Annotated in this window: 99 protein-coding genes and 1 pseudogene (1 of these 100 only partly in view); 61 read left to right on the forward strand and 39 right to left on the reverse strand. The window is 37.6% G+C overall.

What is annotated here, in order from left to right; all coding sequences use genetic code 11:
* The first annotated feature begins 141 nt into the window (after positions 1–141).
* A complete protein-coding gene (locus tag HHL20_RS05215; protein WP_169230112.1) occupies positions 142–1017 on the forward strand; it encodes a hypothetical protein in 876 nt (291 codons plus the stop codon).
* A gap of 482 nt (positions 1018–1499) precedes the next feature.
* Here HHL20_RS05215 and HHL20_RS05220 read toward each other — a convergent pair whose 3' ends face one another.
* From HHL20_RS05220 to HHL20_RS05240, 5 genes are all read right to left on the reverse strand, one after another.
* On the reverse strand, positions 1500–2000 hold the full coding sequence (locus HHL20_RS05220; protein ID WP_169230113.1) for a DinB family protein: 501 nt from the start codon (positions 1998–2000) through the stop codon (positions 1500–1502).
* A 52-nt stretch (positions 2001–2052) separates the two neighbouring features.
* Positions 2053–2595, reverse strand: coding sequence for a YbhB/YbcL family Raf kinase inhibitor-like protein (locus HHL20_RS05225; RefSeq protein ID WP_169230114.1), 543 nt, complete (start codon positions 2593–2595; stop codon positions 2053–2055).
* Between the two features lie 110 nt (positions 2596–2705).
* Entirely contained in the window at positions 2706–3566 is an 861-nt protein-coding gene (locus tag HHL20_RS05230) for a helix-turn-helix domain-containing protein (RefSeq protein WP_169230115.1), read from the reverse strand.
* Positions 3567–3620: 54 nt separating this feature from the next.
* Entirely contained in the window at positions 3621–4484 is an 864-nt protein-coding gene (locus HHL20_RS05235; RefSeq protein ID WP_169230116.1) for an NAD(P)-dependent oxidoreductase, read from the reverse strand.
* 392 nt (positions 4485–4876) lie between these two features.
* A complete protein-coding gene (locus tag HHL20_RS05240) occupies positions 4877–5446 on the reverse strand; it encodes a DUF6624 domain-containing protein (RefSeq protein ID WP_169230117.1) in 570 nt (189 codons plus the stop codon).
* A 736-nt stretch (positions 5447–6182) separates the two neighbouring features.
* Here HHL20_RS05240 and HHL20_RS05245 point away from each other — a divergent pair.
* Both HHL20_RS05245 and HHL20_RS05250 read left to right on the forward strand, forming a co-directional pair.
* Positions 6183–6641, forward strand: coding sequence for a JAB domain-containing protein (locus tag HHL20_RS05245; RefSeq protein WP_169230118.1), 459 nt, complete (start codon positions 6183–6185; stop codon positions 6639–6641).
* A 54-nt stretch (positions 6642–6695) separates the two neighbouring features.
* The gene (locus HHL20_RS05250) at positions 6696–7976 is read left to right on the forward strand and encodes a DUF3945 domain-containing protein (protein ID WP_169230119.1); all 1281 of its coding nucleotides are present in this window, start codon (positions 6696–6698) and stop codon (positions 7974–7976) included.
* Between the two features lie 283 nt (positions 7977–8259).
* Here the strand turns inward: HHL20_RS05250 and HHL20_RS05255 are convergent, their stop codons facing one another.
* Together HHL20_RS05255 and HHL20_RS05260 are read right to left on the reverse strand one after the other, a co-directional pair.
* Positions 8260–8472 (reverse strand): hypothetical protein, encoded by a 213-nt coding sequence (locus tag HHL20_RS05255; RefSeq protein ID WP_169230120.1) that lies wholly within the window; start codon positions 8470–8472, stop codon positions 8260–8262.
* Positions 8473–8837: 365 nt separating this feature from the next.
* Positions 8838–9536: a leucine-rich repeat domain-containing protein gene (locus HHL20_RS05260; RefSeq protein WP_169230121.1), complete on the reverse strand. Its 699-nt coding sequence runs from the start codon at positions 9534–9536 to the stop codon at positions 8838–8840.
* 307 nt (positions 9537–9843) lie between these two features.
* On the opposite strand from HHL20_RS05260, the gene HHL20_RS05265 reads away from it, so the two are divergent.
* Positions 9844–10419, forward strand: coding sequence for a hypothetical protein (locus HHL20_RS05265; RefSeq protein WP_228463088.1), 576 nt, complete (start codon positions 9844–9846; stop codon positions 10417–10419).
* Positions 10420–10749: 330 nt separating this feature from the next.
* Here the strand turns inward: HHL20_RS05265 and HHL20_RS05270 are convergent, their stop codons facing one another.
* Both HHL20_RS05270 and HHL20_RS05275 read right to left on the reverse strand, forming a co-directional pair.
* Entirely contained in the window at positions 10750–11178 is a 429-nt protein-coding gene (locus HHL20_RS05270) for a hypothetical protein (RefSeq protein WP_169230122.1), read from the reverse strand.
* Between the two features lie 7 nt (positions 11179–11185).
* Positions 11186–11413, reverse strand: a complete 228-nt coding sequence (locus HHL20_RS05275) for a hypothetical protein (protein WP_169230123.1) — start codon at positions 11411–11413, stop codon at positions 11186–11188.
* A 404-nt stretch (positions 11414–11817) separates the two neighbouring features.
* Here HHL20_RS05275 and HHL20_RS05280 point away from each other — a divergent pair, with 404 nt between their 5' ends.
* The 5 genes from HHL20_RS05280 (at position 11818) to HHL20_RS05300 (ending at position 14944) form a co-directional block, all read left to right on the forward strand.
* Entirely contained in the window at positions 11818–12210 is a 393-nt protein-coding gene (locus HHL20_RS05280) for a hypothetical protein (protein ID WP_169230124.1), read from the forward strand.
* Positions 12200–13507 carry a hypothetical protein gene (locus tag HHL20_RS05285; protein ID WP_169230125.1) on the forward strand — a complete coding sequence of 436 codons (1308 nt, stop codon included), beginning with the start codon at positions 12200–12202 and terminating at the stop codon, positions 13505–13507. Before HHL20_RS05280 ends, HHL20_RS05285 begins: the two co-directional genes overlap by 11 nt.
* 331 nt (positions 13508–13838) lie before the next feature.
* Complete coding sequence (locus tag HHL20_RS05290; RefSeq protein WP_169230126.1) at positions 13839–14174, forward strand: hypothetical protein; 336 nt, start codon at positions 13839–13841, stop codon at positions 14172–14174.
* Positions 14175–14240: 66 nt separating this feature from the next.
* Positions 14241–14429, forward strand: a complete 189-nt coding sequence (locus HHL20_RS05295) for a hypothetical protein (protein WP_169230127.1) — start codon at positions 14241–14243, stop codon at positions 14427–14429.
* A gap of 269 nt (positions 14430–14698) precedes the next feature.
* Positions 14699–14944 carry a hypothetical protein gene (locus HHL20_RS05300; RefSeq protein WP_169230128.1) on the forward strand — a complete coding sequence of 82 codons (246 nt, stop codon included), beginning with the start codon at positions 14699–14701 and terminating at the stop codon, positions 14942–14944.
* A gap of 27 nt (positions 14945–14971) precedes the next feature.
* On the opposite strand, the gene HHL20_RS05305 is transcribed toward HHL20_RS05300, so the two are convergent.
* A complete protein-coding gene (locus tag HHL20_RS05305; protein WP_169230129.1) occupies positions 14972–15421 on the reverse strand; it encodes a hypothetical protein in 450 nt (149 codons plus the stop codon).
* A 99-nt stretch (positions 15422–15520) separates the two neighbouring features.
* Positions 15521–16400: pseudogene (locus HHL20_RS05310) on the reverse strand (IS1595 family transposase); the annotation flags it as partial.
* 389 nt (positions 16401–16789) lie between these two features.
* On the opposite strand from HHL20_RS05310, the gene HHL20_RS05315 reads away from it, so the two are divergent.
* The 8 genes from HHL20_RS05315 to HHL20_RS05350 all read left to right on the forward strand — a co-directional run bounded on the left by HHL20_RS05315 (position 16790) and on the right by HHL20_RS05350 (position 30727).
* Entirely contained in the window at positions 16790–17044 is a 255-nt protein-coding gene (locus tag HHL20_RS05315; protein WP_169230130.1) for a hypothetical protein, read from the forward strand.
* Positions 17045–17622: 578 nt separating this feature from the next.
* Complete coding sequence (locus HHL20_RS05320) at positions 17623–19200, forward strand: T9SS type A sorting domain-containing protein (protein WP_169230131.1); 1578 nt, start codon at positions 17623–17625, stop codon at positions 19198–19200.
* Between the two features lie 10 nt (positions 19201–19210).
* Positions 19211–22441 carry a hypothetical protein gene (locus tag HHL20_RS05325; protein WP_169230132.1) on the forward strand — a complete coding sequence of 1077 codons (3231 nt, stop codon included), beginning with the start codon at positions 19211–19213 and terminating at the stop codon, positions 22439–22441.
* An 8-nt stretch (positions 22442–22449) separates the two neighbouring features.
* Positions 22450–25968, forward strand: coding sequence for a DUF6443 domain-containing protein (locus HHL20_RS05330; RefSeq protein ID WP_169230133.1), 3519 nt, complete (start codon positions 22450–22452; stop codon positions 25966–25968).
* Positions 25968–26243, forward strand: a complete 276-nt coding sequence (locus HHL20_RS05335) for a DUF7710 domain-containing protein (RefSeq protein WP_228463090.1) — start codon at positions 25968–25970, stop codon at positions 26241–26243. Before HHL20_RS05330 ends, HHL20_RS05335 begins: the two co-directional genes overlap by 1 nt.
* Positions 26244–26769: 526 nt before the next feature.
* Positions 26770–26976 (forward strand): helix-turn-helix domain-containing protein, encoded by a 207-nt coding sequence (locus HHL20_RS05340; protein ID WP_169230134.1) that lies wholly within the window; start codon positions 26770–26772, stop codon positions 26974–26976.
* Between the two features lie 342 nt (positions 26977–27318).
* Positions 27319–29496, forward strand: a complete 2178-nt coding sequence (locus HHL20_RS05345) for a hypothetical protein (RefSeq protein WP_169230135.1) — start codon at positions 27319–27321, stop codon at positions 29494–29496.
* Positions 29489–30727, forward strand: coding sequence for a hypothetical protein (locus HHL20_RS05350; RefSeq protein ID WP_169230136.1), 1239 nt, complete (start codon positions 29489–29491; stop codon positions 30725–30727). Before HHL20_RS05345 ends, HHL20_RS05350 begins: the two co-directional genes overlap by 8 nt.
* 68 nt (positions 30728–30795) lie before the next feature.
* Here HHL20_RS05350 and HHL20_RS05355 read toward each other — a convergent pair whose 3' ends face one another.
* The 3 genes from HHL20_RS05355 to HHL20_RS05365 form a co-directional block, all read right to left on the reverse strand.
* Positions 30796–31986 carry a HEPN-associated N-terminal domain-containing protein gene (locus HHL20_RS05355; protein WP_169230137.1) on the reverse strand — a complete coding sequence of 397 codons (1191 nt, stop codon included), beginning with the start codon at positions 31984–31986 and terminating at the stop codon, positions 30796–30798.
* A gap of 211 nt (positions 31987–32197) precedes the next feature.
* A complete protein-coding gene (locus tag HHL20_RS05360; protein ID WP_169230138.1) occupies positions 32198–32485 on the reverse strand; it encodes a hypothetical protein in 288 nt (95 codons plus the stop codon).
* Between the two features lie 16 nt (positions 32486–32501).
* Complete coding sequence (locus HHL20_RS05365) at positions 32502–32702, reverse strand: hypothetical protein (protein ID WP_169230139.1); 201 nt, start codon at positions 32700–32702, stop codon at positions 32502–32504.
* 293 nt (positions 32703–32995) lie between these two features.
* On the opposite strand from HHL20_RS05365, the gene HHL20_RS05370 reads away from it, so the two are divergent.
* The 4 genes from HHL20_RS05370 (at position 32996) to HHL20_RS05385 (ending at position 40475) form a co-directional block, all read left to right on the forward strand.
* Positions 32996–33292 carry a hypothetical protein gene (locus tag HHL20_RS05370; protein WP_169230140.1) on the forward strand — a complete coding sequence of 99 codons (297 nt, stop codon included), beginning with the start codon at positions 32996–32998 and terminating at the stop codon, positions 33290–33292.
* Between the two features lie 436 nt (positions 33293–33728).
* A complete protein-coding gene (locus HHL20_RS05375) occupies positions 33729–36719 on the forward strand; it encodes a SusC/RagA family TonB-linked outer membrane protein (protein ID WP_169230141.1) in 2991 nt (996 codons plus the stop codon).
* 226 nt (positions 36720–36945) lie between these two features.
* Positions 36946–38124: a RagB/SusD family nutrient uptake outer membrane protein gene (locus HHL20_RS05380; RefSeq protein ID WP_317165958.1), complete on the forward strand. Its 1179-nt coding sequence runs from the start codon at positions 36946–36948 to the stop codon at positions 38122–38124.
* 32 nt (positions 38125–38156) lie between these two features.
* On the forward strand, positions 38157–40475 hold the full coding sequence (locus tag HHL20_RS05385; protein WP_169230143.1) for an alpha/beta hydrolase family protein: 2319 nt from the start codon (positions 38157–38159) through the stop codon (positions 40473–40475).
* Positions 40476–40810: 335 nt separating this feature from the next.
* On the opposite strand, the gene HHL20_RS05390 is transcribed toward HHL20_RS05385, so the two are convergent.
* From HHL20_RS05390 to HHL20_RS05410, 5 genes are all read right to left on the reverse strand, one after another.
* Positions 40811–40999 carry a hypothetical protein gene (locus HHL20_RS05390; RefSeq protein ID WP_169230144.1) on the reverse strand — a complete coding sequence of 63 codons (189 nt, stop codon included), beginning with the start codon at positions 40997–40999 and terminating at the stop codon, positions 40811–40813.
* 365 nt (positions 41000–41364) lie between these two features.
* Positions 41365–41640: a DUF6520 family protein gene (locus HHL20_RS05395; protein ID WP_228463092.1), complete on the reverse strand. Its 276-nt coding sequence runs from the start codon at positions 41638–41640 to the stop codon at positions 41365–41367.
* Between the two features lie 24 nt (positions 41641–41664).
* Entirely contained in the window at positions 41665–43182 is a 1518-nt protein-coding gene (locus tag HHL20_RS05400) for a MauE/DoxX family redox-associated membrane protein (RefSeq protein WP_169230146.1), read from the reverse strand.
* A gap of 20 nt (positions 43183–43202) precedes the next feature.
* Positions 43203–43367, reverse strand: coding sequence for a hypothetical protein (locus HHL20_RS05405; RefSeq protein ID WP_169230147.1), 165 nt, complete (start codon positions 43365–43367; stop codon positions 43203–43205).
* Positions 43368–43397: 30 nt separating this feature from the next.
* Entirely contained in the window at positions 43398–43649 is a 252-nt protein-coding gene (locus HHL20_RS05410) for a hypothetical protein (protein WP_169230148.1), read from the reverse strand.
* Positions 43650–43917: 268 nt separating this feature from the next.
* Between HHL20_RS05410 and HHL20_RS05415 the strand changes: the two genes are divergently transcribed.
* The 6 genes from HHL20_RS05415 to HHL20_RS05440 all read left to right on the forward strand — a co-directional run bounded on the left by HHL20_RS05415 (position 43918) and on the right by HHL20_RS05440 (position 50158).
* Positions 43918–45627, forward strand: coding sequence for an AraC family transcriptional regulator (locus HHL20_RS05415; RefSeq protein ID WP_169230149.1), 1710 nt, complete (start codon positions 43918–43920; stop codon positions 45625–45627).
* A 49-nt stretch (positions 45628–45676) separates the two neighbouring features.
* The gene (locus HHL20_RS05420) at positions 45677–46522 is read left to right on the forward strand and encodes an RteC domain-containing protein (RefSeq protein ID WP_169230150.1); all 846 of its coding nucleotides are present in this window, start codon (positions 45677–45679) and stop codon (positions 46520–46522) included.
* Positions 46523–46772: 250 nt separating this feature from the next.
* Positions 46773–47030, forward strand: coding sequence for a DUF3853 family protein (locus tag HHL20_RS05425; RefSeq protein WP_169230151.1), 258 nt, complete (start codon positions 46773–46775; stop codon positions 47028–47030).
* A 3-nt stretch (positions 47031–47033) separates the two neighbouring features.
* A complete protein-coding gene (locus tag HHL20_RS05430; protein WP_169230152.1) occupies positions 47034–47741 on the forward strand; it encodes a hypothetical protein in 708 nt (235 codons plus the stop codon).
* Positions 47742–47780: 39 nt separating this feature from the next.
* Positions 47781–48875, forward strand: a complete 1095-nt coding sequence (locus HHL20_RS05435) for a hypothetical protein (RefSeq protein ID WP_169230153.1) — start codon at positions 47781–47783, stop codon at positions 48873–48875.
* Positions 48876–49306: 431 nt separating this feature from the next.
* Positions 49307–50158 carry a toprim domain-containing protein gene (locus HHL20_RS05440; RefSeq protein WP_169230154.1) on the forward strand — a complete coding sequence of 284 codons (852 nt, stop codon included), beginning with the start codon at positions 49307–49309 and terminating at the stop codon, positions 50156–50158.
* A gap of 330 nt (positions 50159–50488) precedes the next feature.
* On the opposite strand, the gene HHL20_RS05445 is transcribed toward HHL20_RS05440, so the two are convergent.
* The 5 genes from HHL20_RS05445 to dinB form a co-directional block, all read right to left on the reverse strand.
* A complete protein-coding gene (locus HHL20_RS05445) occupies positions 50489–52210 on the reverse strand; it encodes a hypothetical protein (protein ID WP_169230155.1) in 1722 nt (573 codons plus the stop codon).
* Positions 52211–52402: 192 nt separating this feature from the next.
* The gene (locus HHL20_RS05450; protein ID WP_169230156.1) at positions 52403–53419 is read right to left on the reverse strand and encodes a hypothetical protein; all 1017 of its coding nucleotides are present in this window, start codon (positions 53417–53419) and stop codon (positions 52403–52405) included.
* A gap of 8 nt (positions 53420–53427) precedes the next feature.
* The gene (locus tag HHL20_RS05455; protein ID WP_169230157.1) at positions 53428–53706 is read right to left on the reverse strand and encodes a hypothetical protein; all 279 of its coding nucleotides are present in this window, start codon (positions 53704–53706) and stop codon (positions 53428–53430) included.
* 342 nt (positions 53707–54048) lie between these two features.
* The gene (locus HHL20_RS05460; RefSeq protein WP_169230158.1) at positions 54049–57102 is read right to left on the reverse strand and encodes a DNA polymerase III subunit alpha; all 3054 of its coding nucleotides are present in this window, start codon (positions 57100–57102) and stop codon (positions 54049–54051) included.
* Between the two features lie 6 nt (positions 57103–57108).
* Positions 57109–58254, reverse strand: coding sequence for a DNA polymerase IV (dinB, locus tag HHL20_RS05465; RefSeq protein ID WP_169230159.1), 1146 nt, complete (start codon positions 58252–58254; stop codon positions 57109–57111).
* 61 nt (positions 58255–58315) lie between these two features.
* Between dinB and HHL20_RS05470 the strand changes: the two genes are divergently transcribed.
* A complete protein-coding gene (locus tag HHL20_RS05470; protein WP_169230160.1) occupies positions 58316–59083 on the forward strand; it encodes an XRE family transcriptional regulator in 768 nt (255 codons plus the stop codon).
* Between the two features lie 756 nt (positions 59084–59839).
* On the opposite strand, the gene HHL20_RS05475 is transcribed toward HHL20_RS05470, so the two are convergent.
* Genes HHL20_RS05475 through HHL20_RS05485 form a run of 3 tightly spaced genes read right to left on the reverse strand, consistent with a single transcriptional unit; the run spans position 59840 to position 67990 of the window.
* Entirely contained in the window at positions 59840–63511 is a 3672-nt protein-coding gene (locus tag HHL20_RS05475) for a DUF6443 domain-containing protein (RefSeq protein ID WP_169230161.1), read from the reverse strand.
* Positions 63512–63513: 2 nt separating this feature from the next.
* Positions 63514–66435: a hypothetical protein gene (locus HHL20_RS05480; RefSeq protein WP_169230162.1), complete on the reverse strand. Its 2922-nt coding sequence runs from the start codon at positions 66433–66435 to the stop codon at positions 63514–63516.
* The gene (locus HHL20_RS05485) at positions 66413–67990 is read right to left on the reverse strand and encodes a T9SS type A sorting domain-containing protein (protein WP_169230163.1); all 1578 of its coding nucleotides are present in this window, start codon (positions 67988–67990) and stop codon (positions 66413–66415) included. Before HHL20_RS05485 ends, HHL20_RS05480 begins: the two co-directional genes overlap by 23 nt.
* Positions 67991–68690: 700 nt before the next feature.
* Between HHL20_RS05485 and HHL20_RS05490 the strand changes: the two genes are divergently transcribed.
* From HHL20_RS05490 to HHL20_RS05605, 24 genes are all read left to right on the forward strand, one after another.
* Entirely contained in the window at positions 68691–69110 is a 420-nt protein-coding gene (locus HHL20_RS05490) for a hypothetical protein (protein ID WP_169230164.1), read from the forward strand.
* An 8-nt stretch (positions 69111–69118) separates the two neighbouring features.
* Positions 69119–69484, forward strand: coding sequence for a plasmid mobilization relaxosome protein MobC (locus HHL20_RS05495; protein ID WP_169230165.1), 366 nt, complete (start codon positions 69119–69121; stop codon positions 69482–69484).
* A gap of 11 nt (positions 69485–69495) precedes the next feature.
* A complete protein-coding gene (locus tag HHL20_RS05500; RefSeq protein WP_317165983.1) occupies positions 69496–70935 on the forward strand; it encodes a relaxase/mobilization nuclease domain-containing protein in 1440 nt (479 codons plus the stop codon).
* 13 nt (positions 70936–70948) lie between these two features.
* The gene (locus HHL20_RS05505; RefSeq protein ID WP_169230167.1) at positions 70949–71599 is read left to right on the forward strand and encodes a ParA family protein; all 651 of its coding nucleotides are present in this window, start codon (positions 70949–70951) and stop codon (positions 71597–71599) included.
* 20 nt (positions 71600–71619) lie between these two features.
* Entirely contained in the window at positions 71620–72204 is a 585-nt protein-coding gene (locus tag HHL20_RS05510; RefSeq protein ID WP_169230168.1) for a hypothetical protein, read from the forward strand.
* A gap of 115 nt (positions 72205–72319) precedes the next feature.
* The gene (locus HHL20_RS05515) at positions 72320–72640 is read left to right on the forward strand and encodes a DUF4134 domain-containing protein (protein WP_169230169.1); all 321 of its coding nucleotides are present in this window, start codon (positions 72320–72322) and stop codon (positions 72638–72640) included.
* Between the two features lie 3 nt (positions 72641–72643).
* Positions 72644–72958 carry a DUF4133 domain-containing protein gene (locus tag HHL20_RS05520; protein ID WP_169230170.1) on the forward strand — a complete coding sequence of 105 codons (315 nt, stop codon included), beginning with the start codon at positions 72644–72646 and terminating at the stop codon, positions 72956–72958.
* A complete protein-coding gene (locus HHL20_RS05525) occupies positions 72930–76004 on the forward strand; it encodes a TraG family conjugative transposon ATPase (protein ID WP_169230171.1) in 3075 nt (1024 codons plus the stop codon). Before HHL20_RS05520 ends, HHL20_RS05525 begins: the two co-directional genes overlap by 29 nt.
* A complete protein-coding gene (locus HHL20_RS05530) occupies positions 75991–76644 on the forward strand; it encodes a hypothetical protein (RefSeq protein WP_169230172.1) in 654 nt (217 codons plus the stop codon). The genes HHL20_RS05525 and HHL20_RS05530 overlap by 14 nt, the downstream gene beginning before the upstream one ends.
* A 10-nt stretch (positions 76645–76654) precedes the next feature.
* Positions 76655–77338 (forward strand): hypothetical protein, encoded by a 684-nt coding sequence (locus tag HHL20_RS05535; RefSeq protein WP_169230173.1) that lies wholly within the window; start codon positions 76655–76657, stop codon positions 77336–77338.
* A gap of 2 nt (positions 77339–77340) precedes the next feature.
* Complete coding sequence (locus HHL20_RS05540; RefSeq protein WP_169230174.1) at positions 77341–78006, forward strand: hypothetical protein; 666 nt, start codon at positions 77341–77343, stop codon at positions 78004–78006.
* Positions 78007–78011: 5 nt separating this feature from the next.
* Complete coding sequence (locus tag HHL20_RS05545) at positions 78012–78842, forward strand: hypothetical protein (RefSeq protein ID WP_169230175.1); 831 nt, start codon at positions 78012–78014, stop codon at positions 78840–78842.
* Between the two features lie 2 nt (positions 78843–78844).
* Entirely contained in the window at positions 78845–80095 is a 1251-nt protein-coding gene (locus HHL20_RS05550; protein WP_169230176.1) for a type IV secretion system protein, read from the forward strand.
* A 3-nt stretch (positions 80096–80098) separates the two neighbouring features.
* Positions 80099–80713 (forward strand): conjugative transposon protein TraK, encoded by a 615-nt coding sequence (gene traK, locus HHL20_RS05555; RefSeq protein ID WP_169230177.1) that lies wholly within the window; start codon positions 80099–80101, stop codon positions 80711–80713.
* Position 80714: 1 nt separating this feature from the next.
* Positions 80715–81068 (forward strand): hypothetical protein, encoded by a 354-nt coding sequence (locus tag HHL20_RS05560; RefSeq protein ID WP_169230178.1) that lies wholly within the window; start codon positions 80715–80717, stop codon positions 81066–81068.
* 33 nt (positions 81069–81101) lie between these two features.
* Positions 81102–82304: a conjugative transposon protein TraM gene (traM, locus tag HHL20_RS05565; RefSeq protein ID WP_169230179.1), complete on the forward strand. Its 1203-nt coding sequence runs from the start codon at positions 81102–81104 to the stop codon at positions 82302–82304.
* Positions 82305–82308: 4 nt separating this feature from the next.
* A complete protein-coding gene (locus tag HHL20_RS05570; protein WP_169231123.1) occupies positions 82309–83175 on the forward strand; it encodes a DUF4138 domain-containing protein in 867 nt (288 codons plus the stop codon).
* A gap of 60 nt (positions 83176–83235) precedes the next feature.
* A complete protein-coding gene (locus tag HHL20_RS05575) occupies positions 83236–85230 on the forward strand; it encodes a type IV secretion system DNA-binding domain-containing protein (protein WP_169230180.1) in 1995 nt (664 codons plus the stop codon).
* The gene (locus tag HHL20_RS05580; protein WP_169230181.1) at positions 85227–86042 is read left to right on the forward strand and encodes a M23 family metallopeptidase; all 816 of its coding nucleotides are present in this window, start codon (positions 85227–85229) and stop codon (positions 86040–86042) included. The genes HHL20_RS05575 and HHL20_RS05580 overlap by 4 nt, the downstream gene beginning before the upstream one ends.
* Before the next feature lie 35 nt (positions 86043–86077).
* A complete protein-coding gene (locus tag HHL20_RS05585; protein ID WP_169230182.1) occupies positions 86078–86773 on the forward strand; it encodes a hypothetical protein in 696 nt (231 codons plus the stop codon).
* 57 nt (positions 86774–86830) lie between these two features.
* Complete coding sequence (locus HHL20_RS05590; RefSeq protein ID WP_169230183.1) at positions 86831–88489, forward strand: hypothetical protein; 1659 nt, start codon at positions 86831–86833, stop codon at positions 88487–88489.
* 67 nt (positions 88490–88556) lie between these two features.
* Positions 88557–89240, forward strand: coding sequence for a hypothetical protein (locus HHL20_RS05595; RefSeq protein ID WP_169230184.1), 684 nt, complete (start codon positions 88557–88559; stop codon positions 89238–89240).
* Positions 89241–89543: 303 nt separating this feature from the next.
* Positions 89544–89804, forward strand: coding sequence for a helix-turn-helix domain-containing protein (locus HHL20_RS05600; protein ID WP_169230185.1), 261 nt, complete (start codon positions 89544–89546; stop codon positions 89802–89804).
* Between the two features lie 21 nt (positions 89805–89825).
* Complete coding sequence (locus HHL20_RS05605; protein WP_228463096.1) at positions 89826–90143, forward strand: hypothetical protein; 318 nt, start codon at positions 89826–89828, stop codon at positions 90141–90143.
* 556 nt (positions 90144–90699) lie between these two features.
* On the opposite strand, the gene HHL20_RS05610 is transcribed toward HHL20_RS05605, so the two are convergent.
* From HHL20_RS05610 to HHL20_RS05645, 8 genes are all read right to left on the reverse strand, one after another.
* Positions 90700–91806, reverse strand: a complete 1107-nt coding sequence (locus HHL20_RS05610) for an alkene reductase (RefSeq protein ID WP_169230186.1) — start codon at positions 91804–91806, stop codon at positions 90700–90702.
* Between the two features lie 61 nt (positions 91807–91867).
* The gene (locus tag HHL20_RS05615; protein ID WP_169230187.1) at positions 91868–92827 is read right to left on the reverse strand and encodes a polysaccharide deacetylase family protein; all 960 of its coding nucleotides are present in this window, start codon (positions 92825–92827) and stop codon (positions 91868–91870) included.
* A gap of 18 nt (positions 92828–92845) precedes the next feature.
* Entirely contained in the window at positions 92846–93349 is a 504-nt protein-coding gene (locus HHL20_RS05620) for a nuclear transport factor 2 family protein (RefSeq protein WP_169230188.1), read from the reverse strand.
* A gap of 23 nt (positions 93350–93372) precedes the next feature.
* The gene (locus tag HHL20_RS05625; RefSeq protein WP_169230189.1) at positions 93373–94746 is read right to left on the reverse strand and encodes an alginate export family protein; all 1374 of its coding nucleotides are present in this window, start codon (positions 94744–94746) and stop codon (positions 93373–93375) included.
* 34 nt (positions 94747–94780) lie between these two features.
* The gene (locus HHL20_RS05630) at positions 94781–95800 is read right to left on the reverse strand and encodes an MBL fold metallo-hydrolase (protein ID WP_169230190.1); all 1020 of its coding nucleotides are present in this window, start codon (positions 95798–95800) and stop codon (positions 94781–94783) included.
* A gap of 20 nt (positions 95801–95820) precedes the next feature.
* Positions 95821–97596 carry an amidohydrolase gene (locus tag HHL20_RS05635; RefSeq protein WP_169230191.1) on the reverse strand — a complete coding sequence of 592 codons (1776 nt, stop codon included), beginning with the start codon at positions 97594–97596 and terminating at the stop codon, positions 95821–95823.
* A 31-nt stretch (positions 97597–97627) separates the two neighbouring features.
* Positions 97628–98638 (reverse strand): alpha/beta fold hydrolase, encoded by a 1011-nt coding sequence (locus HHL20_RS05640; protein WP_228463097.1) that lies wholly within the window; start codon positions 98636–98638, stop codon positions 97628–97630.
* 29 nt (positions 98639–98667) lie between these two features.
* Positions 98668–99456 (reverse strand): alpha/beta hydrolase, encoded by a 789-nt coding sequence (locus tag HHL20_RS05645; protein WP_169230192.1) that lies wholly within the window; start codon positions 99454–99456, stop codon positions 98668–98670.
* A 251-nt stretch (positions 99457–99707) separates the two neighbouring features.
* On the opposite strand from HHL20_RS05645, the gene HHL20_RS05650 reads away from it, so the two are divergent.
* From HHL20_RS05650 to HHL20_RS05690, 9 genes are all read left to right on the forward strand, one after another.
* Positions 99708–101942, forward strand: a complete 2235-nt coding sequence (locus tag HHL20_RS05650) for a histidine kinase dimerization/phosphoacceptor domain -containing protein (RefSeq protein ID WP_169230193.1) — start codon at positions 99708–99710, stop codon at positions 101940–101942.
* A 4-nt stretch (positions 101943–101946) separates the two neighbouring features.
* On the forward strand, positions 101947–103878 hold the full coding sequence (locus HHL20_RS05655) for a sigma-54 dependent transcriptional regulator (protein ID WP_169230194.1): 1932 nt from the start codon (positions 101947–101949) through the stop codon (positions 103876–103878).
* 134 nt (positions 103879–104012) lie between these two features.
* Positions 104013–104765, forward strand: a complete 753-nt coding sequence (locus HHL20_RS05660; RefSeq protein WP_169230195.1) for an SDR family oxidoreductase — start codon at positions 104013–104015, stop codon at positions 104763–104765.
* Between the two features lie 71 nt (positions 104766–104836).
* The gene (locus HHL20_RS05665) at positions 104837–105418 is read left to right on the forward strand and encodes a TetR/AcrR family transcriptional regulator (RefSeq protein WP_169230196.1); all 582 of its coding nucleotides are present in this window, start codon (positions 104837–104839) and stop codon (positions 105416–105418) included.
* Between the two features lie 204 nt (positions 105419–105622).
* Complete coding sequence (locus HHL20_RS05670; protein ID WP_169230197.1) at positions 105623–105964, forward strand: hypothetical protein; 342 nt, start codon at positions 105623–105625, stop codon at positions 105962–105964.
* A gap of 766 nt (positions 105965–106730) precedes the next feature.
* Positions 106731–107567: an SDR family oxidoreductase gene (locus tag HHL20_RS05675; protein WP_169230198.1), complete on the forward strand. Its 837-nt coding sequence runs from the start codon at positions 106731–106733 to the stop codon at positions 107565–107567.
* 76 nt (positions 107568–107643) lie between these two features.
* Positions 107644–108546, forward strand: a complete 903-nt coding sequence (locus HHL20_RS05680) for a helix-turn-helix domain-containing protein (RefSeq protein WP_169230199.1) — start codon at positions 107644–107646, stop codon at positions 108544–108546.
* A gap of 1864 nt (positions 108547–110410) precedes the next feature.
* Positions 110411–110932 carry a hypothetical protein gene (locus HHL20_RS05685; protein WP_169230200.1) on the forward strand — a complete coding sequence of 174 codons (522 nt, stop codon included), beginning with the start codon at positions 110411–110413 and terminating at the stop codon, positions 110930–110932.
* Positions 110933–111655: 723 nt separating this feature from the next.
* Positions 111656–112012 (forward strand): hypothetical protein, encoded by a 357-nt coding sequence (locus HHL20_RS05690; RefSeq protein WP_194306228.1) that lies wholly within the window; start codon positions 111656–111658, stop codon positions 112010–112012.
* Positions 112013–112230: 218 nt separating this feature from the next.
* Here the strand turns inward: HHL20_RS05690 and HHL20_RS05695 are convergent, their stop codons facing one another.
* The 4 genes from HHL20_RS05695 to HHL20_RS05710 all read right to left on the reverse strand — a co-directional run.
* A complete protein-coding gene (locus HHL20_RS05695; protein WP_169230201.1) occupies positions 112231–113310 on the reverse strand; it encodes an alpha/beta hydrolase in 1080 nt (359 codons plus the stop codon).
* Positions 113307–113690 (reverse strand): hypothetical protein, encoded by a 384-nt coding sequence (locus HHL20_RS05700; RefSeq protein WP_169230202.1) that lies wholly within the window; start codon positions 113688–113690, stop codon positions 113307–113309. The genes HHL20_RS05695 and HHL20_RS05700 overlap by 4 nt, the downstream gene beginning before the upstream one ends.
* 98 nt (positions 113691–113788) lie before the next feature.
* A complete protein-coding gene (locus HHL20_RS05705) occupies positions 113789–114565 on the reverse strand; it encodes a LytR/AlgR family response regulator transcription factor (RefSeq protein WP_194306229.1) in 777 nt (258 codons plus the stop codon).
* Positions 114562–115343, reverse strand: the 3' portion of a protein-coding gene (locus HHL20_RS05710; protein WP_228463098.1) for a sensor histidine kinase. Its footprint extends 163 nt past the window's final position; only the last 782 of its 945 coding nucleotides appear in the window; its start codon lies beyond the right edge, outside the window — the gene reads right to left on this strand; its stop codon occupies positions 114562–114564. The genes HHL20_RS05705 and HHL20_RS05710 overlap by 4 nt, the downstream gene beginning before the upstream one ends.

Genomic DNA, 115343 nt, shown 5'->3' on the forward strand with positions numbered 1-115343 from the left:
ACAGACTAAAGCGCTCAAAAAACTTTCACAAGAATAAAAAAACAATGAATTTTGAACTGTGAAAAACAAGAATAGTATGGCAGTTTCAAAAAAAATCCATGAAACTAAAACAAATTTATAAACAAATACAAAAACAACACAATGGCTATAAGAGATAAAAATACATTAAAAACATTTTTTGAAAAAGGAGACATTCCTACGCAAAATCAATTTGTAGATCTAATAGACTCCTTCAAACATCAAAACGACACTAATGTCGTTCTGCTCACCGACCGAGAAATAGTATCAATAGCAAATCGGATAGCAACCATTAACAATGGATTTGTTGAATACTATTTTGACAATATGAGCAATTTATTAATTAAATTGAATGTAGCTCAAGAAAATCAAGAAAATCAAGAGATAGAAATCAGATGCGACATACATGATAATGGCGATGTAAGAAAGCAATACTTTGTTGGTAATGGACCTTATACTGTTACTATAAAAGAATTTGAAAGCGAAACATTACAAGCCAATGAATACTATTATTTGTATTATGAAACAAGTCTATATGACAGCATCGATAGACTTATTGGACACAAATTACCAACTATGTTCAATGGTTTTGAATTCGGCAAACTAGATGGAAGGAGCTTTCATTTTTACATTTCGAAACAAAATTTCGGAAAAGAATTAAACGTACTGCATACCAATATTAAGTTCATTAATAAAACAGATATTCCTATTGAATATAAATCCCAGAGTACTAATTGGCGCGACATCTATAGGAAAGAAAACAGCGTAACCGCTCATTATGACCAATGGGATTATTTATACTTCAGTTACAATGCAGACATGACAAAAGAACATTATACTATTGAGTGCAGTGTTTATGATACCGACACAAACGAATTATTAATAATTGACTACCTAGAGCCCGGCATCAATTACAGACATTTTGGGAACAGTAGTGATAGTGAAGGAAACAGGGCAGACAAAGCGAGGAATATTGCAATAGAATGTATAAAAGTATAATCCAAATGGATCAACAGTTTGGATTTGGAGCTTCCCCTCACCTAAAAGTATGATTTTACAAAGAAGGATAGAAGAAGCTAAATATTTACTGAGATATACCAGCAATGACATGTCAACGATAGCTTACCTACTTATTTCGGGGAGCCAGCCCATTTTAATAATCTTTTTAAAAAAATGTCTGGCTTTACTCCTTTAGCGTTCAGAAAGTTTTACAGATATTCTGAATATTAGTATATAATCTTATATTGCTCAGCGACAATAGGAAAATCGCTATTCTCAAAATCATTTCAAGTGATAATTTATCAGGTGCTAACTAAGATTTGTTATATGTTTAGAGTATAGAACAGTACATCAAAATATCCGCGGATGGACAATAGCTTCATTGCTAAAAGTAAAAATATCATAATTAACCATTCAGAACAATAGTTATTCTAACCAAAATGAGTACTATGCATTTGTTTGCACCAGTTTGTGATTAGCCGTTAAATACCTGTGTTGATAAAATAAGTTGCGAGATCTGTATTAGAAAAGTTGGTAAACCCTGTTTGTCTTAGTAGCGTAACCAATTGTCCACGATGATAGGTGGCATGGTTGATGAAGTGCAGAAATGTTTCCCAAAATATCATCTGGCCCTGTTTTCCGTTAGGATATATAAACGTTATAGGATCCATATATTCTTCTTCCGGATAGTTTTCAATAACCATTTGTAAGTCGACCGATGATCTTTCCCAAACTTTTATCAGATCCTCCCTGGTGCCTTGAAACGTCTTAGAAAAATACACCGGATCAGTTTCTTTGTTCCAAAAGTCAATCCATATTTTTTTTGCGCTGACCATATGAACAGCTGTTTCTCTGACACCGCTAAAGCTACTTGAAATAGGCTGCACCCATTGCTCTTCACTGATCTGATTTAACCATTCCATAATCATTGCATCAGTCCAATTGTTGTAATTGACTAATGCTGTAAAATACTTTTTTGTCATTTCTTAAATTTTTATATGGATTAAAAGCAAGTTGTTGCGCATTTAGCATAACTTATTTTTTTTGTCCGTAAACGATGATGGATGCTTTCTGAATGGTAGAAAAGAACATATTGAATCCTACAGAGGCCGGTGTGGCATTTTTATCCAGATCCAATGTTTTATTTAAAGCATAAACAGTAATTAGATATCTATGGGCCGGACCATCATTTGGCGCTGCTCCCGCATATCCGGGCGTTCCCATATCCGTGTTGCTCTGGACGGCCTGTCCAGGCATCAGCTTGTTGGAAATATTTCCGGCGTCAGACTTCAGCTCGGTAACATTTGCAGGAATGTTGAAGACCACCCAGTGCCAGAAACCACTTCCTATAGGCGCATCGAGGTCATACATGGTCACGGCGAAGCTTTTTGTTCCTTCAGGAGTATTTTCCCAATAAAGTTCCGGAGATTTATTCTCTCCGGTATAGCCCATCCCGTTAAGATAGTGCTTGTTGGTAAACTGTCCACCCAGTTCTCTGCTTTTAAGTGTAAATGTTTGGGCGAATGTGGCTGTTGTGGCGATAACAGCCATCATGAATGTTAAGAATGTTGTTCTCATTTTTGATCTGTTTTAATTTGTTAAATGTCTTGTTATTAACACTTAACAAAGTTACAGACCTAAATTCGTGATCTTATTGAGCTAACGATCCAAAAAGTGTTGCTGGAAGCTCATTCTGAGAGTTGGTATTGCTTAGGGGTAACGCCATATATTTTTTTAAATGCCTGTACAAAGCTTGAAAGGTTTTCGTAGCCCAGATCTTCGTAGATCTCACTGGCTTTTAATCCTTGCTGTTTCAGAAGTTTAGCAGCCTTCTGCATTCGGGACTTGAAAAACCACTGTTTGGGAGCATCATTGAAGATCTTGGTGAACTTTCTTTTGAATGTGGAGATGCTCATGTTACAGAGAAACGCCAGTTCTTCCACGGTCACGCCAGTGTCCATATGGATATTTACGATCTTTCTGATCAATGCATCTTCATCCCATTCTTCGCATAATGATTTGAAGTAGGGAAGCAGGGACTTGTCCTGTAAAAGGTACATCATAAGCTCTTCAAACTTCAGACGCAGAACATGGTCAGTATTTAAATTTTGGTTGCTCAGAGCAATCTGCAGATTGGAAATAAAGTTGTCGATATAAGCATCTTTCTTAATTGATCTTGGTTCTACTTCAAGCTGATGATAACTCTTTACATTAGAATTTTTTGATGCCGGATAACTGTTAAAGAAGTCTTTGAAGACTTCTGTGCTTACAAACAGCAGGATACTTTTATACTGCCCGTCCTGAGCCAGTTTCTCACTCATAAGGCAATTACCATAAGGCAGAAAAAAGAATGAAGTATTGTCAATACCTTGCGTTCCGGATGCATAGCTGACCACCTTTTCACCTTCCAACAGGAAACTGAATAGATGCCAGTCCAAAATGATGCGGGATTTGATGCTCGGTTTTTTAGATTCATAAGAACATGCAAACACCTTCCTTTCATCATCATTCTGAGAACTTAAGCCCTGTGGTAATACGAGTTCTTCCATAACAAGAGAGAGTTATATTTCTAATTAAACGGATCTTTTTGAATTACAAATTTGTCATGATGGGGTGTGTTCATCCAAAGACTTCTTGACTGCAATCACATCCTGATTACCATAATGAACGGCTGCTGATTGAAATTCCTGTAATGCGAGGTTTCCCATATCCCTGAGAATATTCTCCTGTTTTGCAAGATCAAGGTCTTTGGCAAGATGCTTGAGTGCAAAGGCTGCATTAAAATTTCCGCTGGTGAGGATATCGCCCTTGGCTTTTAAAAAGATATTGGAAAGGGCGCTGTTATTAAGCAGGGTCAAAAACTTATCCAGTTTGATACCTTTAGACTCCGTTGCCAATACCGCTTCTGCGAATCCCTGCGTAAAAATGGCCAGCAGACTGTTGATGATGAGCTTCAATTCATTCCCGGAACCTGACGGTCCAACGTATATTGACATTTTTCCCAGCATATCAAAAACAGGGGCTATCTCGTCAAACACTTTCTCGTCTCCTCCGCCCAGAATGACCAGCTGTCCCTGTTCGGCCTGCATAACGCTTCCCGATACCGGAGCATCGATAAGTGTTGCGCCCTTTTCATTTACAATTTCCGCAAGGGATCTGTTGATACCCGGCGATACTGTGCTCATATTGACGAATACTTTTCCTGAAAGTTCTCCTTTAAGCAATCCGTCCGGGCCTGAAAAAATCTCCTGTACAGCTTGATCATCAGAAACCATAATAAAAATACAGTCGCTTTTGGATATGACCTCTACGGGGGTTCTTACTGCTGTTGCGCCTAAATCTACCAGCTCAGTTGATTGCTCAATTGTGCGGTTATAAACCGTAACATGATAATTTTGCTCTAATAGTCTTCTGACCATTGGTTTTCCCATCGTTCCTAAACCGATCCATCCTATATTCATTGCCATTTTATCTTTAAGTATTATTCTTTATTTTTTTGCCTGTCAGCTTAAATAAGCCAACAGTAAAGATAGATGTTTTATTTGATGGAATAGAATGCCGGACGTTCGAAAAGTGTTGCCGGAAGTTCAGGAATGGTTATATTTATTGATATCAAACAACTCGAAATATTGTGTTTTAATTGAAATTTTAAAAAAGTAACATAAAATCGAACTCCGTCATATCTAGAACGAAATTGTGAAAGTATAAATGACTGAGGTGAAGAAAGGGATTTTCAATAAAATAAATATATTCAAATTGAAGTCGCTAGCGACTAACCTCTATCAGTTCTATGATTCATATAGCATCGCACTTATTTATGTTGTTTGTTTTTCTTATAGGAAGTACGTCAATGCCGATACTAATCTGATTTCCAGCCAACGCCATCTCGCCATATCACGTAATCAGGGTTTTCATTTTCGATACGCTCGATATCTTCGACTTTGGCAGTACGGTTCAAATCATCAGAAGAAATAATGGGTAGTCCATATTCCACTCGTAGGGTGTTCAATTGCTGTTCATCAATAACCGGATATATACTACCATCTGCATTAAGCTGGGTTCCAAATCGCTGAGGTTTGCCCTGAAAATACTGAATCCTGTCATAAAGGTAAGCCCAATGCTTTTTTTTGATATCCCACTCGTTTTCAGTCATCATCTCAAAAAATGACCTCATAAAAGCGGGCTCGGCAATATCGTGTTGGGCGATCAGCCAGGCTGCCTCATTAGCTTCTCTTCCTACCTTAGAGATTCCGGGGAATCCTATCTCATTGATTATTTGTTTCAGTTCTGCTGCATTGGCTCTATGCACCGCTTCCATTTCAGGATGGTAGCCACCGTTTAATTGATTAGTATTCAGCAGCCGTTCTCTTACAGCAAGATCATTTTTTGCCAGACGAAGCAATCGTTCGGTGATGTTATTTTGATTCATTTGCCTACTTTATACTAATGTACAAATATTGAGATAATTATTTACCACACGTTATAAATAATCTTGCCATATTCGACTTGGCCAATGTTGCGTACGATATTCATATGATTCTGAGACTTCAGCTTCTAAATAGCAAATCAGTTTTTCAGAACTATCTATTTCTGTGCAAAATATATCAAATGTATGCACCAGCATATACTGTTTGATTACAGGATACATGGCAAATCTCAGCTGTCATCTGGCTATTTGATCGCTTCGTGATTTTCTGTAGCAAATCTATTCAGTTATCCCTGCTGAAAAAAATCTTTTTGGGTATCCGTGGCCGGAGATCACGGAGCCTCCGCAAAAAGATTTCAGGCCTTCATCAAGGTGACTTCTTATTGTTTCTTTTGGAATTGATTCCGGTTTTCATTGGGACTGCCTGAATGTGTTGATCCGCATAGAAAAGTCAGAAACCTCACAAGATGCAAATGCAGTTCATTGAAATTTTGATCCTTATGATTACCCTTGGTATCAGTCCGTATATCTTACATGATAAAAGAACGATTATATCAGATGTCTTATCCATCTGTAGATGATATCATACCATCTTAAAATGTATGATACGGTCTTTAGATCAAGTGATATCCTTCGGTAAAAATAAGAAAGTCAAGATTTCCTTCAAGCTGCAATCTGCAGGGTTTTTTAACAGCAGGTGCGGGAAAAACAGGTCTCCGCCGCACACGGAGCAATTCAGATGAAATTCAATATTGTCAACGAAATCAAATTAAGCTATTCAAGAAAAGGTAATTGTGAGCGGTCGATATCGACATCACGGGATGCGGTAGATGTATTCAGGGCGCATTTTGACGCGGATGAGATGGATTACAGGGAATCGTTCTTTGCATTGTACCTGAACCAGGCGAATAAGGTGCTGGGCATCAAGAAGGTCTCGGAATGCGGGATTTCTTCGACGCTGGTGGATGTGAGGATCGTGATGCAGGCGGCCCTGTTATGCAATGCGACGGCGCTCATTGTTGCTCATAACCATCCTTCAGGAAATTTGAAACCTTCCTCATGTGACATTAAGATGACTTCCCAGATCAAAGAGGCGGGGAAGATTCTCAATATTTGCCTGCTGGATCATGTGATCCTGACGTCGGATGCGTATTTCTCGTTTGCGGACGAGGGGGTTGATGTAATACAATCAAAATAGTATCATAAGCCAAAGTAAGTACAACCAACATATTAAAATCTAAAAATATTCAACATGAACACCATTAGCAATTACACAGCACTTTCAGAAGTCAGTACTTTATTGGTACTTCGTCATCGTAATAACTCTGTCGGAATTGTTCAGGCGGTCAATCCGTCCGGAGCTCTTATTGATGTGAAGCCTGACAGCAACAAAGTCGATACAGTTATTCGTGTCGATTCAGCGGAACAGTCTTTTACGGACTTCTATTCAGATTTTTACAATCAGCTCAAAGATCCCTCCGAATATTCATTTTTTAAAGTCAGGGAATTTGAGGCGCACAAAACAGCGAAAGGTTTACAGGAGTTTATCAATGATTCATCGGATGATGAAAGACATGATCTTAAAGCGTATGAAGTTTCTATTGAGGCGGTTGATCATGTCAGAAATAAGAAGTCTGCTGAAAGAGATTCTTTTGCGGTGAAGAATGTTTATGGCAACGGTTTGTCTTTGATCAGTAACCGTTCTCAATACCGCTATCAGATCGAAGATGTTCCTTGGGAGAAGATGGCTGAAAGTGGTCTTGATCGCGAGAAGTTGGAAGAAATCGGGGTTTTGGATGCGCTCTTGAAAGGCTATAAAACACCGATGCTGATTCCGGTACTTTTTAATGATGGGGCAACGGTAAGTAAGATTGATGCACGTTTGCAGTTGAGGATCGGTGATGATGGAGAATTGATGGTGAAGGTACACCGCGTTGGTAAGAAAGTAGATTTCAGGAAGAAGTTTGAGGGGCATAAGTTTACAAAAGAGGATAGGGTCAATCTTTTGACTTCGGGGAATATGGGACGGGTAGTGGATCTTATTGATACAGTTACGGGCGAGATCACTCCTTCGCTAATAAGCTTGGACAGGCTGACCAATGAACTGATTTCTTTGAGAATGGAATTTGTGCGGATTCCTGAGGTGCTTTGCGGGGTGAGATTGGATTGGGAACAGAAAAAGGTGCTCCTTGAGGGAAAATCTTTGTTTGTTGAAAATATGGTATCGAAGAAAGGAAAGCGCTTTTCTGCAACCGTGCAGTTCAATACGGATAGGCAGTGGGTGGAATTTTTGTTTGAGAATAAGTTTAGAAGCTCCGGTTTTAGCGGACTACCGCATTCTGAAAGGGAAGTTCCTGCATATTTCAGAGGAATTAAGCTTCGCAGGTGGCAGATGGAGAAGTTAAAGGCAGGAGAGACCGCCTATATCAAAGGATTGGTGAGTAGAAAAGGAAAGACCTATCAGGGGTATATGAGTTTTGATAAATCAATAGGGAGCATAGTATTCTCATTTAAGAATCCTAATAAAAAATAGGAGGCCGTAAATGTTTCGGAGAAGTCCGAAGTAAGGGAGTAGGTTAATTTGAATATAATCTTTTACAACAACCTGCGAAGTCAGTTGACTTGGCAGGTTGCTTTGTTTGCGTTTTAAAAGTATTGGCTGGAGGAAAATCGGGGGCAAAAATGCAATTCCTCCCTTTGGTCGGAAACGCATTTTTGCGGCGTTTGGAGCAACCCTATTTCTAAAACATTGGCGGTCGGGCTTTCCCATGTTTTTGAAAAAAGGTTGCGGGAAATTTGATTAATGAATCTGCTTTTTAGCGTTTGAAAGCTGACCCGATAAACTGCCTTAATGAAAATTCGCTGTAGATATTACTTACGTTTTTTATCATTTTGGAAACATCATCTTTATTTGATATTCTTCCGAAAGGCGTTGCGATAAAAGAGATTACGTTCTTTTCCGGCTTTTCAAAGCCATTCCGGGTTGCCGAATTGTTGCCGGAAACCACCTCCACACGCTGATCGTTCATTAACGCATGGGCAATAATATTAAGAATGGTCTGTGTTACTCCTGTTCTCTGCGGCCCTTCAATAATGCGTAACAGACTTGATAATGCTTCGTTTACGGCATTTTTTAGCTGGCGCCAAAATTAAATAGGTAATCTCAATAGGAGAGGAGTATCATTTTTCTCCGGTTGTTTTTGATTAAGCTGATGTGAAAGAAATGAATTTTCGTGAATGAAAGTAAAAAGTGGCGGGAAATCCTTGTACCTACTGGTCTACGATAAGGTATCGGAATACAACTTGTTATTTCATTGTGTCTTACAAATTCTAGTTCATTTTTTTAAACCTTCTATTATAAAGGTACCATTGTGCTTAGTTTATCTAAAGATATTTATTTTACAGTAGTAATAATAGGAGCACGTACCGTCGCTTCCTGGTCTGCCGATTTAATAAGTTTTACATAATCTTCTATGTAAAATGTTTTCAGGATTTTGTTATTAGAAATATCCAGTTCCTTCATTGATGTTCCTAGTAAATATAATTGTACCAACTTTTTATTTTTTGATAGATCTACGTTGAAAAGATATTTGCATCCTTCAAGATTAAGTGTGTGAAGTGCAGGAAACTCCCCGGCGTCAAAGTCGGTAAATAAATTATCCTGTAAATAGATGTATTCTATATTTTGTGAGTTTAACTGTATTTTGGTTAGTCCCAATCTGAAAGCATAAATTCCTTTCAAATTAACCAGGCCCATTAGGTTCAGAACTGCAATTTTATTGTTGTCACCTATATAAAGATTTTCAAGCTTGGTAAGTTTGTTTATAAGGGTAAAATCTGAAATATTATTCTTTCGCAGATTAAGTTTTGTCAAACTCTGAAAGTGTTCAAGACCGCTTACATCTGAAATATTTTTTTCGTCAAGTTTCAGTTCGGTTACTGTATTTATTTCTGAAACCTCCAGTTTTCCATTATGGTTTTGATCGAATTGCTGTAATAAAGCAGTTTTGAGATTATTGTCTTTAATGGGAATTTCTTGTGCAGAGATGTTGACGGATAGTATAACTGCGAGGGTGTATATAATTTTAGTCATTAGCTTTAGATGAATATTTAACGAACAAAACATTTCAAAGGTAATTTAAATTTTTCTTTCATTTAACTTTCTTTTTCTTCCTACTAGCAAAATTTGAATTAAACAATAAATTAATTATATTCACAATAATTTAAAGCCACCACATGATCATGGCAATGATTACCAAAAGGTTTTGTTTATACAATCAAAGATTTACAAAATTTAGAGTTGATTGATCAAGGAAATCTAATAAAATATTGTAAGCCAAATGCGAAATAAGAATATCTGCCGCCTCCGCGCCCTTCAAAATAATATTGTTTTTAGAAAAATGATGAATCAAAGCTTTTGTTTGTTATTAATTATAAGCCTTTTATTAAATAGTTGTTCTGTTTATCAAGACAAAACCATAAAAGTAGAAAAAGAAATTAATTTGGAGTTCCCAAAGATGTCTGAAATAAAGAAGGACGAAACTTCCGAAAAATCAAAAGATAAGTCACTGGGATATTTTTGGGCAGTAAGCGAAAATATTTATCCTTACTTCAGCAATCATAAATTTGAAAACCCTATTACTTTCGAAAGACCTCCTAACAATTTTATTTTAAAAGTTGATTATTTCTCCGATACAAAAGAAGATGTTAAACTTAAATTGTATGAATGGAATTATAACGAAAAAATTGACACGCGTCGAGAAATCTTCACAGATAAATTTGAAGAGATTAAGATATTTCTATCAGAAAAAATGGGTAATCCGATTTTTGTTAAATCCGAAGATTTTGAAAAATCTAAAGAGGAAACAGTAAGAGATGATGTAAAATGGAAAAATAAAAACTTAAACGCTTATCTTTTCCGTTTTAAGGGGAGAGAAGGTTTTGACCAGATAAGGCTTGCTTTATATAAAGATTAAATTATTGATCTATATGATGTATTACATGAATATCAGAAAAAGCATCTTATTCGATCAAATGAGAAATAAAGATAACCCAGCTATAAATCCTAAAGATGCCAGATATATTTATAAAAGATAATAATATACTAGTTAATACCAAATTAATTAAACAACATTTCAAAATTTAGACATTGCCAATCTGTCGGTGCTGTTTTTATTTTTGATACATTCTAATATTTGATTCTAATATTTGTTTAATCAATTTAAATTTATGAAAACATTTGAAGATTTACAGAGCATTAAGTTACCAAAATAAAAACAGCATTAATTTTTAATGCTGTTTTTTATTTATTTTATTTTTTTCCAAATTGTAGAATCTTCTATTTCATAATTTTTAGCTGGTTCGATCTTCAATGCTTTTACGCTATCCTTATATTTTGCAATTAATTCTTCTTTTGAATTAATATCATTACCAATCCAAATATCATTTATACTATTATCAACTTGAATAGTGATATAAATTCCAGAATTACTTTCTTCTGTTTTCTTTGGCTTAATAAATTCAGAATAAAAAGTCCAAAGTGATGTCAAAATAGTCAAGCCATCTGCTACCGTCCCTACTATAGCCTTCCAATCTGTAGCAGCAGATATTTGCTTTTCACTAGGAGGTGTTAATTTATAAATTTGGGCATTAGTTTCTTGACTGGTTATAAAATTCAATAAACTATCATTTGAAATAATTGAATTGGCAAGTGTAAAATTTATTACGATACTCATAAGTAGTTTATTTGATATTCTTTTTAGCTTCAGAAACCTTCCTATCGTAAGGAGATTTATTTGTTGGTTTTAAAGAGATATTTTGTTTATTCGCCTGACTACTAATTGAACCTGTTGAACGCCCTAATTGATGGGCTATTAAACCAGTTGGCGTATTTTTATTAGCTAAGTTTTGTAATTTTTGAATGTCATTTTGCGACCATGCTTTTCTATGGTTTTGTGGTATTTTTGCCATGATTATATAATTTAGTTTTAAATAAAAATACAAAATAAATCTAATACAATATCATATTTAATATACTTTTTTAATATATTGTTAATGATTTGTGAAGTTGTATATACATTCTAAATTTTAATTATTATGAAATCATTAAAGAATTTATAGCAGAAAATTTAGAAAATTCAACTCTTCTTGTTCAAGAAAATACGGAGAAAACTACAACTGAGGATAAGGAAGAAAATGTTTTAGTTGAAGAAAATGTAGATGAAACAACAATAGAAAAAAATGACTAATCTATTTAATAATTCTTTTGTTTAATTTTAAAATATAATACGACTAGTTTTGTCGTATTATAAATGTTATTTTGTAATTGATTTATAAGTGTATATTTGTGAAGTTTTACAGAGGATATCATAAATATGAAACTAGTTAACCAAGATTACATTGATAAAATTAACAACTGCCCTTCTGAAAATTATAAAGGAGAAATTAAATTATTCAGATGGATAAATACCAATTCATTAGATAAATCATTTGATTATTATGGATTTAAGCCTAAGTATGCAAATACTTGTAATGCATGGGGGCTTTCTACATATAAAACTAAAAATTCAGCTCTAGAAGCATTGAAGAATGTATCTATAGGAATGCAAAAGAGATATAATGCTATTGCTGAATGTGTTATTAAAGATGATGATGGCATTAAATATCAATCAGGAAAAAATTTAAATCATTTTACTTTTTTCCCATTGATAGAGTTTGATTTACCAAATAAGTTTAAAATGACTGAAATGCTTGAAGATGAAAAATAATAAATTTGACTTATCAAAGTTTGAAAAAGTAGAAGATCTTATTTATTTTGATGAGGTAATATTATCTCATTTGAAATTAAATAAGAAAAATTATTTTTTATATTTAGTTGATAACAGAGAGACTTCAGATATTTTTCTTTTGTTCGAGGTTGAAGATAAAAACATATATGATTATTTATCTAGGAAAATTTCTCTCAAAAACTTAATACTTGAGAATGACTTAGTACATCAAATAGAAGAAGATTTTGAAGGACATATAATTGATACTCAATTTTTGTATACTGACCAGATTAAAGAAGAGTATTTTCCAAGCAATGATTCTTATATTGAATACCTTCCTTCAGAAAGTTCATATTATTTTGAAAAATTAAACCAAATTTATAATAAACCTTATTTACAAAGTCTTAGAAAAAATGCTTTTTTCGTTAAGTTTTCCTCTGAAAATAAATTATATGGTGATACAATTGGATTGAATGATCTTTCAAATGTTTTGTTAAGTAATTTGTCATCATCATTCAAAAACTTCTTAAAAATCGATTTTCTTAAAACTTTTTCAAATAAAATAGCTGATGACAAGGTACTTTCAAAAATTTATAAAATGGCATTACCATATACTGACCTAAGGGCAGTAGAATTCGATTTTGGAAGTTTTGAAATAGGTTTATCAGTAGATGATATATTAACTACTAAAATCGAAGATAAGGATGTTAAGTATTGGGTTGAAAATGTAGGTTGGAAGTTTAAAGATATAGTTTTGGACGATGATATGGATAATAATGAATTAGATGAAATTTTGACAACTTATAATGATGAAGAGAGGCTAAAGATTTTTAAACCTATATTAAATATAATTGATAATAATAAATTCAATATTCAAATAAAAAAAACGAATTCTGAAAAGTACAAGGATTTAGCTTTAAATAATAGAAGTATTGCTAATAGGATAATTACAAGCATAGAAAGACCTGAACAACCGCAAGATTTCAGTGTAATTAATATGCTGACAATTATTGATAAGAATAAAAAGAAGAAAACAATAAATTTAGAAAATACTTTGTTTAATAATGAGCAAAAAACTAATATTATTTTACATGCTAAAGATTTTATAGATAGAGGATATAATAAAATAGATTCTAATCTTGAACTAGTTGTAACTTTTGAAAATGTAAATAATAAAGTGTTTATAAAGACTGAATATGATGGTAATGTATTTGATGTTCAAATTCAAAGTGAAAAGATTGATGAAGAGATCAAAAAGTTAATAAATATCATATACGAATATATTATTAATAAATAAGTATGAAAATATTTCATATGCAAAACCCTCTAAAATAGAGGGTTTTGCGTTTTTCAGCCTTAAATCTTTTTTATATATTTGTATTATTAAAAATAAAAACCATTCCTAAAGGAATGTAAAATAAATCGTGCTTTTTGCATTATTGTCAACCTAAAATTACCACAACGAAGTAATTTTTTACTTCACCAATAGAAAAGACAAATAATGTGTATAAGGTACGCCAGTTTTGGCGTGGCTTGTATCATTGTTTTTTAGGGTGTGGTAATCCTAAGGTTGACGTGGTACAATGTCCACGCTTTATTTTTTATGTTAAACCTTAAATTACCACACAATGAAATTTGAATTCTCTACATTCAAAACAGTGGCATCATGTTCTATTTTGATGCTAACAAGTCTCTCTTTATCGGGACAAGAAAAACTTATAATCGATGATGAAGTCGTCAGTAAAGTAAAAATTAATGAAAATGATATAAAACTCATTACAACTAAAGAAATTGATGATTATACCTTTGTCAAAGGAAAAGTACCAACCTATGATTATGATTTATTTCTTAATTCCAAAAAATTAGCGAAAGAGTCATATGATGAATATATGAATAATCCCAATAAATCATCATCATATATTCCACCTGTTGTAAAAGAATATCCTGAAATGCTAGAAAAATAAAAAACATTTTCGGAAGAATATAAATACAAAGATGGATTTGTTAAGTCAGCAAATAAATCAAAAAGAATGGCATATTTTCAAGATGGTGAAAAAACAATTTCAAATTTTTCAACAATTAAAGGTACTTATGATATAATTTCAAAATACATAACAATTGCAAGAGAAACAAGAGAAGGTAAATTTGTTGAAAATGAAGTTTCCGATAAAATTTTTAAAGAATATGGTCAAGATGGAGAAGGTTCGATTTTAAATTAAGAATTCTGAAAGTAATTCGTACTATCTTTTATCACACGATATTTATGATAGAATAAGAAGAAGCAATTTTGCGAATAAAGGAATAGCAATTGCTAAAAAATTTGGATATACAATATATGATGATAAGGGTTACAAATATATTAAAACTAAATTATGACATTTCTTGTAACGGATCATTAAGTAGGTTTTTGCAAAAAGACCAAGATTATCTTAAATAACTTGATATTTGGTTTGAACAGAGAGAAGCTATTAGAAAGCAAACAATAACTATGATTCCCAAATTAGATCATTATGTGAGATTATATAGAATGCAAAGAAATAGAATATCTAAAACTGATATTTCAGCATGGACAACTCTAACAAAATTAGCTAATCTTTTGAATAAAAAACAAGTTGATTTAAGTGATAAATTATTTGGTTGGACTGATCGTAATGATTCAGATAAAAATTACTATAAGTATTCAGATGAGTTTATAAACTATTTAAGTGCTTCTAAAGGAGTTTTAGGATTGTGAATGAAATAAAATCCGGCAATGCCGGATTTATTCTTTTATATGATTCATCAGAGCAATAAGAAAACTTTTATCAGTATCGTTCATATTGTTTAAATAATGATAAAGCTCATATATTTCATAATTTTTATTCTTATTAATTAGTCCAAATGATAATTCTTCATGTTCAATTATCAATAGAATATTAAATTCTATCGTTTTTTTATATTTTACACGATATATAACGTCACATGACTTTTCTATATAATCAAATCTTTTAAAATCCGAATAGTCTGTATTAAAATTATTTTCAGAGTAATTGTTTATTCGTGGAATAATAGCATTGTTAAACCTATCTAAAATCTGATCTTTTGTATAGCCCATTTTTTTTAAATATGGAATAAATTTACCCAAAAATTTTAATAAGCGAAGTTGATATAGGTAAAATTTATACTTTAAAAATACTCTTGTTTTTTTACAAAACAATAAAAATTTAGACATTATCTGAATTTTAAAATTGTTTAATTAAATAATCAAGATGATTCTTTAATGTGGTAAATCAAAAGTTAAGCTATCAATTCCTCATAAGTAAGTCGTTCCTCAAATGCACAGTATAAAAGCAAAATTAAATCGATTACCTTCGTCGAAATCTTTGGTATTGTATCTAAAGGAAAATTCATCACAGTAAAGCTGTAAATGTTTTGGACTGACTGAATGATAGATACCAAGAATTCCACGCTTTAATAAACTCCAGAATCCTTCAATACTATTGGTATGAGAATTATCTTTGACATATTGACCTCTAGTATGAGGTATACTTTTATGTTCATAATGCTTATGTACTTCTGAATAACCTTTCCAACCATCACTAATCACAATAGAACCTCTTTTGACCATGTTTTTAATAATCGTTGTGAGAGTTTTTCCTTTTGTGTTAGGAACGATTTCTGTGGATACTTTTCCATTACTAAGCAAACCAAATACAACAGCTTTTGTTTTAGTACTTCGACCCTGGGTATTTTCTACTCTTTTTTGCCAGGATTTTTTATGATTTTTTCCACCTATATAAGTTTCATCCACTTGAGTGTCACCATTAAAACTTTTAGCTTTTTCAGAACGTAATGAATGTCTGATTCTTGAAAGCATGAACCATGCAGTTTTTTGAGTTACACCAATATCTCTTGCAAGTTGATGGCTACTAATACCTTTTTGTGGGAGGTGAAAATATAGATTGCATAGAACCATTTCTTAGTGGAATTGCTGAATTTTCAAACATAGTTCCAATTTTCACATTAAAATTTATTCTACAATCTTTGCATTTATAAATACCATTGAATTCGCCATTCTTTTTTAATTTGTAATGGTCAGGTCTTTCACTTAAACAATTAGTACATATTGGGTCGTTGTACCAAAGTAAGTCTTCAAGATATTCTCTACATTTCTGTTCTGTATTAAATGATTCCATCATATTTATTATAGAATCTGTAGGGTCAGTAAATCCAAGATTGAAAAGCTTTGTTACTCTGTGAATTATCATATTTTATTAGTATATATAAATTTAATAAAAAAGATCGACGCAGAACAATGCAGGGAAACAAATTTTTATGATTTTTATCTTGTTTTTAGTTTGATTTTCAGTTGATTATATTCTTTATTATTTAGTGATTTTAGATAAAAAAGACAGCATCAAAAGATTGATGCTGTTTAATTTTTGAAATGTTGTTTAATTATTGGTATTAACTAGTATATTATTATCTTATAAAATTCTTTCAGAGGAACAGACCACAGGCTTAATAAGAATGCAGAACAAAAAGTCTAAACACGACACCTTTTGTCTCATTACCGCAATAGCTTTGGAAAAAATGGGCAATGAAACTTAAAGCGACGATACGGGAAGAAGTACAGATGAATGCCAAAAGCATTATTGTAGAATTTTCAGGTGACCCTAAAGAGCAGTACTTTGAAGTTAAGTGTAGTTTCAGCCCTTATCAGAAGAAGATGAGAAAATGGGATACTTGGGAGCTGAAGATCCGGTTTGAATCTGATATTTTAAAAGAAGCAAAAACCGAGGAGAAATCGTATTTTACCCATCTGGCTTGCGATCAAGCTTGGGAACATAGCTGAATCTCTGGGGTAAAATAAAATCCTTAACCGGAAGCCGAGGATTTTATTTTTCAAATATGAATGTGGTTGGTAGGCGATGTGCGAATTTCTTTTAACGCACCGTTAAAAGCATTAATTTTTCGTTGCTGGCGCTACAGAGATCTCTCTATAATCCGAAAAGTACACTTCAATTTCATTGACTGAAAAAGGCCATTGCCGAGATAATGAAAATAATTATTTTTCGGTCTGATAAAAATAATGGGTCTTTTGGGAACTATTTCGAGATATACTGATCAGAATTGCTGAATATTTTCTCTATCAATAGTCTTTTAAATTGCTTAAGAGAACTTGTTTCTAAATGCCCATATGCCTGTAAATCTTTAAATGCATATTGTGTGATACAATATATGAAACAACATGTTTTGTCGTTAATGGATCATAGTTTTGCAAACGATATTATGATTATGGATATATCAGGATATTCCATCTTATGAAATTCATATTAAATTGATATTGTATTTCTTCTAAACATTATATAAAAGAAGTATTTTTGCAGCGATTTAAAATTAATAATCAACAACTCAAAATAAACATTAAGAATGAATAAAATCTACTCAGGGGCATTATTCCTATGCTCCGTTCTGGGCATTTCCGCCCAGGAAGTAGTCTGGCAGAAAGACATCAAATCCTCTACTCAGGATTTTCTTTCCCAGGTTACCACCACCATCGACCAGCAATATTTGATAACAGGAAGCTCCATCCGCCATGAAAGTGAAATTTCGAAAGCCGGAGGCAAAAGCAATATGCCGGCAGCCAACGGCCAGCAGCCGAATAACGGCTATGATTTTCATTTAATTAAACTCAACCAGCAGGGAGAAGAAGTCTTGGAAAAATATTTCTCAGGACAGAACCACGATTTTCTATCGGCAACCGTCAATACCCAAGACGGCGGGTTCATTTTGGCCGGTACGTCTTTCAGCTCGAAGGGTTTGGATAAAAAAGAAGGCTCCAAAGGAGGCTCGGATATCTGGCTGATCCGGATCAATGAGTTTGGGGATGAACTGTGGCAGAAAACAATCGGAACCAATTCCGATGAAGAAGCCAGAGCAGTGATCCAGACGACCGATATGGGATTCTTTGTGGCGGGGAATATTCAAAATTCTGAAAAAGGTTACGGTTCGAAAGATATTTTGATTGTAAAACTGGATAAAAACGGAAAAGAATTATCGCAACTTATTTTAGGAGGAAAAGGTTTGGATGAAGTAGAAAAGATGATTCCCACGAAAGATGGCGGAGCATTGCTCGGAGTGTATTCCAGAAGCAATGCCGGAGGATCTAAGAAGACCGAAAATTTCGGTGAGGGCGATTACTGGATCATTAAGCTTAATAAGGAAGGCAAAGTAGAATGGGAAAAGAATTACGGAGGGAAAGGTGATGACCATTTGAGAACACTGGCTTTAACATCTACAGGTTATTTAATTGGCGGCGAATCAAGGTCGGAACGATCGGGAAATAAAACCGTGGGTATTGAAGAAGGAACTGACCTGTGGCTGATTTCTTTAAATGAAAGCGGGGAAGATATCTGGCAGAAATCCTACAACTTCAAGAACCGGGATGTGCTGATGGGAATGAGCGTACTGCATGCTTCAGATGATCAATCGTCAAAAGGAATTCTTTTAGGAGGTTATACTCAGGCTGAAGGAAGAATAGAAAGTGATGATGAAACGTTCTGGATGCTTTATCTGAATGAAAAAGGAGAAGAACAGTGGAGAAAACATGTAAAAGGCGAATCCAGAAAAAAAGAGGAACGGCTTTCGGATATTAAGCTGAATAGAGACGGATCCATAATTCTAGCGGGAACCAGCGCAGAGGAATTGGGGAAAGAAAACTGGAAAATTGTAAAACTGGGAGATAAGCAGATTGACCAGCTGATCGAAAAGCAGGATATTAAGATTTACCCGAACCCGGTAATAGATTACACCTATGTCGAAATCGGGTTCGACTTCAGGGAAGCGGATATTGTACTGTACGACATGGGAGGAAGACAGTTGCAAAGTCTAAAAACTAACAATAAGGTAACCAAGATCAATACCCAACCTTTAATACAGGGCGCTTACCTCATCACTATTAAAACAGCTACCAATAAAACGGCAAACGCTAAACTTATCAAAAAATAAAAATACAACTATGAAAAAACTCATCATAGCTATTGGTTTAATAGCTACACAATTTTCCTTTGCTCAAACACAGGATGAAGATTTTCTACCTAAAATAGTCCCGTCTTCCCCACAGGCTTCCGAACTCGGAAAATACGGAAATGTCCCGATTGGATTGTTTACAGGCTCACCCAACATCAATTTAAATATTTATACACTGGAAGAAGCGGGAATCTCTATTCCGGTTAATGTTACTTATAATTCAAACGGGGTTCAGGTGGATGGTGTAGCAAAACAATTAGGAATAGACTGGAACCTGGTTACAGGAGGTGTGATTTCCAGACAAATTAATGATCTGGACGATTTGCAGTTTCCTTTTTATACAGTAAATACAGCTGGACTTTGTAATGTAGACAGCCCTGAAGCTGCACTCATTACAACGGGAACGGCAGATACGGAAAAAGATATTTTCAGTTTTAATTTTTTAAGTAATTCCGGAAAGTTTTTCTTTGACGGGAATATGATTGTACAAATCAATCCTTCCAGTATTAAAATTGAAAAATTAGCTTCTCCTAACAACTCTACTCCCAAATTTAAAATTACCGATACAGACGGAACAGAATATTATTTCGGTGGGGAAAATGCTGTTGAAAGTTCTTTTAACAGGAGCCATTGCGGAGGCGTAGTTCCTCCCGCTTTAAATGACACCTCCTGGTACTTAACCAAAATAAAAACTATTGATGGGCAGGAAGCTGTTTTTACTTATGCAAAAGAAAATTTTCAATATAAACAGTCCTATTATCAGACAGCCGTTGCAGGGGGTACAAGCTGGTCGTTATCTCCTGCTGTTTTAAAGACTCCCTGTTATAATGAGCTTCGTCATGAAGTCCCGTTTTTACAGGAAGCCCAAATCAACAATAAAAAAGTAAAATTTAATTACCAGAAAATTGATACAAATTCTTCTGAATCCAAACAGCTTATTTCCGTTGAGGTTTATAATGCCTTGAGCCCGTTAAAAACATATACTTTCAGCTATGACACATTTGTTTCCCCTTCTATAAGTACATACTTATTTAATATCTATACCAATGCAAATGAAAAACACATTTTCTTAAAAAATATAAAGGAAGTAACACCTACTGGTGAAAGCATTTCAAGATATTCATTTGATTATTACTCGCCGGATCAATTAGCCCCACGACATTCTTTTGCTAAGGATATTTATGGGTATTTTAATGGTGCTCATAATCAAAATATCATTTATAATAATACAGTTAATTATGATCCGTATAATAATACTGATGCGGTTTATAATGCCTTTCAAAATATATCTTCTAACAGGAAACCTGATTTTGGATATACCGCAAAAGGGATGTTGAAAAACATATATTATCCAACCAAAGGAAAGACGGAATTTGTTTATGAGCCCAATTCCATATCAAAAGATAAAACCATTACTCCCTCACCTCAAACTATAACGGACGTTACTATTTCAGAATCTGTAGGATATGGATATGAAGCATTTTCTCCGGTGTTTACAGTAAGTGGGAATGTTACGGCAACTTTGTATGCTGTGGCGTGGAGAGACTGTGGGGCTGATGATCCAGTACACCCTCCGCAGGTAACTGCTAGTATCATTAATGCCAATACAGGAGCCACTATTAAAAGTTTGTCCACTAATGAAACTCCGGCAAATATCGCAGTAGATTTGGTTGCAGGAGTGAACTACAAAATTAAAAGCCGGGTACAGAGACCTTGTTTAGGCGCTAATGCCTTTGTAAAAGCTCCGGCAGGTGCGCCCTATACTGTTAAAGTAAACGAGCCTGTAGGAGGAGTCAGAGTCTCCAAAACACGGGATTACGACAATAACGGAAACGTTGAGACAAAAAAATATTATTACGGCACCCTGCAAAATCCTGAACAAAGCTCGGGAATTCCGGCAACAATGGAACCTGATTATCTGCGTAATGTAGACCATACCATCAAAGACGGACAGGAAAAGCACACTATGTATTCTAATTTTAAAACCAGTTTATATTCTTTGGATGGATATTCCATTATGTATCCGAATGTAATAGAAAGTTTCGGGGAAAATTTTGAAAGAGGAGGAATTGTTCATGAGTTCAATGCAGCGCAGGACGGTATGCCGGTGCCGGTATGTCAAGAGCTAGTAAGAGGGACTATGTTTACCAATTCTTTAGTTGCAGGGAATCAATTAAAAAAGAGCATCATCCGGAAAGAAGGTAATCAATTTATTACACTACGTTCAGAGGAATACGTCTATGCCCGAAATCCAGTTTATGATAAAACGGTGGATAATTTTGTGGGAAAACTGTATGAAAGAATCACTGATACAGACACCTCCGATGGTACACAGATGCCGGATCAGAATACTTATTCTGTAAACAGTTATGAGTTACGAAGCGAATTTAATTACTTGTCTTCTAAAAAAATATTTGAATATGACACAAACGGATTAAACCCCATCAAAACAGAGTTGCAGTATTTTTATAATAATCCATCTCATTTTCAGCTAACCAAAGAAAAAAACATTCAGCCTGATGCCGTGGTGAGCGAAACCAATTACAGCTACGCCCATGAGAAAGGAAACCAGCTCATGATCGACAGGAATATGGTGGGTATTCCATTGGAAACTACTGAAAATCTGTCAACCGGAAGCGTTACCAAAACAATTGATAAAACAGAAACAATTTACCCGATATCGTTACCGACAATACCAGCCGAAAGCTTTGTATTACCATTGTCTGTAAAATCCTACAATGTATTAAACAATAGCTCGTCTACAGAGGTAACTTTTGATCGGTACGATGATAAAGGAAATATTGTTCAGTACACGACAAAAGACGGTGTTCCTGTGACGATAATCTGGGGGTATAATACAACCCAGCCGATTGCAAAAGTAGAAGGAATGACCTATGACGGAATTATGGCTTTAGCAACAACCTCAACGATTATCTCAGCTTCTAATGACGATGCTATAGATCCAAGCAAGGAAGGTTTGTTATTAAATGCCCTGAACAGTTTTAGAAAAGAATCAGCATTATCCGGAAAGAAAGTGACTACCTACACATATGACCCACTGATCGGTGTTACCAGCATTACACCACCTACAGGAGTCAGGGAAAGCTTTGTTTATGATTCTTTTGGTAGGCTCAAGGAAGGAAATATCAAATTGAAAGATACTTCAGGAACGGATATTATAAAAACAGCTAAAAAGAACAATTATAAATATCAGCAATAATCACAGATATGAAGAAATATAGTACAAAGAAAACATTATCGTTTCTCTGCTTGATGGTCGCAGGAATCAGCTATGCACAGGTTCCGACCTCCAATGAGAATTTTATTCAAAACATTGAATGCCTTAGTGCGGACTGTGTTAAGCAGTCAGTTACCGTTGATTATTTCGACGGGCTTGGCAGACCTAAGCAGATTGTTAATGTTAAGGCTTCCCCAACACAGAAGGATGTTGTTACCCATATTGAATATGACGGATTCGGAAGACAGGTAAAAGATTATTTACCCGTTCCACAATCAAACACATTAAACGGAAATCTGGTGACTAGTCCCTTAACCAATGCCACGAATCCCATAATTTATGGTAGTGAAAAGATTTTTGCAGAGAAAAAGCTCGAAAATTCCCCTTTAGACCGATTGCAGGAACAAACGAAAGTCGGGAATGATTGGACAAGTAAGCCTATTCGGTATGAGTATCTGGCAAATTCAGCAAATGATATTCGGGTGTATTCCACAACAACCAATACGGTAGAGGGAATCACTAATTCAGGAGCCAGGGTTGGAGGAACAGGCGGATATTATAAGGCAGGAACGATTTACAAAAAGAAAGCTACAGATGAAGACGGAAATGTCATTTACGAATATACCAACGGACGGGGACAGCTTTTGCTTGTAAGAAGAGTCTTAAGCATTTCAGAAAATGCCGATACCTATTATGTATATAATGAATACAACCAACAGGCATTTATTATCCCACCAAAGGCTTCGGATACGATTAAAAACCTACCCGCAGGAACTCCGATTCCCGATGAAGTGTTGAATAATCTATGCTACCAGTACCGATATGACGGGAAAAACCGTTTGGCAGAGAAAAAGCTGCCTAATAAAGACTGGGAGTATTTTGTGTACGATAAGCAGGACAGACTGGTGTTAAAGCAGGATGCAGTACTTAAAACCACCAACAACAATTTCCAAAGCAGAGGCTGGATTTTCAACAAATATGATGAATCCGGAAGAGTAGTTTATACTGGGTTTTATCCCAATTCGGATTCTAGACAGGCGATACAGACCGAAGTAGATAATATTACCTCCACCTCGTTAAACAATGAATCCAGAATTACGAGCCCGATTACGCTTAGCGGGACAAATTTATATTACCGGAATCTTGCTTTTCCTTCAGCAAATATTACGCTTTTAACAGTTAATTATTACGATACCTACTCGCAGGAAGCCCCTGCGATTCCTCAAACTGTTTTAGGGCAGTGGGTACTGCCCCAGACACTCGATGCGAATAACGATGCTTCGACTAACGGGCTGTTAACAGCTTCCTATATGAAAAATGTCGAAAATAACGGCTGGACGAAAACATTTAGCTATTACGATACAGCGGGGAATGTCATTGCTACGAAATCAGCAAATCATCTGGGTGGATATACCAACAACGATTTATTACTCAGCTTTTTGGGAAAAACGGTAGAAAAAAGCATTACTTACCATAAAAGACTTATTACCGACACGGAAAAGGTAATTACGGAAACGTTTGGCTACGATCACCAAAACAGGTTACTTATACACAAACATCAGGTTAACAGCAATCCTGTCGAAATACTGGCTCAAAACGAGTACAACGAACTCTCACAGTTAAAGAATAAAAAAGTGGGCGGTACAAATCCGGCAAGCCCGCTTGAAAGTATTGATTATTCATATAACATTCAGGGATGGCTTACCAAAGTCAACAATCCACAGAGTTTAGGAAGTAAATTATTTGCATATGAAGTTAAATTTAATAATCCGACAAATACAAACCTTTCTGCGCCTTATTATATTGGGAATATTGCGGAGATTGACTGGATCGCTTCTGGGGGTAACGGTTTAAAAAGATATTCTTACCAGTACGACCCGATGGGAAGGCTGAAAAGAGGTATTTATTCCGAGCCTAATGCTTCGATTCCTGAGAATAACTATTATAATGAGCTGTTGACTTATGACCTCAACGGGAACGTTTTAACCCTTAAAAGAAATAGGGAAGCTGAGAACATCGGAGCTCAACTGATGGATGATTTGACGTATTCCTACACCGGAAACAGGCTTGATACGGTAATTGACGGCTCAGGAAACTATTTTGGTTATCCAGATACGTCGGGAAATGTGATTACGTATGATGAGAACGCCAATATGACAAATCAGATAGATAAGGGATTTTTGGAGATTAAGTACAATTATCTCAACCTACCGAATTATGTGAAATTTAATCAATCGGTGGTAAGACAAGATCGATTTGGACATAGCGGAATTACAGTATATAAAAATACTACGTATATCTACCGTGCAGATGGAAGCAAGCTTAAAAAAGTTCATAATTATTTTTCCGGACGTACTCAGGCGGATGCTTCTATTACAACGGAATATCTAGACGGATTCCAGTATAATGCAGAAAACACAGGAACTGTATTTGGTGACCCTTTAACGGTGTTGCAATTTGTATCTACTTCGGAAGGGTATTTTGATTTCATGAAAAATAAGTATTTTTACCAGTATAAAGATCAGATTGGAAACATCAGATTAACGTTCTTTAAAAATGACAACGGGATTGTTACAATTGATAGAACTACCGATTTTTACCCTTTCGGGCTGGAATTTGGAGGAAGTTTAAATACATACGGTTCCATGTCTACTAATTACACCTATGCATTTCAGGAGCAGGAAAAGCAACAGGACACCGGGTGGAGTTCCTTTAAATGGAGAAACTATGATCCGACATATGTAAGGTTCTTTAATGTCGACCCATTGGCGGAACAGTATGCATATCAGTCACCGTTTAATTTCTCTGAAAATAAAGTTATATCACACAGGGAACTGGAAGGATTGGAAGCAGAATCTATAAATAATAATGATTCCAGTTTACCGGACGATCCAATGGAGTTTGCGAGTATGATTGCAGGGGGTATCAATAGTGTTCGTGCGTCTGTCTCAAATTTAGTGGGTAGAGGGATTAATTCAGTTATAGGAGATAAGATCCGAAATAAGTATGTAGTTGACGAAATAGGAGGTTTGGTTTTACAAACCGGAGTCCCTGTAGAGACAACCAAAGAAAAAGTTGTAAATACAATTGGAGATTTAGCAACAATTGGTTTAGCTGTCGCGGGTGGTCCGGAAGGAATGTTGATGGCACAAGGAGGAAAGGCTCCGGCTTTAAAAGGTCTTGAGGAAATAAAAAGCTTACAACAGGCTGGAAAATCAAAGACCGGAAAGTTTACAGAGCCTACATTGCCAAATAAGACAATAGTAAATGAAAACGGAATTACTATCGAACATTACTATAAATCTGGTGATCATGCTCCTGCGCATTTGCATGTAAAGGGAGGAGGAAATAGTACTAAAATAGGAGCTAATGGTAAACCGATTAAAGGTAGTTCAGAATTAAGTAAGTCACAACAAACAATAGTTGAAAAAAATAAATCAGCTATACGGGGTGCAGGAAATAAAATAAATAATTATCAAAAATATCATAACTACTTAAAAAATAAATAATGGAAATAAATGAAATGTATATTTTTATTGGAGAAGAATCAAATTTTCCAGCAGGGATTTTTACTACATTAGAAAATGCAGAAGAATGGATAAAAAAATATTCATTAACTGGAATATTAAATATATATCCTGTAGATATAGGACTTTACGATTGGGCAATAGAAAAAGATTTTTTTACTGTTAGAAATGACTATCAAAAAGAATCAAGATTTATTCAAAGATTTACATGCGCATCAATGGAACATTTTCATTACGAAAATGGTGAATTAGTATAAGTCTTATAATGTTCTAAACAAGCAATAGATATAGTGTTGATTTTCAATGCTATATTTTTTTTAAATTAAATAAAAATCTAAAATAATATTCATCATATAAAGATCAGGTTGGAAATATCAGATTAGCGTTATAAGTTCAAGTAATCTGATGAAATTGCAGGGCAATTTTTTAAATGGTGCCGAAACTACACTTTTTCTATATTTTGCCTTAGAAGGTAGAACAAGTAGACAAATTCGCTTATCAGATATTATGATTGGAGATTATAGTCTAAGATTTTCATTGGATTTTTAAAAGAGAAAAAAATTCATCGATGAAAATCACAATCTCCTTGTAGAGCAGAAATCTTCATTTATAAGAATTCACCTTTTTAAAGGACAATCACATCACAAACCCACATTTCCAAGATACCACAACAGTTGAGGCTAAAGGAGGAAGGTTGAATGCTATTAATCTCTCTGCTAGAAAGACAAGGATTCTAAAAGAGATATTGATGAGTTATTTTGCAATCAGTTAGAATCAAGATATGTGCAAAGATCTTTCTCCAATGTTAAGCAAAAGCCTGCCATCAAAGATTGCTACAGTATTGGTGAAATTCTTTCAAAATACAAAATTGCGGAATCTACTTTACGTCGTATAGTTTCTACCAATAAGATCCCTAAATATAACGAAGGAAAATTCGTTTATATTCCCAAGTATGCTATTGATCCGTTTCTTAAGAGATTTATAGTATAGTTCTCTCAAACTTTAAATGCTAAAAATCTAAATTTTTACAAACGTTACAATAGTCAATTGCAGACAAGCAAAGCCTTCTAATGTCGTCGTAGCCATCACAGAATGAGGTCTATAAAATTAAGAACAGGGAAGATAAAGGTGGGTGTGAACGGCTTAAGATCACTTTAGAATATCCGTCGGGTGTTAAGCTTTCTTTGGCAACTGCAGACCTTGATTTGATTTCAAAACTATTAAGGTTGTAAATGTTTTTTACTTAAATACAATATTTTGAGGTCAGGTAGGCTGCGAAATTGTAGTCAGAATCGAATTAGAATTATTAGATTTACAAAAATTAATTAACTCATGTCTGATTTTAAGCTCTTAGCAATTCGCCCTTTGAAGGGATGCCATAAGCGTTTCGTAAAAAATCTTAATCCTGGCACGATCTACCCCATTTATAATTCATACTCTTTCTTAGATTCCAAGGGATTGCCCATAACTGGGATTAATAACAAGGATGTAGTATCAATTAAGAAAGATTCTACATTTCCAAATAAGATATATAATCAAAGCTCTCAAGATGGAAAATCTTTAAGAATTAGTGTTTCGGCTATTGCCGGAAAAAACGGCTCTGGGAAAAGCACACTTGTTGAGTTACTGTTCTCCTGTATTTATCTGCATTGCATCAATACGGATATACTTAAACCGAATCTAAACACAATCATTTCAGCTAATAAGGAATTAGAAGATGAGAAACTGAACTTTCGATTGCGAGAATTAGATTTAGCGAGGAGTGAGAGGGATTTGAGGAAGTGGATTACCGATAAAGAAAATGTTAACGATCCTGAATTTCTAAAAAATGTAGAAAATAAGTTATTATCTTTTACTACCCAAAAAAGAGATTTACAAGAACGTAAAAAATTTCTAAATGATGAACTAAAGGCAAACAAAATTAGAGAGGCTGATATTTTATCATTTCGTAAGGATCTTAAAGCTGAAATATATTTCGAATTGAATGGAGCTTATAACCGTTTGCTGCTTGACCTTGATGCAACGCCTCTCACAAATATAATTGACGCTGATAATCCATTGTCTAAACCAAGGGCTATCAGTAAAAATCTTTCAAGTTATTTTTTTTACACGATTGCCGTAAATCATTCCCATTATGCGCTGAATTCACATCATGTTGGTGATTGGATAAATTCATTGTTCCATAAAAATGATGGATATACAGCGCCAATAGTGATTAATCCAATGCGAACCGAAGGTAATTTTAATATTAATTCTGAGATGAACTTTGCTCGTTACAGACTTCTGGCAAATAAACTTCACGAATGGAATATTGCCGATTACAATGAGAAAGTTTTTGTAAGTGATGATAGATTTATCAATAAAGTGATATTCAAATTAAATAGGAACAAGATTGAAGCCATTCCCAAACATGTTCGTTTCATTAACAATGAACTTACCGCCCCGTTGAGGGAAAGAAATTTACTGATAACCTTTCTTGCTGACTATCTAAATTTTAGGCAGCAAAAAAAATTAATGACTGTTGATTTTGAGCTTAAAGATATTATTTGCAACTACATTATTAATAAAATAGATAGTATTCCAGTAAAATATCCGTGGTTTGGAACAGGATATCAATTTAGTGAGAAGACTCCTTTTATTCAGAATACAAAATTTTTTAAGGATCTCTTTGACGATGGTAGTCATATTACTTACAAATTGAAGCAGGCCGTACATTTTTTGGTTTACTGTCTTGAAACAAAGGGGGAGGAAATGTTTAGTGTTAAAAAATCTCAACTTCAAGGAAAGTATGGGATTTTATTTAACTACGGTTTGGAAGAAATTTTTGAATGGTCTAACGGTACGGCGAAGTCAAATATCATGACCAGACTTCCACCCTCTATATTCGATATCGATTTCGAACTTTCGGACAGCAATAAACACCTCTCAAAATTTACTGATCTGAGTTCGGGCGAACAACAGATGATCCATACACTCCAATCTGTAATCTATCACATTAATAATCTGCAATCTGCCCATTCGGGGAGAGGTAAGCGTTCAAAGTACACCGCAATAAATATCGTTTATGATGAGATCGAGCTTTATTTCCATCCAGAATACCAAAGACGGTTTATTGACAGACTATTGCGCGAATTAAAAGGACTTTCTCAACGAGAAAGTACCCGTATTACTTCTGTAAATATTCTTTTGCTAACGCATTCTCCTTTTATTTTGTCGGATTTACCTAGCGAGAATATTTTGTTGCTTGAGCCTTCTCCCAAGACTGGTAGAGCAATTCCCAAAATTCCAGCATCTCAAACCTTCGCTGCCAATATCAATGATCTATTAGCTGACGGTTTTTTTATTACAGGAACTTTGATGGGTGAATTTGCAGAGAACAAAATCAAGGATGCGATAAATCGTATTAAAAAGAGTGAAATGATGCCTGATGATTCGGCTTTATTACAAAACATAGGTGATTCATTTTTGAAAGCTAGTTTAGACAACTTTAAAAATCGCAATAATGATTAAGATACAGTTACCTAAAATCGACAATTTCAAAACTGAGTATTACAACTTAATTCAGCCACTAGTTTTGGAGAGATTGAGGTTATTAAAAATTTCGCTTAGTCATTTGAATGATCCAGACACAGTAGATGATGATGATATTGGTGAGGTAAAAACAATAACTAAAAACATTGTAGATACGATGGTAAAGCCTAAAACACCTAAGTCAAGTTTTAATAAGGCGGTATATAAACAAAAGATCAGGACCTACCAAACTGATGCGAAAGAGGTGATTGACGTTGATTTTTCGAAACTAATTGAGCTAACAGACTATATTTTAGATATTGGTAACGATAGCCTAAAAACCTTAATAATCGGTGAGCCAAATCTGATCAAAGGTTTTCATGATGATTTATTTGCTAGTTTTGATATTACTGAACGAGTGTCCAAGGATGTAATGTATGAGGCATTTTCGTACAATTTTTTAGGTGATGAGGTTAAAGACTTCTTTTATAAAAAGGATATTTCTGATTATTGTTCTTATTGTAACATTTCGAAGGCTAAGCATACTAATAATCCACTAACTGGTAAGGTTGTTGACCAATATCATTTGGATCATTTTTTTAGCCAAGTAGATCATCCAATGCTTGCAGTTTCATTATTCAATTTAGTGCCAAGCGACTATGTTTGCAATTCAGCCAATAAGGGGAAATTATTATTTTCAGATATTTTTCACCTAAATCCATATATATCTGGGTTTAGCCGCGATTTGGTTTTTGAGCCAATATTCGACGAGAAGGAAGAGATAGTCGCACTTGATCTGAAAATTAAATGTCCCAGGGATTCAGAACGATGGAAACAATTCATCGGAGACCAAGATCTAAGAGATTTGGCCCCTGAACATGGTAACGTAAATGTATTTCAACTTTTCGGAAAGTATAATGATGAAAATATTTTGTGGCAAGTGAATAAACTTTATAAAACTTATAAACGAGCGGCTAGAAATGATCGCTCACTTCATGAATTGCTTGAGATGCTTGAGGATGGTCAAGATGATAGATATGAAAATATAAAAAACTGGTATGAGGACGCAGTGCGAACACGCTTTCACGAAAATGAATTTGGAAAACTAGCATTTTCAAAACTCAACCGTGATTTACTTGATCATGCTTTTGCCATCTATTCTGAAAAACTCGGAGAAGAAATTGTAGAATTATTACTTTCGAGTTACCTTCCGGAAAAGGGTGGTCAATAATGATAACTTTAAAATAGCTGCGTGGATATTAATTTTTATTGTATTATTTTAGTAAATTTTTATTATCATCAAAATTTCATGATATTTTTTACCTTCTTTATAGAGGAGGGATCAAATGAAAGAGCTTCTAAACTTTCTTCGTTATCGAAGAAGAGGACGCAAGCTTTTTTTCCGTTACGTGAAGAAGGGTAAATAATGCCGTCTATTCTTTGGGCTTTGGGTAATCGATCAGAAAAAGGGAATCTAAAATATTCGGTAATGATCTGGGTAGGGATATAATCAATATGCACCATATTTTTATCGAGTAAAGGCTTGGCAAGATCCTTTACGAAATTGGTAAGAAAGATAAGTGCATAATAATGATTTCGTCTTGTTACATCAAAGGGACTTGGCACTTTCGGTAGAGCCGACAGATCGATAATATTGAGTGCTCGCTTTGTATTAAAAATAGCAGTTGTATAAAACCTACTTTCCCTTTTTTCGAATTGCACAGTTTCTATGATAGCAGTTTCTTCTTCAAAAGCGCCGTAAAACATTGAAATACCGGCTGGACTCATCCTGTTTGGCTGTGTAGCAAAAGCCTGTGGTGGAGAGGTCATTCCTCCTGCATACTTAACTGAGATATCATTGCCTTTATGCTGTCGACACCGAAAAAGTGGGGTATTTACTGGCATTGTTTTAATAAGGTGGTATTTCTTGATGTTTTTTCCTATTTCTTTTAGAATTTCTTCGGGCATAAGCTTGTAGTCGATAGAGTTTAAATCTTTTGCCATACCGAAATAATATCGTGATCGATGTTGTACGACATCCTTAAAATAGTCCCAACTAAATTTTAAAGTATCAGCTGGACTATCACGGTAATCAAATTCATTTCCCCATTCCCTTGAAAGATCTATAGAGCTAAATACATCATTAAAAAGTTCCTGCTCGGTGATATCAAGCTGGAAGTGCTCTTGCAAAATTTCATTTGAGTCGTAAAGTGTTCCTAGGTAACCTCCCTCTCTTCCATTGTAGGACATAAAATCGGCTGGATCAGTATAAAAGCTGCAGACGGTTTCCATTAAAAATATTACCAACTCTTCGAGTTCTACAACTTTGGTTTCTTTACCGCAATAATCACACGTTCCATCCTCAGCGTTCCGCCTAATAAAATTCCTAATTGCATATTCATTGATATGTCTGTTGCATACTTGCTTGTCAGGTATAGAATTTAGGCCCAAAGCCCAGAAGCGTTCTGCTTCTTCCATTACACCGCTCATATATTGTTTTGTTTAATTATAGTTGTTGTAATCTCAAAATGCATCTTAGCTTTTCTTATTCCGGTACTTGATAATAATCACATCCAGATATTGCCTCCTCGATTCTTTGTTTATATTTCTCAATTATTACCTGATATTGTTTGTCAGCCAAAAGGAAGTTCTTCCATAGCCAGTTCAACTGGTATTGTATATCATATCTCAGACGTTTTGACTATCCAGAATTATTATAAATTTTTAGTCCGGTTTCTATAATACATTCTAAGATTTCATTTTTGATCCCAGGTTCTATTCTTCCTTCACGGACGGCAATATCTCGCCCAAGCATAAAAAACTCGTCAAGCAAAAAGTTATATGGCAGCCCTGCTTTTATAAGATTCCTCAAAGTAGATATTTGTTCATACATGCCTGACCGAAAGAGTTCATACCATCCATTACTTGCCCATTTCGCAATTTCGAAATGGCTGATTACCCCAATTTCGTTAGTCAATTTATTTTCCATAGCTATGACCCCGAGCCTACCGATACTGTATAAGTTGTCTCCAGATAAAGGTCCTGAAATTTTCTAGTTCTCCGATATGAAAATAATCTGTAACAAATTTTACAGGGAACCAATAGACCACTAGATACAGGAAAAGTAAAGCACCTAAAATACGGTAATCATAAAATCTGCCGATCAGCTTAAGATTTGAATCCTTTATCCCAACTTTACCCATCATATTTTATTATTAAAAGCGTTTTTCTAATCAACCTTAAATTTACTCATTTTCCGCTTATTATAAACTGGTTTATTTAGTTAAAAAGAACTTGGATGCAATATCAGACCCTCACTATTTCTTACCTAATTGTATTAGTAATAATAACTGGCCACTCTACCCATGTAAGCGGAAAATAATATTAACTGGGAAACAATGCGTTACGTTGTTAAAAATAGCAGTATTTTTTTAATGTCTTTACGGAAAACCGTAATGTAAAAAAAAGTGATTGCCGTATCTTTAAGAAAACTAAAAATATGGCATATACTAAAGACCAGATGGTTTACAAGGATAAGTATAAGTGGACAGCGAAATCCGATAAGGACAATCCTAACGTCAGACATGGTAAGGAAGCTAAAGAACTTAACCGATCAGAGGGATACGAAATGAGGGATTTTATTAATTCGCTTGCAGATAGTTGGAAGTGGAAAGATAAGCCGGTATCATTATATAATAATCTTGAGCGAATTATTATAAATGAGGTTCCTCGCGATATTCATAAACACGATGAAATCAAAAAGTGGATTGAACAAAAATACAATGTATTTAAGTAGACTTTTTCTTGCATACAGCTAGCCTGTGAAATACTCATGATGAAGTGCAATAATTGAGTGACGAAAAATGTTGTTCGTTTATACGATGTTGCCCGCATATTCTACACTCTCTAAGCACCTTCAAAAACATAGTATCAAATGACACGATACAATGGGGTGTACAACTCATTGCGGCTTTATAAGCTTTCACGGGACACAATTTCATTCATATTAAATGGCTTTCAGGTGCCTTGCGGTTATCTTAGGGAAATCCTTTACCAAAGGGCACTGCGAAAGTTTTGTTTTCAAATACCTGAATCCAGTAGTAATAATAGATAAGAAGAAATGAAATAGAATCATCCTCATTATAAAAAAAGCTCCTCCCATAAGTTTGCAGACCCGGAAAGAGCTAGAGTTTATTCGAGGATTTTAATAAAATTAAAACCCATACAAAACTATGAAAAAATCCTATTCTAAAATAGGAAGTATCGGTCTTGTGTTGATGTTTACCGTAATATGCGGCAACATTAAAGCGCAGACCAGGACAGTGACGGGAACCGTTACTGTCGGAGAGGATGAATCACCGCTTTCGGGAGTTGTGGTCTCTCAGGAAGGTAGTGACCAGGTCACCTTGACCAATTCAAAAGGCATATATCAATTAGAAATAACAGGAGAAAATCCTTCAATCATTTTTCGGCATCCTGAATATGCGGACAAGAAAATTGCTCTTGACGGTAGAACAATTGTCAATCTTAAGCTGGATCGAAAGGAACAGAGCATTGAGGAAGTGGTTGTCAATGCAGGATATTATATAGTTCGTGACAAGGAGCGGACGGGAAGTATTGTACGGGTTTCTTCGAAGGAGATAGAGAACCAGCCTGTCGCAAATGTACTGTCATCCGTGCAGGGAAGGATGAGCGGAGTGTCGGTCACGCAGAACTCCGGAACGCCCGGTGGCGGCTTTGATATCCAGATCCGGGGGAAGAACAGCATCCGTAGGGAAGGGAATGAGCCGCTGTATATTATTGACGGGGTACCTTTGGGTTCTGAGACGCCTTCATTGTACGCAGTGACGGTCCTTCCGAATTCATCCATCAGTCCTTTGAACGCGATCAATCCGAACGATATCGAAAGCTTCGAGGTGTTGAAGGATGCGGATGCGACAGCGATTTATGGAAGCCGTGGTGCGAACGGGGTCATCATTGTGACGACGAAAAAAGGAAGGAAGGGCAGGACAGACCTGAAGCTGAATTCCTCCTATTCCCTAAGTACAGTGGCCAATCGTCTGAAGATGATGGATACGTCGCAATACCTACAGATGAGAAAGCAGGCATTCCAGAATGACGGAATTGCAACAATTCCTGCAACGGCCTATGATCTCAATACCTGGGATCAGAACCGGTATACGGACTGGCAGAAGGAACTGATTGGAGGGACGGCAGATGCTTCGGTGGTGCAGCTGTCCCTGAGCGGAGGATCAGACAATACTTCATACCTTATCAGCTACGGGCATCAGGAGCAGACGACGGTATTTCCTGCCGACTTTCGCTACCAGACCAATAACATCACCGGGAATTTTACATTCAGGACGCCGGATAAGCGTCTGGAGGTCAACATGAGCAATTCATTCTCTTTCCAGAAGAACAATGTTCAGAATGATGACCTGACCAAAAGAAGCCTGACGCTGAGCCCTAATGCTCCGGCGCTCTATGATGCGTCAGGGAATATCAACTGGGAAAACAATACTTTTTCCAATCCGGTAGCATTATTCAACAGTGAATACCTGAACTCAACGAACTTTATCAACAGTGGGACGAATATCTCTTACCGGCTGTTTCCTTTTCTCTCCCTGAAGTTCAATGGTGGGATTACGTATCAGAATTTCGAGGAACTCAGCCTGAAACCGCACACGATGTACAATACATCGGGCGGACTGACGAGTGCCAATTCCATTTCATCGAAAAATAACCAGACCAGCTTTTCTTACCTTTTGGAACCCCAGGTTACGGCAGCGTATTCGTGGAATGATCATCACTTTGATCTCTTGATCGGAACCACCCTTCAGCAGTCTGAGACCCGGCAGGGTGCGATACAGGGAATCGGTTTTGAAAGCAACGCGCTGATCCGGAATATAGGCGCTGCGAAAACCAAGATCATCTCGGATCAGGTCAACAGCCAGTATTTTTATACGGCTGCCTTTGCACGGTTGAATTACCAGTACAGGAAAAGGTACATCTTAAATCTGACAGGAAGGAGAGACGGATCAAGCCGCTTTGGGCCTGATAACCGTTTCGGAAATTTCGGGGCCATTGGTGCTGCGTGGATCTTGTCTGAAGAGCCATTTATGAAAGGCCTGAATTGGTTAAGCTTTGCCAAAATACGGGGAAGCATAGGAACGACCGGAAATGACAAGATCGGGGATTACCAGTATCTGAACACATACAGCATTACTACATCGGTATACAACGGAATTACCGGATTATCGCCGTCCCGGTTGTACAATCCGAACTTCAGCTGGGAAAAGACGGTGAAGAAGGAAGCCGCGATCGAGCTGTCGTTTTTAAGAAGCAGGATCAATGTGACGGCGGCCTATTATAACAACAGTTCATCCAACCAGCTGGTCGGAATTCCGTTGCCTGCTACGGCGGGGTTTCCATCGATACAGTCCAATCTTCCGGCGACGGTCCAGAATACGGGATGGGAATTTGATGCTTCCGTACAGGTGCTGAAAAGCTCCCCGCTGAAGTACGAGACCGCAGTCAATGTGTCTGTTCCCAGGAACAAGCTGGTGGCGTTTCCGAACCTTGCGGGCTCAACGTACAGCAACCAGTATGTCATCGGTTATCCGATGACACTGGTCAAGGTCTACCAGTTTGAAGGGGTGGATCCCGCTACGGGTCTTTACCGGTTCAAGGATTTTAACGGGGACGGCAGGCTGACCTCACCGGACGATAACCAGGTGATCGAGAAGATCGGGGTGGAGTATTACGGGGGCTGGTCCAATACGCTCCGGTTCAGGAACTGGTCGGCATCCTTTCTTTTCCAGTTCGTGAAGCAGCGAAACTGGAACTACAACCGCCAGATGCTTATCCCGGGAAATATGAACAACCAGCCGCTGGAAGTGCTCGACGCGTGGTCACCTTCCAATCCGACCGGAACCTATATGCAGTACAGTACGGGAACGGTGGCTCAGAAAAATACGCTGCATTCGTTATTTCAGAATTCAACGGCGGCCGTTGGTGACGCCTCGTTTATACGCCTGAAGAATGTGCAGCTTAACTACAGCATCCCGGTTCATAAGTTCGGGATCAGGGAAGCGATGATCTATGTACAGGGACAGAACTTGCTGACGTTTACGAATTATTTCGGCCTGGACCCGGAATTTGTGCTGACCGGGTTTCTTCCGCCGTTAAAAACCTATTCTTTAGGATTTCAGTTGACTTTTTAATTCACATCAATCAAAAAAAATGAAAACAACAACAATCAAACAAATCATATATGCTGTCTCAGTAGGGCTTTTGCTGACGGCGGTTTCGTGTGAGAAATGGATCGAGACCGATTTTCCGAACAACCAGCTGCCGACGGAGCTTGTCTTTGAGGACGAGCAGACGGCTGAGGCGGCCCTGGCCGGCCTGTATTCCAGTCTTTGGAGCAACTCACTGCTGTCAGGCGGTGTGGAAGGGTTCGGTCTCTTGGGAGGTCTGTATACGGATGACATCAGCACGGTGTATACGCCCGGGATCAACGGGGTGTCGGATATTTATTACAACGCCCAGATTCCGAACAATTCTGTGGTCACGAATGTCTGGACCAACGCATATCAGCAGATCTATGCCTGCAATAGTATTATCGAAGGCGTGCGGAACTCAACATCATTATCACAGAAGGTCAGGGACAGGATTACCGGGGAGGCGCTCTTTGTACGGTCTATGCTTTACTTTTACCTGCAACAGATTTATGGTGAAATTCCCTATACGGATACCACGGACTATACCATTAATAGCCAGCTCGCCAGGATGCCTGAAAATGAATTCATGACCAGGATTGAAACAGATATGTCGGAAGGTGCCAATCTGCTCCAGGAAAGCTACCGGAATGCGGAACGGATCTATCCGAACAGGTATGCTGCCATACTTATTCTGGCCAAGATCAAGATGTTGCTGAATAAAAATACCGAAGCAGAGGTTCTTTTGCAGTCGGTTATTCAATCTCCGCTGTATTCGTTTCAGAATGATCTGGCGAAAGTATTTCAAAAAGGAGGCGGTCATATTCTGTGGCAGTTGAAGCCCGGCAATGCCAACGAAGCGACCAAAGAGGCTGTTCTTTACAATTTTACCGCGGCTCCGTTATCTTTTATGGTGAACACGGATCTGGTCGGTCAGTACTCTGCTGCTGATCTCAGGAAACAGCAGTACATTACTGCCGTGACCTTTCAGTCGCAGACCCATTATAAAGTTTCGAAATACAGGAACCTGGCCGGAAACAATCCTAATGAGTATTCAGTGATCATGCGCTTGGAGGAAGTCCAGCTGCTACTTGCAGAAGTGCTGATCCAACAGGGTAAGGTAGCGGAAGCGGTAAACCTGATCAATAAAACAAGGCTGCGTGCTGGTCTGGCCGCTCTTTCTACTGGTCTGTCGGCTCCGGCTGCTATGAATGAATTGCGAATCGAGAAAAGAAAAGAGCTGTTCGCGGAACAGGGCATCCGCTTTTTCGATCTTAAAAGATGGGGCATGCTTGATCAGCTGACGGGTGTGAAACCGAATTGGAAACCGTTTCATGCGCGATGGCCGATTCCCAATAAAGAACTGCTTATTAATCCCAAATTGAATCCTCAGAATGAAGGATATTAAGCGGTCAGGTGCTAACAGATCAAAAACGGACTATGGAGCTCGTTAAGAAAATACTCATCATGATCATTGTCTACCTGATGACAATTGGTATAGTGAAAGCCCAAAGTAAAATATCCGGCTTGGAGGAGCTGGTTGAGCGTGAGGAAGAGGTCCGCCTTCTGAGCATGTCGGATAATGGAATGTGGATGGCCTGGCAGTCGACCTACGAAAGCAGGCTTCCGGAACTGAAAATAGCTTCGGTCCGTAATGCTGCATTGCAACGGACTGAAGCCGGAGCAGGTCAATGGCAGTTTATCCGGAAAAACGAGATCATGTACAGGGTTGGTCATACGGCAAAGCTCGTAGACTTGGCAAAAAATAAAGAGATCAGCTTCTCAGAAGTTAAGAACGTGAGCTATTCAAGACCATTGGATGTAGTGTATATCCACTACGCCGGTACCCTGACGGGCAGGCTGGATTGCTATAATAAACAATGGAAAAATGTTTTTTCTGTTTCTCAGGTAAGCAGGGTGATTGACAGTGGAGGTGGACTATTGATCATCAGACGCAGTGCCAGCGGTAATGAAGTCCTGACTTATGATGGTAAAAAGGCATCCACCATATACACCACGGCATCAGAGATCTATTCTGCCGGTCCCTCCGGTGTAAAAGCCGGGGGATGGCTGGTCCGGGAAAAAGGTGATCAGGGCATTATACTGTTGTGGGTAAGTCCTGGTCGGTCACCCGTCGCTTTGTCGGTTGACAACGATACGCAATTTGACGCCATTCAGCAGGGACCTTCAGCCGTAAGTGATGCGGTTCTTCTTACGGTTGAAAAAAATAGGGTAAAGAAGAATTCAATCGTTGATATCTGGTATGGAAAGGATTATGATCTGGAGGCGCATTTCAGAGAGGATAAGATCACTAAAAGGGTTCTCTGGTTTCCTGAAACAGATAGGCTGATTGAGACTGACCATAAAGATTACGGGTCTGTCGGAGCTGTCGGGCAATCAGGTTTATTTTTACGCGCCGCTGTTGATCATGAGCAGGTTGACAAGAATGACAACGCTGCTGTTGAAGCTGTTGAGCATTATGCTTTGTATGATCCTGTGACCGGACAGAACAGATCTTTTGCCTATACTTCAGGGGCTTTTATCACAGATTCGGAGGGTAAATTCATGCTTTACGTTGAAGGTGACCAATGGATGGCCTACGATACTGTTCACGGTACCAGGCAGAAGGGGCTGTCTGTTCAAAAAGATGCTATTCCCTATTTTATTTCAGCTCATGAAGTACTTTGGGTGGCCGGTAAGAAAATGTGGCGGCAGCATCTTGTAACATTGAAGAAGAAATTCATTGCCTCGTTTACCGCTGACCATCTTGAAATTTTGAACGCCTCGAGGGATAAGTCATTGATGGAGTACAAAATTATCAGTCAATCCGTCGACTTCAGTCGTAAGATGGTTATCAAGATGAGTGATGAGAAACAAAACCGCTCGTCAATCGTGAGCTGGCATCACGGGATCGTCAGTGTTATTGCTGAAGAAACGGAGGATCGGATTTCAGAATTTATCTTTGACAAAACATTGACAAGCTATTGCTGGATGGCTGAGAATTTTAATCGGCCTCCTGAAATTCGTATGACAGGGAAGGATCATATTAGCAGGACAATATATACCGCTGTGCCAAAGACATCTGCCGGCCAAATAACGATGAAGCGGCTTACGTACAAAGGCGCAGCCGGTGAAGACCTTTCTGCTGCGGTCTATTTCCCGCCTGGTTTTTCCAAGGATAAGACGTATCCCGTGGTTGTCTCCATTTATGAAATACAGAACAAAAATGCCAACAGGTACTTACGGGCGACCTTTAAGAATTCCAGAGGATTCAATGAAAGACTTTTCCTGGAGTCGGGGTATATGGTGATGCTTCCCGATATCAATAATACAGGTTCGAAAGGTCCGGGTATCGTTGCGCTCCAGAACGTTAATGCTGCGCTTGACGGGCTGGCAACCATCAGACAGGCGGATATGAAAAGGGTCGGACTGGTTGGACAGTCGTATGGCGGATATGAGGTAAATTTTATTGCTACCCATTCCGACAGGTTTGCGGCCTATATATCCGGTGCTTCGATTGCGGACATCATTAATACATCTTTCTCGTTTAATTACAATTTCTTCTCTGCGGATTATTACCGCTATGAGGACGGGCAGTTCAAGTTGGGAAAGTTTATTGAAAATAAAGAAAAATACTACAGCAATAATCCTTTGTATTATGCAGATCAGGTCAATAGTCCGATGCTTTTGTGGACGGGTACTAACGATAAGAATGTGAGTCCGGAGCAGACCCGATCCTTTTACAAATGCATTGCGTAAATACAGGAAACCGGTCATCGCGCTGTTCTACAAGGATGAGCAGCATTCGCTGATAGGAAAAGAGCAACGGAAAGACCTTACCATCAGAATGTTGGAATGGTTTGATTATTTACTATGCGGTAAAAAAAATATGGAATGGATCGATAAGGAATTTTTGCATAAACCGTTACAATGATAAAGCATACTGCAACTGCATGCTGTACCTTGCCGCGTGATCTGTACCGGAAAGAAATGTTTAAGGGTATCGCAGCATTGGGCTTTGAATAGCTTATGTGAAAAATTTACGGAAACAAAACAATAATGCCTGGATATTCCAGGCATTTATTGTTTTGTGATCATTCCCGTAATTGTTTTAATAAGGTCCTGACCTTGTTGATGTTGCTGAAAAAGAAAGCGGTGAGAGACACCATTTCCATCACTAATCCAGTTAATATCATGATCTCTGCATTAGCGTTGCCGTCGATCTTTATCAATGAACCGTTCGCTATAGCAGTTAATCCTAAAAGAAAGATTACAATAAACACTTGATTTTTTTTACGCATAACGCTATTTTTTTTAGTGTAAAATCGACCACAATGTAAAGATAGCGTGGCCGCAACAGGTATAAATTGCGCTTGTAAACGTAAAGATAATTTTCATAAAAATCAATTTCTTTATGAATAATGTATAATTTTCCGCGGTTTTCAGTGAAAATGCTCATTTTTTTTATAACGGGAGCGATCACCGGCAACGTCCTGTTTAGCAGCATTTCCCTATGGTTATGCTTGGACGTTAATTAAAAATTGAGGCAGTCTCAAAGTATTATCTGCTCTTAGAATCTGTTACCAGGTCGGTCATAGACTGTACTCAGCATGAAGACTTTATAGACTGCCTCAGGGTTAATTAGGGTTTAAGGAATTTTATACAGCACGTTTACACATCCCTGTTGAAACAGGTTTTGTTCATTGGACGAGCTGTCTACATACGTACATACATCCCCCGATACGATGGTGCTGCACTCATGTTCTGTAATCATACACTGTTCTCCCACTGGGGCAAGAGGGTCAAAACGATAGCCTTGTGTTATAGCACTATCTTCCTTCTCTGACGCTGTTCCGGCGTACGCACTTCCGATGCCGAATGCAAAGATTGCCAAGGGCAGTGCGATTTTTCTTAAATTTTTCATGTTAATGAAATTTGATATTGGTGCCTACTCTGTGTTCAGGTTTTCGGCTTCCCCTGATTTGAACTGCTTAACGATGTTTTGCGCAAAACGATATCTGATCAGTTCATTTTCGATCATCACATAAAGACGGTTGTCCTTAATATAAAATTGTGTTTTCTTCGATGATTGCGGATTCGGTAGCAAGAAACTTCCCAGATATTGTTGGGAATTCGTTGAATAAATATCAATAATTATGGACTGCTTATGATTGATATTATTCTCTAATTTACCGGGCCGGTCGGACTCGATAAACAATAATCCACGGTATGCGAATGTGAATTTATTGACCGTAATCGGATTCTTTTTCATTTTCTTCTGACCGTTCTTCAGTTGTATAACATCGATCTCCTGATGGCTTAGATCGTCAATCGTATGGAATACCTTTTTTCGCTGTAAATACTGGTCGAGAACGATGAATTTATTCATGTAGCTGTACGTGTATATAACATTATTGTTATAAGGATCGACCGTTAGTTTACCATCGGTATCAAAAATCCCGTCATTAGTCTTTTCAAGAAGTCCTGGATAGATCTTGACTCTCTCCTGTGTCGGTCCGGATGATAATAAGGCCAGTGCCTGTATCTTCTCCCGGGGGGAATAGGTCAGCATGACGAAAAAACCATTATCCAATGCCTGAAGTTGACTAAAATGCGAATCTTTGTAACTAATCGTTGTCATATTGGGCTTTCCGATATCCCCTTGATAGAGAACAGGTACGGTACCGTCCCATAAATAATATTTCTGATTCCTGACCAGGAATTTCGAACTGTTAAAGCTGAAATCTGCCTGGTCCGGAATAATTTGCAATGTCTTCAGCTCCCTGAAATTAACATCGATTGCGCTCAGCACAAAGGGTGTCGTATGGTTGCCAAGGTATAGTACGTCATTATCCGATCCGGCAAAATAATATGAATTTACCTTTAGGTCGAATCGGTCTTCTTCATCAACGGCATGCGGTAAAAACTTTCGGACAAAATTATTTTCTTTCTGCACGAAGTATTCAGATCGGTGATAGAGATAAAGCATGCTGCCTGTACCCAGAAGTGTTAATCCGGTCATGAGAAGTAACGGGCTCAAGACACTCCTTTTCATGATGCTGGCTTGAATCAAGAGCGCAGCTGCTGAAAGGGCAACCGTCAGAAGGTTGAATACAAGGTGGGTTCTCCAGCTCATCTTTTCCAGTATTCCTCCACAGGAGCAGGGTACGAAATTACTGTAGTTCAGAATGATGTAAATATACAAAGAGAAAAGGACCATTAATGTAAAAGATATGTACAGTCCTGCTCTCCGGGTGGTTTCAAATATCAATACGGTGCTAACCACAAGTTCTGCCGCAAGAATTCCGTAGCTGACGATTGTTGCATAAGAGCTCAGAAGAGGGGACTGGCCGATCTGAAACTGAAAATTTTCGAAATCCATCATCTTGCTAATACTGGCATAACAGAACAGCAGTATGAAAAAATAACTGGTGTATTCTACGAATTTTGATTTGAAGGTTTTCATTGTTCTTATGTTACTTTATTTTATCCTTTTCTGACCAATATCCACTTGACATTCTTTCCGCAGTAATCGGGCATCAGCGCTCCCTTTGACACATAGACTGTTGTGCTGAGGCGTCCTTCTGTTTCCCATTCCCCGCTGACGGTACACTTTTTTCCCGTATTGAGCGTCGTTTTCTTTTCTTCCATACTAGCCAACTTTTTCATCGTGCATTCAGCTTACGATATCGAATCGTTATGAGCCTTCCAATGTTGTTTGTCATCTTGCGGCTCGTCATCGTCGCCGGTTTCTTTAGACTCAGAACCAGCCTGCTCTTCCCGAGCAGATGCCGGTTCGGCCTGGTGCTGATTTCTCCTGAATTCGACGTTGTGCCTGTTTTCGTGAGGCATTTGATTGTTAACGTTGTCTCTGTCGCACGATAGCATAAGTACTACCGGTGCCAGCATTAAAACTGAGATATACTTTTTCATAATGGTTTGTAATTTTTACGGTTTTAAAAAAGTTATCCCGGCCGGGTTCGTGTAGAATTCTGACATCGAAATTACCAGTGTGCAGGCGTTAAAAAAAGGAAATACGGTAACGATATGGCCGTTTTTACGGAATGATTGGTCCATCGTTCCCAATGTTCTTACGTTTATGTTTCTGATAGTCAATAGTTAATAAAATGCATTATTGACGAACTTTGAAAAGGGTTTTTAATGATCAATTTTTGAGTAAATTTGAATATATCTCATCGTTATGCACTATCATAAAAGGATTTTATTATTGATCTTGAATCTGGTTTGGTGTTTTACTGATGGTCATCAAATCCCGGAACGGTCGTATAAGGAAATTGCTGCATTGTTTAATGCCTATCAGGAAAATGACGAAAGGGCAATAGTCTTTGTCAATCTGTACCTAAAAAAAGCAAGGAGCGAACGTAATCTGAAAAAAATGATCAGAGGTTATGAAGAGGCCCTATACTATAGCGAAAAACCCGAGAGAAAATTATTGTACGCCGACAGCGCCATCATTGCTTCGATACAATCGGGTGACCGTGATCAGATTGCCAGGTCTTACCTGGGAAAAGGGATCGTGTATTATTATAACCGCAGACAGTACAAACCTGCCCTCAATCAATACCTGATCGCATTTAAATATTCGAAAAATTCACAGGATCTTTACCTTAAAAACAAGATCATCTATCATCTGGGCATGGTCAAAAGTTATCTGGGATATTACAGGGAAGCGGCGGACCACTTTGTTGATGCCGGTGGCTATTTTGCAAGAAAGGCAAACGATGATGAGAACCCAACGCTGAAGATCAATAACGAGAGAGGTTATTTTAACAGTATCTACCGGCTTAGTACCTGCTATAAACATTTGCATATTTACCGCAAAGAGGATTCACTGATCAATATAGGATTGGAGAGGCTGCAAAAAAGGAGTGAATTCCTGCCCGAGTTGGGATTGTTCAGAAAAGGAAAGGGTATTCAGCTGCTTCGTCAGGGCAAGCCCCTGGAAGCACTGGAACAATTAACGTCTGCAAGGGATATTCTCAGCCGCGTGGATGACCACGCTTCTTTGACGACTGTTTATTTTTATATAGGAAAATCATACCTCCGGAAGGGAGATCGGATCAATGCACTTCATTATTTTAGAAAAGTAGATTCATTGGTTAACAAATTTCGGTTTATAACGCCTGAGATCAGGTCCAATTACGAATACCTGATCAACGACGCGAAAAGCCGTAAAGATAAGGACCGGCAGCTGTATTATACGGGACAGCTCCTGAGGGCAGATTCGATTATCAATGCTGATTTTGCGATGCTTTCTGCGAAGCTGTACCGTGAATATGATACGGAGACGTTAGTCGAGGAGAAGAAGAAGCTTCAGCAAAAGCATCATCAGGATCTGGCGTTGATCTATATCTCAGTCGGCGCAGGAATGCTGTTGTGGTCTTATATGATCGTAAGGTCGCGGAAGAGGGAAAAATTGCTCACGCTGAAGTATCAGGAGTTGCTCCGCAAACTGAAGGAGTCGGAAAGCCTGCAGCCCGTGCATGAGGTCCCGGTCCGTACAGACGGAAGAAGTCTCTACGGTCCTGAAATTATCGAAGACATCCAGGGCAAACTGAAAGCATTCGAGGATCAAAAGCTGTTTCTCACGCAAAACCTTACCATATCGGCAGTTGCTAAAATGATGGGAAGCAACCGGACACATCTTTCATATGTTCTCAACGTCCATATGGGCACTACGTTTCCCACTTATCTTAAACAATTACGGATCCGGTACATCACAAAGCTTCTTTTGGAGGACAGTAAATACCTGAACTACAGTATTGATGCTTTAGCAGTGGAGTGCGGAATGACCAACCGGCAGAAATTTTCTTCTCATTTCCTCGAAATCAACGGAATGCGGCCGATCGATTTTATCAGAAAAAGGCAGCAGGAGCTTCGGCACAGTTGATTTTATCTTTTTTTAACCCGATTTTTACGTGAACATTAAAGGCAAACGTATGAACGGACAGTATTTTAGAAAAAAGATTGACCAGCTGTGGCTGGAGCTCAACAACGCTGTGGATCAGATCAACAGGAGTGATAATGGCATTATAAGCCAGGCAGAAGAAATATTGATGGAAACGGATTCAGCGATAAGGCAAATGAAGGAATTGCTTCGCCGGTATGAATTCAACAATTGGAGTGAAGAGATCAGGTTCTTCAAGATCACCAAGCCGAAATTTATTGCAATCTATATCTATTATTCCAAGGTATTGTCAATAGAAGCTTCCAGGCCATATGCGGATCCGGAAGTTCTCAAGGCCTACTATAAAAACGAGCGTGAGAGCCTGCTCCACTTTTATAGGGAGAATAAGGAATTTATCACCTACTACCGCCGGAAATCAACCTATCTTGACAAAAAGTACTTTGTGCGATTCAAATTTGATTTCAAGCTGAAGCTCAGTCCTGAACTGTACAGTTATGACGAGGAATTTTCAACATCCCATGACCATTTGGTCTCGCAGATTCTTGCCAATGATATGCTGGAGCAATTTCTCAGCGGCAAAATAAACTCCGACGATAACCGTGAAAGTGCTGTGGAAAGCGCTAAACAGGTCGAATGGACAGCTCCCAAAGTGGCATTGACCGAGTTGCTGTATGCGCTTTATCTCACCAAGTGCTTCAACGGCGGGCAGTCCGACCTTGCTGAAATTTTCCGGTGGGCAGAAAGTTCGATGAACGTCAATTTAGGCAATTTTCACAAGACCCTTGCAGAGCTTCGGTTGCGGAAAACGGACCGAAGTAAATTTCTTTCATTGCTGCAGCAGAATTTTAATCAGTATCTCAATGACCTTGATGAGTAAGTAATGTCTTTTTCTTAATATTTCAGTTTTTTTGTCCTGAATGCTGTTTTCAGGATCCATTTTTTATGTTTTTAATTGAAATAGGTATTAAATCATTGGATTCCGGAGTTATGGTCCCTGATCAATGTGTATTCATGCTTTTTCTGATGAAATCTTTCGGTAGTACCGAAGAACTACCGAAAACTGTATTCTTTGTTTTTCAAACTTTGTACTGTTAATTTTTTATAACCGGACATTTAATTTCAAAAGTATGGAAAAGAAAATCATTGACCCCAAAACCCCGATCTGGCAGCTTACTGTCGCGGAATTTTTAGAGGTGTCGAAAAACCTGAGCCTAGAGAAGAAATATGAATACGGGCTAAAAGGCCTTGCCAAGATCCTGGGATGCTCGGTCTCAAAAGCATCCGAAGTGAAATCTTCGGGAATCCTTGATCAGGCGATCATCCAGAACGGCAATATTATCATTATCGATAAGGAGAAGGCCCTGCAGCTTTTCGGAAAGAAATAAGAGATGTACTACGTTGAACTCATCGACAGGTTTTGGTTATTCAGCAAAAAGGCGAAACCTGGCACAGCTGCCATTTCATTGTATCTGTACTTGCTGCAGCTTGCCAAAGAAAAAAATGCGTACCAGTTTGCGATCTCTGATGTCAATCTGGGAAAGAGCCTGGGCGTAAGCAGGGCAACTGTTAGGACGACCAGGGAAAAGCTCAGAAAATTCGGACTGATCGATTACCGGAGCATGCAGGGCGTCGCCGGAATTTACAGACTGATAGTCAATTACAAGTTAGAATCAACGAATTTTGAAAAGGTACAAAATGATTCCGCATCAGAGATTATCAATTTCTTTGGAAAGAATGGTAATGATTTAAAAAGCGAGGAAATAGCTCAAAAGCATAATGTGGCTGGAACCGATGACTTGAATATGCTTGTAGAACCTTCCAGACTTTTAACAGATGGCAGAGTGGTGCCTAGCCTTCAAGAGTTTTTAAACTATGCCCGAACGTTGGATGCATATAATCCTGAACTCGATAATTTGATTATGGCAAAGCATTCAGGCTGGCTTAAAAGTAACTGGAAAAGCGCTTCAGGAAGACCCATAACCAATTGGCAGTCATCTCTGAAAAATGTGTTACCGTTTCTCAGTTCTGAAGTTGGTCAAAATCAGCTGACCCTAGATGGTATCCCCGAGATCAGACATCCGAAGGAGCAATTGTGAATTTGAAATGTAATAAGTAATAAAAAAAATTAGAAGTTTATGACATTCCCTCAAAAGGACCGAAGACTTGTCAAAAAGGAGTTTACAGCAAAGACAGGGAAGGAGCCGGAAAGAATTAGGCTGGGAAATGGTTTTGTAGATGATTTTATATTTGAAGATCAGGAAGCGGCCGATATTCCGATCAATGCGCTTCGGGTCATCTTTAATATTATAACCATTATAGGCAGCGAGCAATTCAGGCCGGAAGACCGTCCGCAGCAGCTGTCTTTGTTCGAGGAAGAGTTTGAAACTGAAAACAACATATTTACCTCGATGAAGATCAGGAACCTGAAGATCTCACCAAGCGGTTCCAGCAGACAGGTGATCGATGCCTACGAGTTTCTTGCGAAATTTAGAATGGGATGGTATACGTCTTTGAATTCAAAAGGAAAGGAGATTCGAACCTTTGGTGGTCTTATCTCAACACCCAACTACGAACACCGGGGCTACACGAGTTTTTTGATCAGCAGTTACTGGCTTAAAAAACTAATAGTCATTCCGGAGTATAATTATGTGCTGTATGATCTGGTGTATAATATCAGGAATAACAAACACATCATCTTTGCAATCTGGCTGTCAAAAATTCCATCGACCGGGACAGTACTGAAGCTTTCGACATTGAACAGAAAGTTCGGACTCAATTACAAAACAGCTAACGACCTGTGCTTTAAATTTCTGAAGCCCTCCAGGTCGAACCTTGACAGGTTTAATAGTTTATCATTCCACTTTAAATATAAAGGGGATATGATCTCGATTATACCGTATGCAACGGATGCTGTTCCTGAAAAAAAGATGAAAGTGGATAACGTTCCAATTGATATTACGAGACGGCTAAGATATTTCAGGAAAAGATATGGTTTACGGGAGGATGAAATGCTACAGTTTGCCTATCAGTATAAAAACATTCTGCAGACACGCGAATTGATTGAAAAAGCATTCAGGGAATTAATCAGAACGTCCAGGTTAAAGGGGAAAAGCTCTACCGAATTGCAGGGTAGGGGATTTTTGATAGAAATCCAGGAGAATATTATTAAACTCTACCGGGAAAGCAAGATTGGAAAACTGCTGCCGAATGGTTATCCGGTTATCCTGTGAATTCGGATTGGTACTCATCCGTATTTCGGAATTGTACTGCTTTCAAATTCGGAATTCCGCTCGCTGATGTTAATGACGTATTAAAAGAGCGAGGATTAGGATTTAGATATCGGAATTGGACTCATTCCTGAAAGCCTGATAAGCTTGTCGTTTGTTGATTACACCTTATGATTGCGGATAAGTTTTCATTGATTGCTATTCAAAACGGATTTGCACTCATTTCGAAAAGGGTGCTTTTTCGGATTTATACTCATTTTAAGTTCGGAAATGAACTGATCTCTATGTCGGAATTGGACTCATCCCGAAAATCATCCAAACGGTTTATAAGACTGCAATTACATCAAATAGCTAAAAGTATAATCAAAAGAATGAAAAAGTTATTTTTTGTTAAAAGGAATTAGTGAGAGAAACGTGCTTTAAAAAAGAAAAAAATGAATTGCGAAAAAATAAAACAAAATGTCAGCATCCGCTCGGTGCTGGAATCATTCAGTCTTTTTCCTGTAAAAGAAAACCGCAGAACCGCTTTTTACTTTGCGCTGGACAGGGAAGAAAAAATTCCCAGTCTTTGCGTGGATTTTATTAGGAACACGGCCTTTGATTTTGGAACAGGAGTGAGTTATGATGTGATTTCTGTTGTGCAGCAAATAACAAAATGCTCTGTTTCGGAAGCATTGAAATACCTGTCATCTTTTAATTTTCTGCTTAATATTCAGACTTTTGCTGAAGAAATACAATCTGAAACTTCTTACAGAATATTAAAAGTCGACGAAGTCAGGCACCCGGCATTGATTGAATACCTGAATTCAAGAAAAGTTTCTGAGCAAACGAGGTGGGTTAGAGAGGTGCATTATGAGATGGATGGAAGGAAATATTTCGGAATCGGATTTAAAAACGATTCTGATGGTTTTGAAATAAGGAACAAGTATACTAAACTCTGCTTGGGCTCTAAAGATGTAACTTGGATCAACAATTCAAATATTATGAATAATGAGGTTGCTGTTTTCGAAGGCTTCATTGACTATCTTAGTTTTCGCAATATTGAAAGTCAGTTTAATTTGACCTGCGACTGTTTAGTTTTAAATTCTACGGCAATGCTTTTTAAAGCGGAAAAGGTTTTAAAAGAATATCTGAAGATCTTGCTTTTTCTGGACAATGATGACAACGGAAAGTTTGTCGCATCAAAAATTAAAAAAGAATATGATGATGTAGAGGATTGGTCTATAATGTACCAGAATTTTAAAGATATAAATGACTGGTATGTTGAAGCTAAAGAGGCATTATAAATAATTTAGAAAATTTAGTTACGGTTTTCCGTAATTAGAAAAAAATGTTTTAGCTACTTTAATTCAATTAATACATAATCTTATTCTGTGGAAACAAACCTAAAAATATGGAACACTGACCTCCAAATCAACCGAAAAATCCAGATTAACACTTTATAAACATAAGCCGGAGATTCAAAATGATGAAAGACAGTTAATTATTAAAGGAGGCTGTCCGCAAAGTTTGGGCAGCCTCTTTTTTTATAAATTTATAATGTTAGAAACCCAATATAAAAAATAAAATATTCAAATTTATATGTAATTAAATAACGTTACGCATTTTGGTATATTTCATTTTTGTTTTCCTCTTCCCAAAATGTAAAATGCATAACCGACCTGAAACTGTGTGAAATTATTTTTAGAGTAACCACGTTCAGAATCCAGTCTCCACCGGATAAATAATTTACCATTTTGTTTTTCTTCATTAAGATATAAATAGCCTAGCAATTCAAACTCGTTGATCCATTTGGAAATATTTTCCCTTCTATTACCGGTTAATATATCGCGTGCACCCGCAAATTCTATATTTTCAGATAAAGAATAAAAATATTTTTGTCTCCAACTTGCATAGAAGCCGTATCTAGTTTCGGGTAAAATATGTAATACGAATTCTGGATAAAACTGCCAATAGGAGAAATTGTATTCTTTAGCTTTTGAAGTTGTACTAAGATCACTATTTATTGTTCTGATGCTGTCCTGAACTTTTGTCTGAGCAAATCGAAAACCGACATTTGCGTGTAACTGGGATTTTAAAGTCGGCATATCAATTAAAAAGATGTTAGCGTTAGTGCCAATGTTCCAAGTTTGATGATTCAAAATGTCAATAGGTGTAGAGAATCTCTTATTTATAAGAATATTACTACCATTGTAAGATGTAGCTTGCTCATCTTCCATATCTGGAATAAGTAATCTTTTGTTATCTTCTATTTTCGTTAAGCCGCCATTTAATTTTAAATATTCTAGATAGCCAATTCCCATTCTTAATTTGTACCACAAAAATTGATATCTTGTGGTATTAAAGTTAAATTGTTTGTCGACTTCTATCTGTATTAAACCATTAGGTTTATCGGAATTGAAACCTAAAAAATCACTGAAAATCCTCGCCTCCAAAATTTTATAGGTTTTATCTTTGTACAAAGTTGAAGACTCGCCTCCTTTCAATGATATTTTTTGATTTGCTGGACTATAATCTGTTGTGTATACTCCGTTTTGATAGTCATAAAATTGTAAAACCTCTCCTAAACTTATACTCATTTCATCAAGATCGAAAAGGCTGTATTGCGGCTTTGTTGGTTTGGTAAATTTCTTATCAATATTTTCTTTTTGATTTGTATAGAGATAGGTATTACCTAATTTTCGGATATTCATTTTACTAGAAAAACCTATACCATAATAATTTGTAAATCTAAGCTTAGCTTCTACAAACTCTTTTATATCAACAGAGATCTTTGATTCATCAATTTTCTTGTCTGCGACTATTTCCCCATCTACAATTACATCCTGTATGAAGCCATTTTGAAAAACTATTTGCACTTTTTCTATCTTAAATAATAAGCCTGGAATTTTATCTGAATTGCTTTTGGGTATAATTCCTAAAACTTTCGGCAGTGCAACGTCTCGATAAATATTTACCTGTTTGTTTATAGTTATAGTCCCAGCTATTGGAGCGTAGTTCAGATCATCTATAGCATCTATATTGGCCACTGCTGTATAGAATACTTCATTAATTGCCCGGTCTACATTTTCATCTTCTTGTGGTAATGACATAGAAGATTTTAAAGTTTTTAGATTTTCAAACATAACATTTTTAAATGTTATGATGTCTAGTTTAGGTAAGGTAAAACTTGTCTTATTTTTTGTATCACTAACATTGAATAAGGTAAAATCGTAATTGTTCTCATTTTTCGAAAAAGTAATAGAGTAAGTATCTTTATCGATAGAAAAAATATGAGATACTTGTGCAGATAGAACTATTGTACAACAGATAAGTACAAGTGAAAAAAAAGTTTTCATAATTTATAGTTTTTGGGTTAGATTAGTTTTTTTTTATGGTGGTATTACTACCAGTTTGGATAATTTCGCAATCTACTGTGAAACAAGAAAGCCATAAATACCTAGATAAAATTGATATTAGTAACTATCTTTTAGAGAAGATAACAATAATTGCCTAGCTAAGAGGATTAGAATAAATAGCGTTATTAATAATTATTTTTTTAATCTTAGATTCATTTCAACTGGCGGAAAAATATCATACGTTAATCCTAAAAATATTTGAGATCCGCTATCTACAAATCGATAATTATAATCATCGTGACCAAAAATGCCATTGATAAAAATACCTAGATTATTTTCAAAGTATGCTGTTGCGTTCAACTCTAATCTTGAAGGATTAACCGATTTGTGAGGTTTGCTTATTAGCTCGTAATTGACACTAGTAGTCCAATGATTTAATTTCAATTTTTCTTTGAGAAAGTTTTGATCAGAAAACCTTTTAATATATGTAAAACCAAAATTATATCGATTCTTCCCATAAATTTTAATGTCTTCCGGCGTATAGCCACCGATATCGGGAATAATCCACAACAAGTCATTATGAAATCGATTATACTTTATTAAAAGCGAAATACTTTCTGAAGGTCTATAGTCTTCACCTAGGCTAACAACCCTATAATTTAGAGCTACCTCAGAAAAGTTGGTTGAAAAATTACCGCTTTCTCTGTTAATTATATCAGAAAGTTTTGAATCATTTGTGATGAATGAGTAAGCTTTGTTACAGTCAGCACCTCCATCATCAAGATTTTTGTCAAATATGCATTTAGACTGCCCATTGGAATAATGACCTGACTCTATACTATAAGTTAGAAAATGATTCTCAATATTCTTAAAAGGCTTTAATCTAATAATATTTTGAAACCCTAAGCTTATTTTATAAGATGGTGTTTTAACAGGCTTAGAATTATCATCATACATTCTTATCGTAGGATTGAAGTTCAAATACAGCGTTGAAGCCTTTGGTTTTCCCGATTCCAATTTAGACTTAATATTATTATATATCGGTAGTCGTACTATAGGATTTGCTTCAAATAAAATTTTCTCCCTATTAGGAACCATACTGCTTTTATAGCCAATATTAATTTGATCACCTATTGGATAAATGTTGTTAAATTGTGCATCAAATACTCCATAAAAACAAAGAACAAAGGGTAATAAATATGTTTTCATAACTCAGTTTATAATAGAATGATATTTTTTATCTTCTTCTCGTCTTTTGCATTTACTCCGCTACAATAAACATCACCGCCAGACTTTTCGTTTACATAAACTAGTATGTATTTAATATTTTCAATATCAAGCTGTGGTGCCAATTTATCTTTGAGAGATTTTTTACAGCTTATTATAAAAGTATCATCTATTTCCACATAGATATAATCAGTCAGAATACTTCTTATAAATGCTAGTTGCAGTGATGAAGCCTCAATCGTGTTCAACATAAGATATTTCTCTTTCATTTTTAATGATTTAATTGTTATGATATTTGATTCTTAATTGATAAAGTTTAATGAGATATCAAATTTAAAAGTGATTAAGAATATTAATCAATAATTATTTAGGGTAATTTTTTAATACAAATGACAATGACAAATGATATGAATATTACCGAATTTTATGATTAATTCGCTTAATTTAAATATTTATATAAAAGTGAATTATAAAGAGATGAGTATATAGAGGATTGTAGTTTGTTTTTCATGTTAATTTAGTTTAGTGTAATTTACAAAAAAAATATAATAAATTGAATTTTAGTTATTTATAAGTATGGAATACTTTTAAAAGTTTGATATGAAAATAAATTACCTAATTTTATTTCTTGGCAATCCAATCTCGTGTTCCTGAGGATAAGGCTTTCTTGAAGTCATACTCACATCTTCACGGATATTATTATATGCATCGTAAGCTTTGTCTTTATCTAAGGTGTATCGAGGGTCAGGAATGAATGGCATTTTTGCCATTTTCAAAATGGTAATGGTGGGAAAATGAAAATCAACTTCCACGATACCTAATAAAAGGTAGCATCCGCCACCCTTAAAAGGATATTGTGAAAGATTATCCGGGAAGTGTGCTGTATCAAAATATTCACCTTCCGCATCGATCCAGGTTCCGAAAAACATAGTACCTCTTTTGGTAGGAACATGCTTTCTGGAAATCAGATAAGCCAGCATCTTGACCTGTCTTTTGTGGTATTTCGTCAGGTCTTTGGCCATCACGCTGCCTCTGTATTGGGTTTGCAGTAAATCGAACGGACTTACTGAAACCGGAAATCCAAGAATCTCGATTTCATCAAATACATCTTCCAAAGGATGTCTTTCTACTGTCGGAAGAGTATATTCTTTTTGCGATTCTTCAAATAACGTCACATATTTAAATAACCGCCTGTTTCCTGTCAGAAGAAATCTGGCCTCGATTAGCAACTCGTGCTTTTGCTTCCCGGTAAACCGGAATGCTCCTATGAATATCAATGTCTGTAAGGTCTCAATGCCAATAGGAATTCTTTTGACAAAGTTTTCCAGGGACGTATAATCACCATTGTTTTTTCTTTCTTCAGGAATTAAAACTGCAATTTTGCTTTCAAGCTTTTCAATATGCATCAGCCCTAAATAGATGTCAGTTCCGTAAACCGTAGTCTGGTATTCACTTAGATTGACACAGGGATTTAATATGGCTGCACCGGACATTCTGGCTTCGTGGACATATACTTCTGTTCTGTAGAAGCCGCCGCCATTATTGATCGCTGAAACCATAAACTCAATAGGATAGTAGACCTTCAGGTAGAGACTTTGGTAGCTTTCTACGGCATAGGATGCAGAGTGGGCTTTGCAGAATGAATAGCCCGCAAAGGATTCTATCTGCCGATAGACCTCTTTGGAGAGCTGCTCCGGATGGCCAAGGGATTTACAGGATTCAAAAAAATGATCCTTGACTTTCTGAAGGGCAGTTAGGGAACGCCCTTTGCCGCTCATTGCCCGCCGTAAGACATCACCGTCAGCAGGGGATAACCCTCCGAAATGAAGGGCGATCTTTATTACATCTTCCTGGTATACCATAATGCCATAAGTCTCTCCCAGTTCTTTTTCAAATACAGGATGGAAATATTCAAACTGATCCGGATTATTATGGCGGAAGATGTATTCTTTCATCATTCCGCTTTGTGCCACACCCGGACGGATGATCGAAGAGGCAGCTACCAATACTTTATAATTGTTACACTTCAGTCTTCTGAGCAGCCCGCGCATGGCAGGACTTTCGATGTAGAAGCAACCGATCGTTTTTCCCCTGCTCAGAAATTCATTGCACCTTTCTTCGTCCTTTGACAAACTGACGTCCCGTATGTCGACCTTAATGCCTCGTTTTTCTTCAATTAAGCTTACGGTATCTTTTATGGTTCCCAGACCTCGCTGGGAAAGGATGTCAAATTTTTCAAGACCGATTTCCTCGGCCACGTGCATGTCGAACTGGACGATCGGAAATCCTTTCGGGGGCATTTCCAATGCTGTATAATTGGTGATGGGTTCTTCAGAGATTAAAATTCCACAGGAGTGCATACTTCTCTGGTTAGGAAATTTTTCCAATAATTTCCCGTATTTGTGGACCAATCTGGATACGGAATTGATGTCGTGCTGCTCTACGGATTTGGTAGCAAGTTCATCAAGCTCTTCTTTGGGAAGACCGAATGCTTTACCCACCTCACGGAAAATAGATCTGTATTTGAACTCAACATTGGTTCCGCAAAATGCGACATGGTCTTTGCCATATTTGTCGAAGATGTATTGTAAGATCGCATCCCGGTTCTGCCAGCTCCAGTCAATGTCAAAGTCCGGCGGAGTTTTCCGGTTCAGGTTCAGGAAGCGCTCGAAGTACAGGTCCAGCTCTAACGGGCAGATGTCCGTTATGCCAAGACAGTAGGCCACAATACTATTGGCGCCGCTTCCACGACCTACGTGCATAAAGCCCATCCGGTTACTGTACTGGATGATGTCCCAGGTGATCAAAAAGTAAGCACAGAAATTAAGTTGGTCAATGACAGTAAGCTCTTTATCCATCCGGGCTTTAGCCTTTCCGTCATCATCAGGATATCTCTTGGTGAACCCTTTGTAGGCAAGTTCCTTCAAAAGCTTTATATCGCTGTCTTTACTTTTTGTAAAGTTCTTTTTGTTTTTTGGAGTTTTATAATCGAAATCAAAATGGCATTGTTCCAGCAAATGTTTGGTGTTTTCAATAATTTGCGGATAATGTTGGTATTTTCTTAGCAGCTCATCAGTTGGAATCAGTTTTTCGTTTTGGCTGCATATGTCATTTTCATCAAGCTTTGTGACCAGCGTATTCCGGTCGATGGCACGCAGAATCTTATGTAGTGTATATTCTCTCTTGATCTTAAAAGTAATAGGTTGTAAAATGACCATTCTGTGTATGTACTTTTTCACATTGGGACTTATCAGGAGATTGATCTCTTCAGGGCGTATCCCGATGTATTCGTTTTTATCAAGTTTCTCAGGATAATTGCTGAGTGGATAGATGACAAACACATTTGACAGGTCAGGATGATGAAGTGGAAGATCGATCTCTTCGCAATTGTGGCTTGTCAAAAGCCTGTTGATCTCTCCGATGCCTGATCGATCTTTTGCCAGGCAGATGTAATGCTGCCTGTTATCGTTTCTGATATCCACTCCGACCACAGGCTTGATATTGTTCTTCTCACATAACCTGTGAAAATCATAGATGCCGGAAATGCAATTGATGTCGGTCAGGGCAGCTATGCCGATCTCGAGTTCAACGCAATGCTGAACCAATTCTTTAACAGAGATGGTGCCGTATCGCAGGCTATGATATGAGTGACAATTGATAAACATTGAAATCTATAGGTTTAAAAATCCTGAAGCTCTTCCTACGCTGTCTGAACCGAACCTCATTTTAATTTTGTCCAACGTCTGATAAAGACTGATAAGCTCTTCCGTATCTTCAAACAGGTTCATCTGATGACAGCCGTGTACCAGGCCGGTGAACTTGACACCGATAAGTCGGATCCGCATCCTTCTGGAATACACTTTATCAAATAATTCTAATGCATACCTGAGCAATGTGTGATCGGACGACGTGTAAGGAATCCTGTATTGCTTAGTCTCCGTGTCGAAGTTGGAGTAACGGATCTTTATCACCACAGTAGAGGTGAGCCACTTCTCCTGACGAAGCTGGAAACATAACTGTTCCACCATTCCTGACAATATGCTCTTTATTCCGTTGACATCGATGGTATCCTGGGAAAATGTATTTTCTTTTGAAATGGATTTCCTTTCCGAATAGGGTAGAACAGGGGACTCATCGATGCCGTTGGCTTTTTTCCAGAGTTCCTCTCCGTTTTTTCCGATCAGCTGATGTAAAACTTCAACAGGTGTTTCCGACAAGGTCTCGATGGTTCTGACGCCCAACCTGGATAGGAGCTGAAAAGTGACATTTCCAACCATCGGGATCTTCTTTATGGAAAGCGGATTCAGAAATGGCTTGATTTTCTGTTCCGGAATTTCAAGTTTACCAATAGGCTTCGATTCGCCGGTTCCGATCTTTGAAACGGTCTTATTGGTGGATAATGCAAAGCTGATAGGTAGTCCTGTGTTTTTTTTCACAGCCTCTGCAATTTCGGTCGTCCATTGATAACAGCCGAAGAACTTATCCATACCGGAAAGATCAAGATAGAACTCGTCAATACTTGCCTTTTCCAATACAGGAACCTTTTCCTGGATAACCTCGGTGACCACATGTGACATATTGGAATACATTTCCATATCACCTTTAATGACTTTTGCTTCAGGACAAAGCCGAAGTGCTATCTTGATCGGCATGGCGCTTCTTACCCCAAAATATCTGGTCTCATAAGAGCATGATGCGACAACGCCTCTGTCACCACCACCGATTATAAGCGGCTTTCCAATAAGTTCACTGTTCTTCAGTCTCTCACAGGAGACAAAGAATGTGTCCAAATCCATATGTGCTATTGCCCGTTTCATTTGACAAAATTAGATTCATTTTGTATCATTTTTATTATATTTGCTGATACAATTTGTATCAATGTCAATTTTTTCAGATAATATCAGGTTTCTAAGGCATAAAAAAAGTTTGTCCCAGCAAAGTATCGCCGAGAATATAGGGATAAGCAGAGTCCGTTATGCCAAATATGAAGATGGTCGCTCCGAACCACCGTTTGACGTTCTTCTCAATATCTCCAAATATTTTAGCATCAGCATCGATCTGATGCTGACACTGGATGTGAGAAAATATTCTTTGGAAGATACCATCAAGCTGCCGGACAATAGAATTGTTCTTCCTATCAGAGTCGATCATAATGGCAATGACCAGATTGAGGTCGTTCCACATAAAACTTCTATGGGTTACTTGAAAGGTTATGGTGATCCTGAATACATAGAAAGTCTTGACATTATATCCTTACCGTTCTTGAAAGGCGGTAAGTTCAGGGCATTTCCGGCTGATGGGGATTCAATGCCTCCTTATAAGGACGGAACTTATATCGTAGGAAAATATGTTGAAGATCTTTCTGATCTGAAAACAGACAGAACGTATGTTTTCATTACATCCAATGATGGAATCAGTTACAAAAGATTTCAGTTTCACGAAGCAGATGGTATCTGGGTTAAGGCTGATAATAGTTTTTATGAACCATATAAAATTCTATTACCGGAGATTAAAGAGATCTGGGAATTTGCCTGTAGTATCAATACAAAAGAATACGAACCAGATGAGTTTTCAGAACGAAATATGCAAAATTTCATAGCAGAGATCAAATCTGATATCAGGCATATCAAGGAAAGAATAATATAGAAAATATTTCCGTTTTTGATAATGCTTTAGACATCTGCGATTACCAATTACTGTACAATGATATGTCTCAATAATCATTTTAATCGGCAAAAATAAGAAAGTATAGGTATTGATTTGTCATCTTATCTGTAATTTTTTTAATCAAATTCGTAAAATACGACATCAAATTATTCACAATTAGGCGTTAAGCTAAATCAATCAGATAAAATACTTTAAATTTTTCTATTTATCTTACTTCGGACAAAATTATTTATTATTTGTAAGTGCAATTAATTTCATAAAAAACTACCGCTAATTAAGCGGTAGTTTAAAATGATATGATTGTCTTTCTAGTTAGGTGAAAATGATCAAATTTTGTTATCAACTGTTTTTACATCAGCTGATTCCAACCTTTTTCTGCTTGTTTTTCCAGTATAAATAACTAAAAAAAGCGTTGATGTAAGTAAGATAAAAAAATAGATATAATATTTTCTACTGTAATCATAATACTCATCAATATCTTTAAAACTTTCTCTATTGAGATAATATGCTAGAAAAATACCAATAACTAAACAAGTTAATATGTATGATTCTCCTGAAAGACTCGTGTAATGAATATCATATTGTTGGTAAAAAAAATTGTAAACATTTATAATTAATAGAGAAAATATTACTGTGAATACAGCGAATGTAGAAAATTTCGCAATTGACTTTCCCTCTCTTTTTTTGAAGTAAATAAAAATGTGAAAAAAAAGTAATCTTATAAATTTGATCATTTTAAAATAATGGTTTTCCGTCATTAAAATAAGTTTCAGCAACTGCCATTCCTCCAAAGTATACTAATGATATTCCTGCTCCCCAAGGCCCCATAAAACCAACAACTCCGGCAATGCCGTCTGCAATTGCTCTTGCATCAGATATGTTTCCTTGTTGCCACTGATAAGCAGTATTTAGTAATCCAACAGTTCCGACAGCCTTTCCTAAAATATTAAGACCTTTTGAACTCACTCCTAGTACTTTTGCGGATGCAGGAAGTCTAGTGCTGATTGTTTCTGCAAAAATACGACTTTTTGTAATACTTGAAGAAGCGTTCCAATTTTTTAACCCCCAACTTGCTAACCGTGAGAAACCCTCAATAGTTCCAGCTATTCCCGTAAATTCTCTAGGATTGGTCTGAATCCAATTCAGACCATTATTAATAGTAGACTGAGTATTATTTAAAAAGTTCTGAGCGTAAATTCTAATTTCGTTCATAACACCAAAATCAGCATCAGTATATATTTCATCACCAATTCTGTAGGAATTTTGAGTTATGTCACTGGACCAAAAACGAATAGCTGTATAGCTTCCAAAGCTTGAGGTACCCCCGCCAAAGTCGCCTCCGAAGCCACCGCCAAAGCCGCCTCCGAAGCCACCGCCACCGCCACCGAAGCCGCCACCGAAGCCGCCGCCTCCACCGCCACCGCCTCCAGAATTACTTGCAGCAGCATAGATAGAGCTAATTATACTTTGTACCATTGAACTATCCATATAGCTAAATGATTTCACTCTAGGACTTCCATCGGGGTTAAATGTCCAGGAAGTGTATCCTTGTCCCGAATTATTCCATATGTAATCGATTTGAGCCTGAGTTAATCTTCCATCTGGATCAAACATATTCGATGGGTTATTTAGTACGTAGGCGTATGGACTTGTGGAATGATAAGCTTCTGAAAATTGATCCATGTTTCCCCAACGACCTAAATCTGGCATATAGTGTCTCCAGCCATAATCAAGATTTCCATTACTTAGTAATTCTTTACCGTTATAAAGATGTTTGTACTTATTGTTAGTGAGATCACCGGTGTTATAACCAGAATGTTTTAGACCAAAAGTATAATAATTATTTTCTTCCAGAATATTTGCTACACCATTCTGATTTCTTGTATAAGAAATCCTTATGTTGCCTAAATGATCCTTATACTGATAAACATATCTATTATTAACAAAATCAAAATAACCCTCCTCATTAATTAGAACAAAAGAAGTTTGTACACCATTGGAAACAGTATATTGAAAGTTTCCTAAGTAATCAGTAATTTCATTGTTATCAATCTTTCTTGCTTTTGCTCCGGTTGATGTATAAATGAATTTGACTTCAGAATTGGATGTATTTTTAATTGATACTGGTAAATTTAAAAAATTATACGATATACTTATAATTCCTTTATCTAAATGACTAACCATATTGCCATTAGCATCATAATTTATGGTTTGACCTTGTCCAATTCCCAATGGATATCCACTTAGAGCATTTCCACTTCCTGACTCTTTAATGTATGATAATTTATTTCCATCGTAACTGTATGTTAGATCATCCATCACTTCAGCAACAGAGTTTACCATAGATCCTGTACGATGTAATGAAGAAATATTACCATTAAGATCATAATCAATTATCTCACTATATTCCTTAGAATAAGGATTTGTATCAATTTGAAAGAGCCCCGCTCTAACACGGTCAGCACCATCGTAAACATAACCATACCTTCTTAAAGGTTCATTTGAGCCCGCCGCTGTTTTCCAATCTGTTTCACTAATTCCTCCATTATATTTTGGCTTTACCTTTAGGTTGGAATCATAGTTATTTGGTGATTCTACACCTTCTACAGAATTATATTTTATCTTATATGCAAAAAGAGTATTCCCTAAATTCGTTATTTTATCTGAATTTATACCTGTTAACCAACCTCTTATATTATATTGATAGTTTATATTCTGCAAATTGTTACCAACCTTTTTATTTATAATTTGCCCTAAATCATTATAGCTATAATCCGTTAACAGCTCCTCTGGATTAGAATTAATTTTTTGATAATGTTGAGCAATGAAGCCATGATCATTGTAAACATATCTATCTTTTACATTAAATTCTATATTCGAGGTATTTTTTGAATGATTAGTATTTGTCTCTATAGTTTTACCTGAAAAATCTAAAAGAGATTCTATGTTAGTGAATCCGCCTAAATGATTTTTATTATTGGAACCTATTACTCGTCCTAAATTATCATACCATATAAACGTAGATGACCAACTATCATTTTCTACATTTTTCACATAGCTTGCAGTAGGAAGGCTTTTTGTACTCCTTACTGATGAAATACCATTTGAAGTATAATTTGTGGGAGATGATGGTAAAGTTGTTTGGTTTTTAATTTGAGGCGGTTGCACAGGGGCGTTCGCAGGATATGTGTCAAAATAATTAACATTCAAGATGGTCATGCTACCGGTAGGGAATGCTGTCTTTGAATAATATACATCTATTCCATTTTGTGAAAAAGGAGTTGTGCTATAACTTTCGTTATTTAAAATATTTACAGACATGTTATTAACATCTGTCTGCATTTGTATTCGTGTAGATGTATTTGAGAAAAAACCGCTATATACTGTTCTACCAAATTTATCATATTTAGTAAATATCCAACCTTTATTCTGAAAGTTATTATTTGTAGTTCTAAGATTAGCATCTTGTACTAATATAGGTCTGTCTTGTTTATCATATACAATATAAATCCATCCGGCCCCAGGAAGCTTTTTCTCTACCAATCTATTATATTTGTCGTACTTATACTGATAGCATAAATTATCTAAAATAGCAGGAACTAAAGAAGTAACAGCAGCTTTTGGAGGAATTATAAACGATAGATTGCCATACGTGTCATATACATAATAAGTATCTAAATTTTCTGTAATTCCATTTGTTTTTTTATTAATCTGCCTGACTAAAATTTTTTGTTTTGAAGAATTTGTGTAGGTTTCAATTTGATTCCCATCTTCATCGATTGATATATATCTAAATAAAGTGTTTATATTATAAAAGCCATTTGTGGTATAACTATCATCAGGTGCAATGTCAAGAGATATGTCATTCAATTGTGTAGCAGGATTCCAGGTTGTACTAGCCCGGTATCTCTTTACTGCATTTTCCGCATTTGTTCTATACTCATTTTTTTTAGTGTGGTTTCCATCTATCTGCCAATCTGTTCCGGGAGAAGCAGATTTTTCAATTCTCTGCAATGGAGACTTTTCTAACAATATTTCACTATAAGCATTTGGAACTCCATAATAGGAATTAATCTCACCTGAAGAAATATTTATTTGATATGCCCCGTTTTGAGTATCTAAAGGCAGGGGAAGATAACTTTTCGTTTGCCTTCCGTTATTATCATATTCTGAGTGAATGATAAGGTCTTTTCCATTAGGAGATCCTTTTATAGCAACGCTCTGCTTGGTTCTTCCCAAACCATCAAAGTAATTAACGCTTTGAATTTGCTTCGCATTAGACTGGGAAACGGTAACAGGCTCCAAGTATATTCTTGAGTATGTATAATTTTCATTATTGCTTAAATTTTGTGCAGTAATTATAACTGTTATAAAAAAGTTTATAAATAATAATATTTTTCTCATCATTTCTAAAGTTGTGGTTTTAAATTATGTTTATATTCTTTCACAATATTCCCATTGACATCAACTGTCATTTTCAATTTTCCATTATTGTCGTATTTATAAATTTCTCTTACACCATTTGGAGGGGTAACAGTTGTAACTCCAACCAGAGGATCATAAGTAAAAGTAGTTATCATGAAATCTTTAAGCAGAGAATTATTACGGTACTCATCGAGCTCTTGCAGTAAAAGGTTTTCAGAAGTTTCATCAACGTCCTGATTAGATCGAGTTACAATTCCTTGTGATCCCTGTGGTATAAGTACAAACTTCAGATCACTAACAGTAGCTCCTTCAATTTTGGCAATGGGAAGAGTCTGATTATATCCATATATCAATGTAGTAGGAACACCAATGCCAGTGTTTTCATCGATATTGGTTGTGAACTGCAATAAGTTTCCTTTGTCATCATATTTATCATATCTAATTGATGTTTTCAGACTTCCATCATTAGGATTTGTTGTAACTACTGATGTAGGGAAAAGGCTGTTATTTGCAAATTTTGTATTATTACTTGATATTACAGTTCCATTTTTCTTTTCAATAATTTGCACCGGAATTCCAATAATATTTTTGTCAATAAGATGTTGAAATTCATTGACTTGTCCAATCATAATGAGAGGATTAGGGTAAGTGAAATTTTTTTCTAAAACTGTACCATCAGGAAGAGTTTGTTTTGTACTGGAAATACTATTGAATCTAAAACGATTTTCGAAATTCGACTCTGTTATTTTAGATATTGTTGGCTGATTGTTTAAAAAATCGACCTCTTCTATTTTTAATTTTTTTATTGCTCCTGTTCTAGTATAACCGTAACCTGTTGGTATTGCTGTGATACCACTGGAATTTTGTAATTCGTAATCGTAAATAAATTCTTTAACCTTGTTATTACTATTATTAAAAAATGATTTTTTAGAAATTAGGCCACTCTGTGTAAGATTATAAAAATTCTTTACAGCATGCTGTACACCGTCTATGGTAGTATAAGTATCTGGATAGTCACTTGGTAATTTGAAATAATTATTGATATATCCCATGTTTTCACCTTCGCTTATTTTAACATTCTTATACAATACAAATTCAGAAGATGAATATGCATTTTCGTTTACAAATTTGTATCCGCTAGAACTATTGTTATCGTCAAATGAACTGTATGAATAAGAAATAATTTTATCAGGAGTAGTACTTGCGGGCGAATTATAATGTTTTTCATTCTTAATTCTTACACCGTAAGTATAATCGACATTTTTGTAAGGCGGAGGTGTATTTTTTAGTTCATAAACTGATACTGAGCCAGATTCCCACATTCCGGGAAATTGAAAATTATGCCTTCCAGGATTCACTAGTGAGGTCAATGTTACTGTATAACTATATTCGTCAGCTTGCACTGTTCCACAAGTCGAGAAACTGCTGGAATTGATGCCATCAAGATTAAAACCACTATTCAAATAACCTGGATTTTCCGGTAAGAATGGATTATCTGGATTTCTGAATGCATGGAAAACAAAATAAATTTTCTTTTGTTTAGTAGGATCTCCTTGTAAAGTCCATCGGGCTAGACCTGCCGTGTATGTGTTTGAATAATTAAAATCGCCAATATGCTCAATACTTTGTATTGTTGGATCTATATAGTTTTCTTGCAAACTTTGTATATAGGTCGGACTATTTTTATCAAAAAAATATTCATTGGGTTCGAATCCATATTCAATAATTCCTCCTGTTGGAAGATGTATTTTTTTAAGAATGCCTATAACACTACTTGCTGGATATTTTTGTGTCTCCGTAAAATCCATGCAAGATATACCGGTAAAATTGGGAAGACTAACATTATCATCTAAAGAGTCATTGTAATACTCAAGCGTTGTAACTTCAGGAGAATTTGGATTTTCATAGTTTATTTTTGATATTTTATCTAATACTCTTTTCTGGTTGTTGAAAGAAGAGTAATATTTGAAAGAATACTCAAAAGTATATTCAAATAAATTTTTACCATAGTAATTTTGTCCTTTTATTTTAGATATACTATAAGGATCATGCATTGTGTAAACTAATGTGTGATCATAATTATATTCAATATCTATTTTTCCTGAACCAATGCTATTGATTGTTTTCAGTTTGCAATTCTGGTATAATAAATTTGTAGTATCTAAGTAGTGATAGTTTTTGCGATATTCATAACTAAGAATTTCTTGTCCGGAAGCATCTTGAATACTGTTAAGATAAAATGCAGACCTATAAAGTTTATTTCCAGTTGTATAAAGAGATTGACTATAATCATTAAAAATATACTTATATCCCTTATCATCTGTTAGAGTAAAAGAATTAACAATCAGGGTTGCAGTATTACTTGTTCTGGTAAATTCCATTTTAACACTGTTTCTATCATAGTTGACTATAGAAAAAGTATTATTTGAAATATCACGGTAAATTTTAAATTTCCCTGAAACGCCATTTGGTAAATTATAGTAGTAAAGGTCATCAAAATCATTTAGATTATAATTTGAAGCAGAAGCATTATCAAATAACTCATCTAAACCACCAACTATTTGCCTGGAAATTGCCCCTCCAGAAAACAGTGACCATCCAAAGCCTACGTCACTTACAAAATCCTCATTGTTAACATTGTAGGGATTGTAAGATAATGTCAAATCCTCACGAATCTTCTCACCTTGTGATGAAATTCCACCTAGAGGAATTGATATATTGGGAACACCTGTAGCGGTAGACATCGGCATTTCCTGGTATGTGACATTATAGGAAGTGGATGGAATTGGTCTTGGAAGATCTCCAAAGTTTACTTGCTGACTTTGTGCAAAAATTCCAATCGACATAAGTAGAAAAGTAATTTCCTGTAGTTTTTTCATCATTTTATTTTTTAATAATTTTACCATTAGCGGTTTTTTCGGTATCCGTTTTTACAACAATAAGATATGCTCCTTGAATAAGATTCTGCGTATTGATCTTAGTTACCTTATTTTTGGTTTTTAAGCTCTGCAATTGTCTTCCGCCCATATCATATAGTACAATATCCGCTTCCTTAAAGTCGAACCCGATTTCCACATACGCATAGTCACTCACCGGATTCGGGTAAATTTTAATATCCTGCTTTTCAATCAGCTGGTCAATCTGTTTATCACCCAGCTTCACAATTTTCCAGTTTTCCTTTCCAAGCTCTTCTGCGCTGGTTCCCGCTAGAATTATAGATCCGTCTCTATTGAGTTTAATATCAGAAAGCCTTTCTTCTCTTTTCCTGGATTCGCCCTTTACATGCTTTCTCCACTGTTCATTACCATTCTGATCCAAATACAGCATCCAAAATGTTTCATCGTCACTTTCTATCCTTCCTTCAGCCTGAGTATATCCGCCCAGTAAAATGCCTTTTGACGATTTATCATCTGAAGCATGCAGCACGCTCATTCCCATCAGCACATCCCGGTTTTTGAAATTGTAGGATTTCTGCCAGATTTCTTCCCCTCTTTCGTTGAGTGAAATCAGCCACAGGTCCGTTCCTTCTTCAATGCTCACGGTTTTATTTCCCGATCTTTCCGATCTTGATTCACCTCCGATTAAATAACCTGTTGAGGTCAAAGCCAATGTTCTTAAATGGTCATCACCTTTCCCTCCGAAATTCTTTTCCCATTCTACTTTGCCTTCCTTATTCAGCTTGATAATCCAGTAATCGCCCTCACCGAAGTTTTCTGTCTTCTTAGATCCTCCGGCACTGCTTCTGGAATACACCCCAAGCAATGCACCGCCATCTTTCGTAGGAATCATCTTCTCTACTTCATCCAAACCTTTTCCGCCTAAAATCAATTGCGATAATTCCTTTCCGCTTTTGTCCAGTTTTACAATCAAAATATCTTTAGATCCGTAACCTTTTGCAGAATTCTGAATATTCCCCGCCACAAAGAATCCCATATCGGTCGTCTGGATCACCGCTCTGGCCTCTTCATCCGAAGCTCCTCCAATGGTTTTCTGCCACAGTTCATCCCCGAATTCGTTAATTCTTATCAGCCAGATATCCGAGCCGCCCTTGGAATCTTCTTTCTTGTCTAATCCTTTTCCGCTAAATGAAGTTCCTGAAAGAAGGAATCCGCCATCCTGCGTATTTACTGTAGAAGACAGAAAATCGTGGTTTTGTCCCGAGAAGTATTTTTCCCAAACCTGATCACCTTGTTGGTTTAATTTAATTAAATGGAAATCATAGCCATTATTCGGTTGCTGGCTGTTGGCTACTGACATATTGCTTTTGCCTCCGGCTTTGGACATTCCATTTCCTGTCTGGATAGAGCTGCCGGTTATCAAATATTGTTGGTCAATGGTCGTGGTAACCTGGGAAAGAAAATCCTGGGTGGAGGATTTGATGTCTTTCTGCCAGACTACTTCCTGGGCGGAAATGCTCAGAACGGAGCATAAGAGTAATGCACCTGAGTAGATTTTATTCATTCTTAATGTTTATTTCGAGTTGTTGATTATTAATTTTAAATCGCTGCAAAAATATTATTTTTATTTCTCTATTGAAAGATATATTATATAAATTTTATGTGAATTATATCATAACATTATATGTAACTTACTCTACAAAACTAAAAACTACATACGACAGAACGTGTCGTTTATTACATAAATTGATTAACATTCGTGTAATTAACTTAAAGCCTGCTTAAAAATGTTACAAGAATGTGCGGATTGGTCTTAAAAATAAGCAACTTTTCTTAGCCACTCTGCAATATTTTGAGCAGGGTATTGTCAAAGTGGCTCAAAAATTGGGCAGCATCTTAGATATTGTGTTTTACTTTTTTTATTTCAAAAGCATTAAGTACACTTTATTAGTAATGAACCTAATACATTGTCATTTCAGATCTCTGAAAAAAATCAACGGTATAATGGAGCAAGATGTGTCTTTGTATATACACCTTTTCAAGTTGTATATACAAAGACGATCTTGCCTTTTTGCAAAGGGTGAAAAGACTTCGGAACTCGTCTTTTTTATAAAATCAGATATAATATTCTAAATTATTCTTTTTTAGTCTCCAAAGATTACAAAGAAATCCAAATAATTCTTTTATAGCCCAAGTCCCTTTACTACTATTGTTTTCATCGATTTGATGTTCCAACTTTGCAACAGAAATATTAATCAAAAAAGATGAAAACACTTTTTTACTTTTTCTTCAGTCTTTTGACAATACAGGTTTCGGGACAGATCGGCATCAATACGGCAACCCCCAAAATCATGCTGGATGTAGTAGGCAAACCAGTCGTTCCCAATCATTATGACGGGATAATTCCGCCCCGTATAACCGGTGATCACTTATCGAAAAAGATTTACTCTGTTTCGAAAAAGGGGGCATTGTTTTTCGTGGCGGTTCCGTACATATTGGCCGGTCAGGTCATCAACATTACGGAACCCGGAATTTATTATTTTGACGAGAATCTATGGCAACCTGCAAAAGGATACCGATCATTTGATTTCGCTACCGGGATTATTCTCACACCGCCTGCGGTTAAAACCTTTGTCTTGAAAAGTGTCACAGGAGTTCCGAGCTGGAGTTCACAATCTATCTAAAGGCAGCCTTGAACACAGAAGAGAGTAAAAGTTCTGAAGTAATCTTTTTCAGAATCAAAAAAGCGAGAAAGGAGAACTGGAAAAAAATATGCAGGGAAAGGAATATCTCTCTAACCCGTCTGATCGTTGATTCCGTGGAGAACAGAATCATGGATGATGAAAGAAGAAAGGTCATTAGATTCATTGAAAAGCAGGACAACATTTTTTCGAAGATTGAGACCAATATCAATCAGGTCGCTAAGATGGTAAACGGTCAAAAGTATATTTCGGAAAGTCAACTGGAGGTATTTTCCAGGCAACTCAAGGAAATAGAAATACTGAAAGCCAGGCAGAACAGAATATTTGAAAATATCTACGCACTGCTTTCCAAATGATCGTCAAAGTGATGAAACCGGCGGGAACTAATTTTCCCGGAGTAGACTACAATGATAAAAAGATTGATAAAGGTAAAGGAGAACTGATGCTGATGAAGAATTTTCCATCATTTATTAATAAAGACAGAGGCAAGCAACAGGTCAGGGATTACCTGAAAGTGATCTCAAAAAGCAACAAGGTGAAAAAGCCACAATTCCACGCGGTGATCTCGACTAAATTTCAAGAGCATAGCAAGGAAGAGCTTACAAAGATCAGTGAAGATTTTATGGAAAAATTCGGGTACGGGCAACAGCCTTACATCGCCATTTTTCACGATGATACGGAGAACAATCACATTCATCTTGTTTCAACAAGAGTAAACAAACGGACCGGAAAAAAAATTGATGACAGCTACGAAAAGCTGAAGGCGCAAAAAGCATTAGCCGAAGTCCTGGAAAAGCGGTACGGCATCAATGAGGAAGAAAGATTAAATCAACTCTTAAATTATAAAATTGGCTCTTTTCAGCAGCTGAAAACTTTGCTCAACAGAAATGGTTACCAACTTACCGAAAACACAAATGACGGAAAATCCATGACCATTTCAAAAAACGGCATTGTCCAGCGAAGCATCTCAGCAAATCAGATTGTTTTTAGCAATCAGTACAGCGAGAAACGGATCAGGCAGATCAGAGCCATTTTTTCAAAATACAGGCAGCTCTATTCTAACAAAGTATTTAGAGTGGATGACTACAGAAAACAAGAGGCAATGCTGCCCGACGACAAGCAAAAAGATCATTGGAAACCGGTAATTGAATTTGAAAGCGAGCTGCAGAAAAAGCTAAGAGATTCTTTCGGAATTGACATCGTGTTTCATCACAAGGATGATCAAATGCCTTTCGGTTACACACTGATCGATCATAAGGCAGGGATTATTTGGAAAGGAAGTGATATTATGAAAATGGGTGACTTGTTTAGATTAACATCTGTCATAATGGATAAAAGGCTCTTTGAAAAGTTGAAAGATTATAATATCCCCAATTCGGAAACCAAAACGGTCTTACTGAAATTTTTAAAAGCAAAATATCCGGAGAAAGAACTGAAGGACTTTATGCTGTTTGAAAATAAAAAACTGAAAAGCAAAACGACATTCGATACGGTCAGAAGTGATGTCAAAGAATATCTCAAAAACCAAAGTAAAGAGGATGTTATTTTGATAAAAGCAGAGGATGAGAAATATTACGCTATCCATACACGACTTCACTTCATCAGTGAGCTGCGAACCCTGGTCGGCGAAAAACAATATCAACAGTTTCTGAATCCTCAATTGATGATTAATAAACAGACTGAAAACAATTCCGGAAACGTGCTGAACCAGGTCGTTAACGAGATGATTTTTGAATGGACAAAAAGTTCAGGAAGCACAAAAGACCCGGCCGAGAACGAATTGAAAAAGCGAAGAAAAAAAAGATAAAACGAACAACAAAATGATTATCACATTCGGAACTCAAAAAGGAGGAACAGGCAAAACCACATTAGCCATTGCTTTTGCCAATTACATTTCAGGAATATCCGAAAGAAAGGTTAATGTGTTCGATTTTGATTTTCAGAAATCTTTCTACTACAAATGGAAGGAAGATGAACAGTCGGAATTGCCGAAACTGTATGATGTGGAGATTATCGATGATGAAAACAAGCAGCCCTTCTCAGATTTTGAACACCTGATCGAAATGAAGGAAAGTGAGGACATCAACATTTTTGATCTTGCGGGAACGCTGGATGCCCGGTACAGTGATCTGCTGATCTACAGTGATTTTATCCTGATCCCTTTTGAATATTCCAATGTCTCCGCAAAATCAACCCTGGTCTTTATCAACTTCCTGGGACTATTGGAAAGCCAGGCAGAGCGAATATTCATCCGTTCCAAATATGACAAAGGTTATAAGTATCAGAACCAGGAAGGTATGGATGCGGAAATCAGCAAGTATGGCGTGATCCTGAAAAGCCCAGTATTCAAAAGAAACTGCCTTCAGACTATTGATACTCGAAAGCTATCCTATGAACAGAAATATGCGGTCAAAAATGCATTTGCAGAACTGGTCGATTACATCAACTACGCGCTTGAAATTAATATATAACGATTCTAAAAACACCTATAATGATCAAAATATTTCTTACTATCCTGGCTGTTTATCTGCTCTATTACGCAGGCAATATTGTTTATGACCTTTTCCTGAAAAAGGATTCTTCCCAACAGAAAGAAGAGAGTGAAGAATATGCCCTGACAACATTAATCGGAAACAACACTCCAATACAAGAAGTCACCATCGATGATGTTGAACATCTTAAAACCCCAAGTTCTTTCAGCACCAAGGAACCATTTTCTTCAGTACATGAAGAGTCGGGTGAACCCTACGATCTGGAAGACTGGCGAAGGAAATTTGAATCCGAACAGGACATCGATGCTTTTGCAACCGATCCACAGATTGACGAACAATCAAAGGAGCAGATAGAAGTCCCGGAAGATGATTGGGCAGCGCAGGAGAGTATTCAGAATGATGAAAAAGGAACCTTTTCAGATCCAAAATCTGACGTTGAAGATCACATTAATACAACGCAGGAAAATGAAAGTTCCTCTTTGAAACTGAAACAGCAATTTCACCAATTCCTCAGCCTTGCCGAAACACACGTCCAGGTTCTTGCTGACAGTGACGGCTTTAAGGTCTATCACTCTTTGCTATAGTGATTTAAACAAACTTCAAACCCTTTTCATGATCCGCTCCATTGAGCCGGATAGCACACCCTCTATGACTTTTCTTGATTAAAAAATACAATTCAACTATAAAATCTTATCTATTATGAAACACAAATGCAAACATTACTCAACGCCGAAAAAATTGTTCACCGTCGCAATGCTTCTTATGGCTGTCACTCCAATGCTGGCACAAGGCGGCGCCACAGCTATCTCCAATGCCGCCGATGATATCAAAGATTATTGGGATCCGATCAAGCTGATCTTAAAAGCCGTTGGCGGATTGGTTGGTTTTATCGGTGGTCTGCGGGTCTATAACAAGTGGACCAACGGCGACCAGGATGTTAATAAAGAGATCCTGGGTTATGGCGGTGCGATGATCTTCCTTATTGTTGTCCCTGAATTTGTAACCTCCTTTTTTGCCTAAGCAATGGGATTCTATCTCTATAAGGGGCTGAAAAAGCCTCTTGTATTTTTCGGGCTTAAGGGAAAGTATATCATTTATGCGGTGGTCGTTATCGGCGCAGGAGTCATTGCCGCATTGGTCTTATCAAAATTCGGTTTGCTCGGATCACTTTTGGGAGTGTCAGCTACAGCCGGCGGAGTTTACCTGATGTTCAGAAGACAAGACAAATACGGACTCTATGACAAGACCAGAAACTCCGACCAGGTCTTCGTTTTTCCAAAAAGAATGCATCACAAAAAATTACTAAAGAATGGCAACAACAAAGAAACACACCTTTGACATTCCCTTTATCGGTTACGATTACGGAAAAGATTTCAACCGGGATTTTGATGTGCTGTTTGGGCAGTACGGCAATCCCATCATCGGGATTAGGATAAAAAACATCGTGGAACAGTATTCTGCTGATCCCGATAATTACCTGAATTTCCACACGGTTCTTAACCAGATCGTGTCGATTATCGGAGAGGGAAGGATTGTTCAGAAACTGGACATCTTCACGAAAAAAAAATATACCGTTGAACCATCCGTCCAATTCCTACAGCAAAAGTATTCCGAACACTTTGAAGGGAGGCTTTTTAAGACTATTGAAACGATTTTGCTCTTCACAGATATTGTTGATGACACGCTGAAAAAGAAAATAAAGCACTATCATTTTTCAGATAAGCGCTACAAAGAGTTGCGTGACAAATGTCAGAAGGTATTTATGCTTTTGAAGCAGAGTGGCTGTGAACCTGAATTTTTATTTGAGAAAGATTTTGAATATTATATCTCAGGGATTTTGTCGATGCAGTTTTCCGATGTTCCGGTATTCGACAACATCAAAAGTACCAATGAATATTTGAGAATAGGCAACCGGTTTGTCAAAAATATCGCCTATGTCGATGTAGAAAATATTGACTTGCCTTCTGAAATAGAACCCTATTCGATACTTGGCGGAAATGGAGCAGCTTCCGAAACAGCCATTGATAATTTTACTTTCATCAATGAGCTGGAAGATTACGAGACCATTGTTTACAACCAGATCATTACCATTCCATTGCAGGCACAGCAGCAAAGAGAACTCGACAAAAAGAAGAAAAAGCACGAAGGCGCGGCCAACAATTCGCCTTCCAATGCCATCATCGCAGAAGAAATTCAAACGCTGCTTCACAACATAGCCATTGATGGGCAGCTGGTCGTCAATGCTCATTTTTCTCTGCTTTTTTCAGCAAGCACGCCGGAAGCAATGGAAGGGATACAGTCGCAGATTGAAAATAAGCTGTTCACCAAAGGGATCATCGTTTCCAAAAATGCCTATAACCAATTGGAATTGTTCCGGGCAGCACTTCCGGGCAATGCCACCGAACTCAGGGAATACGATCTTTTTATGACGACAAGCGAAGCGGCCTTGTGTTTTTTTTTTAAAGAAAGTTACCCCGTGAACGAAGAATCCAACTTTTACCTCCGCTTTACCGACAGGCAGGGCGTGCCTTTAAAAGTGGATCCGGCAGACCAGCCGATGAAAACCGGAAGAATCAATAACCGGAACAAGTTTGTGCTGGGCCCCAGCGGCTCCGGCAAGTCATTCCTGATGAATAATATCATCGAGCAATACCTGACCTACAATTATGATGTAGTTATTGTCGATACCGGAGATTCTTATTCAGGAATCTGCCAGTACAAAGGCGGGAGGTACATCCAATATACTGAAGAAAAACCGATCACAATGAATCCTTTTTTGATGGACAAAAAAGAGTTTAATATTGAGAAAATTGAATTTCTGACCAACCTGATCTTCCTGATCTGGCAGGGTCCCGATGCAACGGTGTCCTCTGCTCAGAAATCGATCCTTGATAATGTGCTGATGTCCTATTATCACCAGTATTTCAATTCGGGAACCGATTGGTATGAGCATAAAACGTCAGAAGAGCTCATTCTTTATTTGAACAAATACAACATTCACGAAGAGGATATTCACAGTGACCGGTCATCGACCGAAAGTTCTGAAAAAAGCTATTACGATATTCTGGGACTTCCGTTTGATGCTTCTTCAGATCAGATCAAAGAGACAGGAAGAAAATTGTTGAAATCTTACCATCCGGATAAAAACCTGAATAACCCGGATTATGACAGCAAGAAGTTCTATAAGGTCTTCGAAGCGTATGAAGCACTGAGCGATGACTACCGAAGAAAGATCTATAATGAAACACAGCTGATCATTGTAAAATCAAAAGATATTATTGAACGTCCGGACTCACCGTCAGAATGGGATCAAAGTTTTCGAAAGGCTCTTATTAAAAAGATCAAAGAACTCGAAGAAGAACTGGAAGCCAAAGAGCTTTCGTTCAACGGCTTCTATGATTACTGCGACAAATTCCTGCTGCTGTATCTCAATAACAAGAAGCACAGTATTACGGAAAGAGAATTCAACCTCCGGACATTTTTGTTTGTGCTGAGGGATTTTTACAAAGGCGGAAGATACGGAACGACTTTGAACGAATCTGCCGACAATACACTCTTCGATGAATCATTCATTGTCTTCGAGATCGATAATGTGAAGGATAATCCGAAACTGTTTCCGATTGTCACGCTGATCATTATGGACACCTTTATTCAGAAGATGAGGCTTAGAAAAGACCGTCGTAAAGCTCTGATCATAGAAGAAGCCTGGAAAGCGATTGCCAGTAAGCTTATGGGCGGATATATTCTGTACCTCTATAAAACCGTTCGGAAATTCTGGGGAGAGGCCGTCGTGGTAACACAGGAACTGGATGATATTATCGGGAATGCCGTGGTTAAGGATTCTATCATCAACAATTCCGACACCTTTATCCTGTTAGACCAGACCAAGTTCAAGGACAACTTTGAACGCATAGCATCGCTGTTATCGCTGAATAAAGTGGAGCAAAACAAGATCTTCACGATCAACAATCTCAATAACAAATCCGGAAGAAGCCGTTTCAAGGAATTTTATCTGAAGCGGGGTTCCAAAGGCGAGGTCTACGGCAATGAGGTTTCCCTTGAGCAATACCTGACCTATACCACCGAAAAGCCTGAGAAATCAGCAGTTGAATATTATGTACGGAAATATGGTAATTACGATGAAGCTCTGCTAAGGATCGTAACGGACTTAAAAGCTTTTGGCGAGAGTCTTGAAAACCTGGTGTCCCTTGTCAATTTATACCACAATCCATTAGATCAAAATATCGTTTCCTACTACCAAATGATGAAGAAAAACCATCCCGGGAAAAATATCTTCAAGATCATCGCTCAAGAATTGGAAGAACGAAATATCAGTTTCTCTGAACTAATGCATAAAAATGAATATCAGTATGAAAAAGCTTAGCCTGCTATTTTTAGGATTCTGTGGATGGCTATCCGCTCAGAATACCTACATTGACCCCACGGTAACCGCTGCGATGATTCTCTATTCGGAAAATCTGAAAGCCAAACAAAACGAGGTTATTGAAGAAACTTCCAGACTGAAGGATGCACAGACCTGGGTCGGAACACAGATGGTCGCCGCCAATGGTATTCAGAATAAAATACTGAAGGGATTAAAAGAAGTTTCCGGAACCTTACAAAATGGGATTCAGGTACAGGAAATTTATTCTGAGCTGAACAAATGCTATACCTATTCCTCGCAGGTCGTCCAGTTAGCCTCACAGCATCCGCAGTATGCCATTTTCGGCGTAAAGGCTTCACAGAAAACCTACGAGCAAAGCCTGAAGATCGTCACCGATGTTTCGGATATTCTAGCATCGGGAGAGCTGAATCTGGCGACGGCAGGTGACCGCTACAAGATCCTGCACAACATTTCAGGAAATGTAAAAAGCCTCAAACTGTGGTTGCTCGCCATCAAGCTGAGACTGGAAAAAGCAAACCGTCTGGGATTCTGGAATTCCATTAACCCCTTTGCCGGCTACATCAATACCGATAAGGCCATTGTGGATGACATTATGAACCGTTACAAAAGAAATTTTTAAAACGCTTGTGATGAAGAAGATTTTTGCGACTCTGTTCATCCTGATTGGATATATTGTGATCACCTCTTCTAGCGGAGGTTCCACGCCTGCCTGGCAAAAAGAGAATGTCTCCTTTCCGATGATGAATATTGAGATCAACGCCACGATGAAAGAACACGACCGGCAGAAAGAAATGCGGCAGAAACAAACTCTCAATGCCACAGTGGAAACCGCCAACCAGAATCAATGGAAGAACTTTAAAGACAAAGTCACCAAAATTCAGGACAGACTAAGAATCGTGTCACATGCGATACAAGCGATTCCGGCGGGAGTAGCGATCAACAGGGAAATTAATAAAATAACGGAAAACCAGACCGCCATTATCAATGAGATCAATACGGCGCCTTATTCCATAATTGCAGTATTGCCTTCACAGATGCAGTTTGTAGATGACCTGCAAATGACCTTGCGGTTACTCACAGGAATTATTCTGTCCTACGGAGCCATCAACCAGATGGAACAATCCGAACGGAAGATCTTACTGGATTATGCGGTGGGTGAAGTCAAAACACTCAGCAGAAATTCCACCTATATGCTCTTAAAAATAATGGACATCAAAGTCAAGGTTTTACGGAACAAAAGAGCCTTCCAGTATTATGTCAACCGAGACAAACAGGTAGTGGAAAGTATTATAAATAACATTAAATCCTTTTAACAATGAAGAAAATAATAGTTACAGGAACATTTCTCTTTTCTGTCCTTACCGTTAACAGCCAGCAAATTGTCATCAATGATAAGCTGCTGACCCAGATCACCGTGAATCACGGGGTACGTCTGGCGAGCGAACAGGCTTTCCTGAATTCCTACAAAAAGCAGAAAGAACTGTACGACGATATCAACAATAAAACAATGCAGGTGATCGCCATCCAGGAATACATCTGCCAGCAGCTGAAGAATGTCAACTCGGCACTGACCCAGAGTAAAAAACTGGTCTATCTATACCAATATTTGGGAAGGATCGTCACGAATTCCAACAAAATGATGGATCTCTCTGCACAACACCCTGAATACGCCGCCCTAGTCTCAAAATATTATGTCGAGATCGGGAAGCAGATCCTAAAGCTGCAGCAGGAAGTGATGCAGGAGATTCTGAATGAAGATAAGGATTTCCTGATGGATGCCAGCGACCGGGAAATGCTGATCGAAAAAGTGTTTACTCGTGTAAGGAATATTCACGGGAACATCCTGTACATTATTCTGAGACTCGAAAATGCCAGAAAGATACCATACCTGTATCAGGTTCCGGTACTTCGGAACTATATAAACATCGACAGAGCGATTGTCGGAGACATTATCACAAAATACAAATACATTTTCAATTAAGAATTATGGAAACATTATTTAAAAAAGGAAAATTTTTGGTCTTTCTATTTCTTGCGTTTGCCGTATCATCACAAGTAAGCGTGAAAAGGTTAAACGATCCTTCGATTGTTGCCCAGCACAAACGGATGACCTTCGAGAGCTGGGGAGACTGGCGGCCTTATCCAAAATATTTCCTGGGCATCCAGACCAATTTTGCGTATGCAACGGTTTGGGGCATTTGGGCTCCCAAAATCAACCGGGACTATAAGGATGGGGACGATATCCGCCCGCTGAAACCTACCGGAGAACAGAATCTGAGATTTGCCCAGCTTAAATTCCAGGAAGAAGAGGCAAAGAAAATTAAAGCCGCTTCCGACACGATTTACAAAAGAAGCGTCCAGGACCTTGCCCACTGGACTTCGGCTACAGTGGATGCTGATCCGTTATGGCTCTTGTATTACAAACGAATGCTCAAACCGATAACGGAATTTCCGGATACTCCACAGAATTTTATCGAATGGCGGTTGAAAGATGAACCCACTTATGAGGCTCTTAACACCACCGGAACATTAAAACGATGGCAGGATGAGCTGGACCTGATCAAGGAAAAATATTCAATGTCAAGGTCTATGGATATGCCGAGGGGAAAACGTTTTGTGATGTATCACGAGACACTCATCCGGTGGCGGAAATTTGTTCAGGAACTGAGAAAGTACAATAACCGGACAACGCTTCTTCTGGATTACAAAAACATCCTGAACAGCCATTTATCAACCGCTTTGCCCACACAATGGACGCCCGCTTCAGACCGGGCAATTGTTCAAAACGTGATGCAGCAATATAAACACAAATATTAGAGATGAATAGAAAACGAACATTAATATTTTGTCTCCTGACGATCTTTTTACCGGTCATAAGCTTTGCCCAGACCGATGGCGATTACAGCAATCTTCTTCAATTCCTCAAAGGTGATGGTGCGTTTGAAAAGTGGTTTATGGAGGTATTTACCAAGCTGGACACCAGCATTCAGGACAGCGCCCAAGGTTCCGCACTGGTCGGAAGGGCAATCGGTGGATTAGGCGCATTGATGTATCTAGGGTATATGGGCTGGCAGATGGCCGCCGGAGACCGTGAATGGGAAATTGTCCCGATGCTTAAACCTATTCTTATCGGGTTTACCCTGGTGTATTGGACGGGATTTGTCAATCTGATCCAGGCACCGTTTGAAGCCATCGCCGAACCGGGCATTGCTATTTTCAGCGACATCGAATCCGAGGTTAATGACCTAAGGGTCCAGCGGTTCAAAAAACAACAGCAATTGCTTGATGCGGTCATCAAGCTCAGCGCCGAGGAGGATGCCAAGCAGGAGGTCATAAACAATACCTCTAAAGATGCGGATGACTCGTGGTTTGACATCAGTGACGGGATTGATAAGCTTTTACAGCCCATCAAAGAATGGCAGATCAGGATGGAATTTCAGATGCAGAAACTGATTGCCGAAGTAATAGAATTTGTATGTCTGTCTATCCTGAGAATCTGCGTTTATTTGATTTTCTTTATCCACAAGATCTGGGCTTACATTCTCATTATTCTGGGTCCGATTGCAGTGGGAATGGCACTGGTACCGGGATTTGAAAACTCTCTATACAGCTGGGTATCCAAATTCATCAATGTTAACCTTTACACTTTTGTGGCCTACACCATCATCAACATCGGCCAGCAACTTATCGCCTCAGGCTACACCATGGAAATCGAACGGTACGATACCCTGTTGACCAACGGTACAGTAACCAACCTGGATGCATTGATGGTCTATGTCAGTAATTCCGGAATGATCTATAATGGACTTTTTACCTGTGTGGCTTATATCGTGACTGGTATCGGGGTGCTGATGACGCCTACTATTGCTGATACGATTGTAACCGCCGGAGGAGCAGGTGCAATGACCAAAATGAAAAATGCCGCGGGAAAAGTTGCGAGTAGCACTAAAACAGCAGTACTGGCAGTCAAAACAGGAGGTGCAGCAGCGGCGGCATCGGCTGTTAAAGCAGCAGCGGCAGGTACTGCTTCAGGAAGAGTTCAGGCAGCGATGAATAATAAAAAGAAATAAGACATGCTTATCAAAAATATAGAACAGAGAATTAAGATTAACAAGATTGTTTCAGTTTCAACTGTTGCTTTTGCGGTTATCATTGTGCTGGCAGGATTCTTTTTTGCCTACAAAATGATCCAGGATTCCCGAAGATCAATTTACATTCTGGACAATGGTGTTCCTGTACTCGCCAAACAAACTGATGTCCTTTTGAACAGACCGGTAGAATACAAAGCGCAGATCGAATTGTTCCATCGCCTGTTTTTTACACTGGCTCCCGATGATCAGTATATCAAGGAAAATATCCAAAAGTCCTTGTATCTGATTGATGACAGCGGAAAGAAGGAATATACCAACCTTCGGGAAAAAGGATTTTACAACCAGATTGTCGCTTCCAGCTCAATGGTCAGCATCCAGGCCGATTCGATTGCGCTCAATATGGAGCAGAAGAAATTTCAGTTCTTCGGAAAGCAGATGATCACCAGGAAATCATCGGTCATTACCCGAAAGCTCATCACCGAGGGTTTCTTTGAGGATATAATCCGGAGCCCTAATAATCCTCACGGGGTTATGCTTAGGAACTGGCGCATCATCGATAATGAGGAGCTCTCCAATCAAACTAAAAACTCCTATTAATATGAATGCTTTTCTAAAACAAACCGGCAAAAAGTGGCTGGAACGTGTGGCTAAAAATCCGAAAAGGTTCTTTATGTATTCAATGATCATTCTTTCGGTCTCATTTATAGGCTCGCTGATACAGGGAATCTTCTTCCCTTCTGAAACAACTTTTAGTATAAAGCCGCCGGTTCTTTATTCCAAAAATGAAATCGGTCAGAATAAAGCTTCCGGTCAGGATAAGGTAATGGAAAAGATCGTCGGCGAGCTGAAATTACTGAAAGAAAAAAGAGACCGGAATGCTTTACAAAAAGAAGACAGCCTGAGGATCGAGTTTCTGTTTAACCGATACCAGCAATTAAAAAATAACCGGTAACACCCTTAGCAGTTATAAAAAAATCAAAACGCAATGAAGAAAATTAATTTCAGACAGAAAAAATATGTGCTGCCGCTTTTGGCTCTGCCGTTCCTGCTTCTTTTTGGGTACGTCGGTGCGGAGTTCTCGAAAGAGGATACGCCAAAAGACAAGCCCAAGGAGCTATCCCTTTCATTGGGTGAAACGAAGGATTCGATTATGAATAAAAATGATGCCTACGATGCATTCTTCAGGAAAGATGATAATCGTACGATGCTGGAAGGACTGGATCAAGAACAGGACAGCCTGCTGAACTATGATGACCAGCTGTCGTTAGCACAAAAAAGAAAAATTGATTCTCTTAAAACGGTATCCTCAAGGCAAAATCGATACCAGCCCAAAGAAAAGCTTTCATCCTATTATGATTCTAAACAGCGTAGTGAGGATAAAGATTATAAAAGGTCAGCGGAAATGATCCGCATGCTGAATGACAAATCATACGGAAGAGCGGAACCTAATATCTTAGCTGAAAGCCCTAAGGTGACACAAAGCGTTCAGCCTGATCCGGTCAAATACCTGAAGCAGCAGATGCTCGTGATGGATTCCCTGGAAAAAGCGAGAGACCCGGAATACCAAAGCAAATTGGCAGCTGAACAGCAGCTGAAAGCCAATAAGGAAAAGATGGACGAGTTTCTTAACTCCACCTTCAATGTCAGCAAGTCAGGAATCAACGCTGTGTTCAATGCATTCTATAAAGAACAGGAGAACAGCTTTATCAAGGCAGTGATAGACGAAAACAACAAAGGCTTTCTCGGCAGTCGGATCAGGTTCCGTTTACTGGAGGACATTTTTGTCAGCAACCGAAAGATCAGCAAGGGTTCTATTCTCTATGGGCAGATTTCCGGATTTTCCATGCAAAGGGTTGACCTTAAGATCGTATCGGTATTTACCCAGGGAGAGATCTTTCCCGTTAACCTATCTATTTACGATGTGGACGGGATGAAGGGTTTATATGTTCCGCAAAGCGTGTTCCGGGATATGATCCGCGAAATGGGAAGCAATTCGGTTCAGGGAACGCAGATGGATATGGGCGGACAGGGCTTCTTTACCAGCATCGGTTCCAAGTTGTTTACTTCCACATCAAAATCCATCGCCAATCTCATCAAAACCAATAAAACCAAGCTGAAGTACAACTCCTATGTATTCCTGATCGACGAAAAACAACTCAAAGAATCACAGAACAAACAAAATCAATAAAATGATGAAAACCTTATTATACAGCCTGCTGCTGTTCACCGCGCAATTGTTAAGAGCACAAACTGCTATCTCTGAGCAGGTTATTTCTAATCTGCCGGAACTTGAAATCACCGAAGGGATCAACCTTCATATGATCTCACCGGAACCGATTCAGTATGTTGATTTGTCTACCGCTCAACTGACCGGTGATCTACCGGTACCAAATATTGCGAGAATAAAAATGACCGATAATCTTATCTCTGATAAGGATAAGAAAAAACAATTCACTCCTTTTTTTAGCGGCGATACAGTGGGCATTATTACCGTTGTCGGTCAGTCGTTCATCGCGCAGTATAAAGCTGTTTATAGAAATGCGGATAATCTAAATACGGTTACCAATATCCACATCCAGCCCGAAGCCATGCAGCCCATCGAGTTCGATAAAATGACTTTCTCGAACCGTGAACTCAGGAAGTTTGCCCTAGATATTATTCAGAAGAAGGCCGATAAAAAGCCGGTACGAACTGAAAACAGCCTAAATCTCGGTATGCAGCTCAATAATGTATATGTTATGGGAGATTATATTTTCCTGGATATGACCTTTAAAAACATTTCCAACCTAAGTTATGATCTGGAGGCCCTTAAGTTTTCTATTGAAGATAAAAAGATCCACAAGACCACCAATAATCAGAGCATTGAAATGACACCGGTGTTTCAGCTGAACGCGCAAAAGCATTTCAGGAAGAACTTCAGGAATATTTACGTGTTCAAAAAGTTCACCTATCCCAATTCCAAGGTGATGATGATCCGTCTTATCGAGGAACAGCTCTCCGGAAGGACCATCAAAATGAAAGTAAACTACTCGGATATTCTTAAAGCCGACACCTTCTAACAGGCAGGGCCTGTCCCAATTTTTAGATCTTCTAATCACTTAATTTTTTAATTAAAGAAAATGCAAGAACAACAACATCAGATCAAAATCTACGGATTCCTACAAAAGGCAGTCTATGCTGTGGTAGCATTAGACTGTGCTTCTCTGTTTTACCTGAATGCCGACGTCCCTGTTATTTCCAATCTTCTGAAGAACTTCTCAAAAATGAGTTTTATCTATCCTCCGATCAATGCCAAGTTTGCCACATTGGTTTTAATAGGATTAGTGGCAGTAGGAACCAAAGCTAAGAAAAAGAAAGATCTCAATATTGCTACCGGAATCATCATTCCAATGGTTTTGGGACTGGCAATGATGTTCAGCGCATTGATCTGGCAGGAAAAAGCAGGAAACACCGAACTTCCCAAAATATTCCCGGGAATGAATCTTTATCAGGTCGTCTACGCAGTTCTCTCCTTTCTGGGAGCAGTTATCCTTCAGATGGGTGCCGACAGCATTTCCAAGATGATGCAGCAGAAAATGGGGAAAGACCGATGGAATGTGGAAGAAGAATCATTTGACCAGAACAAAGAGCTGGTTAATACCGATACAAGTATTAATATCCCTTACCTGTTCCGGTATAATGGTAAAATCAATAAAGGCTGGATCAACATCAATCCGTTCCGTGGAACAACAGTGATCGGAACACCTGGAAGCGGAAAGTCCTTCGGAGTGATCAACCCTGCTATCCGGCAGATGATCGCCAAAGGTTTCTGCCTGTGCATCTATGACTTCAAGTTTCCGGACCTGGCGCAGATCGCTTATTATCATTATTTAATCAAGAAAAGCAAAGATCCGGGATACAATTACCGGTTTCACGTCATCAATCTGAACGAGGTCGAAAGATCAAAAAGGGTCAATCCTTTTCATAAAAAGTATATTGAGACGTTGGCCGAAGCACAGGAAATGGCAGAATCGACGGTGTCATCATTGCAAAAAGGCGGAAGCAGTTCGGGTGGAGGCTCCGATGCGTTCTTTACCCAATCTGCCATCAACTTCCTGTCATCCTGCATCTACTTTTTTGCCAGGCTGGAAAATGGGAAGTACTCGGATCTTCCCCATATTCTTGCCTTTATGAACCGAAGCTACCAGGAAATTTTTGATACGCTGTTCACCAATGAAGAGATCGGTTCCCTACTGTCTCCCTTCAAAACAGCCTATGATAACAAAGCTTTCGATCAACTGGAAGGACAGATCGGAACACTGAAAATATTCCTGTCGCGATTAGCGACCAAAGAAAGTTTCTGGGTGTTTTCAGGCGATGAAGTTGAACTGAAAATTACAGACCGCAAGAACCCGTCTATTCTGATCTTAGCTTCAGACCCAGGAACACAGGATATTAATTCTGCTTTGTATTCCTCGGTGTTAAACCGAACCTTGCGACTGATCAATTCCAAGTATAACCTACCGGGAGGCATTATTGCCGATGAGTTCCCAACCATTTATATCCATAAGATCGATAATGTGGTGGCAACCGCTCGAAGCAACAGGGTGGCTGTCTTGCTCGGTCTTCAGGAAATCCCGCAGCTAAGGCAATTCTACAAAAAGGAAGTGGCGGATACCATTTCTGCCATTGTCGGAAATATCCTTTCCGGTTCGGCGAGGGATAAAAATACGCTGGACTGGCTGGAAAAGCTGTTTGGAAAAATCAAGCAGAAATCCTACTCCCAATCCATATCGCAGCAGGGAACGACCACCGGTATCAATGAGAAAATGGATCATATGATTCCCGCCGGAAAGATTGCAGCCCTGAAAACCGGCGAAATGGTCGGGATGATTGCTCAAGGCGAAGAAAACGATACGAACAAATACAAGACATCTGCCATTCACGGAAAAATAAATCTGGATACAAAAGCCATTAAAAAGGAAGAACGAAACTACGTTCCGATGCCTGTCTACTATTCATTTACAGATAAAACGGGAAAAGACCGGAAAGAGGAAATCCTGATGACCAATTTCCGGAAGATCAACAAGGAAGTGGAACTCATTGTCAATGAATTTATAAAATCAGCCTCATGAAAATACTTACCGCGTACTGTATAATCGGGATATTTTTTTCTTTTAACTGCTCTTTATATGGGCAATTCAATACGATTACGCCCACATCGCCACAGAAAGCAGAGAATCCTCAGGTAGCGAACAAGACAGAAGAAACTAAGAATCTGAAAAAGCAAACGGGCAAGAAATTCTGGAAGAATCTATTGAATGGAACACGTAAAGTTGACCTGAAAAAAGAATTGGATTCCCTGAAAACTATGATTAAAGAAAATTCCATATCCAACAGCAAAAAATGGGATATGCAAAAATTGAAGGATTCATTAATCTTGGAACTTCAAGGTCAATTTATTAACAAGGCACCGCATGATTTCAGAAAGAGATCGGCAGAAGATGAATATCCAAAGATTACGATGCCGCTGGACAGATCAATTTCCGTTACATCACCCTACGGCACAAGAGTGCATCCAATTTCCGGAACATTCAGAATGCACAATGGCATCGACCTGAAAGCTTACTATGAAAATGTATATGCTGTGATGGATGGAATCGTCACCGAAACCGGCTGGGATCCGATGGGTGGAGGCCACTTTATCAAAGTAAAACATTATAACCGCTTTGAAACAGCCTACCTGCATCTCTCAGAAATCTATTATAAAGCCGGTGAGTTCGTTAAAGCGGGATTCGTAATCGCAAAAAGCGGAAATTCCGGAAATTCAACAGGAGCGCACCTGCACTTCGCCGTCCGGGAAAACGGTAAATACATCAATCCTGTCCGTTTTCTCAATGAGCTTCTCGAAGCGAATGAGTGGCTTGCTGCATCTTACCACAACTAAATACTCTTATACCCTAACATAAAAAACATCATTATATGGAAAATCACAATTTACCGACCGAAGACCTGAAAACTTACGGCATCATCAAAGAAGACCTGACATTTTCCGAAAAATTAAGTACTGAAGATGTCCGAAAGTTTCTACGGGGCTACACGATCGTCGCCGACAATGACAGGAACCGTGCTACTTTTCAGCTCACCGACAATAATACGCAGTTAAAGGTCATCTTTCTTGAAAGGGACAAAAGCCTGTCGGAGATTCTGAAACAAAGCAAAGAAAAGGTCCAGTATACGGATATTAAAGACCTGTCAAAATCTCCGGCTGATTGGAACATCGAAAAGAAAGCGTTCATTTTCGATAAGGAAAACAACAAAACAGTGGAATTCGATTGTATTAAAAATGCCACCGAACTCACCGCTATAATCGCAGATCAGAAGGATCTGCAGGAACTGGGCCGATATAAGTCCGAACTGCAGAAGCTGAAAAATTACCTCTCTGACAAAATCGACCAATACCCGGAGATTGCCAAGGCAATTGCGAATGACATCAATATTGTTTCCAGGAAACTCGATTCCGTGACAAGAATCTCTATAGAAGATAAAAGAATGCAAAACTCTATTAATTCCGATGTTCAGATAAATGTCAACGACAGGGATCGGTATGAAGACGCTAACCGGGTACAAGAGAATGAGGAACAGCAGCAGGAAGAAAAACGAAGATTCAGGAGATAAATCCTTAGCCTTTACCATTCCTTAAAAATATGTAAACCTTACCTAACAAATGTAAAAATGGATTTATTTGAAGAATACGACCAACTTCCGGAAGAGTTAAAGACAGTTCTGGATAAATGGCAGAAAAACGAAGCCAGCTTTGGACTTGATTACAAGGATTGTAAAAAGTTCCAGGAAGAATGTGAAGCGGTCGGATACACTTTTGACTACCAGCTAGATGGTCAGCCTTTTGATCTACGCCCCATCCATACGGAAATGACACCATCCCAAAACGGACTCATTAGCCGTCAAAATCTCAGTAGTACACAACCGGAAGAACATCTAACACCCGCATCAGACCTTCCAAAAGGCTGGAGCTGGAATGACTATGATGATGGCAGTGGTTCCCTGAAAAGTCCAAATGGCAGGAGTTACTACAGCTATGATCTGCAAACCCAGGAATACAAATTACCGTACGGTAAAAACGAGTGGACGGACATGAAAGACCGATCTGAAAACCCAAAAAGCCTGAATGAATTTAAACGCTTTGCAGAAAACGACCTGAGAGAAAAAGCCCAGCTCAGCCATATTTCTCCAAAGCTTTATGAACAGGAAATTAATGATTTGCTTGCTCATAGAACTATTACAAAAGAGCAAAAATTTATACTGGACGACTTAAAGATCAGCCCACACCAAAGGGAAAGCTACTCGGACGAGAAAGAATTCGGAACAATAAGCGGCGATTACGCGCTAACTGAACAACAGTTAAGAAAACTACCGGATTTCATTGATGGACACCAGCTATCTAAGAATGATAAATACGAATTGGCTTATGGCTTACTTCAAAAACAGCAGTTTGCAGAAGCCTACTCTATATTGCCGGGAGGTGAAATTATCAAAATGTTCCTGGACGAAGAAGAGATGTCGGCTTATAGGCCATTATCAATCGACGAAGTAAAATATAACAATCAAAACCACAACATTATGGAAACACAAAATGATTTCGACCAGGTCCAGTACCTGAAAGACCAGATGAAATACCTTGGTTTCGGCGAAGGCGAACAGCTTCATAAAGATTTAGAAAAAGGAATCGCTGCTAAAAAACAGCAGTTCGAAATTAAAACCGGTTCCGACAAAGTTCTGCCCGGCAATAAGGTGGATTTTACCTTAAAATTCAATAAAACAGACAGAGGTGGCATTTTTCTCAACTCCTACCACGCCAAACTAACAATGGAGAACAGCGAGGAGCGTTCTCACAATTTTCCGGTAAGCAAAGAGAATAATTTTACCGCTAAGGAAGCCATTAATCTTCTGGAAGGACGCAGCGTGAAAAACGAATTTCTGAATCCTAAGACCAAGGAAGAAGGGACCGCCTTTGTGCAGTTTGATTTCAGTCACCCAAAAACCGAAAAGGGAAACTATTACTTTCAAAACTTCTACGAAAATTATGGCGTGGATACCGCCAAGATCGTAGAAAAAGCGGAGCTGGTTTTTGACAAGCCGGAATGGAAAGAAAATACTATAAAATCACTGGAGAAAGGAAATATCGTCAAAGTAAAATTTAAGCAGGATGATTACCTCGTAGAAGGAAAAGCGGTTCTTGATCCTCAGTACAGGAATCTAAAACTTTATGACAACGATATGACCCGGCTGAATGCCAACAAACCTCTTGAAGGTTTGGAACAGGACAACAGGCACGAAAAAAATAACGTGAAAGAGCAAAGCATCAAACGATAAAGAAATACTGACCAATGTCCGAAAGCGGCAGGACTTCTGATCTGCCGCTTTTTTAAAATCCAACACGATGAAAATAAAATTGATACCTTTTATATTGCTTACGAAGATGTTGATCGTAAGTTCCTGCCATAAGGAAATCAAATCCAAAAAAGGAGGAATTGACCTGATCTCCAACGTCTATTTTGATGCCTCCAGGGGTCTGGACCAGATGCAGAGTTTTCATATTTCTAAAATGAGCTATTCTGAAGATCATTTAATAGAGATAGTTCCCGACCGAACCTTTCCCGAAATCAACAAGCAACTGTTTCTGATAAAAGATTCCTTGTACTATCCGCTTCTTTCCGAAAATAAAGCCACTATCTTTTCGGAAGTTGTCTTTAAACAAAAACCGCTATCGGTATCGGAGAAGAAAGAAGGTGCTGTCTTTTCAAAAGAACATATCGCCAATTACAGGAACAGAAGAAAGTTATCTGATACCATTTTGTTTGGAAAACAATACAAGCGTTTCGAGATCAACTCACCTTGGAACTACACCCGGTTTTATATCTATCCCACTGACACGATCTTACCCTATGCATTGTACAGACATGCTGAACAGGATTATCGCGGCAGGCTGGAACGTATCGATTCTTACAACAAGAAGACCGACATTTTCGTCACCCTCCAATTGATCCCAAGAAAAAACTGGGACGAGGCCGCAAAAGAATTATTTGAATTTAATCATTTTGTAGAGCGAAGTAAAAGTGAATGATAATTTAGAATTTACTGACGATCTATCACAAAATCGAAATAAATCAAAATAAATCAAATTGTCCCTGTAACTAAGAGAAATGATGATATTACCCAAGGCTTAAAGAGTTCCTTAACGAACAGGAGATATTGATCGTGTAGTATTGTCTACGCCCACTTTTTATACCATTTCAATCTTTTTTATTAGCGATACTTTTAAAACTAATTGTTTTTAATCTTAAGTACATTTTTAAAGTTTAGTACTATTGTTTTAGAGATTTCAATATCGCAATTTTGCTTTAGTAATATTCAAAAAGAATCAATCATGATTATAAATCTCATAACAAAAGAGGATCTTCAGGAGTTTAAAACCGAGTTGCTGGAAGACCTACAAAACCTTTTTCAAATCAAGATTTCCCAACAGAAATTATGGCTCCGCTCCTCAGAGGTCAAAGCACTTTTGAAAATTTCCTCCGGAACATTGCAAAACCTTCGCAACAGCGGGAAATTATCTTGTACCCGAGTCGGCGGGACAATATATTACAATTACAAAGACATTGAAGAAATGCTTAAGAAGAAGCAATGATATTTCCCAATACTGAAACCAATGAATTATATCAAACACCTTACAGTTTTTTATGAAAAGGTGGCTCAGGATACTACGCTTAATCCATCACACATCAGCCTCTATTTAGCCTTATTCCAATTCTGGAACTTCAGCCGTTTCCGAAATCCGGTCAGAATTTCCCGCGATGAAGTGATGCGTATCAGTAAAATCCGCTCAAAAGCCACCTATCATAAATGCCTGAAGAATCTGCATTCTTCGGGCTATATTGATTACCAGCCGTCTTATAATCCATTTCAGGGAAGTCAGGTGGTGATGTTAGATTTTGGTGGGGAGTTGAAACCAATCCGTAAACGTTAATTTCATGCTGTTAATATGCCTATTTTTGAAGATATCATATCAATTTTGCGTGTTTTCACGGAATTGATTTTATCTTAGAATTTATAATTTAGTTTAAAATAAACCATATAAATTACAGCCATGAGCTTAAATCAAACGCTACAATGTCCGGTTTGTGCGGGGACAATCCCCTTTAATGTACAGCAGCTGATTGCAGCTGCCAGTTTTGAATGCCCGACATGTACATCAAGTATCAGAATGTCACCCTCGAGTGTCACTGAGGTAAAAAAATCTATGAAAAATTCACAATGATGAAAGGTCAGGTGAGCGCCAGAAAATTGTATACACTCGATATTAATGAATGTATTGAAGTTGTTGATAAAGTGTAACACATAAATGCGCTTTAGAAATCCGCTATTGGTTAAACATACCCAGCTTCTGGTTACGTGTAGCAATATTGCTGAACAATTACAATTTAGCTATGTCATGGGCCCCTTCGAAAAACGGTTGGATATCTTTATTTTACATTCACAGAATACTTTCAAAGTAAAAACACCACTAAATCTAGTGGCGTTATCTATTTAACTGAGGCGTAATCGGTATAGCCTCGTGCCGTACCACCTCCAAATACGCTATGACTATCGGAAATTAAATTTAAGGGTAAATTTCCCTTTACTCTGAACGGATAGTCCGGATTTGTCAGGAAATTCCGCCCAAATCCAATCAGATCTACCAACCCCTTCTGCAGTAATGTCTCTGCTTCTTCAGGCGTTTTGTTTCCTGTTGCGATGACCGTGTTTTTAAAAGTATTTCTCAGCTTAATTCTAAAGTCAATTGGAATCCGTGGGGCATCGTCCCAATCTGCCTCGCAAAGATGAATATACAAAAGATCGAGATCATTTAATCCCTTGGCAGCCAGCATTATAGTTTCAAGGATTTCAGGGTCATTCATATCTTTAAAACTGATAAATGGTGATAACCTGATTCCTGTTTTGTCTTTTCCGATAGCTTCGGAAACTGCTTTTGAGATTTCAATTAATAGCCTGATTCTGTTTTCTTTAGAGCCTCCATATTCATCAGTTCTTTTATTACTGTTGCTTCTCAAGAACTGATCAATCAAATAACCGTTGGCGCCGTGAATTTCGATGCCGTCAAAACCTGCTTCGATGGCATTTTTTGATGCTTGTACAAATTCGCTGATGACATTTTTGATATCCAATTTGTTCATTTCTTTTGGTTTATCCACGGGAATAAATGTTGCGTCACCGCCTAAAATATCATCAAAAATATAAACAGTGGTGTTTTGAGCTAAGATGTTTGACGGTGCTAAAGGTCTTAGTCCATTTACTTTTGAGCTGCTGACTCTGCCAACGTGCCAAAGCTGAAGAAATATTTTGCTTCCGTTTTTGTAAACAGCATCGGTGATCAACTTCCAGCCTTCGATCTGTTCTTGAGTGTAAATTCCGGGTGTTTTTGCATAACCCTTTCCCTGTAAGGAAATTTGTGTTGCTTCCGTTATGATGAGTCCTGCTGAACTCCTTTGAGCATAATATTCTGCCATCAGACTATTCGGTATGTCTCCCGGCTGTGTCGATCTGGAACGGGTCATAGGAGCCATTACGAATCTATTCTTTAAATGATTTCCTCCCAAATTATAGGGTTGAAATAAATGATTATAGGTCATCTTTTGAGTATTAATGGTTATGGTTTATTAGAGTTCGTAATAAATCCAAATTTTTATTAATTTAAAATTCACGGATCACGGATTTTTCGTCGTAAGCCATTTGCGCGATTTCGTCTTTACGTTTGAAGCTTATCTCTTTATGTTGCTTGATGTAATTGATAATTTCAGTAGTTGCGGCAACCATTTGCGGCGTTCCGCCAATGCGGTCGTGAAAACTGATAGACATTTGGCGTCGCTTTTTTTCGGATTCCTGGTACAGTTGATCAAATTCCATTTTGACCTGACGGATAAACTGGTCTGCACTGAAGTTTTTTCCTTCGATCAATACAATGTCATTACACCGTATGGTGTAAGGAACAACCGCAAATTCTTTCCCTTTGACTTTAACCAGAAAAGGTTCGTCGCGGCTTAAATCATCGATATGATATTTGAAACCAAGTTCCTGCAAAATTTCCAGTGTGTTTGCTCCTCGCCTCAGCCAATTGGCGTTATAGCCGATGGGAGTGAAACCAGTGACTTTTTTAATAGCGTCCGCACCATCTTTGATGAATTTTTTCTCAGTTTCATAAGGCATTGAATATTCCGTTGTCCAATCCATACCGTGTGCAGCTGCTTCATGACCTCTTTCCACGATTTCCTTGGCAAGGGCCGGATTTTTCAGTACCGCAGATCCCACCATATGTGAGGTCACTTTGATGCCAAGCTTATCCCAATTGTCAAGCATTCTGGGGATACCTTCTTTGTAACCGTACTGGTACCAGGTTTCTCCCGGCAGATCGACGAATCCTTTTTGCATATTTTGTGGGAATGGACTTTCAGCATTTACCGGCTGCCCTCCAGCTTCAAACTGCATTGATACGGATACTACAAGTCGTGATCCGTCTGCCCACTTTGTATTTTCTTTTTTATAATGCACATGGCCATTCAATTTTGGAGAAGAAGCAAATACATTTAAGGGTTGCACGATTCCTGCAATTCCGATTAAGCCTGTTTTCTTAATAAAATCTCTTCTGCTACTCATGGTTTTTAGATTTTAAATTTATTGAAATGCCTTTTCTATAATCAGCGTTTCTTCATACATGGTAAATTGGGTGATCAGATTATTTTCGACGGTAATACGCATGGCAAAAGGCATCTTAAAATGTTTTTCGGTTTTCTTCACGGTCCTTTCAACCATTCCAAAGACCGCAACCTGATTGCCTCGAAGCAAAAATGATTGCGCTTCAAATTTATCAGACCCTTCAACAAAATAGGTAAAAAGAGTTTTAAACAATTCAGAAATTTGATCCCTCTTGGAACGATGACCGGTCCAGGGCATATATTTGGATTCGAAAATATACCAGTCTACATTTTCTGAAATGACAGAGGCAATCTTATCGGGATTTTTGGAGCCAACATATTCAAAGAATTTGTCAACGGTCTGTTTGGTCTGAAGCTCCTGTTCAGAATAGCTTTGTGCAGTTACATTGCCTGAGAAATTCAAAATGACAAAAAATACGATTAATTTTAAAGCACTAATTGTCGTGTTCGTCTTGTTTTTCATAATTAGCTTTCAAAAAGTTTAAATTAAAATTTAAGCTGGGTAGTAATTCCTGCGAAGAAAATATTCTTACCGGTTCCTGACGCTTTTATATAATCTTTAGCCTGGAACCATGTTCCTTCCAGGCGGAAATACAGAAACGGAGTTGGTTCCCAGACAATTTCGCTTTCCAGTTGATTTCCGATTTTCTTCTTGGTAGTGGTATTTCCGGGATAAATTAAAGAAGTATTGGGGGCGTAAATTCCATCATTGCCGCTGTATCTCCAGAACATATCATAATCGACGATCCAGTCAATGTTCTTGGTAATTTCAAAACTTAATGACGGATGAAAATCAATTAAATTGGATGGTCCGATCACAGAAGCTAAGCCAAAGTAAGCACCTCTTGGGAATAACGGATTAAACGTCTGCAACATAGAATCACCCTGCGTTTTATCTCCACTGATAATTTCCGTTTTGAAACCAATTTCCGGTTTAAATTTTACCGAGTTAAACCGGTAACCACTGTTAATAGAAGCGGTCCATGCGCTGACTTTTTTTTCTGCCACATCGCCAAACTGAAATACAGCTTCACCATCATAACGCCAGTTTCCGGATTTACCCCAAATTCTAGTTCCTAACGAATGACGGAGTTCTCTTCCCTTGGCATCATCAAAATTGGCTTTCGTCCTCTTATAACCTAAATAATAAATGTCTATATTTTTGATAACGGGAATTTTATTAAATACAAAATAACTGCCCCAAAACTGCCGGTCCTGATTGGAAGTGTCATCAAAGATTCCATTGCGGGCGATCACGTAATTCGTAAAAAAGAAATCAGCTGAAACATTTTCCTTTTCTGTTATCAATTTCAAACCGTCAAAAGACTGCCTGTTATTCGGACCTTCTCTTAAAGCCACCAATCGCTGTGATCCGTACGACAGTTCCTGCCTTCCTGCTCTTACAATCAATTTTTTACTGCCTTCATTAATAATATTAAAATCCGCAAAAGCCTGATGCAAATCGAGAGGGTTCTGATCGACAGGACTTGGGTCAATTCTACCGTCGGCCAAGCTGCTTTGAGCCTGAACAAAAGCCCTGAAAAATTTTCCCGCATGAAAATCCGCGTGGAACAAATATCTTGATAAAACATAGCCGTCACTGTCCTGCGGCCCGTCTCCCCAATTTTCATTTTTGGCATAGAAATACTGGAATCTTACATCGCCACCTAAACTTAGATAGGTGTCTTTTGAAGCATTTAACGGGATAAATTTCATCTTACTGTACCAATCACTTTTTGTAGAATCATTTTTTATAAAACTGTAATCCTCATCGTACCGAAGCGACTTAAAAACCTGATATTCCTGAGAAAAACAGAATATAGGAAGCAGGAGCGCTGATAATAAAAGTTTTGTTTTCATAACTGTCTATTCAGATCAAACATTCTTAAAAACTTTATTGAACTGCATTTTTCTTAATGTCTTTGTAGGCATTAGGAATATTGAAATTGTAATGCAGCCAATTGAATAGCGTATATCCTTTATCAAACTCTTTCATTGCCACGGCAGATTTGGTCTGTTCTAATGTGAGTCCTTCTTTTACAGCGTTTTCTACATTTTTCTGCAGTGCCGTTACATAATCAATGGTATACCTGATGCCTGCTTTATTGGTAATTCTACCGTGTCCCGGAACGACAATGTCTTTGTCAGAAATCATATTGTAGATTTTGTTGAGGTTTTTTACGGGTTCCAAAAAATAGCCATCAAACAACCAGGGAATAGCCGGGCTTTCAGCAATAAATGGATTTCCTGCCCACAAAACATTTCCTGCAGGAGATTTCAGATAAACGAAAAGATCTGCCGGAGACTGTGCTGTTCCCACGTTAATAACCTCCACAACATTTTCTTTTCCCATATCTATTTTCATCGTCTGGTCTACTGCAATCGTGACATCTGCAGGTCTGTAAACACTTTCCTCAATGCCGCGCCCGCTTCCGAAAAGTCCGATCATAAACTGTTTGATATGGTCATAGTTCTTTGAAAGATTTTCTTTGCAGAATTCATTTTGAATAATAATAGTTTCCTTCGGGAGGAGATAATTTCCAAAGCAATGATCTCCGTGATCGCTTGTGTTGATGGCATAAACGATTGGTTTATCAGTTACTGATCTTATCAGCTTATATAACTGATCGTACAATCTTTTGCTTAACATGGTTTCAATCAGTAAAACACCTTTTTCACCCACGATAAATCCTGCGGAAGTTGCCTGTGGAATTCCTTTTGTGGTCTCGGCCTCTGTGGTACTGGGTGAGACCACATAAACGTTCTCCGAAATTTTATGCAGTTTTAACGTTACCTTATTGGCATCCCAAATAGGAAGGTGGTCGGGCATTGCGGACTGGGCCAACATTGAAATATTGGTAAACAGGAAAGTAGCAACTAGCATGATTCCTGATATCATTTTTTGAGTTTTCATAATCTAAGTTTTAAGATGTTTTAATTTTTTATCGTTTGCACGTAACCTCCAAAATATTTCACCGGAGACCAATCCGGAATTACAGGTTCAATCGCAGGATCTAACGTTTTAAAATCTCTTGCGCCGTAGACTACTTTTCCATTCATTACCGTTAAATCAGATTCTATATTTCGGACACTGTCATTTGAAACTGTAAAATAATCTTCGGATAAAATGGAAAAATCAGCATACATTCCCTTGATCAGTTTTCCCTTGTCTTTTTCTTCGCCGGAAAACCAGGCACTTCCCGAGGTGTAGAGCTGCAATGCGGTGAACTTGTCTAACACCTGATCTTTTGGCCAGAACTGCATTCCGCCCAACGTTTTTCCCGTGATCAGCCAATGTAGAGCCATCCAGGGATTGTAGGTGGAGATTCTCGTTGCATCAGTTCCCATTCCCACAGGAATTCCCATCTCAAGCATTTTTTTGATTGGAGGCAATTGCGTTTTGGGTTTGCCATACATTTTTTCATACAATTCACCCTGAAAATACATTCTGAACTGCACCGCTACACCGCCGTTTAACGCTTTTACCCGTTCTAATTCCCTCGGTGTAATGGTTTCTGCGTGATCGAAAAACCACCGTAAACCGTTAAATGGAATTTCTCTATTGACCTTCTCAAAAACATTCAGCATTCTGTCGATTGACTCACCGTAGGTGGCGTGCAGACGAAATGGCCATCTGTTTTTGACAAGTAAGCGGACAATCGGTTCAAGATCAGATTCCATCTTATCGGAAAGAACAATTCTTGGTTCGAGAAAATTTTCAAAATCGGCCGCTGAGGCTACGATGTTTTCTCCTGCACCTTCTTCGGTGTACCCATTGGCAACCAAAAGATTGTCATTTTTATTGATGACCGTTTCTTTCACCCATTTTTCATAATCCTGAAGTTCTTTTCCTTTCTGTTGGGCAAACAGGTAGTAAGAAATTCTGAGATTCAGTTTTCCTTGTTTTGCTAGCTCCATCGAAGTTGAATAATCTGCCGGGAAATTCTGTGAACCTCCCGCAGCATCAATAACTGAAGTTAATCCAAAGCGGTTGAGTTCACGATTAAAGTAAAGAGAACTGTTGATTCTTTCTTCAGGAGTCAGTTTTGTAGTCAAACCTAACGTTGTGTAAATGGCTTTCGGCGTTTCTTTGGCGAACATTAAACCTGTCAGGGTTCCGTCTTTATCCTGTTCCAAAATGCTTCCTTCATAGTGGGTATCTTTGGTGTAGCCCAAGATTTCAATTCCTTTTTTATTCAGAAAAGCTTTTCCATATAAATAGGTAATAAAAACAGGTTTGTCGGGTACAGCTTGATTGATTTCTTCAATAGTCGGCTGTCTTTTTTCCTCAAATCCGAATTCATTCCAACCACCGATCACTTTGATCCAAACTCCGGGAGGCGTCCTAGCCGCCTGTTCCTTGAGCATTTCCATTGCTCTTTTCAAAGTTTTAACGCCATCCCAACGCAATTCTGCATTGTAATTGAGTCCTTCACGAATAACGTGAATATGACTGTCATTCAGACCCGGAACTACTGTTTTTCCTTTGGCATCAATAGTTTTCGCAGATGAGTTCCTATATTTTTCCAGGATACTTTTTGAAGTTCCTGTTTCCAGAATAATTCCGTTTTTTATTGCCATCGCCTGAACAAATTCTCCAGCTTTCTCCATCGTAGCAATTTTACCGTTGTAAACGATGAGGTCAGCTTTTTCCTGAGCCTGAATCAGCAGACCAAAGAAAAATAATGGGACTAACAGTATTCGTTTCATTTTTTTAAATTTAATGGGCTGTTGTCAAAGGTTATTTTGAAAGGAAAAATGCCAGTAGATCTTTTTGTACCTGAGCGGTATTTTCCTGAACAATCCAATGTCCGGCGCCCGCAATTTTAGATTCGGTTACATTGTCTGCTACCAATTTAGAATGGTCTTTTAAGAATGCTGCCGCAAAATATTCTCCGCCCATCGCCAGCAATGGCATTTTTAATTTCGTTTGCATCAAGACCAAATTGTCTTTTCCATCCTGAGGGAAGTTGGCAAACCATTTGAAACTTGATCTCGCCCCGTTTTTTACAGAGTACGCACGGATAAATTCTTCCGTTTCTTCAGCTGTGAAGGGGTCTTTTGCATGACCTACAACCGGCCAGAAATTGGTAAGATATTCTTTTTCTTTTCCGGTCACAATATCCCCCGAAGCAGGCCAGGCGAAAAAGCCAAACCACCACGCTGAAGCTGAAACCTGAGACCAAACCGGTTCGATTCCTGGTAATAAAGCATCCATCAAAGCCACTTTTCTAACTTCGTCACCGTATTGAGCGGCATATGCATAAGCCACCATCAAACCGATATCATGTCCCGCAAGATTGATCTTGTTGTAACCTAATTTTTTCACAAGTTCGTGGATGTCTTTCGCCATATTTTTTTTGTCATAACCTCCGGCCGGTTTATCAGATTCACCAACACCTCTCAAATCGGGTGCAATCACGGTGAAATGTTTAGAAAGTTCAGGAAGAAGACGGTTCCACATAAACCAGTTTTGACCAAAACCGTGAATCAATACCAAAGGTTCTCCTTTTCCGCCAATCACATAATGGATTTTAACCCCATTTACCACGGCGGTCTGGTGTTTGAAATTAGCAGGCGGATTGGCGGGCTTAGGATCAGTTTTAACCAATGAAGTTTTTGTCTTTACTGAATCTGTCTTTGAGGTAACATCCGATGTACTGAAAGAAGTCAGCATAAAGAAGTTGATTGCTAATAAGCTTAAAAAAAGCGTACTGTTTTTCTGTTTTAGATTTTTAATGAGTGATTTCATAATTGATAATTTGAATGAGTTATAATTTTTTAATTTTTATTATCCTGAAGCCATTCTGAAATGTAGAGTGCGATTTCCTGCCAGCCCGGCTGGCCTAATACGAAGTGATTCCTGTCCGGAAAAGCTTTAAAGTCGGTTACCGAACTTCTATCGCTGTATTTTTTATAATTATCGAAATTCAACTGTCTGGGAATGGTGTGATCATTTTCACCTGCAATAAAGAGTATGGGAGCATGCGGCCTGCTGAAGTCTACTTTTGCTACGGATGTAATTGTATCTCTTACAACCAGCTTAGACTCCGGAATTGACAATTGCTGATAACCTTTTTCCTGCCATTCTAGGGGAAGCCCGTTGGCAAAAGCGTATTGCCATTGTGGAAAGCTCATCTGAAAGGTTTTTTTTATTGAAGTGAAAAATCCCAGCGGTCCCCAACCTGCCTTCATAAAAGAAAACTTGAAAGTCATTATACCTTGCGGAGGAACCGAATGAATCGCCACAACTGATGACGCTAAATCTTTTTGATTTAAGATTTGACCAATCAAACCACCGATTGAATGACCAATAATAATGGGTTTTTCATCAAATGATCTGGCAATTTCTCCAAAATGATCAATCAATTGAGCAAGTCTTATAGATGCTACTTCTGCATCCGGATGTCTTTTTCGGAGTATCTCGGGAGATGCATCTTTGAATGGCCAGGGTGGAGCAATGGTTTTGTATCCTTTGTTATTGAAGAAGTCTTTCCATTCGTTCCAACATTCATTGCTGACAAAGGCTCCTGTAATAAATAAGATGGTTTTTCGGTGATTTGTTTGCATAACTGGGTTTAATATGGTTGTTATACCAACACTCTTCACAAAAATTGGGCATTATGTTTAATGGGTTTATAATCAGTTATTTGTGATTTTATCTGAATTTCTAATCCAACGATATTTCGTTGTAAAACGAAAAATTGCAGCATTATTTCGTTGGTTGAAAAATTGATTTTTTTTCTTATTATGCATTGTATTTCAATGCTTTAAATTGTAATTTAGCCTTATATTTTATAGTGTGAAATCCTCAGAAGCTAATGAACTCATATTTACGATTTACCAACTTTTTAATGGTTTTAATTTTTACTTTTCTCCCTTTCTATATTGAAGCGAAAAGTATTGTTATTACCAAATACAATGTTGAGCAGGCAGAAAAACGATTGAAATATCTTGATGACAATAACGAAAAGGTAGACATGCTTTTAGCATTAGGAAATTTTTACTTTGAAAGAGACAAATATAATCTTGCACCTGTTACAAAGGCAATCCATTATTCTAATAAAGCATTTGCGCTCAGTAAAAAACTCAAATACAAGAAAGGTATTGGAGCAACTTATTTATTGAGTTCTATGCTTGAGCAGCACGATAATCATCTGGTTAAGAGCTATTCTTACGCTGTTGCTGCGATAAATAATCTCAAAAATATTAATGAATATAATCTCCTCGGAGAATCCTGGATAATGATCTGGTCCAGCAAAACTCTGATGGGATTAAAATACGATGACCGTATATTTTATCTCGACAAAGCAATCAGCTATTTTGAAAAGTCAGGAAATAAACATCGAATCGGAGACTGCTACAGGGAAAAAGGGGATATCTATCTTTTGTTGGGAAATGGAGTTGAATCTATTAAATGCTTAAAAAAGTCACTGTCCCTATATCAACAGACTAACTATAAAAATTTACAGTACCTATATGATCTGATGGGTGCAGCTTATATTTTTTTAGGAGATTATAAGGAAGGACTGAAATATTGTTTTCTGGCGCTCTATACCAACGAAACACTCGGTGATAGAAAAGAATTTAATGATGTGATTTACAATAGAATTGGAATGGCGTACGAAGAAATGACAGACTATACTAATGCTTTACTGTATTATCAGAAATCTTTGCAAATCGCTGAAAAATTTAAAAATACCGATGACATTAAAGCAATTGTGGGAAATATTTCGCGCACAATGCTAAAAACCGGTCATTACGACGATGCTTTAGCACTAATTACCACGATAAAAAAGAAATATAAGACTATTGGTAAGGGCAATTCTTTTAAATTAGATTGTATTACGATCAGGATTTTTTTACATAAGAAACAGTACGATAAAGCAATTCCTTACCAGAAAAAATTATTGCACAATATTTCGTCCGTACATGATTATGATATTCTGGCTTTAATATATACCACTTTAGTTGATCTTAATTTAGCTCTGAAAAACTATGAAAAGGCTGAATTTTACAACCAGCTTCAATATAATATCTGCAGAAAAATTAATAAGGACAGTTATTTTGCCGATTTTAATCTTTGGGAATATAAAATAGATTCGGCAAGAGGAGATTTAAAGCCCGCATTGGAGCATTACAAGGAATATGTGAAATTCAGTAAGAGACATTTTGACGAAAAAAAAGCAAAGGAAATCAGTAAGTTGAATGTACTTTATGAAACTGAAAAGAAGGACAGATACATCAGCGACCTAACCAGTAAGTCTACCTTACAGAATGCCAGCCTCGAAAAAGCGTCGTTGACCAGGAATATTATGTTGGGAGGTTTCATCGTTTTAATGGTTTTTGTATGTTTTCTTTACAGAGCATATCGTCTGAAGCAGAGAAATAACTTAATGCTCAGTACACAGCAGGATCAAATTAAACAGACCAATATCTCATTAAATAATGCCATCACAGAAAAAGAATGGCTGTTGCGGGAAATCCATCACCGGGTAAAAAATAATTTGCATATGGTTGTTGGGTTATTAGCAAGTCAAAACGAATATCTGGAAGGTAAAGAAGCTATCGAAGCTAATTTGGAAAGCCAGAGAAGGGTAGAGGCGATGTCGATGATTCATAATAAACTGTATCAGTCTGAAAATCTTTCGATGATCGATATGCCATCCTATATATTGGATCTTACGTATTATTTATCTGATTCTTTTGACGTAAGAAAACAGATCAGATTTGCTCTCAATATTGATAAAGTAGATTTTCCCTTATCACATTCTGTACCGATCGGTCTGATTTTAAATGAAGCGGTGACCAATTCCATCAAATATGCCTTTCCAGGTAATAATGAAGGCGTCATTACCATAAATCTTAATAAAGAAAACGATAAATTTCATCTTACAGTTCGGGATAATGGAATGGGAATTCCTGAACCCATCGATATTGAAAATTCGAAATCTTTAGGTTTAAAGCTGATGAAAGGTTTGAGCGAAGATATTATGGCAGAATTTCACGTCAGTAACGAAGCAGGAACAAAAATCGAATTAATTTTTACAATTTAGAATCATGAATACAAATACAAAAATCCTGATCGTAGAAGATAATTTTGTGGAAGCTAATCACTTAAGATTGATGTTGAAAAACGCAGGATACACTGTTCAGGGAATTGCACGAAGTGTTAGCGATGCCAAAGAAAATATTGCCCAAGAGAAACCGGGGCTTGTATTATTAGACATTTTTTTGACAGGTAAAGACACAGGAATCGATTTAGGGAAATTTTTGAAGGAAGAAGATATAGGCTTCATTTATTTATCAGCCAACTCAGGTCAGGATGTTTTGCGTGACGCCAAAGCAACACATCCTTATGGCTTTCTTGTAAAGCCATTTCGTGAACAGGATCTTTTGATAATGATGCAGATAGCAGGATATCATCAGAAGCATAGTATAGAATCTTCTATTAGAAAAGAACAATTATTTCAAAGACAACTCAAAGACTTAATTTCCAATTTCGGAACCTGGGATCAATATCTTAAGCAAATCTGTATGGCTTTACAGCCTTTAATTCCTTACGAACTGATGATTGCCAATTATGTATCCGACGAAACTTCGAAGAATTTTTTTGTAGGCTTTCTGAGAACAGGTTTTAGTGAGTATCAAAAAATCACCTTGGAAAGTTTGCAGGAACTAATGAGTTTAAAACTTCACGAACTGGAATTGATTCTGAAAAATTCGATGATGGAAGAGAGAATAATTCATCATAACGAATATGAATTCCAGAAGAAAAAAATGGAACCGACGCTTCATAAAATCATTGGAAATCATCTTGGAATGAAATCCAATCTAACGCTTCCAATTCCTTTGTCTATATCGAAAAAGGGTAAATTTGTATTCTCATTTTATAGTAAGAATCCTGCTGTGTTTGATGAGAATCATCTGGGGATTTGCAAAAGACTGCAGGATAATTTGATTTATAATGTTGAAAATATTGTTGCAAGTCAAATCCAAGAAAGTCAAAAACCAATTACCTTAAAACCATTAGAAAATCAATTTGAAGGGATTATCGGAAAAAGTCCTGCTTTACTTAGCGTTTTTGATAATATAAGTCAGGTTGCACCAACAGATACTACTATTTTAATTACTGGTGAAAGCGGTACAGGAAAGGAGAAAATTGCTACTGCTATTCACAGTTTATCATCAAGAAAAAATCAGCCTTTCGTCAAAATAAGCTGTGCATCACTACCTGCCACTCTGATAGAGACAGAACTTTTCGGTCACGAAAAAGGTTCATTTACAGGAGCTCTGCATCAGCATATCGGGAAATTCGAGCAGGCCAACAAGGGCACTTTATTTTTAGATGAGATAGGGGAGATTCCCTTGGATATTCAGGTCAAATTACTGAGGGTTCTTCAGGAAAAAGAAATCGAGCGTGTGGGAAGCATCAGATCCATTAAAGTAGACATCCGAATTATTGCCGCCACCAATCGTAATCTTGAGAAAGAAGTTGCTGAAGGAAGGTTTCGTCTCGATCTGTATTATAGGCTTTGTGTCTTTCCATTGCAGTTACCTGCTTTAAGAGAAAGAAAGGATGATATCGGAATTTTAGCACAACATTTCATTCGTAAATTCTGCGAAAAATTAAATAAAAACGAATTACATCTCTCTTCTGAATCGTTGAAAAGCCTACTCAGTTATCATTGGCCGGGAAATATCCGTGAACTGGAAAACCTGATTGAAAGAAGCGTCATTCTGACAAAAGGTGAGTATATAGATCTCATTCCATTACCAGTAAAAGCAAGTTCAGACAACCTTCATGCTGATGAGGATTTTGGACAGCATAAAACGATAGAGGAAAATGAAAGAGCTCATATTCTCAATGTTTTAAATAAATGTGGTGGAAGAATAAGAGGTGAGGATGGTGCAGCCAAAATTCTTGGTGTTCCTCCGACTACACTTGCATCCAAGATTTTGAAGCTCGGCATCAAGCGAAATCACTTTTAAAACTTATAATTTTTCTTGAAAAATTACATTTTGAAAAAATTAAAAAATCTTATCATACGTTAATTGGAACGAGCGTTCCGTTATTTACCTTTGCCTTATCAAAATTTATTAATTAATCATTAAAACAATTCAAAATGAAAAATTTAGAAAACAAGGTGGCTATTGTGACAGGAGGAAATAGCGGAATCGGATTTGCGGCAGCCGCGGAATTATCAGCAAAAGGTGCAAAAGTAATAATAACAGGAAGAAACAAAGAAGCCCTTCAAGAAGCGGAAAATGAACTCAGTGTAACAGGAATTCAGGCTGATCAGTCAGATCTGAATTCTATTGATGATCTTGTAAAGCAGGTCACGTCTCAGTTCGGGAAAGTTGACATTTTATTTTTAAATGCAGGTATTGCTGCTTTCGCACCTTTAGAGGCAGCTTCTGAACATCATTACGACAATATTATGAATGTAAATGTAAAAGGAACTTATTTTACACTTCAAAAACTATTACCAATATTAAATGACGGCGCCTCCATTATTTTTAATACTTCAGTAAATGCCCATTTGGCAATGCCCAATTCAAGTGTTTATGCTGCTAGTAAAGCCGCTGTTCTTTCTATGAATAAAGTATTCGCAGCTGAATTGGCATCAAGAAAAATCAGAGTTAATGCTGTTTCGCCCGGACCAGTGGAAACGCCACTTTATGGAAAATTAGGATTGGCAACAGAAGAAGTGGAAGGTTTAGGAGCAGTTCTTGGACAGAAAATTTTACTGAAACGTTTTGCGCAATCTTCCGAAATTGCAAAAACGGTTGGCTTTCTCGCTTCAGACGATTCATCCTTCATTACTGGAACGGAAATCATTGTTGATGGCGGTTTGACTGTCAATTCTGTTGTATAGTTCTTTTGCTAAAATAACGGAATGAATGTTCCGTTATTTTGTTATATTTGTTATTCAATTAATTTGGCATTATGGCACGAACAAAAGAATTTGATGAAGAACGAGCTCTAAATAAAGCGATAGAAATTTTCTGGCATAAGGGTTATAATGGCACTTCGGCTCAGGATCTTGTGACTCATCTGGGGTTAAGTCGATCGAGCCTTTATGATACGTTTGGAGATAAAAAAAAGTTATTTATAAAATCGTTAGATAAGTACCAGAAGCAGAATCAGGATGCCATTAGCGAGCTTTTCAACGCTTCAGAAAATATAAAAGATACATTGCAAGCAATTTTTAAACAAGCTATTATAGAAAGTCTGGAAGATAGAATTACGAAAGGCTGCTTTATGGTCAATTCTTCTGTTGAATTGGCAATGCACGATTCTGCAATTGCTAAAATAGTACAGGAAAATACAGATACAATGGTTAATGTATTTACAAATGCAATTCAGAAAGGTCAGGATTTAGGACAGATTTCCGATAGAACGGATGCAAAAGTTTTAGCTAGATTTATCTTTAACAATTATGCTGGAATCCGAGTTATGGCTAGAAGCGGAGAAATGGATAAACAGGTTTACGATGACATTGTGAAAGCAATACTTTCTTTATTGTAGAAAATATACCATCATAATATGACAGGAACAAGACATTAGGAGGAGACAATCCGTCACAATTTTATAACAGTGTTATGCCTGTAGTAGGTTTTTCTAATCAATTGGATGTTGATAAGCCATTTAATGAGGGACCCATATTACGGAGAACATACTTTATCAGGGACTTATATTTATGGAGGATTTTTTAGAAAATATAAATAAATCATGAAAAACATCGTAGTGTTAGTGTTCGCTTCTTTTTTAGCATCATGTGCAAAGAAAATAGAACAAAAAGTTTTTACATATGGAAATATTATTGTTAAGACTTATACCATCGAAAGAGGAGATGTACAAAGTGCAAATCCCGATAAAAGCTATGTCGAAGTCAGGAGAGGCTTACAAGCAGAAATACCATTAGTATATGATTCATATGGCATCAACAGTGTCTCAATAAAATTTAAAAACAAAACAATTCTTGTTAAAGGAAATGATGAACAGACGATTGATCTAATTAAAAATGCTCATATAAAAAAAGCAGATGTTTTCGGATATAGAATCGTAAAATAAAAACTACCGAAATACAAATTCGCTTCACAAAAGATTCTGTTAAGCGAATATTCGTCATTAAAATAACATTTATATCAGGCAGATGATACCAAACTGGCTAGGTCTACAACAAATCCTTTTTTTATAGGCAGCAGACAGTCGATTACCTGGATGGTTCACAGTATGACACCCTGGTAGATCATTGTATAGGCTGTCCTGTGCAGGCGGTAGATTAAAGTTTGTGCCGACTTCGGAAGGGTATTTGATTTTTAGAAAAATATGTGTATTTACAATTATACGGATCATCTGGGGATTGTCCGTCTGAACTATGCAGATGCTAATCATGATGGCGGTATACTGCTACGAGGCATGAATGTAAAGCATTGTGAAGATCTGTGAGACGGTAATTTGACTTGTTATGATGTCTGGATGCCGAGGGAAGTTGTAGAGGTGAATAACTACTATGCCGATCCCCAGATTGTATTGTTGCCTAAAAAATCATAGAGGGCCAAGAGCTTCGGTGTAGAGTTTCCTCTTGTATTGAGGCTCAGGTCAATAATCCGACTTTAAGCTGTTTTATGGCCTTCAACATACTTTCATATGCGGTTGAATAATCTTTTAAAACAACTTTACATTATTCTCATCAGAATGAATTGTGCTTCTGGTATTCAATAATTAATTAAACTAAAATTTTCTCAATTATTTGATTTTCGTAATCAATTGTTTCGATTTAATTACAACAGATTTCGATAGTCAATCTAATTTTGTATCATAATAAAATCAAGGTATGGAAACAGAAAAAGTATGGTTCGTAACGGGAGCATCCAGAGGAATGGGGCTTTCATTAGTCAAAAAACTTCTCGAAGACGGTTACAAGGTTGCTGCAACCAGCAGAAAATCCCGGAGTTTAGCTGAGGCGCTCGGAGATTTTGACAAACAGCAGTTTTTACCGTTGGAAGTAGATCTGACAAACGGCAAATCTATTAGCAAAGCATTTGAAAAGACTGTTGGCCACTTCGGGAGAATAGACGTTTTGGTCAATAATGCAGGCTATGGTATCGGTGGGGCCGTGGAAGAATTAAACCAAGAAGAGATCAAGGACAGTTTTGACATTAACGTGATGGCTGTGATTAAGACGATGCAGTCGGTCATGCCATATTTTAGAGAACAAAAATCGGGAAACATCATCAATATTTCATCAATTGCAGGATTTGCCCCGGGAATCGGATGGGCTATGTACGCCGCAACAAAATATGCGGTAATGGGACTGTCCGAGGTCATGGCAGAAGATGTGAAAGAGTTAGGTGTTAAAGTAACGGTGGTGGCGCCGGGTGCTTTCCGCACCGAGTTTCTGGAAGAAAGCTCCCTTGTATTTGCTGAAAATAAAATTGACGGCTACGATGCGATCAGGGCTTCACACGAAAAATACGCTGTAATGAACGGCGCGCAGGCCGGAGATCCCGACAAGCTGGCCCAAGTTTTAATCAATCTTGTACAGAATCCCAATCCGCCCGTACGCCTGTATTTGGGAAGTGATGCTTACCATCGTGCACAGGACAAGATAAAGTTGCTATCAGAGGAACTGGAAAGTAATAAGGACATTTCTTCTTCTACCGATTTTTAAATGATCATCTGAATTAATAACGCTGCCATTTTAAAGTGGCAGTGTTTTTTTTGTTTGATTTTCGTATATTTAGTCAATGGAAAAAATGCAGTCACTGGAAGAATTTTACCGGTCGAAATTTAATCGGGTTCCTGAAAATATACGTAATGGGGTGGGGCACTTTAATGTCTTTGCCATCGATGAGTACATCGGTAACAATGCTAAGCCGGTGGTTTATAGCCGGAAAGATTATTTTAAGATAACCCTGATCATCGGTCGAAACCGGATTCATTATGCTGACAAGGTCATTGATATCCAAAAGCAGGCGCTCTTTTTTACCAATCCGCACATCCCTTACAAGTTTGAATGGCTTGATGATCATAAGGCGGGATTCTTTTGCGTGTTTACGCCGGCTTTTTTCCATCATTTCGGAAATCTGAACGACTATGAAGTTTTTAAACCCGACGTCATACCTGTTTTTGAACTTACAGATGAGCAGCTGGAAGATGTAAAGCAGGTTTACAGGAAAATGCAGACTGAGTTGGTTTCAGATTATGCTCATAAATATGATCTGTTGAGAAACCGGGTATTTGATCTGCTACACTATACCCTTAAGATGAAACCGGCTTCAAAAGCTGAAAAGCAGCAGGCTAATGCGTCTCAGAGGATCACTCATCTGTTCTTGGAACTGTTAGAGCGTCAGTTTCCGATTGAAGATGCAAGGCAGCGGATCCAGTTTCGTTCACCTTCTGAATTCGCGGGGCAGCTCTCTGTCCATGTTAATCATCTCAATCGCGCCGTTAAAGAAATTACTGAAAAAACGACTTCGGAGATTATTGCGGAACGTTTATTACAGGAGGCAAAGATCTTATTAAGACATACCGAATGGAATGTTTCCGAAATTGCCTATTCACTAGGGTTCAAAGAGGCTACGCATTTTAATAATTTTTTCAGAAAGAATATGCAGATGACACCGATGCGGTTCCGGGAAATGCAGTGATTACTTCGATCGTGAATTGTTAAATAGCTTATTGATTTTGTAGTCTGTGCTTCTGATTCGTGTCAATGATCTCACCGTAAGCCCAGCTACTCTAGATAGTATTACATTATCCATCGCATGATGCATAAATTTAGAACAGAATAAGACTACATATGTAATATTTTTAGACATATATACGCACAGTCGGACAATTGTGTAATTTTTAGAATTTTTTTCTCGTTTCCTAAAATGGAAAAAAGATCTCTTCACCTTTCAACATCTTGCCAACTTTTTCGAAATCGCCCTCAAAGTCAAGTTCAATCTTAAAATCCTCAATAACAGATTGTCCGTCGTTTGTAACTTGAAGCTTTAGCCAACAATTTTAACCCCAAACATACTCTTGATTTACAATCAAAGAATGATTAAAATTTATACTTTTGAATAAGTCGTTTAAATTACTATTAGATTTATTTTAATAAGTTCATCTTTACTTAAAATAATTTTCTGTTATAAGTTTGTTTTTGATATTAATGATAGAATTATCTTGTATTGATCTTATAGATTCTAGTAAAGGATTATGTTCACCATCGTAATATACGGTAAATAATGATACAACTTAATCAAATTCTTGGTAAACTTCTATATTACTAATCCTTTCAAACAATTCTTCGTAGACTCCTAAGTCATTAAAATTGAATTTATTTAGAAATATGTTATCATCTTTTTCAAAAAAATTAAAAGTTAACGCCGCCAAAATGATGATTATAATCCTACTCATTGTAATGATACCTGATTAGAGCTTTTGTCATTTGAATAAATTCATTACTGTCCGTATCAATAACATAATTTTTATCCTGACAACAAGTACAGAGATCAATATTATTAAGTCCACTAATCAATTTTTTATATCTCACATCTTTAACACAATTTACACAAATCGGTATATTTTCTTCTTCAGTCATATGATTTAATTCTCCTATTTGCAAATTTTAATAAATATAAACCTTATTTACAAGCACTATTATCTGACATAATGCTCGTAAAATCAGAATGTAAGTAACTTGTAAAAGGTCAGGTAAAAGTTAAATAAAATAGTAATGTAAATCATCATTTACTTTAGTCTTCATGTATTCATAAAAAATAAAAAAACAGAAAGCAAAGATAATTCGCTCTCTAGTCAAATATCTAAATTCTGACAAGAGCAGTCCTTCTGATTTTCAGAAAACTCTTTACGTATAAAAATCTACACAAAGATTTTTTTCCGAAGAACCTTGGCAGAATGACACTCTCATTTTCAAAAGGCTTTCTTTTTTCTTTTTTCTTTTTTTAAAATTTTTTTTCTTCGTTTTCTTTTAGAAATATTTCAACTGAGAAATTTCAGGTGCAAAAGAAGGATTAAATTCTTTATTTGAACTCTAAAAAAACTTGTTCAAAATTTGAACTTTTTCCTTGCAAATTTGAGCAGAAATTTTTAGTTTTACTACGTAAAATTTAAATTAGGATTTTACCACTTTTTTGCCAATGTCCTATTTAAGGCCATCCACAGAGATACTACAGCGAAAATCTTATCCATAAAGCGATGAGGAATGGGCACAAAATCCCTCACTCTCCGCCAGGTTAGAAACCAAAATAAGCTAAAACGCTGTAAACATTATGTTTACAGCGTTTTTTGTTTTAGCGCAGTATCAAAAAAAACCAAAATAGGTCACGATTTACCTGATGCTGAAAAAAAACTTGTAACTACAGAGAGTTAAAATCTAACCTGCTTGGATGACATAAAGAAGTACAAAAGATTCGTCATTTTTTACAATAAGCGTGTCGTTGGAAGTCTATACATTTGCACCTTCAAAATTTAGAGTTAACTATAAAAAGATTATAATCATTTATGAAAAAGTGTATGCTTGCTTCTGTTGCGATATTAGGGTTCATCACAATCGGAGCACAAAACGTTAAGTTAAATGTAAGGTTAAAACCAATCCAGACTTTGGTGGTTAACAATTCTCAGAAAATTGTAAACTTAGACTACATAACGAAAGATGATTATGCAAACGGAGTTTCTTCACTTAATACAGATCATTTAACCATCTTCAGTACCGGAGGATTTCAGGTGAAGGTTAAAAATGCTAACGCTATTCTGCAAAACGGAGGCAAAAACATCAAAGCGAATACGATTCAGCTTAAAGCCAGCGCAGGTACAGATCCTGTAAACGGAGCACAATATGCACAGGGTGCCACCCTTTCTGCAAACGCAACAACTTTGGTAACGTCTACGGTAGGAGCTGCCAATAAGAAAATCAGTATTGAATACAAAGGTGCAGGAGCAAATGATTACATGGATAACTATATTGCAGGACAGGATCCTACAGTATATACAAGTGAACTTACGTACACGATTATTGCACAGTAATAATATTCTATAAAAAGTAAAACTGCTACAGGAAATGAAGGTTTTTTCATAAAGTTAATCGTTTAATGTAGTTAGTATTATTAAGGTCACAATTTAGCCGGCTTCTAAAAATCCACATTCATTGTAATGATTGTTGGATTAAAGATTTTATACTAATGAAATTGTTTTTATTTCCTGATGCTAAATTAGGTGTCCTCTTTTAACAATAATTTCAAATTTGCCGATAAGATTTATGAATTTTCCGAATTAGGTAATAATATTTAATTTTTGTATAGTATTATTTAATCTATATTGGTTTTTGTTGATTAAAGATCAGAATATTGTATTTATTGCTGTTAAGTGATTTTGTTTATATTGTAAAGTGTTGAACAGGAAATGTCTAAATTTTATTGATCAGAGAAACCGACAACAAAGGAACAGTAGTAATCCAAACGCATCCCTACTTTCATCTGTTTGATTGCTGAAGAGCGTTACATAATCTGGTGAAATCACATCCCGAATTCTGAGACGTTTTCCTGGGAGTTTGATTGCTTGTTATCTTGGGATTTCAATGGAAAGGTTAAGCCGCATCCGTAAGATTTTTTAAGGAGTAATAAAAAATCTTTTAATAAAAGTCAATCTCATTTCTTAACAAATGTCATCGTTCAGGATTTCTGATAATTATAATTTTACCAATGTAATGTTAGCGATTACAATTTAAAATTAACATTAAAAATTATTATTATGAATGCATCAATTCTTTTACAGGACAGCTTATTAATGATCTGGAACAACCGTAACTCTGCGGAAAGACTTTCATTAATGGAGAAAATCTACGCTCCTGACATCCATTTTTACGAAAGCAACGACAGCGAACCTTTTGTTGGCATCGAATCCATCAATAATCTCATCGGAAAACTGCAGCAGGAATGGGCTCCCGATTTTGAATTCGTTGTTACGGAATCTCCAAAATTCAACCATAATGTTCAGCATATCAGTTGGAAACTTGGAGCACCCGAACTGACTGTAGCCATAGGATCCGATATTGCATTTATTGAAGATGATAAAATAAAATCTCTGTATCTTTTTCTAAACAGCTAAACTTTAAACACAGCCTGCTGTTGGGCTTATTTGCTCTTTTGTCCTATAAAAAAACCCTGAAACTTGAATAATTCCTAAGGCTATAATTTTTTGCTTTTCGTGTCTGCAGAGCAATAAAACTATTTTAGAGTAGATTCTGGCTAAACGAAAAGGAGACCCCATAACGGTCTCCTTTTTTACTTCAGCGATTTTGAGGTTTGAGGTATTCAGCAATGCTTTCAATTGCAGTAGGAAACCCGAGGATTGGTAGTGTCTCCGCATTTAAACTGGTATTTGGCTTGCAGGTATTTCGGTACCGGATTATCTGTGACCTCCAGCGGAGTCATCGATTGTCCGTTATAAGAAGGCATGGTAATCTGCGCAGCGGAACCATTGCCCAGAGCGGTATTTTTGGCATTGCTGTTTCCATTGAAACTGTAATCCATCATGGCATCCAAAAGACGATATACCCCATAATAGTCCAGCGCGTCAAAAGTTGTTCGCGAACTTGGCATTGCATGGTCTGTTACATAATTGTACCCGTTAACGGTAGATGATTTAATGTAAATGAAATCTTTTTCAGCATTAGGAATATTAATATTTTTAAAAATATCAATGGCCATTCTGTGATCGTTAAAATCATCCTCATCATATACCTGTGTGATCATTTTGGTATTTGAAGGAAAATTTTGTAATTGCTCTTGGGTGCTTAGCGGACTGTTCCAATTAAAAGAATACCAGGGTGCCATCGTGAAAAGAAAGCGCCCGTACTGTCCCCAGCCTTTTTCAGTAAATGCCTTATAGGCAAGATCAATACTGGCTCCTCCACCAAATGAGTGTCCCATAAAACCTACTTTCTGAGTATCAATAATGTTGGGATAATCTGCCGCAGCTTTTGTGAAACCTTCCCACAGCGTCTGGTAACGGTGATTAACGCTTATGTCAATAGTCCGGTAAGGTACAAAAACCACTACATAACCTTTCTTTGCAATAAAATTATAAAGTTCTATATTATAATCTTTATCCTCGCCGCCAAAAGGATGCGAAAAGAATATAGTAGGTCTCGGAGAAGTAATCCCCTGAGGATAGAAAATTGAAACCTGTGTTGCCGTATACTGTGGATTAGTGAAGTTAATTTCTGCTACTTGATAGCTTCCGTCTGAACCATATCCTGATGTAGGCTTTTGTATCGGTCCCTGAAGGCTGTTGCCAAGCTTAGACTGAAGAGGGGAGGCTTCTTCAGTTTCGGTAGTAGTCTGAGAACATGCAGAAGTGGTAATAAATATAATAATTACCCATAGATGTAATAGTGTTTTCATTTTCTTTTATTTTTAATATTTTGAACCATTTGATCTTTAATTTCCTGATATTTTTCGTATTGTCCTGGGTCAAGAATCTGGCTCAGAGCATTGGATTTTTCTTTCTGTAAAACTTTCAGTTTTTTAAATTTAACGAGCTTACCTTCGTTACTTTGCAGAATAGGATCATTCTTTCGTGCATATTGAAGATTAAGTGCAGAAACCTGCTCTACCTGCTTTGGGGTTAATGCTAATTTACTTGTCATCCACTCCGTCAGCATCTTTGCACGTTGTTCGGGAGTACTGTCCTTTAATTTTTTTGTCTGTGCTTCAAGATTCACAAAGGTCATGCAAAGGAATGCTGTAATAAAGACCGGCCATAGTTTTTGCTTTAAAATCATCTTGGAAAATTTAATTTTAATGAAACAAATGTAGCAAGAATGATGATTTTCTTTAAGATTAAAAAGGGTGAACCTGCTAAATTTCAGGGTGAAATTCATCATTGATCCAGCCACTTTCTAAAATGCATGGCTTTTGCCTTACTGACAACGACCTGTTCCGGAGGTAACGGATGTATTTTGACAAGTAGCCTCCCATTGAAAAAGTATTCTACGGCATCAACGGCGTTCTTGTTAATAATGAATTGACGGTTAGCCCTGAAAAAGAGCGCCGGGTCAAGGTCATTTTCCAACTGTTCAAGTGTAAATTCCACTATATATTGCATTCCATTGGTCACATGGGCGTATACCATCTCGTTGGCGGTGCGGAACCAATTGATTTTAGCTGCTTCTACAGGAATAAGCCTGCCACGGTAGTGGATAAGAAAGGATTGTTTATACTTCTTTGCCGTATTTGTGAGTTTTTGCAGCAGGATTCCTGTTTCAGCATGTTCATTATTTGAGACAGATGCTATAAGTAAATCGTATTTAAATAAAGTGCGTTGTACTTCTTTCTTGTCAAAAGGTTTTAAGATATAATCAATGCCATTGTTACGGAAAGCTTCGATGGCATAATCATGATATGCTGTAACAAAAATAACGGGTTTTCTTATGTTGACGCGTCTGAAGATTTCAAAAGATAACCCATCGGAAAGGCGGATATCTGAAAAAATCAAATCATAAGCACTCTCATTTAAAGCAAACCAATCCACCGCTTCTGCTATATTTTGCAGCGTCTTCACCATATGAATCTCGGGATTGATTTCTTTCAGGATATATTCCAGATTTCTTGCGGTAGCAGATTCATCCTCAATGATGACGATTTGTAAATTTTTCATAATAAAGGAAGCTTTACGATAAAATATTCTGCGGTCTGATGGATCTCTATCTCATGATGCGTTTGCAATCTGTATCTTTCATTCAGGTTGATAAGTCCAAGTCCGGTATTTTCCGCCTCGCCAATGGTTGGCTGGAGATTATTTTGAATAATGAGCCATTTATCTTTTTCAAAAATTTCTACCGTTAAAGGATTTGAAAGGGTAGCGCTGTTATGCTTTACTGCATTTTCAACCAAAGGCTGCAGTGATAAATGAAGAATTTGCTTATTAATAATAGCTTCGCTGATATTGATATGAATCTGAAAAGTATTTTCCAGCCGCATTTTTACCAATTCGATATAGGATTTTAAATGTTCAAGCTCCTGCCCGAGAATTACCAGATTGTTGTCTGGAGAGACCAATGTGTATCTGAAGATTTTTGAAAGATGGAGAATATAGTTTTGAGCCAGATCCGGATTTTCCCTGGTTATAGCAGAAAGGCTGCTCAGGGTATTGAATAGAAAATGGGGGTTAAGCTGCTCCCGAAGCAATTGCAGCTGAGCCTGCAGATAAGCGGAATTGAGCTGTTCGTTGATCAGGTCTTTATTTCTGCTTTCACGCATCAGAAGAATAAGACGGATCACTATAGCAATCATGATACTGCTGAGTAAAAACCGGGCAAAGTATCCTCTGATTCTGCCTCCCGGAAATGGATGAGTACCGAAAAGTAAAGAATGGAGCATGCTTCCTAATATTATTGCTGCTACAATCAACAAACCATTGAATAGGTATAGTTTCA

The organism is Chryseobacterium cheonjiense (assembly GCF_012927265.1).
GTDB classification, from domain to species: Bacteria; Bacteroidota; Bacteroidia; order Flavobacteriales; family Weeksellaceae; genus Chryseobacterium; species Chryseobacterium cheonjiense.

Excerpts from the sequence above, each read along its gene's own strand:
- HHL20_RS05280 (WP_169230124.1), top strand. The coding sequence starts at position 11,818 with ATGAAACTAGTTAACCAAGATTACATTGATAAAATTAACAACTGCCCT.
- HHL20_RS05680 (WP_169230199.1), top strand. The coding sequence starts at position 107,644 with ATGGAAAAAATGCAGTCACTGGAAGAATTTTACCGGTCGAAATTTAAT.
- HHL20_RS05345 (WP_169230135.1), top strand. The coding sequence starts at position 27,319 with ATGTCTGATTTTAAGCTCTTAGCAATTCGCCCTTTGAAGGGATGCCAT.
- HHL20_RS05515 (WP_169230169.1), top strand. The coding sequence starts at position 72,320 with ATGAAACACAAATGCAAACATTACTCAACGCCGAAAAAATTGTTCACC.
- HHL20_RS05570 (WP_169231123.1), top strand. The coding sequence starts at position 82,309 with ATGAAAACCTTATTATACAGCCTGCTGCTGTTCACCGCGCAATTGTTA.
- HHL20_RS05410 (WP_169230148.1), bottom strand. The coding sequence starts at position 43,649 with ATGAAAAAGTATATCTCAGTTTTAATGCTGGCACCGGTAGTACTTATG.
- HHL20_RS05470 (WP_169230160.1), top strand. The coding sequence starts at position 58,316 with ATGTCAATTTTTTCAGATAATATCAGGTTTCTAAGGCATAAAAAAAGT.
- HHL20_RS05510 (WP_169230168.1), top strand. The coding sequence starts at position 71,620 with ATGATCAAAATATTTCTTACTATCCTGGCTGTTTATCTGCTCTATTAC.
- HHL20_RS05235 (WP_169230116.1), bottom strand. The coding sequence starts at position 4,484 with ATGGCAATGAATATAGGATGGATCGGTTTAGGAACGATGGGAAAACCA.
- HHL20_RS05700 (WP_169230202.1), bottom strand. The coding sequence starts at position 113,690 with ATGATTTTAAAGCAAAAACTATGGCCGGTCTTTATTACAGCATTCCTT.
- HHL20_RS05445 (WP_169230155.1), bottom strand. The coding sequence starts at position 52,210 with ATGAAAACTTTTTTTTCACTTGTACTTATCTGTTGTACAATAGTTCTA.
- HHL20_RS05385 (WP_169230143.1), top strand. The coding sequence starts at position 38,157 with ATGGAGCTCGTTAAGAAAATACTCATCATGATCATTGTCTACCTGATG.
- HHL20_RS05430 (WP_169230152.1), top strand. The coding sequence starts at position 47,034 with ATGTACTACGTTGAACTCATCGACAGGTTTTGGTTATTCAGCAAAAAG.
- HHL20_RS05605 (WP_228463096.1), top strand. The coding sequence starts at position 89,826 with ATGAATTATATCAAACACCTTACAGTTTTTTATGAAAAGGTGGCTCAG.
- HHL20_RS05320 (WP_169230131.1), top strand. The coding sequence starts at position 17,623 with ATGAATAAAATCTACTCAGGGGCATTATTCCTATGCTCCGTTCTGGGC.
- HHL20_RS05290 (WP_169230126.1), top strand. The coding sequence starts at position 13,839 with ATGAAATTTGAATTCTCTACATTCAAAACAGTGGCATCATGTTCTATT.
- HHL20_RS05325 (WP_169230132.1), top strand. The coding sequence starts at position 19,211 with ATGAAAAAACTCATCATAGCTATTGGTTTAATAGCTACACAATTTTCC.
- HHL20_RS05590 (WP_169230183.1), top strand. The coding sequence starts at position 86,831 with ATGGATTTATTTGAAGAATACGACCAACTTCCGGAAGAGTTAAAGACA.
- HHL20_RS05540 (WP_169230174.1), top strand. The coding sequence starts at position 77,341 with ATGAAGAAAATAATAGTTACAGGAACATTTCTCTTTTCTGTCCTTACC.
- HHL20_RS05360 (WP_169230138.1), bottom strand. The coding sequence starts at position 32,485 with ATGGAAAATAAATTGACTAACGAAATTGGGGTAATCAGCCATTTCGAA.
- HHL20_RS05560 (WP_169230178.1), top strand. The coding sequence starts at position 80,715 with ATGAATGCTTTTCTAAAACAAACCGGCAAAAAGTGGCTGGAACGTGTG.
- HHL20_RS05485 (WP_169230163.1), bottom strand. The coding sequence starts at position 67,990 with ATGAATAAAATCTACTCAGGTGCATTACTCTTATGCTCCGTTCTGAGC.
- traM (WP_169230179.1), top strand. The coding sequence starts at position 81,102 with ATGAAGAAAATTAATTTCAGACAGAAAAAATATGTGCTGCCGCTTTTG.
- HHL20_RS05630 (WP_169230190.1), bottom strand. The coding sequence starts at position 95,800 with ATGAAAACTCAAAAAATGATATCAGGAATCATGCTAGTTGCTACTTTC.
- HHL20_RS05520 (WP_169230170.1), top strand. The coding sequence starts at position 72,644 with ATGGGATTCTATCTCTATAAGGGGCTGAAAAAGCCTCTTGTATTTTTC.
- HHL20_RS05625 (WP_169230189.1), bottom strand. The coding sequence starts at position 94,746 with ATGAAAACAAAACTTTTATTATCAGCGCTCCTGCTTCCTATATTCTGT.
- HHL20_RS05250 (WP_169230119.1), top strand. The coding sequence starts at position 6,696 with ATGAACACCATTAGCAATTACACAGCACTTTCAGAAGTCAGTACTTTA.
- HHL20_RS05655 (WP_169230194.1), top strand. The coding sequence starts at position 101,947 with ATGAATACAAATACAAAAATCCTGATCGTAGAAGATAATTTTGTGGAA.
- HHL20_RS05690 (WP_194306228.1), top strand. The coding sequence starts at position 111,656 with ATGAATGCATCAATTCTTTTACAGGACAGCTTATTAATGATCTGGAAC.
- HHL20_RS05480 (WP_169230162.1), bottom strand. The coding sequence starts at position 66,435 with ATGGTAAAATTATTAAAAAATAAAATGATGAAAAAACTACAGGAAATT.
- HHL20_RS05545 (WP_169230175.1), top strand. The coding sequence starts at position 78,012 with ATGGAAACATTATTTAAAAAAGGAAAATTTTTGGTCTTTCTATTTCTT.
- HHL20_RS05315 (WP_169230130.1), top strand. The coding sequence starts at position 16,790 with ATGAAACTTAAAGCGACGATACGGGAAGAAGTACAGATGAATGCCAAA.
- HHL20_RS05265 (WP_228463088.1), top strand. The coding sequence starts at position 9,844 with ATGATGAATCAAAGCTTTTGTTTGTTATTAATTATAAGCCTTTTATTA.
- HHL20_RS05650 (WP_169230193.1), top strand. The coding sequence starts at position 99,708 with ATGAACTCATATTTACGATTTACCAACTTTTTAATGGTTTTAATTTTT.
- HHL20_RS05585 (WP_169230182.1), top strand. The coding sequence starts at position 86,078 with ATGGAAAATCACAATTTACCGACCGAAGACCTGAAAACTTACGGCATC.
- HHL20_RS05420 (WP_169230150.1), top strand. The coding sequence starts at position 45,677 with ATGAACGGACAGTATTTTAGAAAAAAGATTGACCAGCTGTGGCTGGAG.
- HHL20_RS05395 (WP_228463092.1), bottom strand. The coding sequence starts at position 41,640 with ATGAAAAATTTAAGAAAAATCGCACTGCCCTTGGCAATCTTTGCATTC.
- HHL20_RS05285 (WP_169230125.1), top strand. The coding sequence starts at position 12,200 with ATGAAAAATAATAAATTTGACTTATCAAAGTTTGAAAAAGTAGAAGAT.
- HHL20_RS05355 (WP_169230137.1), bottom strand. The coding sequence starts at position 31,986 with ATGAGCGGTGTAATGGAAGAAGCAGAACGCTTCTGGGCTTTGGGCCTA.
- HHL20_RS05375 (WP_169230141.1), top strand. The coding sequence starts at position 33,729 with ATGAAAAAATCCTATTCTAAAATAGGAAGTATCGGTCTTGTGTTGATG.
- HHL20_RS05270 (WP_169230122.1), bottom strand. The coding sequence starts at position 11,178 with ATGAGTATCGTAATAAATTTTACACTTGCCAATTCAATTATTTCAAAT.
- HHL20_RS05245 (WP_169230118.1), top strand. The coding sequence starts at position 6,183 with ATGAAATTCAATATTGTCAACGAAATCAAATTAAGCTATTCAAGAAAA.
- HHL20_RS05670 (WP_169230197.1), top strand. The coding sequence starts at position 105,623 with ATGAAAAACATCGTAGTGTTAGTGTTCGCTTCTTTTTTAGCATCATGT.
- HHL20_RS05425 (WP_169230151.1), top strand. The coding sequence starts at position 46,773 with ATGGAAAAGAAAATCATTGACCCCAAAACCCCGATCTGGCAGCTTACT.
- HHL20_RS05595 (WP_169230184.1), top strand. The coding sequence starts at position 88,557 with ATGAAAATAAAATTGATACCTTTTATATTGCTTACGAAGATGTTGATC.
- HHL20_RS05505 (WP_169230167.1), top strand. The coding sequence starts at position 70,949 with ATGATTATCACATTCGGAACTCAAAAAGGAGGAACAGGCAAAACCACA.
- HHL20_RS05435 (WP_169230153.1), top strand. The coding sequence starts at position 47,781 with ATGACATTCCCTCAAAAGGACCGAAGACTTGTCAAAAAGGAGTTTACA.
- HHL20_RS05640 (WP_228463097.1), bottom strand. The coding sequence starts at position 98,638 with ATGAAATCACTCATTAAAAATCTAAAACAGAAAAACAGTACGCTTTTT.
- HHL20_RS05220 (WP_169230113.1), bottom strand. The coding sequence starts at position 2,000 with ATGACAAAAAAGTATTTTACAGCATTAGTCAATTACAACAATTGGACT.
- HHL20_RS05450 (WP_169230156.1), bottom strand. The coding sequence starts at position 53,419 with ATGAAAACATATTTATTACCCTTTGTTCTTTGTTTTTATGGAGTATTT.
- HHL20_RS05705 (WP_194306229.1), bottom strand. The coding sequence starts at position 114,565 with ATGAAAAATTTACAAATCGTCATCATTGAGGATGAATCTGCTACCGCA.
- traK (WP_169230177.1), top strand. The coding sequence starts at position 80,099 with ATGCTTATCAAAAATATAGAACAGAGAATTAAGATTAACAAGATTGTT.
- HHL20_RS05620 (WP_169230188.1), bottom strand. The coding sequence starts at position 93,349 with ATGAAAAACAAGACGAACACGACAATTAGTGCTTTAAAATTAATCGTA.
- HHL20_RS05500 (WP_317165983.1), top strand. The coding sequence starts at position 69,496 with ATGAAACCGGCGGGAACTAATTTTCCCGGAGTAGACTACAATGATAAA.
- HHL20_RS05255 (WP_169230120.1), bottom strand. The coding sequence starts at position 8,472 with ATGAACGATCAGCGTGTGGAGGTGGTTTCCGGCAACAATTCGGCAACC.
- HHL20_RS05240 (WP_169230117.1), bottom strand. The coding sequence starts at position 5,446 with ATGAATCAAAATAACATCACCGAACGATTGCTTCGTCTGGCAAAAAAT.
- HHL20_RS05440 (WP_169230154.1), top strand. The coding sequence starts at position 49,307 with ATGAATTGCGAAAAAATAAAACAAAATGTCAGCATCCGCTCGGTGCTG.
- HHL20_RS05580 (WP_169230181.1), top strand. The coding sequence starts at position 85,227 with ATGAAAATACTTACCGCGTACTGTATAATCGGGATATTTTTTTCTTTT.
- HHL20_RS05610 (WP_169230186.1), bottom strand. The coding sequence starts at position 91,806 with ATGACCTATAATCATTTATTTCAACCCTATAATTTGGGAGGAAATCAT.
- HHL20_RS05685 (WP_169230200.1), top strand. The coding sequence starts at position 110,411 with ATGAAAAAGTGTATGCTTGCTTCTGTTGCGATATTAGGGTTCATCACA.
- HHL20_RS05305 (WP_169230129.1), bottom strand. The coding sequence starts at position 15,421 with ATGTCTAAATTTTTATTGTTTTGTAAAAAAACAAGAGTATTTTTAAAG.
- HHL20_RS05490 (WP_169230164.1), top strand. The coding sequence starts at position 68,691 with ATGAAAACACTTTTTTACTTTTTCTTCAGTCTTTTGACAATACAGGTT.
- HHL20_RS05330 (WP_169230133.1), top strand. The coding sequence starts at position 22,450 with ATGAAGAAATATAGTACAAAGAAAACATTATCGTTTCTCTGCTTGATG.
- HHL20_RS05295 (WP_169230127.1), top strand. The coding sequence starts at position 14,241 with ATGGCATATTTTCAAGATGGTGAAAAAACAATTTCAAATTTTTCAACA.
- HHL20_RS05415 (WP_169230149.1), top strand. The coding sequence starts at position 43,918 with ATGCACTATCATAAAAGGATTTTATTATTGATCTTGAATCTGGTTTGG.
- HHL20_RS05365 (WP_169230139.1), bottom strand. The coding sequence starts at position 32,702 with ATGATGGGTAAAGTTGGGATAAAGGATTCAAATCTTAAGCTGATCGGC.
- HHL20_RS05675 (WP_169230198.1), top strand. The coding sequence starts at position 106,731 with ATGGAAACAGAAAAAGTATGGTTCGTAACGGGAGCATCCAGAGGAATG.
- HHL20_RS05335 (WP_228463090.1), top strand. The coding sequence starts at position 25,968 with ATGGAAATAAATGAAATGTATATTTTTATTGGAGAAGAATCAAATTTT.
- HHL20_RS05645 (WP_169230192.1), bottom strand. The coding sequence starts at position 99,456 with ATGCAAACAAATCACCGAAAAACCATCTTATTTATTACAGGAGCCTTT.
- HHL20_RS05230 (WP_169230115.1), bottom strand. The coding sequence starts at position 3,566 with ATGGAAGAACTCGTATTACCACAGGGCTTAAGTTCTCAGAATGATGAT.
- HHL20_RS05460 (WP_169230158.1), bottom strand. The coding sequence starts at position 57,102 with ATGTTTATCAATTGTCACTCATATCATAGCCTGCGATACGGCACCATC.
- HHL20_RS05405 (WP_169230147.1), bottom strand. The coding sequence starts at position 43,367 with ATGGAAGAAAAGAAAACGACGCTCAATACGGGAAAAAAGTGTACCGTC.
- HHL20_RS05260 (WP_169230121.1), bottom strand. The coding sequence starts at position 9,536 with ATGACTAAAATTATATACACCCTCGCAGTTATACTATCCGTCAACATC.
- HHL20_RS05400 (WP_169230146.1), bottom strand. The coding sequence starts at position 43,182 with ATGAAAACCTTCAAATCAAAATTCGTAGAATACACCAGTTATTTTTTC.
- HHL20_RS05530 (WP_169230172.1), top strand. The coding sequence starts at position 75,991 with ATGAAAAAGCTTAGCCTGCTATTTTTAGGATTCTGTGGATGGCTATCC.
- HHL20_RS05475 (WP_169230161.1), bottom strand. The coding sequence starts at position 63,511 with ATGATGAGAAAAATATTATTATTTATAAACTTTTTTATAACAGTTATA.
- HHL20_RS05615 (WP_169230187.1), bottom strand. The coding sequence starts at position 92,827 with ATGAGTAGCAGAAGAGATTTTATTAAGAAAACAGGCTTAATCGGAATT.
- dinB (WP_169230159.1), bottom strand. The coding sequence starts at position 58,254 with ATGAAACGGGCAATAGCACATATGGATTTGGACACATTCTTTGTCTCC.
- HHL20_RS05225 (WP_169230114.1), bottom strand. The coding sequence starts at position 2,595 with ATGAGAACAACATTCTTAACATTCATGATGGCTGTTATCGCCACAACA.
- HHL20_RS05695 (WP_169230201.1), bottom strand. The coding sequence starts at position 113,310 with ATGAAAACACTATTACATCTATGGGTAATTATTATATTTATTACCACT.
- HHL20_RS05275 (WP_169230123.1), bottom strand. The coding sequence starts at position 11,413 with ATGGCAAAAATACCACAAAACCATAGAAAAGCATGGTCGCAAAATGAC.
- HHL20_RS05525 (WP_169230171.1), top strand. The coding sequence starts at position 72,930 with ATGGCAACAACAAAGAAACACACCTTTGACATTCCCTTTATCGGTTAC.
- HHL20_RS05535 (WP_169230173.1), top strand. The coding sequence starts at position 76,655 with ATGAAGAAGATTTTTGCGACTCTGTTCATCCTGATTGGATATATTGTG.
- HHL20_RS05660 (WP_169230195.1), top strand. The coding sequence starts at position 104,013 with ATGAAAAATTTAGAAAACAAGGTGGCTATTGTGACAGGAGGAAATAGC.
- HHL20_RS05215 (WP_169230112.1), top strand. The coding sequence starts at position 142 with ATGGCTATAAGAGATAAAAATACATTAAAAACATTTTTTGAAAAAGGA.
- HHL20_RS05635 (WP_169230191.1), bottom strand. The coding sequence starts at position 97,596 with ATGAAACGAATACTGTTAGTCCCATTATTTTTCTTTGGTCTGCTGATT.
- HHL20_RS05665 (WP_169230196.1), top strand. The coding sequence starts at position 104,837 with ATGGCACGAACAAAAGAATTTGATGAAGAACGAGCTCTAAATAAAGCG.
- HHL20_RS05550 (WP_169230176.1), top strand. The coding sequence starts at position 78,845 with ATGAATAGAAAACGAACATTAATATTTTGTCTCCTGACGATCTTTTTA.
- HHL20_RS05300 (WP_169230128.1), top strand. The coding sequence starts at position 14,699 with ATGATTCCCAAATTAGATCATTATGTGAGATTATATAGAATGCAAAGA.
- HHL20_RS05370 (WP_169230140.1), top strand. The coding sequence starts at position 32,996 with ATGGCATATACTAAAGACCAGATGGTTTACAAGGATAAGTATAAGTGG.
- HHL20_RS05455 (WP_169230157.1), bottom strand. The coding sequence starts at position 53,706 with ATGAAAGAGAAATATCTTATGTTGAACACGATTGAGGCTTCATCACTG.
- HHL20_RS05600 (WP_169230185.1), top strand. The coding sequence starts at position 89,544 with ATGATTATAAATCTCATAACAAAAGAGGATCTTCAGGAGTTTAAAACC.
- HHL20_RS05575 (WP_169230180.1), top strand. The coding sequence starts at position 83,236 with ATGCAAGAACAACAACATCAGATCAAAATCTACGGATTCCTACAAAAG.
- HHL20_RS05350 (WP_169230136.1), top strand. The coding sequence starts at position 29,489 with ATGATTAAGATACAGTTACCTAAAATCGACAATTTCAAAACTGAGTAT.